This is a genomic window from Rhodococcus sp. WB1, assembly GCF_001700945.1.
In the GTDB taxonomy this organism is placed as follows: Bacteria; Actinomycetota; Actinomycetes; order Mycobacteriales; family Mycobacteriaceae; genus Rhodococcus; species Rhodococcus aetherivorans.
This window is the reverse complement of record NZ_CP015529.1, coordinates 2,059,219-2,174,561: the sequence shown is the minus strand read 5'-3', so window position 1 is coordinate 2,174,561 and position 115,343 is coordinate 2,059,219. Positions and strand designations below refer to the sequence as shown.

General features: G+C 72.1%; 88 protein-coding genes (2 of these 88 only partly in view). 26 read left to right on the top strand and 62 right to left on the bottom strand.

Translation table 11 applies throughout. From position 1 onward, the window contains the following. Positions 1-486 carry the 5' portion of an 8-amino-7-oxononanoate synthase gene (locus tag A4U64_RS09690; protein WP_029544112.1) on the bottom strand. It extends 654 nt beyond the left edge of the window, so 486 of the gene's 1,140 nt are visible here — the first part of the coding sequence; it begins with the start codon at positions 484-486; its stop codon lies beyond the left edge, outside the window. 129 nt (positions 487-615) lie between these two features. Next, on the bottom strand, positions 616-1,896 hold the full coding sequence (locus A4U64_RS09685; RefSeq protein WP_029544114.1) for an adenosylmethionine--8-amino-7-oxononanoate transaminase: 1,281 nt from the start codon (positions 1,894-1,896) through the stop codon (positions 616-618). A gap of 103 nt (positions 1,897-1,999) precedes the next feature. Between A4U64_RS09685 and glgX the strand changes: the two genes are divergently transcribed. Then, on the top strand, positions 2,000-4,399 hold the full coding sequence (gene glgX / locus A4U64_RS09680) for a glycogen debranching protein GlgX (protein ID WP_029544117.1): 2,400 nt from the start codon (positions 2,000-2,002) through the stop codon (positions 4,397-4,399). Next, complete coding sequence (gene treY, locus A4U64_RS09675) at positions 4,396-6,756, top strand: malto-oligosyltrehalose synthase (RefSeq protein WP_065922500.1); 2,361 nt, start codon at positions 4,396-4,398, stop codon at positions 6,754-6,756. Before glgX ends, treY begins: the two co-directional genes overlap by 4 nt. 79 nt (positions 6,757-6,835) lie before the next feature. Here treY and A4U64_RS09670 read toward each other — a convergent pair whose 3' ends face one another. The 7 genes from A4U64_RS09670 to A4U64_RS09635 form a co-directional block, all read right to left on the bottom strand. After that, entirely contained in the window at positions 6,836-7,081 is a 246-nt protein-coding gene (locus A4U64_RS09670) for a hypothetical protein (RefSeq protein ID WP_155951782.1), read from the bottom strand. 698 nt (positions 7,082-7,779) lie between these two features. Further along, complete coding sequence (locus tag A4U64_RS09660) at positions 7,780-8,037, bottom strand: chorismate mutase (RefSeq protein WP_006935401.1); 258 nt, start codon at positions 8,035-8,037, stop codon at positions 7,780-7,782. A gap of 133 nt (positions 8,038-8,170) precedes the next feature. Further along, on the bottom strand, positions 8,171-8,962 hold the full coding sequence (locus A4U64_RS09655) for an ABC transporter permease (RefSeq protein WP_029544126.1): 792 nt from the start codon (positions 8,960-8,962) through the stop codon (positions 8,171-8,173). Then, positions 8,959-9,744 carry an ABC transporter permease gene (locus tag A4U64_RS09650; RefSeq protein ID WP_006935399.1) on the bottom strand — a complete coding sequence of 262 codons (786 nt, stop codon included), beginning with the start codon at positions 9,742-9,744 and terminating at the stop codon, positions 8,959-8,961. Before A4U64_RS09650 ends, A4U64_RS09655 begins: the two co-directional genes overlap by 4 nt. After that, complete coding sequence (locus A4U64_RS09645) at positions 9,741-10,703, bottom strand: daunorubicin resistance protein DrrA family ABC transporter ATP-binding protein (protein ID WP_006935398.1); 963 nt, start codon at positions 10,701-10,703, stop codon at positions 9,741-9,743. The genes A4U64_RS09650 and A4U64_RS09645 overlap by 4 nt, the downstream gene beginning before the upstream one ends. A 32-nt stretch (positions 10,704-10,735) precedes the next feature. Continuing rightward, positions 10,736-25,495 (bottom strand): non-ribosomal peptide synthetase, encoded by a 14,760-nt coding sequence (locus A4U64_RS09640; protein WP_232334183.1) that lies wholly within the window; start codon positions 25,493-25,495, stop codon positions 10,736-10,738. 134 nt (positions 25,496-25,629) lie between these two features. Continuing rightward, entirely contained in the window at positions 25,630-26,121 is a 492-nt protein-coding gene (locus A4U64_RS09635; protein ID WP_029544130.1) for a TIGR00725 family protein, read from the bottom strand. A gap of 106 nt (positions 26,122-26,227) precedes the next feature. Here A4U64_RS09635 and A4U64_RS09630 point away from each other — a divergent pair, with 106 nt between their 5' ends. Continuing rightward, entirely contained in the window at positions 26,228-27,130 is a 903-nt protein-coding gene (locus A4U64_RS09630) for an alpha/beta fold hydrolase (RefSeq protein ID WP_029544132.1), read from the top strand. 8 nt (positions 27,131-27,138) lie between these two features. Here the strand turns inward: A4U64_RS09630 and A4U64_RS09625 are convergent, their stop codons facing one another. The 3 genes from A4U64_RS09625 to A4U64_RS09615 form a co-directional block, all read right to left on the bottom strand. Next, the gene (locus A4U64_RS09625) at positions 27,139-27,759 is read right to left on the bottom strand and encodes an FHA domain-containing protein (RefSeq protein WP_006943787.1); all 621 of its coding nucleotides are present in this window, start codon (positions 27,757-27,759) and stop codon (positions 27,139-27,141) included. A gap of 21 nt (positions 27,760-27,780) precedes the next feature. Next, positions 27,781-28,101, bottom strand: coding sequence for a chorismate mutase (locus A4U64_RS09620; RefSeq protein WP_006943785.1), 321 nt, complete (start codon positions 28,099-28,101; stop codon positions 27,781-27,783). A 93-nt stretch (positions 28,102-28,194) separates the two neighbouring features. Beyond that, positions 28,195-29,184 (bottom strand): magnesium transporter, encoded by a 990-nt coding sequence (locus A4U64_RS09615; RefSeq protein ID WP_029544134.1) that lies wholly within the window; start codon positions 29,182-29,184, stop codon positions 28,195-28,197. 93 nt (positions 29,185-29,277) lie between these two features. Between A4U64_RS09615 and A4U64_RS09610 the strand changes: the two genes are divergently transcribed. Beyond that, complete coding sequence (locus A4U64_RS09610) at positions 29,278-29,685, top strand: YchJ family protein (RefSeq protein WP_082120248.1); 408 nt, start codon at positions 29,278-29,280, stop codon at positions 29,683-29,685. 32 nt (positions 29,686-29,717) lie between these two features. Here A4U64_RS09610 and A4U64_RS09605 read toward each other — a convergent pair whose 3' ends face one another. From A4U64_RS09605 to A4U64_RS09595, 3 genes are all read right to left on the bottom strand, one after another. Then, positions 29,718-29,948 (bottom strand): DUF6480 family protein, encoded by a 231-nt coding sequence (locus A4U64_RS09605; RefSeq protein ID WP_006943781.1) that lies wholly within the window; start codon positions 29,946-29,948, stop codon positions 29,718-29,720. A 101-nt stretch (positions 29,949-30,049) separates the two neighbouring features. Beyond that, positions 30,050-30,301: a hypothetical protein gene (locus A4U64_RS09600; RefSeq protein WP_006943779.1), complete on the bottom strand. Its 252-nt coding sequence runs from the start codon at positions 30,299-30,301 to the stop codon at positions 30,050-30,052. Positions 30,302-31,151: 850 nt separating this feature from the next. After that, positions 31,152-31,997 carry an alpha/beta fold hydrolase gene (locus tag A4U64_RS09595; protein ID WP_232334182.1) on the bottom strand — a complete coding sequence of 282 codons (846 nt, stop codon included), beginning with the start codon at positions 31,995-31,997 and terminating at the stop codon, positions 31,152-31,154. A 117-nt stretch (positions 31,998-32,114) separates the two neighbouring features. On the opposite strand from A4U64_RS09595, the gene A4U64_RS09590 reads away from it, so the two are divergent. After that, entirely contained in the window at positions 32,115-33,089 is a 975-nt protein-coding gene (locus A4U64_RS09590) for an AraC family transcriptional regulator (protein ID WP_051359257.1), read from the top strand. A gap of 15 nt (positions 33,090-33,104) precedes the next feature. Here the strand turns inward: A4U64_RS09590 and A4U64_RS09585 are convergent, their stop codons facing one another. Further along, positions 33,105-33,773, bottom strand: a complete 669-nt coding sequence (locus A4U64_RS09585) for a TetR/AcrR family transcriptional regulator (RefSeq protein WP_006943771.1) — start codon at positions 33,771-33,773, stop codon at positions 33,105-33,107. 89 nt (positions 33,774-33,862) lie between these two features. On the opposite strand from A4U64_RS09585, the gene treZ reads away from it, so the two are divergent. Continuing rightward, positions 33,863-35,608, top strand: a complete 1,746-nt coding sequence (treZ, locus tag A4U64_RS09580; protein WP_029544139.1) for a malto-oligosyltrehalose trehalohydrolase — start codon at positions 33,863-33,865, stop codon at positions 35,606-35,608. Positions 35,609-35,672: 64 nt separating this feature from the next. On the opposite strand, the gene A4U64_RS09575 is transcribed toward treZ, so the two are convergent. Beyond that, the gene (locus tag A4U64_RS09575; protein WP_084648620.1) at positions 35,673-37,196 is read right to left on the bottom strand and encodes an MFS transporter; all 1,524 of its coding nucleotides are present in this window, start codon (positions 37,194-37,196) and stop codon (positions 35,673-35,675) included. Positions 37,197-37,290: 94 nt separating this feature from the next. Between A4U64_RS09575 and A4U64_RS09570 the strand changes: the two genes are divergently transcribed. Further along, positions 37,291-37,827 (top strand): TetR/AcrR family transcriptional regulator, encoded by a 537-nt coding sequence (locus A4U64_RS09570; RefSeq protein ID WP_006943765.1) that lies wholly within the window; start codon positions 37,291-37,293, stop codon positions 37,825-37,827. 135 nt (positions 37,828-37,962) lie between these two features. On the opposite strand, the gene ilvA is transcribed toward A4U64_RS09570, so the two are convergent. The 3 genes from ilvA to A4U64_RS29050 form a co-directional block, all read right to left on the bottom strand. Further along, positions 37,963-39,285, bottom strand: a complete 1,323-nt coding sequence (gene ilvA / locus A4U64_RS09565; protein ID WP_065922499.1) for a threonine ammonia-lyase IlvA — start codon at positions 39,283-39,285, stop codon at positions 37,963-37,965. A gap of 115 nt (positions 39,286-39,400) precedes the next feature. After that, complete coding sequence (locus A4U64_RS09560; protein ID WP_006943762.1) at positions 39,401-39,835, bottom strand: nitroreductase family deazaflavin-dependent oxidoreductase; 435 nt, start codon at positions 39,833-39,835, stop codon at positions 39,401-39,403. 55 nt (positions 39,836-39,890) lie between these two features. Next, positions 39,891-40,022: a hypothetical protein gene (locus A4U64_RS29050; RefSeq protein WP_255326746.1), complete on the bottom strand. Its 132-nt coding sequence runs from the start codon at positions 40,020-40,022 to the stop codon at positions 39,891-39,893. A gap of 1,477 nt (positions 40,023-41,499) precedes the next feature. On the opposite strand from A4U64_RS29050, the gene A4U64_RS09555 reads away from it, so the two are divergent. The 7 genes from A4U64_RS09555 to A4U64_RS09525 all read left to right on the top strand — a co-directional run bounded on the left by A4U64_RS09555 (position 41,500) and on the right by A4U64_RS09525 (position 50,966). Then, positions 41,500-43,173 (top strand): thiamine pyrophosphate-binding protein, encoded by a 1,674-nt coding sequence (locus tag A4U64_RS09555; RefSeq protein WP_065922498.1) that lies wholly within the window; start codon positions 41,500-41,502, stop codon positions 43,171-43,173. A 20-nt stretch (positions 43,174-43,193) separates the two neighbouring features. Further along, the gene (locus tag A4U64_RS09550; RefSeq protein ID WP_006943756.1) at positions 43,194-43,850 is read left to right on the top strand and encodes a hypothetical protein; all 657 of its coding nucleotides are present in this window, start codon (positions 43,194-43,196) and stop codon (positions 43,848-43,850) included. A gap of 2 nt (positions 43,851-43,852) precedes the next feature. Beyond that, positions 43,853-44,908: a 3-oxoacyl-ACP synthase III family protein gene (locus tag A4U64_RS09545; RefSeq protein WP_081637044.1), complete on the top strand. Its 1,056-nt coding sequence runs from the start codon at positions 43,853-43,855 to the stop codon at positions 44,906-44,908. A gap of 56 nt (positions 44,909-44,964) precedes the next feature. Continuing rightward, positions 44,965-45,936, top strand: coding sequence for an aminotransferase class I/II-fold pyridoxal phosphate-dependent enzyme (locus tag A4U64_RS09540; protein WP_044476352.1), 972 nt, complete (start codon positions 44,965-44,967; stop codon positions 45,934-45,936). A 10-nt stretch (positions 45,937-45,946) separates the two neighbouring features. Next, positions 45,947-47,347 (top strand): cytochrome P450, encoded by a 1,401-nt coding sequence (locus A4U64_RS09535; protein ID WP_006943751.1) that lies wholly within the window; start codon positions 45,947-45,949, stop codon positions 47,345-47,347. A 253-nt stretch (positions 47,348-47,600) separates the two neighbouring features. Beyond that, positions 47,601-49,796 (top strand): MMPL family transporter, encoded by a 2,196-nt coding sequence (locus A4U64_RS09530; protein ID WP_044476346.1) that lies wholly within the window; start codon positions 47,601-47,603, stop codon positions 49,794-49,796. Between the two features lie 885 nt (positions 49,797-50,681). Next, positions 50,682-50,966 carry a chorismate mutase gene (locus tag A4U64_RS09525; protein ID WP_006943743.1) on the top strand — a complete coding sequence of 95 codons (285 nt, stop codon included), beginning with the start codon at positions 50,682-50,684 and terminating at the stop codon, positions 50,964-50,966. A gap of 768 nt (positions 50,967-51,734) precedes the next feature. Here A4U64_RS09525 and A4U64_RS09520 read toward each other — a convergent pair. Together A4U64_RS09520 and A4U64_RS28750 are read right to left on the bottom strand one after the other, a co-directional pair. Further along, positions 51,735-54,563, bottom strand: a complete 2,829-nt coding sequence (locus A4U64_RS09520; protein ID WP_084648619.1) for a helix-turn-helix transcriptional regulator — start codon at positions 54,561-54,563, stop codon at positions 51,735-51,737. A 1,835-nt stretch (positions 54,564-56,398) separates the two neighbouring features. Continuing rightward, positions 56,399-56,671: a hypothetical protein gene (locus A4U64_RS28750; RefSeq protein ID WP_065922496.1), complete on the bottom strand. Its 273-nt coding sequence runs from the start codon at positions 56,669-56,671 to the stop codon at positions 56,399-56,401. Between the two features lie 671 nt (positions 56,672-57,342). On the opposite strand from A4U64_RS28750, the gene A4U64_RS09505 reads away from it, so the two are divergent. Further along, a complete protein-coding gene (locus tag A4U64_RS09505) occupies positions 57,343-57,570 on the top strand; it encodes a hypothetical protein (protein ID WP_006933441.1) in 228 nt (75 codons plus the stop codon). Positions 57,571-57,622: 52 nt separating this feature from the next. On the opposite strand, the gene dnaE is transcribed toward A4U64_RS09505, so the two are convergent. The 7 genes from dnaE to lspA all read right to left on the bottom strand — a co-directional run bounded on the left by dnaE (position 57,623) and on the right by lspA (position 66,900). Beyond that, positions 57,623-61,159, bottom strand: coding sequence for a DNA polymerase III subunit alpha (dnaE, locus tag A4U64_RS09500; RefSeq protein WP_006933439.1), 3,537 nt, complete (start codon positions 61,157-61,159; stop codon positions 57,623-57,625). Between the two features lie 101 nt (positions 61,160-61,260). After that, a complete protein-coding gene (gene rarD, locus A4U64_RS09495; RefSeq protein ID WP_006933438.1) occupies positions 61,261-62,184 on the bottom strand; it encodes an EamA family transporter RarD in 924 nt (307 codons plus the stop codon). Between the two features lie 46 nt (positions 62,185-62,230). Next, positions 62,231-62,794, bottom strand: a complete 564-nt coding sequence (locus tag A4U64_RS09490; protein ID WP_043801901.1) for a LemA family protein — start codon at positions 62,792-62,794, stop codon at positions 62,231-62,233. A gap of 70 nt (positions 62,795-62,864) precedes the next feature. Then, positions 62,865-64,643: a DUF2207 domain-containing protein gene (locus tag A4U64_RS09485; protein ID WP_065922495.1), complete on the bottom strand. Its 1,779-nt coding sequence runs from the start codon at positions 64,641-64,643 to the stop codon at positions 62,865-62,867. Positions 64,644-64,700: 57 nt separating this feature from the next. Continuing rightward, positions 64,701-65,330, bottom strand: coding sequence for a hypothetical protein (locus A4U64_RS09480; RefSeq protein ID WP_081705100.1), 630 nt, complete (start codon positions 65,328-65,330; stop codon positions 64,701-64,703). Positions 65,331-65,341: 11 nt separating this feature from the next. Further along, a complete protein-coding gene (locus A4U64_RS09475) occupies positions 65,342-66,250 on the bottom strand; it encodes an RluA family pseudouridine synthase (protein ID WP_174824791.1) in 909 nt (302 codons plus the stop codon). Positions 66,251-66,264: 14 nt separating this feature from the next. Beyond that, complete coding sequence (lspA, locus tag A4U64_RS09470) at positions 66,265-66,900, bottom strand: signal peptidase II (protein WP_037200951.1); 636 nt, start codon at positions 66,898-66,900, stop codon at positions 66,265-66,267. A 48-nt stretch (positions 66,901-66,948) separates the two neighbouring features. Here lspA and A4U64_RS09460 point away from each other — a divergent pair, with 48 nt between their 5' ends. Further along, a complete protein-coding gene (locus tag A4U64_RS09460; RefSeq protein WP_373566437.1) occupies positions 66,949-67,893 on the top strand; it encodes a hypothetical protein in 945 nt (314 codons plus the stop codon). Between the two features lie 64 nt (positions 67,894-67,957). Here A4U64_RS09460 and A4U64_RS09455 read toward each other — a convergent pair whose 3' ends face one another. The 24 genes from A4U64_RS09455 to A4U64_RS09340 form a co-directional block, all read right to left on the bottom strand. Then, entirely contained in the window at positions 67,958-68,455 is a 498-nt protein-coding gene (locus A4U64_RS09455; RefSeq protein WP_029544171.1) for a hypothetical protein, read from the bottom strand. A gap of 144 nt (positions 68,456-68,599) precedes the next feature. After that, positions 68,600-69,943, bottom strand: a complete 1,344-nt coding sequence (locus A4U64_RS09450) for a DNA polymerase IV (RefSeq protein ID WP_006933423.1) — start codon at positions 69,941-69,943, stop codon at positions 68,600-68,602. 90 nt (positions 69,944-70,033) lie between these two features. Then, positions 70,034-73,195, bottom strand: a complete 3,162-nt coding sequence (gene ileS, locus A4U64_RS09445; RefSeq protein WP_006933421.1) for an isoleucine--tRNA ligase — start codon at positions 73,193-73,195, stop codon at positions 70,034-70,036. Positions 73,196-73,484: 289 nt separating this feature from the next. After that, positions 73,485-73,706: a hypothetical protein gene (locus A4U64_RS09440; protein ID WP_006933419.1), complete on the bottom strand. Its 222-nt coding sequence runs from the start codon at positions 73,704-73,706 to the stop codon at positions 73,485-73,487. A gap of 43 nt (positions 73,707-73,749) precedes the next feature. Further along, on the bottom strand, positions 73,750-74,604 hold the full coding sequence (gene wag31 / locus A4U64_RS09435; protein ID WP_043801962.1) for a DivIVA-like cell division protein Wag31: 855 nt from the start codon (positions 74,602-74,604) through the stop codon (positions 73,750-73,752). Positions 74,605-74,752: 148 nt separating this feature from the next. Then, positions 74,753-75,043, bottom strand: coding sequence for a YggT family protein (locus tag A4U64_RS09430; protein WP_003938221.1), 291 nt, complete (start codon positions 75,041-75,043; stop codon positions 74,753-74,755). 114 nt (positions 75,044-75,157) lie between these two features. After that, positions 75,158-75,826 carry a cell division protein SepF gene (locus A4U64_RS09425; RefSeq protein ID WP_006933414.1) on the bottom strand — a complete coding sequence of 223 codons (669 nt, stop codon included), beginning with the start codon at positions 75,824-75,826 and terminating at the stop codon, positions 75,158-75,160. Positions 75,827-75,857: 31 nt separating this feature from the next. Beyond that, complete coding sequence (locus A4U64_RS09420; protein WP_006933413.1) at positions 75,858-76,595, bottom strand: YggS family pyridoxal phosphate-dependent enzyme; 738 nt, start codon at positions 76,593-76,595, stop codon at positions 75,858-75,860. Beyond that, positions 76,592-77,347, bottom strand: coding sequence for a peptidoglycan editing factor PgeF (gene pgeF, locus A4U64_RS09415; protein ID WP_006933412.1), 756 nt, complete (start codon positions 77,345-77,347; stop codon positions 76,592-76,594). Before pgeF ends, A4U64_RS09420 begins: the two co-directional genes overlap by 4 nt. Beyond that, positions 77,344-78,540, bottom strand: a complete 1,197-nt coding sequence (ftsZ, locus tag A4U64_RS09410; RefSeq protein WP_006933411.1) for a cell division protein FtsZ — start codon at positions 78,538-78,540, stop codon at positions 77,344-77,346. The genes pgeF and ftsZ overlap by 4 nt, the downstream gene beginning before the upstream one ends. Before the next feature lie 202 nt (positions 78,541-78,742). Next, the gene (locus tag A4U64_RS09405; protein WP_084648618.1) at positions 78,743-79,477 is read right to left on the bottom strand and encodes a cell division protein FtsQ/DivIB; all 735 of its coding nucleotides are present in this window, start codon (positions 79,475-79,477) and stop codon (positions 78,743-78,745) included. Further along, positions 79,474-81,006, bottom strand: coding sequence for a UDP-N-acetylmuramate--L-alanine ligase (gene murC / locus A4U64_RS09400; RefSeq protein WP_029544177.1), 1,533 nt, complete (start codon positions 81,004-81,006; stop codon positions 79,474-79,476). Before murC ends, A4U64_RS09405 begins: the two co-directional genes overlap by 4 nt. Further along, positions 81,003-82,157 carry an undecaprenyldiphospho-muramoylpentapeptide beta-N-acetylglucosaminyltransferase gene (gene murG, locus A4U64_RS09395; RefSeq protein ID WP_006933407.1) on the bottom strand — a complete coding sequence of 385 codons (1,155 nt, stop codon included), beginning with the start codon at positions 82,155-82,157 and terminating at the stop codon, positions 81,003-81,005. Before murG ends, murC begins: the two co-directional genes overlap by 4 nt. After that, on the bottom strand, positions 82,154-83,662 hold the full coding sequence (gene ftsW, locus A4U64_RS09390) for a putative lipid II flippase FtsW (protein ID WP_006933403.1): 1,509 nt from the start codon (positions 83,660-83,662) through the stop codon (positions 82,154-82,156). Before ftsW ends, murG begins: the two co-directional genes overlap by 4 nt. Then, positions 83,659-85,092: a UDP-N-acetylmuramoyl-L-alanine--D-glutamate ligase gene (gene murD / locus A4U64_RS09385; RefSeq protein ID WP_231386024.1), complete on the bottom strand. Its 1,434-nt coding sequence runs from the start codon at positions 85,090-85,092 to the stop codon at positions 83,659-83,661. Before murD ends, ftsW begins: the two co-directional genes overlap by 4 nt. Positions 85,093-85,168: 76 nt before the next feature. Further along, complete coding sequence (gene mraY / locus A4U64_RS09380; protein ID WP_003934158.1) at positions 85,169-86,251, bottom strand: phospho-N-acetylmuramoyl-pentapeptide-transferase; 1,083 nt, start codon at positions 86,249-86,251, stop codon at positions 85,169-85,171. Then, positions 86,248-87,774 (bottom strand): UDP-N-acetylmuramoyl-tripeptide--D-alanyl-D-alanine ligase, encoded by a 1,527-nt coding sequence (locus A4U64_RS09375; protein ID WP_065922494.1) that lies wholly within the window; start codon positions 87,772-87,774, stop codon positions 86,248-86,250. The genes mraY and A4U64_RS09375 overlap by 4 nt, the downstream gene beginning before the upstream one ends. Continuing rightward, on the bottom strand, positions 87,771-89,414 hold the full coding sequence (locus A4U64_RS09370) for a UDP-N-acetylmuramoyl-L-alanyl-D-glutamate--2,6-diaminopimelate ligase (RefSeq protein ID WP_196813359.1): 1,644 nt from the start codon (positions 89,412-89,414) through the stop codon (positions 87,771-87,773). The genes A4U64_RS09375 and A4U64_RS09370 overlap by 4 nt, the downstream gene beginning before the upstream one ends. Before the next feature lie 176 nt (positions 89,415-89,590). Beyond that, entirely contained in the window at positions 89,591-91,504 is a 1,914-nt protein-coding gene (locus A4U64_RS09365) for a peptidoglycan D,D-transpeptidase FtsI family protein (protein WP_065922493.1), read from the bottom strand. Continuing rightward, positions 91,501-92,175 (bottom strand): hypothetical protein, encoded by a 675-nt coding sequence (locus A4U64_RS09360; RefSeq protein ID WP_232334181.1) that lies wholly within the window; start codon positions 92,173-92,175, stop codon positions 91,501-91,503. Before A4U64_RS09360 ends, A4U64_RS09365 begins: the two co-directional genes overlap by 4 nt. 165 nt (positions 92,176-92,340) lie before the next feature. Then, positions 92,341-93,351 (bottom strand): 16S rRNA (cytosine(1402)-N(4))-methyltransferase RsmH, encoded by a 1,011-nt coding sequence (gene rsmH, locus A4U64_RS09355; RefSeq protein WP_006933391.1) that lies wholly within the window; start codon positions 93,349-93,351, stop codon positions 92,341-92,343. A gap of 256 nt (positions 93,352-93,607) precedes the next feature. Further along, complete coding sequence (mraZ, locus tag A4U64_RS09350) at positions 93,608-94,039, bottom strand: division/cell wall cluster transcriptional repressor MraZ (RefSeq protein ID WP_010594381.1); 432 nt, start codon at positions 94,037-94,039, stop codon at positions 93,608-93,610. A 437-nt stretch (positions 94,040-94,476) separates the two neighbouring features. Further along, the gene (locus A4U64_RS09345; RefSeq protein ID WP_006933389.1) at positions 94,477-94,893 is read right to left on the bottom strand and encodes a DUF3040 domain-containing protein; all 417 of its coding nucleotides are present in this window, start codon (positions 94,891-94,893) and stop codon (positions 94,477-94,479) included. A gap of 219 nt (positions 94,894-95,112) precedes the next feature. Beyond that, entirely contained in the window at positions 95,113-95,622 is a 510-nt protein-coding gene (locus tag A4U64_RS09340) for an SAV_6107 family HEPN domain-containing protein (RefSeq protein ID WP_029544189.1), read from the bottom strand. 178 nt (positions 95,623-95,800) lie between these two features. Between A4U64_RS09340 and A4U64_RS09335 the strand changes: the two genes are divergently transcribed. The 5 genes from A4U64_RS09335 to A4U64_RS09315 are packed head-to-tail and all read left to right on the top strand — an operon-like array spanning position 95,801 to position 100,674. Continuing rightward, complete coding sequence (locus A4U64_RS09335; RefSeq protein ID WP_029544191.1) at positions 95,801-96,400, top strand: GNAT family N-acetyltransferase; 600 nt, start codon at positions 95,801-95,803, stop codon at positions 96,398-96,400. A gap of 10 nt (positions 96,401-96,410) precedes the next feature. Continuing rightward, positions 96,411-98,000 (top strand): phytoene desaturase family protein, encoded by a 1,590-nt coding sequence (locus A4U64_RS09330; protein ID WP_065923448.1) that lies wholly within the window; start codon positions 96,411-96,413, stop codon positions 97,998-98,000. Then, positions 97,997-98,800, top strand: coding sequence for a carotenoid biosynthesis protein (locus tag A4U64_RS09325; RefSeq protein WP_006933385.1), 804 nt, complete (start codon positions 97,997-97,999; stop codon positions 98,798-98,800). Before A4U64_RS09330 ends, A4U64_RS09325 begins: the two co-directional genes overlap by 4 nt. A gap of 31 nt (positions 98,801-98,831) precedes the next feature. Next, on the top strand, positions 98,832-99,533 hold the full coding sequence (locus tag A4U64_RS09320; protein WP_006933384.1) for an LppM family (lipo)protein: 702 nt from the start codon (positions 98,832-98,834) through the stop codon (positions 99,531-99,533). A gap of 4 nt (positions 99,534-99,537) precedes the next feature. Continuing rightward, positions 99,538-100,674, top strand: a complete 1,137-nt coding sequence (locus A4U64_RS09315; protein WP_029544195.1) for a glycosyltransferase family 2 protein — start codon at positions 99,538-99,540, stop codon at positions 100,672-100,674. Positions 100,675-100,682: 8 nt separating this feature from the next. On the opposite strand, the gene metF is transcribed toward A4U64_RS09315, so the two are convergent. After that, a complete protein-coding gene (metF, locus tag A4U64_RS09310; RefSeq protein WP_006933382.1) occupies positions 100,683-101,651 on the bottom strand; it encodes a methylenetetrahydrofolate reductase [NAD(P)H] in 969 nt (322 codons plus the stop codon). Positions 101,652-101,832: 181 nt separating this feature from the next. Between metF and A4U64_RS09305 the strand changes: the two genes are divergently transcribed. The 4 genes from A4U64_RS09305 to A4U64_RS09290 all read left to right on the top strand — a co-directional run bounded on the left by A4U64_RS09305 (position 101,833) and on the right by A4U64_RS09290 (position 107,058). Continuing rightward, positions 101,833-102,906: a polyprenyl synthetase family protein gene (locus A4U64_RS09305; protein WP_232334180.1), complete on the top strand. Its 1,074-nt coding sequence runs from the start codon at positions 101,833-101,835 to the stop codon at positions 102,904-102,906. Next, a complete protein-coding gene (crtI, locus tag A4U64_RS09300) occupies positions 102,906-104,438 on the top strand; it encodes a phytoene desaturase family protein (RefSeq protein WP_029544201.1) in 1,533 nt (510 codons plus the stop codon). Before A4U64_RS09305 ends, crtI begins: the two co-directional genes overlap by 1 nt. Positions 104,439-104,554: 116 nt before the next feature. Continuing rightward, positions 104,555-106,153: an alpha-(1->6)-mannopyranosyltransferase A gene (locus tag A4U64_RS09295; RefSeq protein WP_050035366.1), complete on the top strand. Its 1,599-nt coding sequence runs from the start codon at positions 104,555-104,557 to the stop codon at positions 106,151-106,153. Continuing rightward, positions 106,150-107,058, top strand: coding sequence for a phytoene/squalene synthase family protein (locus A4U64_RS09290; protein WP_006933373.1), 909 nt, complete (start codon positions 106,150-106,152; stop codon positions 107,056-107,058). Before A4U64_RS09295 ends, A4U64_RS09290 begins: the two co-directional genes overlap by 4 nt. A gap of 10 nt (positions 107,059-107,068) precedes the next feature. Here A4U64_RS09290 and A4U64_RS09285 read toward each other — a convergent pair whose 3' ends face one another. Then, the gene (locus tag A4U64_RS09285; RefSeq protein ID WP_240004017.1) at positions 107,069-107,440 is read right to left on the bottom strand and encodes an Rv2175c family DNA-binding protein; all 372 of its coding nucleotides are present in this window, start codon (positions 107,438-107,440) and stop codon (positions 107,069-107,071) included. 236 nt (positions 107,441-107,676) lie between these two features. On the opposite strand from A4U64_RS09285, the gene pknB reads away from it, so the two are divergent. After that, positions 107,677-109,695 carry a Stk1 family PASTA domain-containing Ser/Thr kinase gene (pknB, locus tag A4U64_RS09280; RefSeq protein ID WP_029544209.1) on the top strand — a complete coding sequence of 673 codons (2,019 nt, stop codon included), beginning with the start codon at positions 107,677-107,679 and terminating at the stop codon, positions 109,693-109,695. Positions 109,696-109,744: 49 nt separating this feature from the next. Here the strand turns inward: pknB and A4U64_RS09275 are convergent, their stop codons facing one another. The 7 genes from A4U64_RS09275 to A4U64_RS09245 all read right to left on the bottom strand — a co-directional run. Further along, positions 109,745-111,130 carry a class II 3-deoxy-7-phosphoheptulonate synthase gene (locus A4U64_RS09275; RefSeq protein WP_006933364.1) on the bottom strand — a complete coding sequence of 462 codons (1,386 nt, stop codon included), beginning with the start codon at positions 111,128-111,130 and terminating at the stop codon, positions 109,745-109,747. 102 nt (positions 111,131-111,232) lie between these two features. Next, positions 111,233-111,724, bottom strand: a complete 492-nt coding sequence (locus A4U64_RS09270; protein ID WP_006933363.1) for a polyadenylate-specific 3'-exoribonuclease AS — start codon at positions 111,722-111,724, stop codon at positions 111,233-111,235. Between the two features lie 52 nt (positions 111,725-111,776). Further along, a complete protein-coding gene (locus A4U64_RS09265; protein WP_006933354.1) occupies positions 111,777-112,514 on the bottom strand; it encodes a lysophospholipid acyltransferase family protein in 738 nt (245 codons plus the stop codon). 131 nt (positions 112,515-112,645) lie between these two features. Then, positions 112,646-113,626: an ROK family protein gene (locus tag A4U64_RS09260; protein ID WP_065922491.1), complete on the bottom strand. Its 981-nt coding sequence runs from the start codon at positions 113,624-113,626 to the stop codon at positions 112,646-112,648. 13 nt (positions 113,627-113,639) lie between these two features. Continuing rightward, positions 113,640-114,047 carry a hypothetical protein gene (locus A4U64_RS09255; RefSeq protein WP_072635453.1) on the bottom strand — a complete coding sequence of 136 codons (408 nt, stop codon included), beginning with the start codon at positions 114,045-114,047 and terminating at the stop codon, positions 113,640-113,642. Next, entirely contained in the window at positions 114,044-115,264 is a 1,221-nt protein-coding gene (locus A4U64_RS09250) for an ArsA family ATPase (protein ID WP_065922489.1), read from the bottom strand. The genes A4U64_RS09255 and A4U64_RS09250 overlap by 4 nt, the downstream gene beginning before the upstream one ends. Positions 115,265-115,296: 32 nt before the next feature. Continuing rightward, positions 115,297-115,343, bottom strand: partial view of an SRPBCC family protein gene (locus tag A4U64_RS09245; protein WP_006933347.1) — the 3' end only. It continues 391 nt past the right edge of the window; only the last 47 of its 438 coding nucleotides appear in the window; its start codon lies beyond the right edge, outside the window; the stop codon is at positions 115,297-115,299.

Genomic DNA, 115,343 nt, shown 5'->3' with positions numbered 1-115,343 from the left:
CCGCTCGGTGCGGGTGGCGAGGGCCGTCCGCACGAAGTCGACGTCGGTGTGCGGGGCGATCTGCACCCGCGCGCGGGTCAGCCGGCATGCGTCGACCAGGGACGCGTGGCAACCCGCGTCGGAGACCACGAGGGTGTCGCGGTCGGCGAGGGCGGTGACGGCGCCGAGGTTGGCGGCGTAGCCGCTGGCGAATACGAGGCCGGACTCGGCGCCGGTGAACTCGGCGAGTTCACGCTCGAGCAGTTCGTGCTCGCTGGTGGTGCCCGTGACGAGGCGGGATCCGGTGGCGCCGCCGCCCCACCGGCGCAGCGCGGCGGTCGCGGCGGCGAGGACCTCGGGGTGCCGGACGAGCCCGAGGTAGTCGTTGGAGGCGAGGTCGACGGTGCCCGGTGCCGGGGTGCGCGGATGCAGGGTGCGGCGCAGGCCCGCCGCGCGACGGGCGTCGGCGACGTCGTCGAGCCACTGGAGGCTGGCGAAGGCGGTCATGTCGGCAGACCATACCTGAACACTGTTCAAGTGACGCTCCGGGCGGCCGATTCCTCCCCGTGCGGTGGCTGCCGGCGGTGACCGCCGCCCCGCGAGTTCCCCGCTCGTGACCCGGCGTGCCGGGCCGGATCAGGCCCGGGCCGCCGCGCACATCCCCGCGGCGATCCTCTGCACGTCGTCGGCGCTGCAGACGTAGGGCGGCATCGCGTAGATCAGGTTGCGGAACGGGCGCAGCCACACTCCGGCCGCGACGGCGGCCGCCGTCGCGGCGCCCATGTCCACCGGCCGGTCCAGTTCGAGCACGCCGATGCCGCCGAGCACCCGCGCGTCCACCACGCCCGGCAGCTCCCGCGCCGGCGCCAGGCCCGCCTCGAGGCCGGCGGTCAGCGCGGCCACTTCGCCGCGCCAATCCCGTGACAGCAGCAACTCCACGGCAGCGACGGCAACCGCGCACGCGAGCGGATTGCCCATGAACGTCGGGCCGTGCATGATGCCGCCGCCCTCGCCCGCGCTGACCACTTCGGCGACGGCCGATGTGCACAGCACCGCGGCCAGGGTCAGATAGCCACCGGTCAACGCCTTGCCGACGCACATGACGTCCGGCGCGACGGCCGCGTGGTCGGCGGCGAACAGCTCCCCGGTACGGCCGAACCCGGTGGCGATCTCGTCGAAGATCAGCAGCAGCCCGTGTGCGTCGCACATCCGGCGCAGCTCGTTCAGATAGCGGGGGTCGTGGAAGCGCATCCCGCCCGCCCCCTGGACCACCGGCTCGACGATCACGGCGGCCAGCTCGTCCGTATGGGCTTCGAGCAGCGCTTCGAACTCGGCGACGTACGCCGGATCGAACTCGCGGGGCGGCGCCGGGGCGAACACCTGCCGCTGCAGCACGCCGGTCCACATCGAGTGCATGCCGCCCTCGGGGTCGCACACGCTCATCGGCGCGAACGTGTCGCCGTGGTAGCCGCCGCGCCACGTCATGAGCCGGTGACGTCCCGGCCTGCCGGCCGCGCGCTGATACTGCAATGCGAGTTTGACCGCGACCTCCACCGACACCGACCCGGAATCGGCGAGGAAGACCTTGTCCAGACCGTCGGGGGTGATCTCCACGAGCAGCTCCGCGAGCCGCGCGGCCGGCTCGTGGGTGAGGCCCCCGAACATGACGTGGCTCATCCGGCCCAGCTGCTGCGTGACCGCCGCGTCGAGGACCGGGTGGCGGTATCCGTGCACGGCGGCCCACCACGAGCTCATGCCGTCGACGAGTTCCCGGCCGTCGGCCAGCCGCAGCCGGGTCCCGTGCGCCTCGTCGACCACGAGCGGCGCGGTCGATGCAGGGACGGCTCCGTAGGGGTGCCACAGGTGCGCCGCGTCGAGCGCGGCGACCCGGTCGGGACTCAGACGACGAACGGTCACGAGGATCGACTGTAGGCGTCCCCGCCCCGGGGCCGATCGTCGCCCGTGCCGGGGAGGATCGCTCGCCCCGTACGCGACCGTCGATCCGGTTAGGGTTGCGGTCATGGAACCCACCGAGCCGAGCACGTCCACGGAGGCCCTCCCGGCCGACATCCCGGTGTGGCCGGGGAGCGCATATCCGCTCGGCGCGACCTACGACGGGGCGGGCACGAACTTCGCCCTCTTCTCCGAGGTCGCCGAGAAGGTCGAACTGTGCCTGATCGCCAAGGACGGCACCGAGACCCGCGTGCCGATCGAGGAGGTCGACGGCAACGTCTGGCACGTCTACCTGCCCACGGTGACCCCCGGCCAGCGCTACGGCTACCGGGTGCACGGCCCCTACGACCCGGCGCAGGGTCTGCGCTGCGATCCGAGCAAGCTGCTGCTCGACCCCTACGGCAAGGCCTACGACGGCGCGTTCGACGGCGATGCGTCCCTGTTCTCGTACGCGATGGTCGGGGCCGAGGACGCACCGTCCGAACCGGAGCATTCGGCAGGAGCCGAGGAGGCACAGTCGGCGCCGGAGCCGGCGGCCCGGGCCGCGGAGGACGCCGGCGCCGAGGCCGCCGGGGACACGACCGCCGACGAGGCGGACGACTCGGACGGGACCGGGTCCGGCGAGACCGAGGGCGACGGGACCGGGGACGACGGGGCCGGGGACGACACGGCGGCCGAGTCCGCCCCCGAGCCCGCCGCACCGGCGAATCCCGATTTCCCGCAGCTCGATTCGCTCGGGCACACGATGACGACCGTGGTGATCAACCCGTTCTTCGACTGGGCCTCCGACCGGCACCCGCGCCGGCCCTACTACGAGACCGTCATCTACGAAGCCCACGTGAAGGGCATGACCGCGACCCATCCCGGCGTGCCGGAGCAGCTGCGCGGCACCTACGCCGGACTGGCGCACCCGGTGATCATCGACCATCTGCAGAGCCTCGGGGTCACCGCGATCGAACTGATGCCCGTGCACCAGTTCATGCACGATCAGGTCCTGCTGGACCGTGGGCTGCGGAACTATTGGGGCTACAACACCTTCGGCTTCCTGGCCCCGCACCTGGACTACTCGTCGGCGAGCAACCCGAGCGGCGTCGTCGCCGAGTTCAAGGCGATGGTGCGCGCCTACCACGAGGCAGGCATCGAGGTGATCCTCGACGTGGTCTACAACCACACCGCGGAGGGCAACCACCTGGGACCGACCATCTCGTTCCGCGGCATCGACAACGCCGCCTACTACCGGCTGGTCGACGACGACAAGTCCTACTACATGGACTACACCGGCACCGGCAACAGCCTCAACGCCCGCCACCCGCACACCCTGCAGCTGATCATGGATTCGCTGCGCTACTGGGTGACCGAGATGCACGTCGACGGCTTCCGCTTCGACCTGGCCTCCACCCTGGCCCGCGAACTGCACGACGTGGACCGGCTGTCCGCGTTCTTCGACCTGGTGCAGCAGGATCCGATCGTCTCGCAGGTCAAGCTGATCGCCGAACCGTGGGACGTCGGCGAGGGCGGCTACCAGGTGGGGAACTTCCCCGGCCTGTGGACCGAGTGGAACGGCAAGTACCGCGACACGGTCCGCGACTACTGGCGCGGTGAACCGGCCACTCTCGGCGAGTTCGCCTCCCGGCTCACCGGCTCGTCGGACCTGTACGAGGCCACCGGCCGCCGCCCGAGCGCCTCGATCAACTTCGTCACCGCGCACGACGGCTTCACCCTCGCCGACCTCGTCTCCTACAACGAGAAGCACAACGACGCCAACGGCGAGAACAACATGGACGGCGAGTCGCACAACCGGTCGTGGAACTGCGGCGCCGAGGGCCCCACCGACGACCCGGAGGTGCTGGCCCTGCGGCAGCGGCAGAGCCGCAACATCCTGGCGACGCTGATGCTCTCCCAGGGCACCCCGATGATCGCGCACGGCGACGAGTTCGGGCGCACGCAGCAGGGCAACAACAACGTCTACTGCCAGGACAACGAGCTGTCCTGGATGGACTGGTCGCTCGCGGAGACGAACGCGGACCTGCTGGACTTCACCCGCAACGTGATCGCCCTGCGCCGGTCGCACCCGGTGTTCCGGCGGCGGCGGTTCTTCGAGGGCCGGCCGATCCGCAGCGGCGAGCAGTCCCGCGACATCGCCTGGCGCACCCCGGCGGGCGAGGAGATGACCCCGGAGGACTGGGACAGCGGGTTCGGCAAGTCGCTGTCGGTGTTCCTCAACGGCGAGGGCATCCACGAGCCGAACCAGCGCGGCGAACGCGTCGTCGACGATTCGTTCCTGCTGTGCTTCAACGCCCACGACGAGCCGATCGACTTCGTCACCCCCGACGGGCCGCACGCACAGGAATGGTCGGTGGCGCTGGACACGGACGTGCCGGACGGACTGCGCGAACAGGTCGTGACCGCCGGGGGGTCGGTGCGGGTGCAGGCCCGTTCGCTGCTGGTGCTGCGGAGGACCGCATGAGCCCGCGCCCGGTGTCGTCGACGTATCGGCTGCAGCTCACCGGCGACGGGACGACCTTCGCGGACGCGATCGCGCTCGTGGACTACCTCGAGGCGCTCGGGGTCTCACACGTGTACCTGTCCCCCGTGCTCAGCGCCGCGGCCGGATCGACCCACGGCTACGACGTGGTGGACCCGACCACGGTGTCGGCGGCGCTCGGCGGCCGCGCGGGCCTCGAGGCCCTCGCCCGCGAGGTCCGCTCCCGCGGGATGGGTCTGCTGATCGACATCGTGCCCAACCACGTCGGCGTCGGCGATCCCCGCGAGAACCCGTGGTGGTGGGACGTGCTGCGGCACGGCCGCGACTCGCGGTACGCGACCTACTTCGACGTCGACTGGGCCGCGGACAACGGCACCGACGGCCGGATCGCCCTGCCCGTGCTGGGTTCGGCGGCCGACGTCGAGGAGCTGACCGTCGACCGCACCGGCGACGAGCCGACGCTGGCCTACTACGAGCGGCGCTTCCCCGTCGCCCCGGGCACCGACGCCGGGACCGGAGCGGAAGTACATGCGCGGCAGGCGTATCGGCTGGTGCCGTGGGACAGCGGCCTGATCGGGTACCGCCGGTTCTTCACCGTCGACGACCTCGCCGCGGTGCGGGTGGAGGATCCCGCGGTGTTCGACGCGGTGCATGCCCAGGTGGCGTCGTGGATGGACGACGACCTCACCGACGGCGTCCGCGTGGACCATCCCGACGGCCTGGCCGACCCGACCGGCTACCTGCGGCGGCTGCGCGGGCTCGTCGGCCCGGACCGGTGGCTGGTGATCGAGAAGATTCTCGGCGACGGCGAACCGCTCGACCCGACCCTGCCCGTCGACGGCACCACGGGCTACGACGCGCTCGGCGAGGTCGGTGCGGTGTTCCTCGATCCGCGGGGCGAGAAGGACCTGAACGCGCTGTCACTCGACCGCACCGGCACCCCCGGCGACGCGGAGTGGCTGCACGCGCAGGAGAAGCAGATCAAGCGCGCGGTGCTGCAGACGGGGCTGGCGCCGGAGGTGCGCCGGCTGGTGCGGGCCGTGCGGCGAGATGCCGCCGATGCGACCTGCCCGGACGAGCGGCTGCGCGACGCCGTGATCGCGGTGGCGGCGGAACTGCCCGTGTACCGGTCGGACTATGCGTCGCTGGGCGGGATGCTGCCCCGCATCCTGGGTGACCGCGCCCGCGCCGACGCCGCGCTCGAACCCGCCCTCGAGGTGCTGGCCCGGGCCCTGGCCCGCGGCGGAGAGGCGGGGGCCCGGTTCGGCCAGGTGTGCGGCGCCGCGACGGCGAAGGCCGTCGAGGACTGCCTGTTCTACCGGGCGGCGCGGCTGGTGTCGCTGCAGGAGGTCGGTGGCCACCCGGGACGGTTCGGGTTGCCCGTCGCCGAGTTCCACCTGGCGTGGGCGGAGCGGGCGCGGCGGTGGCCGCGGGCGATGACGTCGCTGTCGACGCACGACACCAAGCGGGGCGAGGACGTCCGCGCCCGCATCGGGGTGCTCTCCCAGGTGCCGCAGCTGTGGGCGGCGTGCCTGTCCGAATTGGAATCCGTCGCCCCGCCGCCGGACGCCGCCACCGGGCTGTTCCTGTGGCAGAACCTGTTCGGCGCGTGGCCGCGCGACGGCGTGGTGACCGGGGAACTGCGGTCGCGGCTGCGCGAGTACGCCCGTAAGGCGTTGCGGGAGAACGGCTTGCGCACCACCTGGACCGAGGTGGACGAGGAGTTCGAGGGCGCGGTGGCGGCCTGGCTCGACGCGGTGTGCGACGGGCCGGTCGGCGCGTCACTGACCGAGTTCGTCTCGTCCCTGACCCCTCATTTCTCCGCCGATTCGCTCGGGCAGAAGCTGCTGCAGCTGCTCGGACCCGGCATCCCCGACGTGTACCAGGGCACCGAACTGTGGGAGGACTCGCTCGTCGACCCGGACAACCGGCGGCCCGTGGACTTCGCCACCAGACGCCGGCTGCTCGCACAGGACGCACCGCCGGCCGTGGACGACGCCGGCACCGCGAAGCTCGCCGTGGTGCGGACGGCGCTGCGCCTGCGCCGCGAGCGGCCGGCGAGCTTCGTCGGCGGGGCCTACGTTCCGCTGTCCGCGTCGGGGCCGGCCGCCGGTCACCTGATCGGGTTCGGGCGGGGCCCGGCGGCCGAGGAGGTCGACGTGGTGGCGCTCGCGTCGCGGCACACTGTCACGCTGGAGGAAACCGGGTGGGGCGACACGACGCTCGACCTGCCGCCGGGACTCTGGGTCGATCGGCTCACCGGGCGGCGGCTGTCGGGAACGGTGTCGCCGGCGGAGGTGTTCGCGGATCTTCCCGTTGCGGCGCTGGCCCGCGATTAAGAATTCTCCTCCTGGGGGTGGACGGCCCTCGGCCGGCGACGCCGGCCGAGGGACCCGGCGACCGGGACGAGCCGGCGGTTCAGCCCACACCGGTCGGCGGTGGCCCCGTGGGGGTCTCGAGGCCTGTGCGCCCTTGCGCGAGGAGGACGCGCGTCACCTTACGCAACAGCCATCCCTTGATCCCGGGAAGACTCGCGGCGATCTGCTCTTCGATGGCCAGCTTGTCGTAGTACGAGCGGAGCCGGTGGATCCGGGCCGACCCATCGAACTCGTAGACCGTGACCACCGGAGCTCGATATGCGATCCCCCGGTACGTCTGGGTCATCCGACCTGGGGTTACCCCAGGGTCGTGTGGCGGGAGGGGTCCCCCCTTCGGCGTGGCGTGGCCCGGACCGAGCGGTGCTTGTCACCGGTCGGGGCCACCGCCGAGGTACTGCGCGACAGGGGCGCTACAGCGTTGGTAGAGGAGCTGACGGAGGACGTCGTGGCAGTGTCGGCCTCGCTCTCCGGCAGGGGCAGGAGGTAACCGATGAGTACCACGGGAGATCGTCGGTCTGCCCGGAAAGCGAAAGCCCGTGCCGATCGCGCGTTGTGCCCGGTCGCGGTATCAGCCACCTTGGGGCTTCGGGTCGCTGATGTGGCGGAGGCGATGCGCGCCCACGCCGTCGCGAGGCCACTCGACGTCGCGACCGCCGGGCGCCGGCTCCGCGGCGCGGAGCCCATGCCGGACCGGGTCTGTCAGCTGCTCGCCCGCAAGGCCGTACGAGCAGCTCGGCGGTGCGCCGGCAACGGAGCCGGGCGTTTCGAGGAGGAGCATGCGAACCTGCTCCGGTCCGAGCGGGTGCACCGGCTCCTCGAATCCGGCAGGCGCCGACGCTTCGACGAGCCGGCGATGATCACGGTGCGGGACGTCGCCTTCCGGGCGGCGAGACCTTGCGCGCGGCGCGACGGCGGGCGATCTCTCGGACGGCGAGCGGGCGGCTCTGCGGATTGTGGGTGTGGACCCGGGACTGCCCCGCACCGCTAACGCAGGCGCAGCAGGACCAGGGCCAGGGCCGTGCCGTCCTCGCCGAGCTCCGCGGCGTATCGGCGGATCACGCTCATGTCGTGGGCGTGGGTGACGCGGGGCGCGCCCGTCCCGACCCGGAGCTGCCCGATCCGTCGTTCGAGCGCGATGCGGCGCCGCACCACGGCGAGGAGCTCGGCGTCGAGGCCGTCGATGTCGGCGCGCAGACGGGGCAGTTCGGAGTCGGTGGTGCCTGGTTCGGCAACGGCGGTCATGATGCCTCCCTTCGGGATTCGGTGTGTTCGCTGCATCGATACTCCCGCGCGGGCGCGGCGGGTAACAGCCACCCCAGGTGGCGGATTCGCCACCCCGACGGGGTCACTGTCACCGGCGCGCCGTCGGATCCGGTCACAGTGCCCGCCGGTAACCGCGGATCACCGGCACGGCGCACACCGCGAGCAGGGCGACCGACCAGGCCACGGTGCGCAACAGCGGCCCCTGGACGGCGCCACCGAGGGCGAGCGCCTGCATCGTCTCGACGGCACTCGTCATGGGCTGGTTGCGGATCACCGGCGCAAGCACCTCCGGGTACGCACCGATCGGCACGAACCCCGGGTTGAAGAACAGCATCAGCGTGCACAGCAGCGAGATCGATTCGATGACAACGGTTTTCGCGGCCATGAGCGCGGCCGCGGTGACCAGCGCGGCGAACGCCACCCCGAACAGCACCGGCACCGCCAGGAAGCCGATCGCGGCGAGCGGGCCCCGCTGGAAGCGGAAGCCGAGGACGAAGCCGGCGGCGACGATGACGACGGTGGTCACGGCGATGCGCACCGCCTCGGCGAGGAACCGCGACGCCAGCGCCGACGCCCGGTGGACGGGCAGCACCCACAGCCGCGCGGGCAGCCCGGCCGCGCATTCGCGGCCGAGCGTGACGGCGCCGGCCAGCGAGCCGAGCAGGGCGCTCATCACGACGACCATCGGCACCGTCCCATACAGGGCGTCGTGCCCGGCGAACGCCGAGACCTGCCGGCCGAGCACCGCCTCGAGCATGAGCAGCAGCAGCACCGGGTAGGCGAGGCTCTGCAGCATCGTCATCGGATCCCTGCGCCACCGGGTGAGCAGGCGCCCCGCCTGCAGCCAGGTGTGCCTGACGAGAGCGGGTACCGAGTTCTCGGGTGCGGTCACGGTGGTGCTCATCGCTGTCTCCGATTCGTGCGGGCCGCCAGGGGGACGACGACCAGAAGGATCCCGCCGAGCCACAGCAGCGTCGGCGTCAGCGCGGTGGCGGTGGCGGTGCCGTCGGCGAGACCGCGCAGGCTCGACGCGAACTGTGAGACGGGCTGGTTGCGGACGAACGGCTGGATCCAGGCCGGAAACTGGTCGATCGGGACGAAGCCGCAGGAGAGCATCCCGAGCACGAGCTGCGGCAGCATCAGTGCCTGGGTCGTGGCTTCCGGGCTGCGGAACAGGGTGCCGATCACGTCGGCGCCGAGCGTGAGGACCATCCCGACGGTCAGCGCGAGTGCGCAGAACCCGACGGCTGCGGCGGTTCCGGCGAACCGGAACCCGATCACGTGCCCGCAGCCGATCGCCGCCGAGAGCGACAGCGCGCACTTGACGGCGCTCGCGGACAGGCGCGCGGCGAGCGGCACGGCCGCCGCGATCGGCATCGTCGCGAAGCGGCGGTCGATGCCGTGCACCGCGTCGGTCGCGGCCAGGAAGGCGGCGGAGATCGCGGTGAAGGACACGGCTTGCAACGCGATCAGCGGCATCAGGAACTGCCCGTAATCGACGGTTCCGCCGGTGAACAGGGCGATCACGCGTTGCAGCGGCACGTAGAACCCGACGGTGAACACGAGCGGCGCGACGAGCGCGGTGACGAGTTCGCCGCCGCGGATCGCCGGGATCAGGGTGCGTACGGACAGCACCCACCACTGGTAGAGCGGCGAGGGAACCGGTGCGACGGTCGTCGTGGTCATGCCACCACCTCGAATCGCGGCCGGGCGGCGGTGAGGGCGAGGAAGACCTCGTCCAGCGACGGTCGCCGCAGCGCGATGTCGGAGACGGCGACGCCGTGGGCGGCGACGGCGGTGGCGACCTGCGCCAAGGTGCCGGCGCCGTGCGGCGCGGGGATCGTGACACGGTCGGCGGCGACCTCGATCGCCGCGGCCGGCGCGAACCGGCCGAGCACGTGCGCCACGGCCGGCACGTCGGCCACCCGCACCGGGACGACCTCGCAGAAGGTGGCGCCGACGCGCTGCTTCAGCTGGGCGGGGGTGCCCTCGGCGACGACGGTGCCCCGGTCGATGACGACGATCCGGTCGGCGAGCAGGTCGGCCTCCTCGAGGTACTGCGTGGTGAGCAGCGTGGTGACGCCCTGGGATTTGAATCCGGCGATCAGGTCCCAGACCCGTTGGCGGCTGCGCGGATCGAGCCCGGTGGTCGGCTCGTCGAGGAACACCACCTGGGGCGGGACGACGAGCCCGCAGGCGATGTCGATGCGGCGGCGCATGCCGCCGGAGTACTTGCCGACCCGCCGGTCGGCGGCGTCCTCGAGGTCGAATTCGGCGAGCAGTTCCCGCGCCCGGGCGCGAGCCGCGCGGCGCCGCAGCCCGAGCAGCCGGGCGAACAGGACCAGGTTCTCGAAGCCGGTGAGCATATCGTCGAGGGCGGCGTACTGGCCGGTGAGCATCACCGCGCGGCGCACCCCGGCCGCGTCGGCGACGACGTCGTGGCCGGCGACGACGGCGCGACCGGAATCCGGCCGCAGCAGGGTGGACAGGATGTTCACGGTGGTGGTCTTGCCGGCGCCGTTGGGGCCGAGGACGCCGAGGACCTCGCCGGCCTCGGCGGTGAAGCTCACGCCGCACAGGGCCGGGACCGGCCCGAAGCTCTTGGTGACGGCGTCGACGAGGACGGCTGGGGTCGAGGGGGACATGGTGCTCCGTTCGGAAGGGGTGGACTGCGGGATCAGGACGCGGCGAGGTACCGGTCGTCGCCGAGGTGCCGATCGAGCACCGCGGCCAGGGCGGGCACCGCGTCGGGTGCGGTCATCCGGTCGTGCTCGACGTCGAGCAGGTGGTTGTGCATCGCGCCGGTGACGTAGGGCCCCCAGCCGGCGAAGCCCCCGGCATGGTGCGTCTTGTCGGCCGTCGCGGTGACGAAGACGAGATCGCCGTCGTAGAGCGGCGGCCGGTACCCGGCGAGCAGCGATGCCGAGCCGTTGTAGGCGGCGGTCATCCGGTCGAGGTGACCGGCGTCGACGGGGGCCCCGGTGTGGGTCCGGATCAGCGCGGCGGCCTCGGCCGCCGTCAGCGCCGGATCGGCGTCGGGCAGGCCCAGCGACGAACCGAGGGTGGCGACGAGTTCGCCGACCGTCAGCGGTTCCGGCGCGGCAACGTCGCGGGCGATCAGGTCCGCGTCGAGCAGCGCGAGCAGCGCCACCTCCTCGCCGGTCTCGCGCAGCCGCGCGGCGACGGCGTGGGCGATGAATCCGCCGAGGGACCAGCCGAGCAGGTGGTACGGGCCGCTGGGTTGGACCGCGCGGATCTCGTCGACGTATCGCTCGGCGTACGCGGCGATCGTTTCCGGGGCGTCCTCGAGGCCTTCGAGATGCGGGGACTGCAGTCCGTACACCGGCCGTCCGGGGGCGAGTTGCGCGGCGAGCCCGGCGTAGCACCAGGCCAGTCCGGCCGCCGGATGCACGCAGAACAGCGGGGCGCCGTCGCCCTCGGTGCGCAGCGGCAGCCGCACCGCGAACGGTGAGTCCGGCTGCCCGGCGGTGTCCGCGGCCTCGATGCGGGCGGCCAGGGCCACCGGGGTGGGCGCCGAGAACAGCTGGATCACCGGCACGGTGGTCCCGAGGGCGGCGCCGAGCCGATCGCAGACCCGGGTGGCGTCGAGGGAGTTGCCGCCCAGGTCGAAGAACGAATCGTCGATCCCGACCTGCGCGAGGCCGAGCACCTGCGCGAACGCGGCGACCACCGCCTCCTCCGTCGGTGTGCGCGGAGCGCGCCCCGAGCCGGCCGCGAACACCGGCTCGGGCAGCGCCGCCCGGTCCAGCTTGCCCACCGGGGTCAGCGGCACCGCGTCGAGCACGACGACCGCCGCCGGCACGAGATGGGCGGGCAGCAGCTCGGCCACCTGCGCCCGCAGCGGCTCGGCCTCGAGCTCGCAGCCCGGCGCCGCCAGCACGTACGACACCAGCACCGGCGACCCGGCCGGACCGGTCCGGCCCACCGTCACCGCATAGTCCACCTGCGACAACCCGGCCAGCACCGCGTCGATCTCCCCGACCTCGACCCGCATCCCGCGGACCTTGACCTGATGATCACCCCGGCCGAGGTACTCGAGTTCGAGCCGGCCCCCGGCCCGCACCCACCGCACCAGGTCGCCGGTGCGATACATCCGCGCCCCCGGGACCTGCGGATGCGCCACGAACCGGCCCGCGGTCAACCCCGCCCGCCCGTGATAGCCCCGCGCCAGCCCGTCCCCGGCCAGGTACAACTCCCCCACCACGCCCACCGGGGCCGGCCGCAACCGCCCGTCGAGCACCAGCGGCGTCACTCCGCGCACGGCCGATCCGATCGTCACCGCCCGTCCCGGCGCCAGCGGTCCCGCCGTCGCCCAGATCGTCGCCTCCGTCGGCCCGTACAGGTTCAGCATCGTCCGCCCCCCGGCGAACCGCTCGACCAACTCGGCTCCGACCGCCTCCCCGGCCACCGCCAGCACCTCGACCGACGTCAATGCCGCCGGCTCCAGCGTCGACAACGCGGCGGGGGTGACGACGAGGTGGCTGACCCGGGCCGCGCGAAGCCGGTCGGCGAGTTCGGCGCCGCCGACCACCGTGGGCGGTACGACCACGAGCCGCGCGCCGACCGCGAACGCGGCGAGCTGTTCGAACACCGCGGCGTCGAAGCTCGGCGAGGCGATGTGCGCGATCCGGGCCTGCGCGGTCAGCGCCAGGGTTTCCCGCTGCGCGGCGACGAGGTTGCCCAGTCCGCGGTGGGTGACGGCGACCGCCTTCGGGGTGCCGGTCGAGCCGGACGTGTAGATCAGGTAGGCGGGATCGTCCACGTGCACGGCCGCGACGCGCGGCCGCTGCGGGACGAGTGCGAGACGCGTGTCGGCGTCCGGGCCGTCGAGCACCAGCCACCCGACCGAGCCGGGCAGGCGGTCGTGGTGCGCGGTCACGGTGACGCCCAGGACGGCCCCGGAATCGGCGAGCATGTACTCGATCCGTTCCTGCGGGTGCCGCGGGTCGACGGGCACGAACGCCGCTCCGGTCCGTGCGACCGCCCAGACCGCGAGCACCGATTCGAACGATCGGGTCAGTGCCAGGGCGACGAGGGTGCCGGGACCGGCGCCGCGCGCGGTGAGCGCGTCGGCGAGCAGCGCCGCGCGGGCGTCGAGCTCGCGATAGGTGACCTGCCGGTCGTCGGTGACCACGGCGACGGCGTCGGGTCGCGCGGCCGCGGCGGCGTGCAGCAGCTCGGGCAGGGTCACCGGGGTGACGGGCTGCGGGCCCGCGCTGGTGCGCAGGTCGTCGGCCTCCTGCGCGTCGAGCAGGTCGACGTCGCCGATCGCGGCGTGCGGATTCTCGGCGACCGCCGTCAGCAGCCGGCCGAAGCGGGCGGCGAGGGTCCGCGCGGTGCCGTCGTCGAACAGGTCGGTGGCGTAACCGAGCGTCACCTCGAGACCGGCGGGTTCGCCGTCGGCGGTCGTGCGTTCGCGCAGTGTCAGGCTCAGGTCGAAGGGTGAGGCCTCGTGGGCGACGTCCTGCAGCTCGATGCGCAGGCCCGCGACCTCGAGCTCCGGCTCCTCGAAGTTCGCCAGCGCGAGCGAGACCTGGAACAGCGGGTGGTGCGCGGTGGACCGGGCCGGGCGCACCGCCTCGACCACCTGATCGAACGGCAGGTCGGCGTGGGCGAAGGCGGCCAGGTCGGCCTCGCGCACCTGCGCCACCAGGTCGGCGAAGGCGACGTCCGGCCGCACCGCGGTGCGCAGGACCACGGTGTTGACGAACATCCCGACCAGGTCGTCGAGTTCGGCGGCGCCGCGGCCGGCCACCGCGGTGCCCACCGCGATGTCGTCGCCGGCGCCGAGGCGGGACAGCAGCGCCGCGAGCGCGGCGTGCAGGGTCATGAACATCGTGGCGTGTTCGGTGGCGGCGACGGCCCGCAGCCGGGCGTGCACGTCGGCGTCGACGGCGAGGTCCATGTCGGCGCTCGCCATGGACTGCACGGCCGGGCGCGGCCGGTCGGTGGGCAGGGTGATGCGGTCCGGGAGCCCGGCGAGGGTCTCCACCCAGAATTCGCGCTGTTGCGCGGCCGTCGATTGCGGATCGGTCTCGTCGCCGAGGATGTCGCGCTGCCACAGCGTGTAGTCGGCGTACTGCACCGGCAGCGGCGCCCACGCCGGGGCCGCACCCGCGGTCCGGGCGGCGTACGCGGCGATCAGGTCCCGGGCCAGCGGCGCCACCGACACCCCGTCCGCGGCGATGTGGTGCAGCACCAGCACCAGCACGTGCTCCTCCGCGCCCAGGCGCAGCACCCGGGCCCGCACCGGCAGGTCCACGGTCAGGTCGAAGCCGGCCCCGGCGAAGCCCGCCACGGCGGCATACACGTCGGCAGGTGCCTCGGTGAGGTCGAGGGGGACGCCGGCGTCGACGGCCACCTGGTGCGGGCCTTCCGCGTCGGCGGGGAACACGGTGCGCAGGCTCTCGTGCCGGTCGGTCACGTCCCGCCATGCCGTGGTCAGGGCCGCGGCGTCGAGGAGCCCGGACAGGCGCAGCGCCACCGGGATGTTGTACGCCGCGGAGGTGGGGTCGAGCTGGTTGAGCACCCACATGCGCTGCTGCGCCGGGCCGAGGGGCACGCGGGCCGGCCGGGGCCGGGCCGTGAGGGCGATCCGCGGGGCGGGACGCTCGAGCAGCCGCACGGCGAGCCCCGCGGGGGTGGGCGCCTCGAACAGGTCGCGCACCGCCAGGGCGGAGCCCGCGGAGTTCAGGCGGGCGACGACGCGGGTGGCGTCGAGGGAGTTGCCGCCCAGGTCGAAGAACGAATCGTCGATCCCGACCTGCGCGAGGCCGAGCACCTGCGCGAACGCGGCGACCACCGCCTCCTCCGTCGGTGTGCGCGGAGCGCGCCCCGAGCCGGCCGCGAACACCGGCTCGGGCAGCGCCGCCCGGTCCAGCTTGCCCACCGGGGTCAGCGGCACCGCGTCGAGCACGACGACCGCCGCCGGCACGAGATGGGCGGGCAGCAGCTCGGCCACCTGCGCCCGCAGCGGCTCGGCCTCGAGCTCGCAGCCCGGCGCCGCCAGCACGTACGACACCAGCACCGGCGACCCGGCCGGACCGGTCCGGCCCACCGTCACCGCATAGTCCACCTGCGACAACCCGGCCAGCACCGCGTCGATCTCCCCGACCTCGACCCGCATCCCGCGGACCTTGACCTGATGATCACCCCGGCCGAGGTACTCGAGTTCGAGCCGGCCCCCGGCCCGCACCCACCGCACCAGGTCGCCGGTGCGATACATCCGCGCCCCCGGGACCTGCGGATGCGCCACGAACCGGCCCGCGGTCAACCCCGCCCGCCCGTGATAGCCCCGCGCCAGCCCGTCCCCGGCCAGGTACAACTCCCCCACCACGCCCACCGGGGCCGGCCGCAACCGCCCGTCGAGCACCAGCGGCGTCACTCCGCGCACGGCCGATCCGATCGTCACCGCCCGTCCCGGCGCCAGCGGTCCCGCCGTCGCCCAGATCGTCGCCTCCGTCGGCCCGTACAGGTTCAGCATCGTCCGCCCCCCGGCGAACCGCTCGACCAACTCGGCTCCGACCGCCTCCCCGGCCACCGCCAGCACCTCGACCGACGTCAATGCCGCCGGCTCCAGCGTCGAGAGCACCGACGGCGTGAGGACCATGTGCGTCACCTGCTCGGCATCGAGCAGCGTGGCGAGTTCGGCGCCGCCGACGACGCCGGCCGGAACCGACACCAGGCAGCCCCCGGAGCCGAACGCGGCCAGTTGTTCGAAGATCGCCGCGTCGAAGCTCGGCGAGGCGAAGCCGAGGACCCGCGCGTCCGGTCCGACCGCGAGCGAATCACCCTGGGCGCGAACGATGTTCGCCAACCCGCGGTGGGTGACCGTGACGGCCTTCGGGGTGCCGGTCGAGCCGGAGGTGTAGATCAGGTAGGCGGCGTGGTCGGGATGCAGCGGCCGGGTCCGGTCCGCGTCGGTCAACGGCGCGGCGGATTCGGCGGCGGATGCGGCCCGCAGCGCCGGGTCGTCGAGCTCGAGCCAGGTGAGCGCGCCGGGCAGCGCGGACCGGTGCGCGGTCGTGGTCAGCCCGAGCGTGGCACCGCAGTCGCCGAGCATGTGCGCGATGCGCTCGGCCGGATACGCCGGGTCGACGGGCACGAAGGCGCCGCCGGCCTTGGCGACCGCCCACACGGCGAGCACCGACTCCGCCGAGCGGGGCAGCGCGAGGGCCACGCGCACGTCCGGGCCCACCCCGGCGGCGACGAGCAGGCGGGCGAGCCGGCCGGCGGCGGCATCGAGTTCCCGGTAGGTCCAGGTGGTGCCGTCGGCACGCACGGCCGGGCGCTCGGGGTGCGCCGCGGCGGCGGCCCCGAGCAGCGTGGGCAGCAGCCACGGCCCGACACCGGCGGGACCCGCCGTCGCGTGCAGGGCGGCGGACTCGGCGGCGTCGAGCAGATCCACGTCCCCGACGGGCACGGCCGGGTCGGTGGTGACGGCGGTGAGGAGCCGCACGAACCGCGCGGCGATCGTGCGCGCGGTGGCCTCGTCGAACAGGTCGGTGGCGTAGGTGAGGGTGGCGTCCAGCCCGGCGGGCCGGCCGTCGTCGCCGGTGTGTTCGCGCAGCTCGAGCCCGAGGTCGAACTGCGAGGAGCCACGCTCGACGTCCTCGACGGCGATCTCGAGCCCGTCGATCTCGAGGGTGGGTGCCGCGAAGTCGGCCAGCGCGAGGGAGACCTGGAACAGCGGGTGGTGCGCGGTGGACCGGGCCGGGCGCACCGCCTCGACCACCTGATCGAAGGCGACGTCGGCGTGGGCGAACGCGGCCAGGTCGGCCTCGCGCACCTGCGCCACCAGGTCGGCGAACGTGGCGTCGGGCCGCACCGCGGTGCGCAGGACCACGGTGTTGACGAACATCCCGACCAGGTCGTCGAGTTCGGCGGCGCCGCGGCCGGCCACCGCGGTGCCCACCGCGATGTCGTCGCCGGCGCCGAGACGGGAGAGCAGCGCGACGAGCGCGGCGTGCAGGGTCATGAACACGGTGGCGTTCTCGGCGCGGGCGAGGCGGCGCAGCGCGGCGTGGAGGCCGGCGTCCACGGTGAAGGCGACGTCGGCGCTCGCGCCGGACTGCACCGCGGGTCCGGGCCGGTCGGTGGGCAGGACGACCCGATCCGGCAGGCCGGCCAGGGTGCGGGTCCAGAAGTCCAGTTGCCGGGCGGTGGTCGAGTCGGGGTCGTCGGGCTCGCCGAGCACCTCGCGTTGCCACAGCGTGTAGTCGGCGTACTGCACCGGCAGCGGCGCCCACGCCGGGGCCGCACCCGCGGTGCGGGCGGCGTACGCGGCGATCAGGTCCCGGGCCAGCGGCGCCACCGACACCCCGTCCGCGGCGATGTGGTGCAGCACCAGCACCAGCACGTGCTCCTCCGCGCCCAGGCGCAGCACCCGGGCCCGCACCGGCAGGTCCACGGTCAGGTCGAAGCCGGCCCCGGCGAAGCCCGCCACGGCGGCATGCACGGCGTCCGCGGGGACGTCGACAAAGTCCGGACCGGTGGGCGCCGCGTCGACGATCACCTGGCGGGGGCCCTCCGCGTCGGCGGGGAACACGGTGCGCAGGCTCTCGTGCCGGGCGGTCAGGTCGCCGAAGGCGGCGGCGAGCGGGGCGATGTCGAGCCGGCCCCGCAGGCGCAGCGCCACCGGGATGTTGTAGACGCCGGACGCGGGGTCGAGCTGGTTGAGCACCCACATCCGGTGCTGCGCCGGGCCGAGGGGCAGGCGGGCCGGCCGCTCCCGTCGCCCGAGTGCGACGGCGGCACCGGTGCGGCCCGCGGCGCGGGTGGCCAGCGCCGCGGGGGTGGGCGCCTCGAACAGATCGCGCACCGCCAGGGCGGAGCCCGCGGTGGCGTTGATGCGGGCGATCACCCGGGTCGCGTCGAGGGAGTTGCCGCCCAGGTCGAAGAACGAGTCGTCGGCGCCGAGCCCGTCCAGGCCGAGGACGTCGGCGAAGGCGGCGGCGGCGGCGGTCTCGACCGGTCCACGCGGTGCGCGGGCCGGGCGCCGGCTGCGGCCGAAGTCCGGCTCCGGCAGCGCCGTCCGGTCCAGCTTGCCGACCGGGGTGAGCGGAACCTCGTCGAGGACGACGACCGCGGCGGGCACGAGATGGGCGGGCAGCTGTTCGCCGAGCCGGTCCCGCAGCCGGTCCGGGTCCAGCCCGCGGCCCGGCACGGGCCGCACGTAGGAGACGAGGACGGCCGAGCCGGTGGGACCGGGACGGCCGAGCGTGGCCGCGAAGTCCACGTCGGCGACGGCGGCGAGGGCCGCGTCGACCTCCCCGAGCTCGACGCGGATGCCGCGCACCTTGACCTGGAAGTCGGTGCGGCCCAGGTATTCCAGCACCGGGCCGCCGTCGGCGGCGCGGGTCCAGCGCACGAGGTCACCGGTGCGGTACATGCGCTCCCCGGGCCGTCCGGGATGCGCGACGAACCGGCTCGCGGTCAGCTGCGGACGGCCGTGGTAGCCGCGCGCCAGCCCGGGACCGGCCAGGTACAGCTCTCCGGCGGTGCCGAGCGGCACCGGCCGCAGCCAGCCGTCGAGGACTTCGGTTTCGGTGCCGGGCACACCGGCGCCGAGGGTGACGGGCGCATCGGCGGTGAGGGGGGCGACGGTGGCCCAGATGGTGGTCTCGGTGGGGCCGTAGAGGTTGAACATCGTGCGGCCGGGCGCCCACCGGCGCACCAGGTCGGTGGGGACGGCCTCACCGCAGACACCGACGACCCGCACGGTGTGCGCGGCGGCCGGGTCGAGGGTGGCCAGCACCGCGGGGGTGAGGACGAGGTGGGTGACGCCCGCGTCGGCGAGCCGGTCGGTCAGTTCGTCGCCGCCGACGACCGTCGGGGGTACGACGACGAGCCGGGCGCCGGCGGCGAACGCGGCGAGCTGTTCGAACACGGACGCGTCGAAGCTCGGCGACGCCACGTGCGCGACCCGTGCCGACGGGGTCGGCTCCAGCACGGCGAGCAGTGCGTCGACCAGGTTGCCGAGGCCCCGGTGGGTGACCGTGACGGCCTTCGGCGTCCCGGTCGAGCCGGAGGTGTAGATCAGGTAGGCCGGGTCGTCGAGCCGGGCCGGCGACGGCACCGCGGGGCCGGCCGGGGTGCGGCGGGCGGTCGCGGGATCGTCGAGCACCAGCCACGTCGTCGCGGAGCCGGGCAGCCGGTCCCGGTGGGCGGTGACGGTGACGCCGAGGCGGGCGCCGGAATCGGTGAGCATGTGCTCGATCCGGTCCAGGGGGTGGCGCGGGTCGACGGGGACGAACGCGGCGCCGGTCTTCGCGACCGCCCACACGGCGAGGACCGATTCGAGCGAGCGGGTCAGCGCGAGCGCGACCAGCGTGCCGGGTCCGGCGCCGTGCGCGGCGAGCAGCCCCGCCAGGGCGGCGGCCCGGTCGTCGAGTTCGCGGTAGGTGAGCTCGGCGGTGCCGGCGACGACGGCGACCGCATCCGGGTGACGGGTGGCGGTGCCGGCGAGGATGTCGGCGAGGGTGACGGCCCGGTCGCGGGCCGGCACGAACGGGGCGTCGACGCCGGGGGCGCCGAGCGCGGCGATGCGGCGGTCCGGGGTCCGGGCGAGCGCACCGAGCAGCTCCGCGCACCGCTCGAGGATGCGGCGCGCGACGCCGTCACCGACCGAGGCGGGGCGGTAGCGCACGCTCAGCTCCGGCCGGGCGCCCGGCTCGACGATCAGGCTCACGGGGTACGGGGTGGCTTCGGCGCCGGTGACGCCGAGGACCCGCATTCCGGCGCCGTCGGCGGTCGCGGACAGGGCGTCGCGGTCGAGCGGGTAGGACTCGACGACGGCGAGGGTGTCGAACAGTTCGGTGACGCCGGCCGCCCGGTGGATCTCGGCGAGCCCGAGGTGCTGGTGCTCGAGCAGCGCCGCCTGTTCGGCCTGGAGGCGGCGCAGCAGGTCGGCGCCGGTGTCGGTGGGCTGCAGGCGCACCCGCACCGGCACGGTGTTGACGAACAGGCCGAGCACGGCGTCCACGCCGGGCAGCTCGGGCGGGCGGCCGGAGACGGTGGAGCCGAACACCACGTCGGTGCGGCCGGTGAGCTCGGCCAGGGTCAGCGCCCACGCCGCCTGCACGACGGTGGCGAGGGTGACGTCGTGGGCGCGGGTGGCAGCGTCGAGGGCGGCGGCGGTTTCGGCGCTCAGCGCGACGGTGTGGGCGGCGCCGCCGGTGTCGGCGGGGTCGTCGTGCGGGGCGACGAGGGTGGGGGCGTCGATGCCGTCCAGGGCGCGGGCCCACGCGGTCCGCGCGGCGACGAGGTCCCGGCCGGCAAGCCAGGCCAGGTGGTCCCGGAACGACGGCGCCGGTCCGGGCACCGCCGCGCCCGCCGCGTAGGCGGTGAGCAGTTCGGCGACGAGCAGCGGGGTGGACCAGCCGTCGAGGACGAGGTGGTGGTTGGTCAGCAGCAGCCGGTACCGGTCGGCGGCGGTGCGGACCAGGTGGACGCGCAGCAGCGGCGCGGCGGCCAGGTCGAACCGGTCGGCGCGGTCCGCGTCGAGGATGCGCGCCAGCTCGCCGTCGGTGTCGGCACGGCCGCGCAGATCGGTTTCCCGCCAGGTCACGTCGGCCGTGCGGAGCACGACCTGGAGCGGGCCGGCGGCCGTGTCGCGGAAGGCGGCCCGCAGGCTGTCGTGCCGGTCGACCACGGACTGCGCCGCGGCGCGGAGCCGGGCGGGGTCCACGGTGCCGGCGAGTTCGAGCACGGTCTGCACGGTGTAGTCGTCGGGGGCGTCGGTGGCGGCGTACCCGGTGTGGAACAGCAGCCCGGCCTGCAGCGGGGACAGCGGCCACACGTCGGCCAGGCCTCCGCGGTCGCGCTCCCACGCGTCGATCCGGTCCTGGTCGACGGCGACCAGCGGGAAGTCGGAGGGGCTGTGACCGCCGGCGGCCGGGTCGCCGACGTGCCAGGCGAGCGCGGCGAGCGCGGCCACCCACAGCTGCGCGAACTCGTCGACGGCGTCCTCGTCGAGCAGGCCGGTCGCGTAGGTGAAGGTGGCGGCGAGGCCGTCGGCCTCGACGGCGGCGTCGATGTCGAGCACCGCGGGCAGCGGCATCTGCGGTTCACGGGTGGCGGCGGTGCCGAGCGGCAGCCACGGTCCCTCGACCGTGGTGTCGATGCGGCCGAGGAAGTTGAACGCGATCTGCGGGGCCGGATGCGCGGGCAGGGTGCCGGCGACGTACCGGAGCAGGCCGTAGCCGATGCCGTGGTCGGGAACGGCGGCGAGCCGTTCCTTGACCGACCGGATCGCCGCGCCCGCCGCGGCACCGCCACCGAAGGCGTCGTCGACGTCGATGCCGGTGAGGTCCACGTCGAGGGGGTGCACGGTGGTGAACCATCCGACGGTGCGGGACAGGTCGGCTCCGGGGACCGCCGCCTCCTCGCGGCCGTGGCCCTCGACCCCGACGAGCGTCGCGGGGGCGGTGCGGCCGCGGTTGCGGCGCCACCGCTCGGCCGCCAGGCCGAGCGCGGCGAGCAACGCCTCGGCGGTGCCGCAGTGGAAGCGCTGGGGCACGGCGGTCAGCACGGCGTCGGTGACCTCGGCGGGCACGTGCACGCGCAGCTGGGCGGAGGTGGCGACGGTGTCGCGCGCCGGATCGAACGGCCGCTCCCCCAGTGCCGGGTCGGGCGTCGCGAGAATCCGCTCCCACAACGGCAGTTCGTCGCTGCGGTCGGCCTCGGTCAGGCCGTGCGCCCACCGGCGCAGCGACGTGCCGACCGGGGCGAGGGCGGGCGCGGCACCGCCGGCGAGGTCGGTGTAGGCGGCGGCCAGGTCGGGCAGCAGGATGCGCCAGGACACCGCGTCCACGGCGAGGTGGTGGACGACGGCCACGAGCAGGTCGTCGCGGCCGTCGGGCGAGGCCAGCCACTCGAACTGCGCGACGATCCCGGCGGCCGGATCGAGTCGGTCCGCCGCGGCCTCCAGCGCGGCCGCGGCGGCGCCGCGTGGCTCGTCGACGGCGGCGCGGCGCAGCACCGCGTCGGCGGCGACCGCGCCGACGGGGAGCACCTCGAGCGTGCGGGCAGCTGTCAGCCGCATCCGCAGCGCGTCGTGCCGATCGAGCAGCGCCTGCACGGCCCCGGCCAGGTGCGCCGGGTCGGGATGCTCGGGCAGCCGGATCAGCACGGCCTGCCCGTACCGGTCGACGGGCCCGCCGCCGGCCAGCAGTTCGGCGACGATCGGGGTGGTGTCGACCGGACCGGTGCCGCCGCCGGGGAGTTCGGCAAGGACTGTGCCGGCTCCGGTGTCCGCGACCGCGACGGCGGCCAGAGCGGCGACGGTGCGGCGCTCGAAGACGTCGCGCGCGGTGAACCGCAGTCCGGCGGCGCGGGCGCGGGAGACGAGGGTGATCGCGACGATGCTGTCGCCGCCGAGGGCGAAGAAGCTGTCGTCGGCGCCGACTCGTTCCACGCCGAGCACCTGGGTGAACAGGGCGGCGATCACTTCCTCGCGGGCGCCCTCGGGGGCGCGGCCGGCGGTGGGGGTGCCGAAGTCCGGGGCGGGCAACGCGGCGCGGTCGATCTTCCCGACGGGGGTGAGCGGCAGTTCGGGCAGCACGGTGATCGCCGCGGGCACGAGGTAGGGGGGCAGGGTGTCGGCGAGTTCGCTGCGCAGGGCGTCGACGTCGACGGCGGCGCCGGCGTGCCCGACGACGTAGGCGGCGAGGACGGTCGCGCCGGCGGGCGTGGTGGCGCCGACGGTGACGGCCCGGGCAACGGTGTGGTGCCGGAGCAGCGCGCCGTCGACCTCGCCGAGTTCGACGCGGAACCCCCGGATCTTGACCTGGTGATCGGTGCGGCCGGCGAACTCGAGCGCGGCGGCTGCGCCGCCGGTGTGTCCTTCGGGCTCCCCTGGCAGCCCAAAGGACGCACCGCGCCAGCGCACCAGGTCACCGGTGCGGTACATGCGTTCTCCGGGCGCGTACGGGTCGGCCACGAAGCGGGCGGCGGTCAGGTCGGGGCGGCCGAGATAGCCGCGGGCGATCCCGGCGCCGGCCAGGTACAGCTCGCCGGTGACCCCTGCGGGCACGGGCTGCAGCCGGCGGTCCAGGACGAGGGCGCGCATGCCGCGGATCGGGGTGCCGACCCCGACCCGGTCGCCGCGGTGGTGCGGAGCCGCGAAGGTGGCGGTGACGGTGGCCTCGGTGGGGCCGTACGCGTTGAGGAACGCCCGGCCCACCGACCACCGATCGGCCAGGTCGGGCGGGCAGGCGTCGCCACCGACGACGACCGTGCCGATCTCGGGGTGGTCGTCGGGGTCGAGGGTGGCGAGCACGGCCGGGGTCGCGTCGAGGTGGGTGACTCGTCCGGCGCGGAGAACCTCGGCGAGCTCGGTGCCGCCATAGGCCTGCGGCGGCACCACCACCAGGGTGGCGCCGGCGGTGAAGGTCACCAGCAGCTCCTCGATCGAGGAGTCGAAGGCCGGCGAGTACAGGTGGGTGGCGCGCGAGCCGGCGGCGACGGCCAGACGCGCGCGGGCGTCGTCGGCGAGGTTCGCCAGGCCGGCATGGGTGACGACGACCCCCTTGGGGGTGCCGGTGGAACCGGAGGTGTAGACGACGTAGGCGGCGTGCTCGGGCCGCAGCGGGATTCCCCGCTCCGCGTCGGTGACCGGGCCGGCGTCCGCCGCCGTGACCGCGGCGACGGTCGCGGGGTCGTCCAGGGCGATCCAGTCGGTGTCGTCGGGCAGTCCGTCCCGGTGCGCGGCGACGGTCAGGCCGATGCGGGCGCCGCTGTCGCGCAGGACGTGCTCGAGCCGGGCCCGGGGGTGACCGGGGTCGACGGGCACGAACGCGGCTCCCGTCTTGGCGACGGCCCACACGGCCTGCACCGATTCGACGGACCGCGACAGCGCCAGCGCCACCGTGGTCTCCGGGCCGGCGCCGCGGGCGAGCAGCAGCCGGGCGAGCCGGTCGGTGGCGGCGTCCAGGTCGGAGTAGGTCACGGTGCGCGCACCGTCGATCACCGCGACGGCGCCGGGGTCGAGGGCCGCCCCGGCGGTGAGCAGGTCGGCCAGGGTGCGGGGCGGCACCGGATCGGCGCCGCGGGCCGGGACGAGGGCGGCGCGCTCGTCGTCGCCGAGCAGGTCCAGGTCGGCGAGACGCCGGTCGGGTGCGGCGGTGGCGAAACGGTGCAGGAACGCGAGGAACCGCCGGTGGTGCGCGGCGAGCTCGTCCCGGTCGTACAGGTTGGGGTTGGCCTGGAAGTCGAGGTGCGTGCTGTGGCCGCCCGGATAGAGGTTGACGAACAGGTCCTCGATGAGCCCGGAGGTGAGCACGTGGACCCGCCCGGTGAGCGCGCCGAGCCGGACCCGGTGGTCGAACAGCATGAGGTTGACCGAGGGGCCGAACCCGGCGGCGTGATCGCCGGTGAGACCGAGGTCGCGGGCGATGTCCTCCTGCCGGTACCGCTGGCGGCGCAGTGCCCCGGTCAGCTCGAGTTCCGCCGCGGCGATCACGGCGGCGACGGTGGCGGCGTCGGTGCGCAACCGCAGCGGCACCACGTTGGCGAGCATGCCCCCGGAGCGGCGCAGCGTGGCGGTGGTGCGGGCCGAGACGGGCAGGCTGAGCATCACCTCGTCGTGGCCGGTCATCCGGGCGAGGTAGGTGCCGAACGCGGCGACCACCAGCGGTGCGAGGCTCGACCCGCGCCGGGCCGCGGCGTCGCGCAGGGCCTGCTCGGTGTCGGCGGGCAGCTCCGCGCCGACCAGCAGCGGGTGCGCGTCGGCGGGGGCGGCCCGGCCGGCCAGCGACACGGGATCGCTCAGCCCGGCCAGGTGCTCGGTCCAGTACGCACGGTCGGCCTCGAACCGCGGGGAGCGGCGGTAGGTCTCGTCCGCGGCGACGATGTCGGGCAGCGCGGCGGTGCGCGGCGTGTGCACCGCGGTTCCGGTGACGGTGGCGGTGTAGAGCTCGGCGGTGCGCGCGACGAGGGTCATCGCGCCGACGCCGTCGAGGGCGATGTGGTGGATCCGGGCGTACCAGAACCAGCGGTCCTCGGCGATGCGGAGCACGGCGGTGACGGCGAGCCGGTCGGTGCACATGTCGACCGGGGCGGTGTAGTCGCGCTCCATCCATTCGCGGGCCGCGGCCACGGGATCGGCCTCGCCCCGCAGATCGACCACCGTCAGCCGCTCGCCGGTGTGCACGACCGTCTGGAACGGGTGGCCGTCCTCCTCGACGATGCGCAGGAAGCCGGTGCCGAACTCGCGTCCGACGGCACGGGCGGCACCTTCGAGGGCGTCGAGGTCGAGGTCCCCGGCGATGTCGACGTACTGGGCGATGTTGACGGGCGTGGCGCCGGCCAGGTGCTGTGCGAACCAGATCCCGCGCTGGGCCGCCGAGAGCGGGAACGCGCCGGCGGGCTGCGGGGCAGCGAAATGTTCTTGGGCGACCGGGCTTTCGTGCAACACGGGGGTACTCCTGACGACCGGTGGACTGTGCTGCTTCCACGGTCGTCCGCAGACCCCGGTGCCGATACCGACCCCAGCGGTGGGCGCGGCACCCGCAGGGGTGGTCGAGAATCACCCTCGGGTGCGAGAACTCCTCAGCCGGTCCAGCCCGCGGTGGGATCGCGCCGCCACAACAGGTCGTGGATGGCGTCGACGGCGTCCCCGGCGGAGGTCACGGCGAGCACCCCGGCGGCGGGCAGCGGCCACCCCCCGATCGAGATCACCGGGACGCCGGTGCGGACGGCGAGCGCGATCTCGCTGAGCGTGCCCCAGCTGCCGCCGACCGCGATGAGCGCCTCGCAGGTGCGTACCAGCAGGGCGTTGCGCATCTCGCCGAGACCGGTCGGGATCGACACGGTGAGGTATGGGTTGGCCTCCGCGCGGTCGTCGCCGGGCAGCAGGCCGAGGGTGGTGCCGCCGGCCTCCGCGGCTCCGCGCGATGCCGCGGCCATCACCCCGCCCAGTCCCCCGGTCACGACGACGGCGCGTCGCGCCGCGAGCAGCCCGCCGACCTGACGGGCGATCCGGCGTTGTTCGGCCGTGGCCTCCGCGGGCCCGACCACGCCGACATACCGCTGCGCATCCATGACGCGATTGTCCACCACCCAGGGTGCAGAAGTGGCCCCCTGAGGTGAAATCCACCACCACCGGGGTTGCTCGCCCGGCACCGGCATCCGGCGGATCCTTGTCCGCATGTCCACCCTCCGCACCGAGCGTCTCGTACGCCGCCATACGGTGATCGCCGACGACGGCGTGCCGCTCGCGGTCCACGAGATCGGCGCGGCCGGCGCACCGCTCACCGCCGTGTTCGTCCACGGGCACTGCGGCCGCACGGAAACCTGGTCGCCTCTTCGGGATTCGCTGCTCCGGCGCCGCGGAGCGACGCTGCGGATGGTGTTCTTCGACCACCGCGGTCACGGCGCGTCCGGCACCGCCGGGCCGGAGACGTACACCGTCGAGCAGCTCGGGCGCGATCTCGCGGCGGTGCTGCGCGCGGTCTCCGCCGGTCCGGTGGTGCTGGTCGGCCACTCGATGGGCGGCATGACGATCCTGTCCTACGCCCGTCAACATCCGCACGAGATCGGCACCCGGGTCGCCGGGATCTGCCTGATCGGCACCGCCGCCGGTGATCTCGGCCGGTCGGGGCTCGGGCGGTACCTCGAGAGCCCCGCGGTCGAGTTGTTCCACCGCGCGGTGCAGCACGCACCCGGCGCCGTGCAGCACGCGCTGCACCTGGGCGGACGGGCGGTGCGGCCGCTGAGACGGGCGGCGCAGCGACGCGCCCCCGGTTCCCGGTGGGCGGCCCTGCTGGCGGTGCTCGCGAACGACACGCCGGTGGTGACGATGGCGGCGTTCCTGCGATCGTTCGCCGTGCTCGACGAATCCGCCGCGTTGGCGGTGCTCGCCGCGGTCCCCGCGCTCGTGCTGTGCGGGTCGGCGGACGAGTGGACCCCGTTCGAGCTGTCCGCCGGTCTCGCAGCGCGGCTGCCGCGCGCCGAGCTGGTGCGGGTCGACGGCGCCGGGCACTCGGTGATCGCCGACCGCCCCGCGGAGGTCGCGCGGGCCCTCGGCAGGTTGCTGCAGCGGGTGGGGTGAGCCGCAGGTCAGAGGTCGCGTTCGGTGATGACGCCGCTGTGCAATGCGAGCTCGGCGAGCCGGACCCGCTTCTGGTTCTGCGGCAGATCCTCGACACCGAACTTCGCGAACAGCGCCCGCAGATGCGTCTTGACGGCGTCGACGCTGAGGAACAGCTCGGTGGCGATGTCCTGGTTGGAGGCGGGGGTGGCGAACGCGGCGCCGTGCTTGTAGGGCCGGCACAGCGCGAGCAGGATTCCGCGTTGCGTCTCCGTGAGCGAACGCACCGTCGGCAGCTCCGACGCGACGCGGGTCGCCTCGTCCGGTCCGGCACCGATCTCCTGGAAGGTCAGTCGGATCGAGCCGATCCGGATGCTGTCGCCCTCCCGCAGGCGGCGGCGTCCGGTGATGCGTTCCCCGTTGAGGAACGTGCCGTTGCGGGAGAGCCCGTCGTCGAGGATGGTCCAGTGGGTGCCGATCCACTCCACGACGGCGTGCAGGCGGGAGACCTCGTTGTCGCCGGTGAACGCCACGTCGGAGCTCGGAGCACGGCCGATGGTGACGCGCGGCGACTCCGGCGACAGCTCGAACCGATGCTGCCGCCCCTGCTTGTCGACATACGACAGACGCGATTCGGTGACGACGCTCATCACAACCTCCAGGGCGCGGACTCAATCCTGCCCGTAGGTTGCAGCGTCGGCAAGGGGGTCGCGTCCCAACCGCAGCAGCGTCGCCGCCAGCGCCGAACCGTCCCGCCCCAGTGCCGCGGTGAACCGCGCGAGCACCGCCATCTCGCGACGCGTGTGCGCCGGCACCGTTCCGTGACCGGCGCGGCGCAGCCGGCCGGCGTGGTGCGCGAGACCGGTCCGGCGCCGGATCGCGGCGACGATCTCGGCGTCGACCCGGTCGATCTCGTCGAACACGTGATCCAGTTCGGCCGTGCCGGCGAGGGCGGTGGGGTTCGGGGTGAACGTTTCCGACGTTACGGTCACGGGGCCTCCACGGGATTGGCGGTCGGTCGCCCCATCGTGGCTCGGGAACGCCTTGTTCCCCAAGGACCCCTGGGGTGGGGAACACCCCACCCCTCAGCCGAGCAGAAGCGTCACCGCCACGAAGTAGATGACGATGGAGAGCAGGTCCTGGATCACCGTGGCGAGCGGGCCGGACCCGAACGCCGGGTCCTTGCCCAGCCGTTGCAGTGCCCACGGCAGGACCATCGCGACGGTGGTCGCGATGGTGCTGGCGGCCAGCACGGCCGATGCCACGGCGACCGCGAGATCCCGGTTTCCCGTCATGAGCAGCACCGCCGGCAGCATCGTCGCACCCAGCAGCGCCCCCACCGACAGGCCGGTCAGCACCTCGCGGCGCACGATCCGGCGGATCCCCACACCCACCGAGAACCCGCGGATGACCAGCGCCTCGGTCTGCGTACCGACCGCGTCCGCCAGGTACACGATGCCCGGCACGAAGTAGGCGACGGCGAGGTCGGCGTCGAGCTCGGCCTCGAAGACCTGCATCAGGCGGGCCGAGACCATGGCCCCGACCAGACCGACGACGAGCCACGGCAGCCGGTGCCACAGGCGTCGACGGATTCCCTCGACGCTCGAGGCCCGTGCCGCGTCCACCGAGTGCACGAAGCCGCCGAGCCGGGCCATGTCCTGGTCGTGCTCGTGCAGCAGCACGGCGAGCAGCTGCTGGGGCGCGATGAGACCGCGGAACCGGCCGCGGCCGTCCACGACGGCGAGGCCGGGTTCACCGTGCTGAACAGCCTTCCACGCGGCCCGTTCCTGCGCGGTGTCCGGACGCACCACCGGCGGATCCGGATCCATCACGTCGCTCATCCGGGTGGTGCCGGGGGCTGCCAGCAGCCGTTCGATCGTGACGAGACCGACGAGCACCTCACCGGCGAGCACGGCGACGACGGCGGCGCTGTCGAAACTGTGCTCCCGCATCCGGTCGAGCACCCCGGCAACCGTGTCGTCCGGCCCGGCAACCGGGACGGCCGCGAAGCTGTGCCGCAGCGCGGTGCCGGGACTGCCCTGCTCCCATGCCTGTGTGTCGGCAGATTCGACCATGCCCCACCGTTCCTCCGGCCGCGCTCGTCCCGAGGTTCGATCGTGCCACGGCCGGCACCACCGCCCGATCCCGGCCGTGGCGATAATGTGCCGGTGAGTCCACGCGAGCGCGCCCCCCGACCCGGCCCCACCACACCCTGCCCGTGCGGCCGGGGCCTGCCGTACGGCGAATGCTGCGGGCCGTTCCTCGCCGGCGGGCACGCGCCCACCGCCGAACAGCTGATGCGTTCGCGGTACACCGCCTTCGCGGTGGGCGACGAGGCGTATCTGCGCCGCACGTGGCACCCCGGGACTCGCCCGGTGCGGCTGGACCTCGATCCGGCGCAGCGGTGGACCGGGCTCGAGGTGCTGCGCACGAGCGGCGGCGGGTTCCTGCACACGGAGGGAACGGTCGAGTTCCGCGCCCACTACAGGTTCGGCGGTCACGCGGACGTGCTGCACGAACACAGCCGGTTCGTCCGCGAGGACGGCCGTTGGCTCTACGTCGACGCTCTCGGCTGACCTAGCGGGCGCGGTTCGGTCGTTCGGCGTACTCAGTCGAAGAGGGCGAACGCGCGCGCCACGAAGAACGCCGCCACTCCGAGCACGATCAACGCGATGAGCAGGATCGCGAAGACGGGCATCACCCGGCTCGGGTTGGGTTGGGGATGCGACAGACCGGAGGTCTGTCCGGCATCGGGCGGCGTGTCCCCGGGCTGCACTCCCCCGCCGGCGTCGAGGCCGGGGGTGTCTTCCGGCTGAGGTCCGGGGTTCTGGGTACTCACGTGCGCTCCTGGTGTCGGCGGTGCGGGAACGGTGCCGAGAGCAGCGCCTCGGCCCCGACGACATACCCGGTTTCCGGCCGCGTAATCCTCGGGCGCGAGCGTCAGCCGAACGGTCCGGGCAGATGACGCGAGAACCAGACGGCCTCGCCGAGCGGCTCCGTCGCCGCGTCGAGGTGCCCGCTCACGTCGGTGAGAGCGTCGACGAGCCCGGTCACGGCGATCTCGTCGGCGAGCGGCAGGGACTCCCGGTCGAGTGCCTCGGCGGCCTCCACGATCGCGGCGATCTCGCGGGCCAGGTCGAACAGCTTGTCGCGAGTGGCACCGACCCGGGACGCGAAACTGGCGTGACTCATGGGGTCCTCTCGGGCAACGTCGTGGGTTCGCGGTCCCCGTCGCCGTCGAGGCGACGTATGTCACCGTCCGCCCCCGGGCGGGGCGCGGACGGTGAGGCCCTGTCTCAGCTCAACCAGCCGAACAGGTCGCGGAACAGATGCATGAACCAGTTGAACTCAGGTCGGAAGTTCCACATGACCGATTTCCTCCTTCCCTGCCTCGACGTCCCGACCCACTGTCTCGGATATCCGGCGGAATGTGATCCGAAACACATTCGAGCGCCCCACCGCCGGGACCCCTCACGATTCCGCCGGCCCGGCGGTCTCGGGGACGTGCAGCGGCCGGTTGTGGCCACTCGCGACGACCCGGGGCGCGAGCCCCGCGATCCGGGACATCGATTCGCGCGCGTAGGCCCGGTTCCAGGTGGTGAGGCGGGGCGGACCGGACGTCCCGCGCCTGCGGCGCAGCAGGCCGGGGCAGCGAGCTCACGTCGACCGTCAGCACGGCGCCGCCGGTGATCGCCACCCGGCCGGACCTGCGGAACAACGCGAGGTGCCCCGGTGTGTGCCCCGACCGCACGAGGTAGACGTTGGCCTCGGTCAGGCCGCGGCCGGCCCCGAGCCGGTACACGCCCGCGGCGACCTCTTCCGGATGCGGCCCGTTCCGGGCGGTCGTTCCCGAGCCCGTGCCCGCCGCGGTGCGCCCGCGCCGGGAGGGCGCCCCGTCTTCGGTGCAATTCTCGGACGCGAGGAACCGCGCGGACCTGGTTCGGTAAATTCCATTTTTCCGTAGGCCGTGGATTCCACATATCCGGTGCGCCGGTCTCCGCGGCGCACGCTGGGGCGCCACCCCGGCTGCCGCGGCGCGCCGTCACCCGCCGGATCGGTCCCGCCCGGCCGGGGCGAAGTGCTCCGAGAGATGCCTCGCGACCTCGTCCGGTTGCTCGAGCGCCACGGAGTGCCCCGCGGCATCGACCGTGACGTGCCGGCCTCCCGCGGCGTCGGCGATGTTCACCGACGAGATCGGCGGCGGGTAGGCGTGGTCCTCGCGGCCGGCGACGGCGAGGACCGGCACGCGGCAGCCGGCCAGCTCCTCGACGATCCGTCCGCGGTGGATGACGCCGTGGGCCGCGTCTCCGATGCGCGGCCCGAGCCGGGCGATCGCCGCGCGCCAGGTGCTCGTCATCGCGCTCTCCTGAGCGAGGCTCGAATCGCCGAACATGATGTACATGATCGTGTCGACGACGTCGGCCGTGCCGTGCTCGGTGAGGTGGCCGACCAGCGGAGCGAACTCGTCGAGCTTGTACTCCTCCTCCGCCGACGAGCCGAGTGCGGCGGCCGTGCGGAGCAGTTCGGGCCGTCGCGCGGCGAGCCGCAGCGCGACGAATCCGCCGAGGGAGTTCCCGACGACGTGACAGGGTGCGAGATCGAGATGCTCGATCAGGGCCGCGGCGTCCTCGGCGAGAACGTCGACCGCCAGTTCGTCCCGCGCCGCCGGGGCGCTCTCACCCTGCCCACGATGGTCGTAGGCGACCACCCGGTACCCGTCGTCGGCGAATTTCTGCACGAGCGCGTCGAACATCGTGTGATCGAAGAAGAGCGAGTGGCTGAACACGATCGGCACCCCGTCGCGCGGACCGACGTCGACGAAGGCGAGTTCCGTCCCGTTGACCGATGCTCGAAGCATGAGAAACCTCCTGGATCCGGGCCACCGCACCGCGCTGTGGCGCTCGTCACTACACTGCCGACGAGCGTAGGGAGCGGTCCGGTCGCAGCACTCGTCGATCCGCGCAGGACCCTGCCCGTCCCGCGCACGGCCGGTGAGGAGGTCACGGTGACAGCGGACTACCAGGTGCAGTTCACGACGACCCGCCGCGTGCCGCGGCGCGACCGCGCCGAGTTCTGGACCGACCACGTGCGGTTCAACCACGGCACCCTGGACTACTTCTTCCCCGCTCCGGGCGAGCGGTCGCCGGCCGACTTCGCCGGCGCCACGCACGTGCAGCGCTGCGGGAATCACCAGCTCGTCGAGTTCTGGTCCGATCGGATCACCTACGCGCGGACCGCGCGGCACGTCCGGGCGGACGACGACCGGAGCATGCGACTGTTCGTGCCGAAATCCGGCACCCTCACCGTCGCGCACGACGGGGTCACGCTGCCGGTGCCGGTCGGCCGCGCGGCCCTCGTGTCGATGGCCCGCCCCTTCGAGCTCCTCCATCGCGCGCAGACCCGGGCGTGGGTGCTCACCGTGCCCGAAGGGTGCCTGCCCGACCGTGCCGTCGCCGACGGGCCGAGCGTGCTCGACCTGCGCCGCGGCGTCGCGTCGGTGGCGGAGACGATGACGCGGGCGCTGGCCCGGGAACGGAAGTCGTTGTCCGGTCCCGCATTCGTCACGATCAGCGCGCGGGTGATCGAACTCGTGGCCGTCGCCCTGGCCGACCTGCGCGACGGCATCCGCCCGGGCGGCCTGGAGGCGGTGGCCGCGGCCGCCCGGGCCTACGTCGACGAACGTTCGGACGATCCTGACCTGACACCGGCGTCGATCGCGCGCGACCTGGGCTGGTCGCTGCGGCAGCTCCAGCTCGCGTTGCGGACGGCCGGCACCACGCCCGCCGAACTGCTCCGCAACCGGCGGCTGGACCGCGCCCGCAGCCGCCTCGAGGACCCACGCTGGAGCGCGGTCGCCGTGGGCGACATCGCGTTCGCCTCCGGCTTCGGATCGCTCAGCGCGTTCGGGACGGCGTTCCGTGCCCGCTTCGGGACCACCCCGCGGGCGGTGCGCGTCCCGGCCCCGGCGGCCTGGCCGTGAGGAGGCGGCACCGGCTCAGCGCAGCAGCGTCGCCCGCAGGGTCGCCGTGAGCCACGCCCGGTACTCGTCCACGTCCCAGCCGCAGTCGCGGCGCAGCAGCGCATGCACCTGCGGAGAACCCAGCGTGTAGAGCACGTGTGCCGCGTGATCGACGCTCACGTCGTCGCGCAGCAGCCCGTGCCGGTGCAGCCCGACCGCGATCGTGCGCGCGTTGTCCGCGGTGGCGCGGGCGTCCTCGTCGGCGAACCGGCGCATGTCCGGGTCCGCGCCCGACGACTCGACCGAGGTCATCAGCAGCCCGCCGGCCCGCTCGAGCAGGTCCGCGCCGTAACGGACCACCTGCTCGACGATGCGTTCGGCGTCCGATCCCGCCGGGCCGGAGGCGACCCGCCCCGGGCGCGAACGCTCGGCCGGAGCCGGATCGTCGCCGGCCGAGTCCGCGGACCCGCCCGCGACCGCGGCGTCGAGCGCCTCCCGGAACAGTTCGGACTTGCCGCCGGGGAACGCCGTGAAGACGGTTCGCACGGCGACCCCGGCCGTCTCCGCGATCTGCTTCACCGTGGTGCTGACGTACCCGCGATCGACGAAGAGCCGGGCGGCAGCGTCGACGACGGTCGCCCGGGTACGGCGCGCGGCCTCCTCGCGCAGCGGCGAACTGTAGGTCCTCTTGGCATGCTGGGACATCGATCTCAGCGTATCAGCATCGGTTGCATCGAAACTGCAACAGATTTCGGAGGCCTGCAGGCGCGACGACGACCGGGCATGCTGGTCGGGTGCATACCTTCGAGGTCTGGGCTCCGACCCCGCAATCCGTCCGGCTCCGCGTCGACGGCACGGACCACCCCATGCGCCGGGACGACGACGGCTGGTGGCGCGCCGAGGTCGACGCCTCCCCCGGTGCCCGCTACGGGTACGTCCTCGACGACGACGAGACCGTGCTGCCCGACCCGCGCTCGCCGCGGCAACCCGACGGCGTGCACGGCCTGTCCCAGCTGCACTCGCTCGACGAGAGCGCCTGGACCGACGCGTCCTGGACCGGTCGGCAACTCGCCGGCGGAGTGGTCTACGAGCTGCACGTGGGCACCTTCACCGATGGTGGCACCTTCGACGCGGCCGTCGACCGCCTCGACGACCTCGTCGAGCTCGGGGTGGACCTCGTCGAGCTGATGCCGGTCAACGCCTACAACGGCACCCGCGGCTGGGGCTACGACGGGGTGCTCTGGTATGCGGTGCACGAGCCGTACGGCGGCCCGGACGGCCTGCAGCGCTTCGTGGACGCCGCCCACGCCCGCGGCCTCGGGGTGATCCTGGACGTGGTCTACAACCATCTCGGACCGTCCGGCAACTACCTGGACCGCTACGGCCCGTACCTGTCCGGCGGGCAGGGCACGTGGGGCGCATCGGTCAACCTCGACGGGCCGGACTCCGGCGAGGTGCGCCGCTACATCCTCGACAATGCCCTGCGGTGGATGCGGGACTTCCATATCGACGGGCTGCGCCTGGACGCGGTGCACGCACTGGTCGACCACACCGCCGTGCACGTGCTCGAGGAACTGGCCGTCGCGACGTACCGGATGTCCGCGCACCTCGGCCGGCCGCTGAGCCTGATCGCCGAGAGCGACCTGAACGATCCGAAGACGATCTCGCCCCGCGCCGCCGGCGGCTACGGCCTGCAGGCGCAGTGGGACGACGACATCCACCACGCCGTGCACGCCGCCGTCTCCGGCGAACGACAGGGCTACTACGGCGATTTCGGTTCGCTCGACTGTCTCGCCCGCACCCTGCGGCACGGGTTCTTCCACGCCGGGACCTATTCGAGCTTCCGCGGGCGCACGCACGGGCGCCCGCTCGACGTCGGGCGCATCCCGGCGAGCGCCCTGCTCGCCTACACGTGCACCCACGACCAGGTGGGCAACCGGGCGATCGGCGACCGGCCCGGTCACTACCTCGACCACGGTCAGCTCGCCGTCAAGGCCGCGCTGGTGCTCACCTCCCCCTTCACGCCGATGTTGTTCATGGGCGAGGAGTGGGACGCGAGTTCACCGTTCCAGTACTTCACCTCCCACCCGGAACCCGAGCTGGCCCGGGCCACCGCCGAGGGACGCCGGCGCGAGTTCTCCGAGCACGGATGGGACGCCGAGGACGTGCCCGACCCTCAGGATCCGGAGACGTTCCGGCGGTCGACCCTGAACTGGGCCGAGCGCGCCGAGCCCGGCCACGCGCGGGTGCTCGACTGCTACCGGCAGCTGCTGGCGCTGCGCCGCGAACGCGCCGAGCTGACCGATCCGTGGCTCGAGCACCTGCACGTCGACTACGACGAGGACGAGCGCTGGATCGTGATGCACCGCGGCGGCCTTCATGTGGCGTGCAACCTCGGGCCCGACCCGGTGACCGTGCCCTTCGGTGGTGCTCCCCTGGTGTGGTGGGAGCCGGTTGTGGTCAACCGGACCGGGTCCGCGACGCTCGTGCCGGGGCACTCGTTCGTCGTGCTCGACTCTGCCGTCACACCGCGGGTCTGAGGCCGCGCAGGGTCACCGCAGGCCGTAGGCCGCGCAGGGTCACCGCAGCCGGAGGCGCACAGGATCACCGCCGGCGGAGCATGCGCAGGGTCAGCGCGGCGGTGGCCGCCAGGATCACCGCCGTGGCGGCCGCGGCCCCGTGCGTGCCGGCGACGAACGCGTCCCGCGCCGACTCGAGCAGGGCCTCGGCCTCCGCCGCCGGGAGTCGTCCGGCCGCGGCCACCGCGCCGCCGAGGGTGTCGAACTCGTGGCCGGAGCTCGGAATCCCGAGCCGGGAACGGTAGACGGCCGTGACGACGCTGCCGAGCACTGCCACCCCCAGCGCGACACCGAGTTCGTACGCCGTCTCCGACACCGCCGACGCGGCGCCGGCCCGGTCCGCCGGGGCGGCCCCGACCACCAGGTCGGTGGTGAGGGTCAGCGCGACGCCGACCCCCACGCCGATGAGGGTGAAGCCGACGACGAACAACCCCGCCCCGTGGGTGGTGCCGAGAGCCAGCAACATCGCCGCACCCACGGCCGCGATGGCCAGAGCACCCGACAGGACGGTCCCGACGGGCAGGCGCCGCACGAGCCATGCCGCTCCGAGCGAGGACAGAGCGCTGGTCGCGGTCCCGGGGAGCATCAGCAGACCCGCCTGTAGTGGTCCGATCCCGAGCACCAGCTGCAGATACTGCGACCCGAAGAACAGCACCCCGGCGAGGGCGAAGATCGCCAGCAGATTCGTCAGTACGGCCGCGGAGAACTCGCGCCGCCGGAACAGAGTGAGATCGAGCAGCGGGTTCTTCGCGACCCGCTGACGGTGCACGAACGCCGCGGCGGCCGTCAGACCGCCGCCCAGCGCGACCAGCGCGGCGGCATGCGGGCCGTGCAGCGCCGTTTCCTTGACCGCGTAGACGATCGGAACCACGGCCAGCAGCGACAGCGCGGCCCCCGGCAGGTCGAAGCGGCCCGGGTGCGGATCCCGCGATTCCGGGACGAGGAACGGCCCGGCGAGGACGAGCACCGCCATGATCGGCAGGTTGATCAGGAAGACCGACCCCCACCAGAAGTGTTCGAGCAGCCAGCCGCCCACGAGCGGGCCGAGCGCGGCGCCGCCGCCGGCCATCGCGCCCCACACGCCGATGGCGACGGTCCGCTCCCGCGGGTCGGTGAACATGTGCCGGATGAGCCCCAGGGTCGCGGGCATGAGGGTGGCGCCGGAGATTCCCTGCAGTGCACGCGCCAGGATCAGCATCTCGGGGCTCACCGCCCACGCCGCGACGGCCGAGGCCGCGGCGAAGCCGACGGCGCCGACCAGCAGGAGCCGGCGACGGCCGACGCGGTCGCCGAGCACGCCCATCGTCACGAGCAGGCCGGCGACGGCGAACGAGTACACGTCGATGATCCACAGCAGCTGCACCCCGCTCGGGGCCAGATCGGCACTGAGGAAGGGCAGGGCGAGGTCGAGAACGGTCGCGTCGACCGCGATCAGCAACACGGCACAGGCGAGTACCACCAGCCCCGCCCAGGTGCGCACACCCGCGGGCGCAGGCCCGGTCCCCGCGTCCGCCGGGCGGAGCCCCGGCATCTGCCCGGTGTTCGTCATCCGTCTTCCCTCCACACTGAACCGTCCAGCCGGTACAGAAATACGGTAGCACCGACCGTCCGGACGGTACAAAGACAATCGGTAGAATCGGCCCATGGCCTCCGACACCCGCGACCGCATCCTCGACGCCCTCGAACGCACCCTCGTCGACGTGGGGGTCGCCCAGGTGACGCTCGAGGGCGTCGCGGCCGCCGCGGGCGTCTCGAAAGGCGGCCTGCTGTACCACTTTCCGACCAAGGAGTCGATGCTCGCCGCGATGGTGCGGCGCCTCGGCGAACGGGGCGACGCCCGGCTCGCCGATGCCGTCGCCGGCGGCACCCCGGTCGCGGAGTGGTATCTCGCCGATCCGGACGAGACCGGCGACGCCGCGGAGATGGCCCTGTTCCGGTCCACGGTGGCGGCGCTGCGCAGTGCCGACGGCCAGCACGACGACGTGCAGCGCGCGGTGGTCGAGGTGATGCGCTCGTGGGACGAGGGCCTGCGCGCCGAGATCGACGATCCCGTCACCGCCGAGATCGTGCGCCTCGTGGGCGACGGCATCTACCTCGGTGCGATGCTCGGCCTCCCGAAGCCCGATCCGGAACTGCACAGACAGGTGGTCGCCCGCCTGCTCGGCTCCGCACACCCCTGATCGCCGGAACCGCCGCCACACCCGCACCGATCGGAATCACCCGGGCGGCGCACGCGGTTCACGGGCGCCGGCACACACCGGACGGGCGGGCCCGGCGGGGACAACACACCTCCCCCGCCGGGAATCCCGTGCGGCTCAGGTGAGATAACGGTAGGCCGGCGAGCCCGGCTCGAGCCGCTGCGCCTCGATCGGCGAGGCCGACATGCGCGCCAGCAGCGGCGACAGGCCGTCCGCCGCCCCGAGTTCGATGCCGACCAGCGCCGCCCCGAATTCCCGGTTGTTGCGCTTGACGTACTCGAACAGCGTGATGTCGTCGTCGGGTCCGAGCACCTCGTCGAGGAACCGCCGCAACGCACCCGGCTCCTGGGGGAAGTCCACCAGGAAGTAGTGCTTGAGGCCGCGGTGCACGAGGGAGCGCTCGATGATTTCCCCGTAGCGGGAGACGTCGTTGTTGCCCCCCGAGATCAGGCACACCACCGTCGAGCCCGGCGCGATGGTCAACCCCTCGAGAGCAGCGACGGACAGCGCGCCCGCGGGCTCGGCGATGATGCCCTCGTTCTGGTACAGATCCAGCATCGCGGTGCACACTGCACCCTCGTCGACCTGGGTCATCCCGAACGGCCCGGTGCCCAGACCGTCGTTGCGGAGCGCCGCGACCAGCGGCAGGTTCGCGTGGGAGACGATCTCGGCGCCGAGCCGGGAGACCACCGCGTACGGCACGTCGCCGACCCGCTTGACGGCGGCACCGTCGACGAACGGATCCACCTCGGGCAGGGTCACCGGTCCGCCCGCGACGAGGGCCGCGGTCATCGACGCCGCGCCGGCCGGTTCCACCCCGACGATGGAGGTGGACGGCGACTTCTCGTGCAGGTACGCCGCGATGCCGGCCAGACAACCGCCACCGCCGACCGGAACCAGCACCAGGTCCGGCGCCGCGGGCAGCTGCTCGAGCACCTCGCGGGCGATGGTCCCCTGCCCCGCCGCGGTGCGCGCGTCGTCGAACGGCGCGACCATCGTCGCGCCGGTACGCGCGACGTCCTCGGCGGCGGCGGCCGCCGCCGCGTCGAACGTGTCGCCCGTGGGGATGAGTTCGACGAAGGCACCGCCGTGCGCACGGATGCGGTCCCGCTTCTGCTTCGGGGTCCGGGTGGGCACGTAGATCCGGCCCATCACCCCCATCGCCCGGCAGGCGTAGGCCACACCCTGCGCGTGATTGCCGGCGCTGGCCGTCACCACACCCGCCTCGCGTTCGGCGGGAGAGAGCTGCGCCATGACGTTGTATGCGCCGCGCAGCTTGTAGGAGCGGACGCGGGTGAGGTCCTCGCGCTTGAGATAGACGTTCGCGCCGGTGAGGACGGAGAGCCGCTCGCTGTGCTCGAGCGGGGTGGGCGCGACCACCGCCGAAATTCGCTCCGCCGCGGCCTCGATGTCGGCCACGCTCAGGGCGGGCAGGTGCATCGGATCGGCGGCTCGCGAGGTAGTGGTCACCTACCTATGCTGCCACTGCCCGCCCGGAACCCCCAACGCGGGTTTCGTCACCCCGCCGGCCACACCCGGCTCCCGCGCTCGCGCGTCAGCGCGGTTCCAGGATCAGGAGCGGGATCTCCCGGTCCGTCTTCTTCTGGTACTCCGCGTAATCGGGGAAGGCCTCGACCGCGCGCCGCCACCACAGATCCTTCTCCTCGCCGTGGACCTCGCGGGCGGTCATGTCCCGGACCGTCGGCCCGTCACGCAGTTCGACGTGCGGGTCCGCCAGGACGTTGTAGTACCAGACCGGATGCTTCGGGGCACCGCCGAGGGAGGCGACCACCGCGTAGACGCCGTCGTGCTCGACCCGCATCAGCGGGGTCTTGCGCAGCTTGCCGGTCCTCGCTCCGCGGCTGGTCAGCACGACGACGGGCCGGCCGTTCAGGGTAGTACCCTCGGTACCGCCGGAACTCTCGTACAGCGCCACCTGGTCGGCGGCCCACTGGGACGGACTCGGTTCGTATTCTCCGGTGAGAGGCATGGCCCCGATTCGACCACGCCCGGCCGCCCCTCGCTGCCAAAACACGGCTCATCTGTCAAACCACCAGCGAAAAAGGGTCGCCAGGCAACCGACGTGCATTCAACGTCTCGACCAGCCGCCGGATCACTGGCTTCGGCTCGGACTCCCGATGCAGCCGCAACGCGCGTTCACGCAGCTGGCTGGGCACTTCCACATTCTCACGTGTATGGGTGCCAGAATATGATTAGCGTGACTAATTATCGGTTACATTGGCAGTTCGGGGCGTGGACGCTCAAGAAGGACCGGTCTTGCTGTATTCGCCGAAGCGCGTCTGCCGGCCGGTCGGCCGCGACGATCGCGCCGACGGCAAGACGAAAGGATGCTGGTCCGAGTCCGTCACAACGGTGGCAACGTACTGATCGCATGGAAGCCCAACGGTTTCATTCCGGGGTGTCCGCGCACCGCCGCGCCTACCTGCGCAAAGGATGCAGGTGCGGGCCTCGACCTCACCGACCACGCGGTTGACCGGCGCCGGCGTGGGGCGACAGTCAACCAGGTCGAACCAGTCCGAGAGGGACTCGAGCAGCCAGGGGTGTCGAGCAGACCGCCGACCAGCAGGACGGGCAGTCCTCCCGCCTCCAACGGTGGGGCCGTAACTCCTCGGACCAGGTTGTGTGACTGCTGCCGCTGCCGAAGGGCACGTGCCTCCTCGTACAGGGGCACGTGCAGCGCGGTGGCGAACCGGTCGGCCGCACGCAACAGATCAACAGCCATGTGATAACTCTTGCGTGGATGACCTCGGTCACTCGACGGGGAAATCCCTCGAACTCGCCGTCCACCCGCTCCGATCGGGGACAACCCGGCGCGTCCGGTCCAGGGTTTCCCCCGTCGCCGGTCACCGTGCCCGTGCCGAATGCTGTTCTACGTCAACCATTCGTGCCGGCGGCTCATCACCCGCCCGGCGCACACTGCGAGGGAGAACACCTTGACCAAGAACGTGTGTCGTGCAGCGGTGGCCGCCCCCAAGGCGATCCATCCCGTCAGGCTCGGCCCGCTTGCTCCCGCATCCGCGTCGATGTTCAGGGTGCCGGTCGTAGGCGGGTCGTGGGCGCGGCACTGTCACGTCGAGCGCTTACCTATCGGGAATCGGCAGGTCAGGTAGTCGACTACTCGTTACCGCCGCAGGACGAAGTGCGAGGCCTTCTGCACGGATGCTCTCCCCAGACCCGATATGGGACTTGCGAGTGCGTCGCAGGATGTGCCGATGAAGTGAGGGCGTCATGACCGAAGACGCAGCGATCGCCGAAGCCACGGGACGGTTCACCTCCGCCCGGCGCCGAAGCGGCTCGCCCGGCAGCGTGTCCGCCGTCGTCCGGTCCGGCCGCTGACTGCACGGTTCGTCCTGTCCCCACCCGTGGTATTTCCTCTCGGGGTAGAGATTTGCAACCTGGGGTGCCTACTGGGGGCAGCGGCGCCGGCACATTGTGGTAGGCGATCAGCTGCGCACCAGGCGGAGCGCAACGATGCAGAGATTCCGGGTAGGCCCGGCGCTCCCGAACCTGACCCCAGCCCCTACGTGTGGGGTCGCCCAAGGGCACCCGTGACGGTGACCCGATCGGGCCAGACCTCACCACATCGGGAAGCGACAAGAAGAGCAGGGACCGAAGTCCCGGGAGGAGCACGGCATGGTAACGAGCGGTCGAAGTCATGGACGCGAACAGCGGCGGGTCGTCGACTACCTGGTCGATGCGGTGGCCGCGCTGGGCGTGCGGAACATCTTCGGGGTGGACGGCGCCAACATCGAGGACCTCTACGACGCGGTCTTCGATGCCGACGTGGATGTGACCGGGGTGGTTGCCAAGCACGAGTTCTCCGCGGCCACCATGGCCGACGGGTACGCACGCTCGTCGAGTGGGCTCGGTGTTGTCGCCGCCACCTCGGGTGGTGGCGCGATGAACCTGGTCGCCGGACTGGCCGAGTCCTACACCTCGCGGGTGCCGGTGCTGGCCCTGGTCGGTCAGCCACCGACCACGTTGGAGGGCGGCGGGGCGTTCCAGGATTCCAGCGGCCGGGCGGGTTCGATCGACGCTGCGCGGTTGTTCTTCGAGATCTCCCGCTACTGCGCGCGGGTCGAGCGGCCCGAGGACATCGCCGAGCACCTGGAGCGGGCGGTGTCCGCGGCGCTGTGCGGTGGGCCTGCGGTATTGCTGTTGCCCAAGGATGTTCAGCAGGCCACCGTTACGGGGCCCCGGTTCACCCCGCCGACCCGCCGGGTGGTTCGCGATCACATCGGGCTGGCCCGGGTCGCCGAGATGATCGCCGCGGCCCGGCGGACCGGCAAGATCGTGCTCATCGTCGGCGATCAGGTGGCGCGCAACGATGCCCGCGCGCAGGTGCGGGCGTTGGCCGTCGCGTTGGACGCGGCGGTCGGGGTGGCACCGGATGCGAAGGATTGCTACGCCGCCGACGAGCATGGATTCTGCGGTGTGGCAGGCATAATGGGCCACGCCGAACTCGTCGACGCCGTGCAGCAGGCGGCGTTGTGCCTGCTGGTGGGCACCCGGATGCCGATGACCGCACGAGCCGGGCTCGACGGTGCGCTGGCCGGAGTGCCGGTGGCCAGCATCGGCGCCGAACCACCCTATGCGCCCACGGTGCACGCGGTGAGCATGGACCTCGGGTCGACACTGGACGAGCTCACGGCGCTGTTCGACGTCGACGGCGTACCGGAACCGGCAGGCCCGCAGGCCCTGACGACGCTGGAGGTACCCGACTCCTCGGGTCCGGGGCTGCGCTACCGCGAGGCCGTGGAGGCGATCACAGCGATGCTGCCGGCGGGAGCGGACGTGTTCGCCGACGCCGGGAACACGGGCGCATCGGTGGTGCATCATCTTTCGGTGCCCCGCGGCGGGCGGTTCGTGGTCGCCCTCGGGATGGGCGGCATGGGCTACAGCTTCGGCGCGGGGATCGGCTCGGCGTTCGCGCGGAACAGAAGGACGTTCGTGATCGCCGGGGACGGCGCGTTCTTCATGCACGGCCTGGAGATGCACACCGCGATCGAGCACGACCTGCCGGTGACATTCATCGTGTTCAACAACAACGCGCACGCGATGTGCGTGACCCGCGAGCAACTGTTCTACCGCGATCGATACAGCTTCAACCGATTCCGGCCGGCCCTGCTCGGCGAGGGGATCGCGGCGATGTTCCCGACGCTGCCGGCATTCGCCGCGCGAAGTGTCGGCGAGCTGACCGACGCGCTGGCACGCAGCGCGCACACCGAAGGCCCGTCGTTCGTAGCGGTGGACTGCGATCCCGACGAGATACCACCGTTCCTGCCGTTCCTGACCAGCCCCCGATAAAGAACCGAAGGAGAGAAATCGTGACCATCAGTCTTCCCGCTCTGAGCGACATCGCCGAGGATCTGATCCCGGGTGTGCTGCGGATCGAAAATTCCGACAAGGAGGCCACCACACCGATCATCGTGGACATGCTGCGGTCGGTGTACCCGCACGACCAGGTGTTCGGTCAGTTCTGCCCGGTCAACGCCTACATCGCGGCGCCGCCGCGTGAGGTGTACGAGTACCTTGCGGACACCCGGTGTCTGGAGGAGTGGACCTACAGCCTGCGCGGGTTCACCGAGACCGACGAGCCCGGGCTGTGGCTCTCCTACGACCGACTCGGCGACCAGACGAAATGCTATGTGCGCACCGTCGCGAACCCCGACGCGATGACGGTGGACTACCACTGCGCGTGGGACCAGGGCCGACACCTGTGGATGATCTATCTGATGCGGGTGGTCGATGCGCAGGTGGTGCTCAACAAGCCCGGATCGGTGGTGCTGTGGACCAACTGCCGCCACCCGTTCTACGACGAGAACCCTTACCCGGAGACGGCACCGGCGAACCGCCCGGTGTGGGTCGGCGACTTCTGGGACATGTTCTCCGCCGGACATCAGTTGGAGATGGACAACCTCAAGGCCATCTGCGAGTACCGCGCCACCCACGGTCTGCCGATCAAGCCGGAATGGATGAAATGAGCATGACAGTGCACGCACCGATGACAGCGGCCCGGCCCACGGTCAGCCTGGTCGACGTCGCCAGCTATCTACCGGAGAATCGGGTTCCCACCGAATACTTCACTCAGTTCTCCCGCTCGGACCGGATGGCGAAGAACGTCATGTTCCGCTCGCCGAAGTATCGGCACCACGTGGCCCGTGACGAGACTGCGGTGGACATGGTGGAGCGGGCGGTGGCCCCGCTGATCGACAGGCACGGCGCGGACACGATTTCGAACGTGGATGTGCTGCTCACCCACACCCAGCTGCCCGACAACCCGGTGCTCGGCTGCGGCCCGGAGGTGGCCCGCCGGTTGGGATTGCGCCCGGACTGGGTGATCGACGTGCACAACGGCGGCTGCGCGTCGTTCGTGCACATGATGGCGCTGGCCCGGACCATCCTGCAGAACTCCGATGCGACCACGGCGCTGGTCGCCACGACCCAGAACAGTGCGGGACAGGTCTTCACCCAGAGCGAGATCCGAGGGTTGGCGCATGCCTCGGTCCCCGGCGACGGCTGCGGGGTCGGCCTGTTGACCAAATCCGACGACGCCCCGATCCTGGGCATCGAATGCCGCACCTATCCGGAGTTCGGTGGGGACATGACCTTCGAGGGAGTTCCGGTCTCCGATCGCAAGTACTGGGAGCCGGGCCTCGGGCAGGTCTGCGTGGGGTTCACCGAGTCCAAGATCACCAAGGTGTTCGCCCGCGGCAACCGGCTGGTGCCGGAGGTGGCGCTGGCGGTCTGCGATCGGATCGGCGTGCAATCCGCCGAGGTCGACACCTTCGTCACCAACCAACCCAACCGGCTGTTCCTGCGGAACTGGCGCGAGGCCATGCAGCTGACGCCGGAGCAGCACCCGGACACCTTCGACGAGTGCGGAAACCTTTTCGGCGCCGGCATTCCGGTGACGCTGGATACCGCCAACCGGGACGGGCGCATCGGCAACGGGTCACTGGTGGTGCTGGCCGGATTCGCCCACGCCGGCGACTTCGCCGGTGCGGCCGCCGTCCGATGGGGAGCGGGGCCGACGCCATGACCGGCGAGATCGCGGAGGCGACGACACCGTCGGCGGGGAGCGGCGTGACCAGGCCGATGCCCCACTTCGAGCTCGGGCTGAGCGAGAACCCGTTCCCGCCGTTGCCGTCGGTGCTGGCGGCGCTGTACGAACAGATGGCCCGGGCGAATCGATATCCGGAGTTTCTGCCGCAGCGGCTTCCCCGGATCATCGCCGACCGGGTCGGTGTGGACCCGGAGCAGGTGGCGGTCGGTTCGGGCGCGACGGGGGTGGCGATGCAGATCATGCAGGCCGTGCTGCGAAGCGGCGAAACCATGGTGTTCGCGAACCCGACGTTCGACGGTTATCCGATCATGGCCGACATGTTGGGCGTGGAAGCGGTGGCGGTGCCGCTCGATCATGGTGGTCGCCAGGATCTGTGTGCGATGGGCGAGGCGGTCGACGACCGGACCGGGCTGGTGGTGGTGTGCCGGCCGCACAACCCCACCGGCACCCTGGTCTCCGCGGCCGACCTGGAGGTGTTCCTGTCCTCGATTCCGCCGCAGGTGGTGGTGATCCTCGACGAGGCCTACGTCGAGTTCATCGACGCCGCCGACGCGGTCGATGTGCTCGGCCTCATTCGCCGCTACCCCAATATTCTGGTGCTGCGGACGTTTTCGAAGGCATTCGGGCTGGCCGGGCTGCGCATCGGGTACGTATTCGGAGGGCGGGAGCTGGTGGCGCGGGTGCGGCGCCGGCAGCTGCCGTTCGGGATGAGTTGCGCGGCGGTGGCGGCGGTGACCGCCTCCTATGCGGCGGAGGACGAACTGCGGGACCGGGTCGCGCGGATCACCGCCGAACGCGAACTCTTGTGGGTGGCGTTGCGGCAGAACGGGGTGCATGTTCCCCGCAGCCATGCCAACTTCCTCTACCTGAACGGGTCGCGCATCGCACCGGCGCTGCAGCGCGCCGGCATCGTGGCAAAACCCTACGCCGACGGCAGCGCCCGCATCGCGGTGGGCGATCCCGCCGCCGGCCGCGCGGTGCTGCGGGCACTGCAGGCGATCTGAGGGCCGCGGTATGTCGACGATGTTGCCGCGTGCCTCGCAGTTACGTGCGGCCGGGCGCGGTGCTGTTCGCACGCTCACCGCCGGGGCCGATCCCGATCGCTATTTTCGGTGGCGGCGCGACCGCGACGGTGACCCGTTCGAGGTCCGGTTTCCCGGCTTCACGCCGATCCTGTTCACCGGACATCCCGAGGGTGCCCGAGATATCTTCCGTGCGCCCGTCGATCTGGTCGAGCCCCCGACACCGAATCCGATCGCGCCGCTGGTCGGGGACGCGTCGCTGATCTTGATATCCGGAGAGCGGCACCGCCGGGAACGGAAATTGTTGACACCACCGTTCCACGGGGAGCGGATGCGGGCATACGGCGAGATCATCCGCGATTCGACCCTCGATGAGATCGCCGACTGGACTCCGGGACGCATCGTCGACTCGCGGTCTGCCCTTCGGGCCATCACCCTGCGCGTGATCCTGGAGGCGGTGTTCGGGCTCACCGGCACCGAACGCCCGGCCGAATACATCCGGGTGGTCGCCGATTTCCTCGCCGCCTACACCGGCCCGCTGATGTTGGTTCCACCGCTGCGCCGCGGTGTGTTCGGACACGCGCCCTGGGATCGGTTCGTCCGCGCCCGCGACGAATTCGATGCGTTGCTGACCGAGGACATCGAGCGCCGGCGCGCGGAGCCCGAGGACGGCCGGGTGGACATCCTGAGCATGCTGCTCGCCGCGACCTACGAAGACGGGTCGCGGATCGACGACGGCGAACTGCGCGAGGAACTCCGCACATTGCTGGTGGCCGGGCACGAGACCACCGCGACCTCGGTGTGCTGGGCGTTGTTCCATCTGCACCGCCACCCTGAGGTCCGCGAGCGGGTGATAGCCGAGGTGCGGGACCTGGGCGCGACGGCGGCGCCCGAGGACCTCGCTCGGTTGCCGTACCTGGACGCGGTGTGCCACGAGACGCTGCGGTTACACCCGCCGGTGCCGATCGTGCTGCGCCGGCTGACCGGGCCGCTGCACGTGCGCGGCGTCCCGGTAGCCGCGGGCGCAACGGTCGGTATCGCCCTGCCGCTCCTGCATTCGCATCCGGATGTCTGGGAACGACCCGACCGGTTCGATCCGGAGCGTTTCGTCGGGCGGCACTACAGTCCGTTCGAATTCGCGCCGTACGGCGGCGCGCATCGACGGTGCATCGGGTTCGCCCTGGCGGAGTACGAGATGCCGATCGTGCTGGCGACCATCCTGTCGCGGGTCCGGCTGGCTCTGCCGGAGCGGGCCCTACGCCGGCCGCCGCCGGTGTCGGTCCCACACAACATCGCGACCGGGCCGCGAAGGCCGATCATGTTCGAAGTGTTGGGCCCGCGGCACCAGGACGACCGTTCGGACGGGTCGTCGGTCCCGCACGGTCCGGGGTGATGTCGAGCGCGGCGGCGCCCGGTGTTCCGGGCGGGGATGAATCCGATTGCCGACGATCGAGAGCAGGATCGAGATGAGCACCACCACCGACGGCTACCCGGCCGGGCCCGGGTCGCAACGCCCTCGCCATGGTGCAGACTGCGGCGCTCACGGCGGCGCCGGTAAACGCGACGACGAGCCGCGACACGCGGCATCGGAGGAACAACAGCTCACCACCGCGCATGGCAAACGATCGCGAAGGAGCGACGACGTCATGGTGACACGGCTCGCCACCCTCATCGTCGACCGTCCCCGCCGGGTTCTCGCCGGCGCCCTGGCCTTCCTGGTGCTCGCCGGTGTGTTCGGCACGGGTGTCTCCGCCGAGCTGAAGGTCGGCGGTTTCGACGACCCCGGCTCGGAATCGTCTCTGGCCGAGGCCTTCCTCGACGAGCGCTTCGGCGGCTCCACACCCAACCTGGTGTTGCAGGTCACCGCCCGCGCCGGCGATGTGAACAGCCCCGAGGTGATGGCCGCGGCGCAGCGGCTCGAGCGGCGGATCGCGGCGGAGCCGGAGGTGACCGAGGTCGGCTCCTACTGGACCACGCGGCTGCCGGATCTGCGCAGCACCGACGGCCGGTCCGGGCTGGTGCTGCTGCACGTCGGCGGCACCGCGGAACAGGCCGCCCGGCACACCACGACGATCCTCGCGGAGCTGCCCGAGGACCCGGCGGTGCGGGTGGCGGCCGGGGGCAAGCTGGGGCTGACCGACGCCCTCGAGACCCACGTGGCGCAGGACCTGAAGCTGGCCGAATCGATCGCGCTGCCCGCGACGCTGCTGCTGCTGATCATCGTGTTCGGCAGCGTGGTGGCCGCGCTGCTGCCGCTGAGCCTGGGCGTGGCCTCGATTCTGGCGACGATGCTGGTGCTGTTCGTGCTGGCCCAGGTCACCGACGTGTCCGTCTACGCGCTGACCGTGGCCACGGCATTCGGGCTCGGCCTCGCCATCGACTTCGGGCTGCTGCTGGTGTCCCGGTTCCGCGAGGAGCGGGCCGCCGGGCATCCACCACGGGAAGCGGTGATCGAGTCGGTCGCGACGGCCGGCCGCACCATCTTGTTCAGCGCGGCCACCGTGACGGTGGCGATGGGCGGGATGCTCGTGTTCCCCATCTACTTCCTGCGGTCGGTCGGGTTCGCGGCGATGGCGGTGGTGGTGACGGCGGCCGTGAGCGCAGTGGTGGTGCTGCCGGCGATTCTGGCACTGCTCGGTGGGCGAATCGACTCGTTGGCGGTGCGGCGCCGACGCGACCGGCTGGCGGCGGATTCGCCGTTCTGGCGTCGCACCGCGGCGGCGGTGACGCGCCGACCGGTGCGCGCCGCGCTGCCGGTGCTGATGCTGTTGCTACTGATGGGCCTTCCGGTCCTGCACGCCCGGTTCGCGACCCCGGACGAGCGAGCGCTGCCGGTCGATTCGGCCGCGCGTCAGGTCACCACCGCGATCCGGGACGACTATGCCGCCGACAGCTCGGACGCGGCGATCTTGGTGGCGCGCAACGACGCGGCGGCGCTCGAGCGGGTGGCCCGCGAGGTGTCCGCGCTCGACGAGGTGGCCCGGGTGGACGGCGCCTTCGGCCGCTACCAACACGGGATGCTGGTGGCCGGTCCGGGACCGCAGAGCGCGCGCTTCACCGCCGACGATGCCGGGTACGTGCTGGTCGAACCGACGGTGGACGCGCAATCGGAACCGGCCCAGGACCTGGTGCACGAGATCCGGGCGCTGCCGGCGGTGGCCGAGAACCGCGTTGCCGTCGGCGGCCCGACGGCGACGCTGATCGACAGCAATTCCGCGATCGCCGGCCGTCTGCCGTCGGCACTCGCACTGCTGGCCGTGTCGACCTTCGTGCTGTTGTTCCTATTCACCGGAAGCATGATCGTGCCGATCAAGGCGCTGCTGCTCAACGTGTTCGTGCTCATCGCGGTGATCGGCGCGATGGTGTGGCTGTTCCAGGACGGGCACCTGGCCGCGATCACCGGCGTGACGCCCGCACCGCTGAACATCGGCATGGTGGTGCTGCTGTGCTGCATCGCGTTCAGCCTGTCGGTGGACTACGAGATCTTCCTGCTCAGCCGGATCAAGGAGGCGCGCGACGGCGGGGCGGACACCACCGAGGCGACCATCGAGGGCCTGGGGCGCGTCGGGCGGATCGTGAGCAGCGCGGCCGCCCTGCTCACCGTGACCTTGCTGTCCTTCTCGACCGGACTGTCGTTCATGCAGATGTTCGGGATCGGCACTGCGCTCGCCGTACTGATGGACGCCACACTGGTGCGCGGTGTGCTGGTGCCGGCGTTCATGCGGGTGGCCGGCGAGTTCAACTGGTGGGCACCGGGACCGCTGCGCCGACTGCACGCGCGGATCGGGGTGCGCGAGTCCCCGAGGTCGTCCGCTCCCGCAGGGTCGCGGCCAGGCAGCTGAACGTTCGGGTCGGCTGCGGCGTGCACGGGCTGCGCCACCAGCGGGGACTGTCCAGCGGCAGCGTGCCGAACAGCGTCCCCATCACGATGGTCCAGGCTGTCCCTGTGCCGCCGCGGGATTTCGCAGGCCGGGCACGCGAGCTGGGAGGACAGCGCGGTGGCGACCTGGTGTTCGACCACGGTGTCCTGCACCGCGGCGAACAGGTGCTCGGCCCAAACATCGCGGTCGAGGGTTTTCCCCGTCGCCGGTCACCGTGCCCATGCCGAATGATGTTCTCCACGTCAACCACTCGTGCCGGGTGCAACACCCGCCGAAACACACCACGAGAAGAACACCTTGAACAAGAAAGTGTTTCGCGCAGCGATGGCCGTTCCCGAGGCGATCCATCCCGTCAGGCTCGGCCCGCTTGCTCCCGCATCCGCGCCGTTGTTCAGCGTGCCGGTCGTGGGCGCCGTCCCGCCCGACGTGGCGAGGTTGCCGCGGAAACAAGAGTCGGCTACTCGTTACCGCCACGCGGTGAAGTGCGACGGCTTCGTCAAGGATGCTCTCCTCATACCCGATATGAGACCGGCAAGTACGTCGCAGAATGCGCCGATGAAGCGAGGCCTTCATGATCGAGGACGCAGCGATCACCGAAGCCACGAGACGGTTCACCCCCGGCTCGTCGCCGAACAGGCTCGCCCGGCAACGTGCCCGCCATCGCCCGGTCCGGCCGCCGACTGCACGATCCGTCCCGTCCCCACCCGTGACCCTTTCCCTCGGTGTGGAGATTTGCAGCCGTCGGTACTTCGTGGAATCCATAGTGTCGGTCTCGGTTCCACGGTGAACCGCCGACAACCACCGACAACCACCGACCTGATACGCGATAGTTGCCAGGAGCTGGAGATGAACCCACTTGCGTTCCCCCAATCGGACGAGCGATCGATCACAATCGAGTTCGACGAGCTGCACAACGAGATCGACCACATCGACGCGGAAATTCTCGCGGCGGTCGTCCGGCGCACGGAACTCTCTCGGAGAGTTGCCGCGGTCGAGCGGGCCTGCGGCGTCACCGGCACCCCGTACAAGCGCGACCTCGCGGTGATCCACCGCTTCGGAGTGCTCGGTAAGGAAGGTCACTCGCTCGGCAGCCTGCTGATCCGGCTGGCGCATCCGCGCAACCACCGCTGAACTTGCCACCCCAAACCCGACAAGAGGAGGACTTCCGATGAGAAACATCCGACTCAGAAACATCCGACGTGCCGGGTCGGTGGCAGCGGCAGCGGCGCTCGGTCTGCTGGCAGTCGGCACTGCGTCCGCGACCCCGCCGGTCGCCACACCCGAACCCGGCGGGGTCATCCGCATGGACCTGGCACCAGGGGAAACGTGGGAGTGCGAGGGATGGAGTCTCGAGCCGCCGTACCTACAAGTGGTCCCGGACTTCTACAAATTCGAGACCGGACCGAACCCGATCTTCTTCCGATACACACCCGGTACCCGAGCGTTCATCCAGTGCATCGGCACGGGTGCACCGTACTACTACGTCGGCCCAATCGTGACCGCCATCCCATAAGTTCGCGCACGCACTGTCAGCTTCGCTGATGGCCGGCTGCAGCGGATGATCTCGCCGCTCGTGCTCATCGATGTCCTCGATGAGCACGAGGCCCGGTTCTTCGGCCAGATCGGTGCCGCCGCCCTCGCGACCTACCAGCCCGGTACCGCAGGAACGGTGAGAGCGGCGCCCCTGCCCGAGGTGGCTGACGAGCTGACCGAGTGGGGTGTCTCGAGAAGGACGAGGTCCGTGCAGGTCGAAGGGCCGGAGCCGGTAGCGCGAAGCCGGGGCCGTCCCCCGCCTGGAATCGGGTGCTGTCCCGGCAACCGCGTCGCCAGGGGAGGCAGTCGAAGCGCCCTTGACGACGACCACGGGCGGGGTGGATCGCGTACAGCGCCCGGCGGTGATCACACGCAGTCCTTCACGCTGTCCCGGAAGGAGTTGGCGAGCTGCGTCCGGGAGCGGACACCAACCTTGCGATAAACCCGTCCCAGGTGCATCTCGATCGTCTTGACACTGAGGAACAGCTGCGTGGCGATCTCACGGTTCGTGCCACCGTTTGCAGCAAGCTGGGCCACCTCCAACTCCTGTGCGGTGAGCGCGTCGGCAACGCTTCCACTTCGCGCCTTGGCTGGTTGCCCGGCGGCGGTGAGTTCGGTGGCCGCCCGCGCCGCCCACAGGCGAGCCCCAATTCGCTCGAACCCGTCGAGTGAGCAACGAAGATGCTCGCGCGCGTCGCGCCGACGACCCGCCCGACGGAGCCGTTCGCCATAGCACAATCGCGTGCGGGCCGCATCGAACGGCGACGGGCACCGAGCGTGGAAGGCGAGTGCCCGCGAAAAGAACTCGTCGTAATCCCCATCGCCAGCTACCAACGCCATAGCCCGCCAGATCAAAGCACTGAGCGCCGGAGGCAGCGTCAATCCTGCGAATCCCCCCAGCTGATCTCGCATTGTGGCGCTGATGTCCGCACCGACCCGAACGTAGGCCTCGATGAGATCCAGGGACGAGACTCGCACCACCATCGGGTCGCGTACATCCGGCTCCGGGCCTCGATTGACCTCCTCGAGGTATGGAATCGCCCGATCGGGTCGGTTCAGGCTCAGCTCGAGCAGGCCCAATCCCTCCAGCGCCACGTGATGCATCACGCCCAAGCGGGTGACCTCACGCTGTCGCAGCGATTCTGCAGCATGAGCACGGCAGGACTGTTCGTCACCAACTTGCGCTTCGAGCAGCGCAAGGCAGCCCAGCGCCGGACACAGCGTGAAGACGTCACCGATACCGGCCGCCAGTTCGGCCGCCTCCGCAGCCGCGGACCGGCCCGACTGCAGCCGTCCTCGCCTACTGTCGGCGAGCGCTGCAACATGCAGCGCCAGCGGTAGATGGCCCAGCGCGCCGCTGCGCCGTAGCTGATGAAGCAACGGGTCGAGGAACCCCCGCGGATCGATCTCCTCGCCGTACCAGGTCACACCACTGAGCGCGCCGACAAGGACCCACTCGATGTCGGGCTCACCTGCCGCAGGCTTCCGGGTCGACGCGGCCGCCTCCCGCATCCACCGCATGCCGTCCGACTCCTGGCCCATCAGTGTCAGAGCGTTCCCGATGACGGTCTTGCTCAGGAGTTGGGTGTTTCCGTCGGCCGGGGAAGCTGAGTGGGCGGCCTCCCGCGCGAGCGCACAGGCGCCCGCGGGATCACCCGCTGCCAGCGCTCCAATGGCAGCCGTGGCCCGCAACGAGGCCGCCCGCGCGGGTTCAACCTCGCTGACCGCAACCGCGCCGGCCTGCCACACCATGCGGGCGACGCTGGCCCGTCCCGTGTGAAGTTCAATTCGACCGCGCATGTCCGCGATGTCGGCATGCAGGACGGGATCGACCGTGTACTCTTCGGACTTCCTCAGCAGTCGCAGCGCAGTGTCAAGCTGTCCCGCGGAGTGCGCCGCGTTCGCGGCGGCACAGAATCGGCGCGCCTTCGAGGGGCCGTCCCTGGAGAGTTCAGCGGCGCGCTCGAGCGCCAGAGCGGCGCCGGCATAGCCGCTGCGTCTCAGCGCATGGTCTGCAGCCTGTTCGAGGGCTCGAGCGGCGGCCTCGTCAGGCCCCAGAGCGGCCTCGGCGAGGTGCCAGGCCCGGCGTTCCGCCTGTGACGGCGCCGTCATGACGGAGGCAACAGTTCGGTGGAGTGCCCGTAATTGGCCCGGTGTCAGATTGGTCAGTACGGCAGTACGCAGCAACGGGTGCACGAAATGAACATCGGCGACCTCGACGGCGACCAGCCCCTTGTTCTCGAGCGATTCCAGCGCGGCACAATCTCCAGGTTTCGCCGCCAGCGCGGCGAGCACCACCTCGAGGCCATCACCGGCGGCGACCGCGGTGATGCGGAGCGCGTGCAGCGATGCACGGTCGAGGGCGGAGATACGCGGGCCGAAGATGCGTGATGCGGCGTTCTCCGCCGAGAATGGCGCTCGGAGCGGGTCGGTGCCGGTCAGCTCAGCGCGGGTGAGGGTGCCGCTGACCTCATGCAATGCCAGTGGGTTGCCTCCGAGTTCCGCGGTAAGCGCGCGCACGACCTCCTCGGCGGGTGCAGCCGCGAATCGGGCGGTGAGCAACTCCGCGGCGGAATCCTCGTCGAGCGCGCCGATGTTCAGCTGCTCGATGTCCGCGAAGCCTCCGGCGTCGCGCGTGGCGATCAACAGCACGAGTCCCTCGGCCCGCAGTCGGCGTGCAGTGAAGGCGAGTGCCTCGGCGGTGGAGACATCCAACCATTGCGCGTCATCGACGAGCACGAGAGTCGGGGATCTCTCGGCCGTCGTCGCGAGCAACTGAAATGCCGCCGCGCACACAGCGAAGCGGTCACGGGGTCGTTCCGCGCTGAGCGTGAGCGCGCAGCGCAGGGCGTCCGCCTGAACGGCGGGCAGCGAACCGAGCCGATCAAGGACGGGCGTGAGCAATCGTCCTAGCGCTGCGAACGGGAACATGGTCTCCGCCTCGACCCCGCTCACGGACAACACTTTCAGTGTGCGAGCGCCGTCGCGGGCGTAGCGCAGCAGGCTTGTCTTACCGATCCCAGGATCCCCGGTGATGACGAGCGCGGCGCTCGCCCCCGTCAGGGGTTCCGCCAACAACTGATCAATTCGTGCGCATTCCGGCCGCCGCCCGAAAAGCACATTGGAATCGTTTGGGGTGCCGCTCGAGGCGTCGTCGAACACCCGATTGTGCCGCACCATGGTCGATTCGTGCATTGCTCCTTCTCGCTCCTTTATGAGTTCTAGGAAGTTTTCAAATCGACTCGATCAAGTCGTTCCCGGAGCGTTTTCGGTTCGAGGACTCCACCGGAATGGCAGCACCGTCACGCCAGCCGGATCGGTCCGCAACATCTTGTAGCAGTACATCCTTTCGCGGCCCACGGCCGGATATCCGAGCGGCCGCTCGAGGAGACCGTCATGCACGGATACCGACATCAATTGATGGACTTGTTCGACATAGAGGCCGTTCGGACCTCCACATGGGGCCGTCCACCCAGGTCACGAGCGCGTAACCGACGTCGTCCACGCCTCCCCAATGGCCGTTCATTTGTTCCAAACTGAGATTTGCCTCCTTGTCTATCTTCCGCTCGCTCGACCACCCGGAAACCCACCCTGGGTGGGCAATCGATCCACCCTCGGTGTTCCGTGCGGTCCGGCGCAGTCGCCAGTGAGCGATGTCATCTCTGCCCGATCGTGTGCTGGCGCAGTCGCCACCAACGATTTGCAGCATGTTCATCCGACTCGCGCGTCGTACAATCTTGCAGATTGCGCCGAAAAACGGCGCGCTGTCCGGTGCACTACTCGCGCAGCGGGCGCACCGCTTCTGCCGAGGCGTTCCAGCACTCGATTCGAATTCGAAGATTATCGAGCTCATACATCAGTCAGTGATCGCCGCAACGGACTCCGATTGCACCGCGCGTCTGCTACTTCGTCCGCCGTGGTTGTTGTGCGCTGATCGAGTAGTTACTGCACCACCTGATCGTCTTAGCTCGGGAGACAGTAAGCCCGAGTAGTCGGCTCCTCCATTCCCTGAGCTTGATTTTTGACCTGTGCGGTTTACACCGGCCGGTTCCTGCATGTCGGTTCTGACGCGTTTGCCCGCGTGGAAATACGGAGCGGGACGGGTGTTCTTCGAGCCGAAGGGTCGTCCGGGACCGGGCCGGGAGGGTCTCGGCGCACCGGCCGGAGTGGGCATCGTCCGGCAGATGCACCGACACCCGCGACGGACCCGGGCCAGGGTCAGCCGGCCCGGAGGCCGCGGTCGCTCCCAGGGTCGGCGCAGGTCCTCGGCCAGGGGCCGGGCGAGCCGCAGCTGGGCATGCGCCACGATGACGATCCAGGTCCAGCGATCGGCCGTCTCGGGACGGCGGATCGTCGGCGCAGTCCACTCCGACGCCTGCTGGAACTTCTTCGAAGGTGTGCACGAGGAAAGAAGCGGCGCAGAAACATCTGCCACAGTCCGTCGACGTGGTCACCTCCTACGGTGGGGTCCGAGTACCACAGCCATACCGGGGCCGGGTGCCGGTTTCCGGGCAGATGGCCGACGGTCAGTGGGATTACCGTGCCCTCGACGATCGGCAGTGCTCCGGGATGCTCGGCCCACACCCCTTGGTGGATGAGCCTCGGGTTCAGCTGATTCCATGCGGAGGCCGTCGCCGTTCCGTACCGGCCGGTGACCGTGCTCGTGGTGGCCGCGGGTGTGGGCCAGCTGCTCAGGTCGGCGAACCGGAACTGCGGGCCGTGCCGGGGTGGCGCCGGGAAGCACGACACGCGGTCCCCGCGCATTCGGCCCAGGATCCACCCCGGAAGGTCGGTGAGGGCGACCGCCAGCCGAGGCAGGTCGAAACCAGCGTCGAAGATCAGGAGGATGTCCGGGTCACCGTCGCGGTGCTGCCCGGCCGCTCGCAGACGCTCGACCACGCTGCGCACTTGTCTTGCGGTGACGAGTGTTTCATCGTCGTCCGGCTGCAGGCGGACTGCGTCGAACACCGCCGTCCACGAGGTGCGACCCGGCTCGAGCGCGGCGACGAACGAGTACTGCCGGCCGGGGATCAGCTGCGCCCGTCCCGTGCCGCGCCCGTACACGTGGCGGAACGTACGCTGTGGGCTCGTCGGGCATCCGGGCGCGGCCAGGCCCTGACATCGACGGCCAACACGATCGCGCCCTCGCGGTCGCGTGGGATCGACTCGGCGGCAATCATGTTCCGTAGACGATCGATGTCGAATCCGCCCAGGCCGTCGTACAGGGCGCCGTGACCGCGACGGCGTTCGGGTGTCAGGGGCAACTTGACGAGGGTACGGACCGCACCGCCGGAACACAGCACCGCGTCAGTCAACTCGAACAATGCGTCACGACGAGTGGTCAGGCAGTCGTAGAACCGGCCCCGGAACGCCGCCAGGTCGATACGCGTATCGATTGCTCGGCTGCTCGCCGACGGCCCGCACGTCGGGCACACTGATGCCCACGGCCACCATGTGTCCTCGTCTCGGATGTTTCTGTGGAAGGAACCCCAAGATGATCGGGTGGTAACCGTCGCGAGTCGCCGCGACACGCCGAACAACACCGGCCCCTACAGTCGCAGCAGGTCGCCGAGGTGAAGAATCGAGCTCAGAGTGCATCCGAGAACGCTACGAGCCGGTGGCGAGGCATGTGAAGTGTGGGAACAGGTGAACTCCTGGTAAGTCAAGAGTGCTTACGTCACGACCCGACCAAGAGTTCACTGGCCATCATCGCTCATCGCGCCGTGCCCGGCATGCCCCACCCCGGACACGGCCCCCGGACACCAGTGCGCGGTGTACCGTCGTCGTCGCTCACCGACGCCCAGTGGGCGCTGCTCGAGCCGCCCGTGCCGCCGCCGGGCAACATCGACGGCGAGGGCGACGACCCGACCGCCGGGACCCGGCGTCACCGCGCCGATCGGCAATGTTCGGTAGACCGAAAACAAGTCTGCGAGTAGCCTGGCGGACGGGTTCCCCGAGGCGCACGGAGGTCGAGATGACGACGATGGATTCGCCCACCCCCACCCGCCGCCGGCCCGCGTCCGTCGACGTGGCCGGAACCGCATGGCCGCTGTACAAGCTCGAGGCACTCGTCGCGGCCGTCCTGGTCCTCCTGGCGCTGTTCGCGATCACCGCGGATGCGCAGACCGCCGTGCTCACCGCCGCCGCGACCGCCACCGTCGTCTGGTGGGCCCGCCTGCTGCACTACCGCCGCGACACCTGACCGCAGCGACACCCGACCGCAGCGTCGTCCGACTGCAGACACCGTCGGCGGGTCAGGTCGCCAGGCAGGCCGGCCCGAGCAGAGCCTTGAGATCCCCCATCAGCGCCGACGACGGCTCCACCCGCAGGCTGTCGTCCACCTTCAGCACGGTGACCTTGCTGCCGGAGATCAGCCGGACGTGCACGTCCGAGGTACCGGGGTGGCGGGTGAGCACGCTCTTGAGCGCCCCGACCTTGTCGGGGGTGCACAGCCGGGTCGGCATCGACACCGACAGCGGCTTGGCCACCCCGACCTGCGACAGGTCGGGCACGGCGAGATCGTTGGCGATCAACGAGATCCGGTCGTCGCGGATCGACACCCGCGCCTTGACCAGCACCACCGAGTCCTCGACCACGTCCATGCCGTACACCGAGTAGGACTGCGGGAAGAAGAGCACCTCGATGCCGCCGGCGAGATCCTCGAGCTGCGCCGACGCCCAGGTCAGACCGTTCTTGTTGATGCGGCGGTTCACCGACGCGAGGATGCCGCCCACGGTGACCTGGGTGCCGTCCTTGATCGCGCCCTCGAGGATGGTCGGGATCGCGGTGTCCGACTGCTGGGCGAGCACGTGCTCGACGCCGTTGAGCGGATGCCCGGACACGTACAGGCCCAGCATCTCCCGTTCGAGGGCGAGCTTGTGCTTGGTATCCCACTCCTCCTCGGGGATCTTCACGTTGAACACCGAGGTGACCGACTCGTCGGCGTCCGCGCCGCCGAACAGGTCGAACTGCCCGATCGCCTCGGCCTTCTTGGTGCCCATGACCGCGTCGATCGCGTCGGCGTGGACCAGCATCAGGCCCTTGCGGGGATGGCCGAGCGAATCGAACCCACCGGCCTTGATCAGCGACTCGGTGACCTTCTTCGAACATGCGAGCGCATCGATCTTGTTGAGGTAGTCGGAGAAGTCGGTGAACCGGCCCTTCTCCTCCCGCGCCCGGATGATGGACGCCACAACGTTGGTACCGACGTTGCGCACCGCGCCGAGGCCGAACCGGATGTCCTCCCCCACCGACGCGAAGTCGACCCGCGACTCGTTGACGTCGGGCGGCAGCACGGTGATGCCCATCTTGCGGCAGTCCGACAGGTAGACCGCAGCCTTGTCCTTGTCGTCGCCGACGGACGTGAGCAGGCCCGCCATGTACTCGGCGGGGTAGTTCGCCTTGAGGTACGCCGTCCAGAACGAGACGAGGCCGTACCCGGCGGCGTGCGACTTGTTGAACGCGTATCCGGCGAACGGAAGCACCGTGTCCCACAATGCGGTGATCGCGGGCTGGGAGAAGCCGTTGTCGAGCATGCCCTTCTGGAAGCCGCCGTACGCCTCCTCGAGGATCTCCTTCTTCTTCTTGCCCATGGCTCGCCGTAGCAGGTCTGCCTGTCCGAGCGAGTAACCGGCCACCTTCTGAGCGATCTGCATGATCTGCTCCTGGTAGACGATCAGGCCGTAGGTGTCGGCCAGGATGTCCTTCAGCGGCTCCTCGAGCTCGGGGTGGATCGGCTTGACCTCTTGCCGGCCGTTCTTGCGGTCGGCGTAGTCGTTGTGGGCGTTCATGCCCATCGGGCCGGGCCGGTACAGCGCGAGCACGGCGACGATGTCCTCGAAGCCGGTCGGCTGCATCCGGCGCAGCAGATCGCGCATGGCGCTGCCGTCGAGCTGGAACACGCCCAGGGTGTCGCCGCGGGCCAGCAACTCGTAGGTGGGCGGATCCTCGAGCGGCAGCGTGTCCAGGTCGAGGTCGATGCCGCGGTTGTTCTTGATGTTCTCGATCGCGTCACCGATGACGGTGAGGTTCCGCAGACCGAGGAAGTCCATCTTCAGCAGGCCGATGGCCTCGCACGACGGGTAGTCCCAGCCGGTGATGATCGCGCCGTCCTGCGCCCGCTTCCACAGCGGGATGGCGTCCATCAGCGGCTCGGAGGACATGATCACCGCGCAGGCATGCACGCCGGCGTTGCGGATCAGGCCCTCGAGGCCGAGCGCGGTGTCGTAGATCTTCTTCACGTCCGGGTTGGATTCGATCAGCGCCCGGACCTCGGCGGCCTCCTTGTACCGCTCGTGGTTCGGGTCGGTGATGCCCGACACCGGAATGTCCTTGGCCATGATCGGCGGCGGCAGCGCCTTGGTGATCTGGTCGGCGATCGCGAAGCCCGGCTGGCCGAACTGCACGCGCGCCGAGTCCTTGATCGCGGCCTTCGTCTTGATGGTGCCGAACGTGATCACCTGGGCGACCTTGTCGTTGCCCCACTTCTCGGTCGCGTACCGCACCATCTCGCCGCGGCGGCGATCGTCGAAGTCGATGTCGATATCGGGCATGGACACGCGCTCGGGGTTGAGGAACCGCTCGAACAGCAGGCCGTGCGGGATCGGATCGATGTTCGTGATGCCCATGGCGTAGGCGACGAGCGAACCGGCGGCCGAGCCTCGACCCGGACCGACCCGGATACCCACCTCGCGGGCGTGGTTGATCAGGTCGCCGACGACGAGGAAGTACGCCGGGAAACCCATCTCGCAGATCACGTCGATCTCGTAGTCGGCGCGGCGCAGGTATTCGTCGGGCGCGCCGTTCGGGAAGCGGCGGTCGAGGCCGCGCATGACCTCCTTGCGCAGCCAGCTCGCCTGCGTCTCCCCCTCGGGCACGGGGAAGATCGGCATGCGGTCGCGGTGGGTCCACACCTCCTCGTAGGACTGCACCCGCTCGGCGATGAGCAGCGTGTTGTCGCACGCGCCGGGCACCTCGCCGTCCCACAGCGCCCGCATCTCCGCGGCGGACTTCAGGTAGTAGCCGTCGCCGTCGAACTTGAAACGGGTCGGATCCGACAGCGTCTTGCCGGTCTGGATGCACAGCAGCGCCTCGTGGTTCTCGGCGGCATCCTTGGTGACGTAGTGGCAGTCGTTGGTGGCCAGCGGCGGGATGCCGAGCGTGCGGCCGATCTCGAGCAGGCCCTCCCGGACGCGGCGCTCGATGGACAGGCCGTGATCCATCAGCTCGAGGAAAAAGTTGTCCTTGCCCCAGATCTCCTGCCACTTCGCGGCCGCCTCGAGCGCCTCGCGGTCGTGGCCGAGACGCAGCCGGGTCTGGATCTCCCCCGACGGGCAGCCGGTGGTCGCGATGATGCCCTCGGCGTGGTGGGCGATGAGGTCCTCGTCCATCCGGGCCCACTTGCCGAGCTGGCCCTCGATGGAGGCGAGTGAGGACAGCTTGAACAGGTTCCGCAGTCCGGTGGCGTTCTCGGCCACCATCGTCATGTGCGTGTACGAGCCGGAACCGGAGACGTCGTCGGACTTCTGGCTCGGATCCCCCCACTGCACGCGCTTGGTGCTGAACCGCGACTCCGGGGCGATGTAGGCCTCGATGCCGATGATCGGCTTGATCCCGAACTTCGTCGCGGCGTTGTAGAACTCGCTGGCGCCGTACATGTTCCCGTGGTCGGTCATCCCGACCGCCGTCATCCCCAGCCGCTCGGCTTCCTTGAACAGGGGACCGACCTTCGCGGCGCCGTCGAGCATCGAGTACTCGGTGTGGTTGTGCAGATGAACGAACGAGTCAGCCACGCGTGCCTCTCCCGGAAGGTCTGTGAGCATCCCGAGTGTAGGCCTCCCCGGCGACGGGATCGGACCGCCACACCGGCGCCGGCGGCGAGTCGTGACCGGTGTTACTCCGGTGTACTCGAGGTGACCGGTTCGAGGCGTCCGCGCGCCGTGCGGGCCCGCAGGACGGCGTCGACGGTGAACACCGCCAGCGCGGTCCAGATCAGCCCGAATCCGATCCACCGCGAGGCGGGCATGTCCTCGTGCAGCACCAGCACGCCCCACGCCATCTGCAGGCCGGGGGTCAGGTACTGCAGCATGCCGAGGGTCACCAGCGGCACCCGCTGGGCGGCCGCCCCGAACAGCAGCAGCGGCAGCGCCGTGACGAGCCCGGCCGACACGAGCAGCAGCGAGTGCCCGGCCCCGTGGCCGGTGAAGGTGCCGGTGCCGGTGACGGCGAGGAAGACCAGGTAGCCCGCCGCGAACGGCACGGCGACGATGCCCTCCCCCGTCAGCGACGTCCGCGGATCGAGCGGCACGATCTTCTTGACCACCCCGTACAGCGCGAACGAGAACGCCAGGGTCAGCGCGATCAGCGGCGGCCGGCCGTAGTCCACGGTGATCACCGCCACCGCGGCGGTCGCCACGAACAGGGCCGCGACCTGGGCGCGGCGCAGGCGCTCCCGGAAGAACAACACCCCGAACAGCACGCTGACCAGCGGGTTGATGAAGTAGCCCAGCGCGGTCTCGACCACCCGGCCCGACACGACGCCGTAGATGTACGTACCCCAGTTGACGGCGATGGCCACCGACGCCGCCGCGACCAGGGCCCACACCCGCACGCCCAGTCCCCGCAGCGAGCCCAGCCGGCCGAGCACGGCGAGCAGCAGCAGCATCGCCAGCAGCGTCCACAGCACCCGGTGGGCGAGGATCTCGACGGGTCCGGCGGGCTCGAGCAGCCCGAAGAACGCCGGGAAGAGTCCCCACGTCAGATAGGCGCCGAGCCCGCACACGATGCCGGCGTCGAAGCGCGATGCGGTGCTGCTCACCGCTCAACGGTAGGGCCCGGTGGCGCGACCGCGCGCGCCGGGTGGATCAGAACGACACGGTCGGCGGCAGTTCCGTGCCCGCCGGAGCGGTGTAGAACTCACGCTCGCGCACACCCGCCGGTCCCGCGAAGAACATCCACGGGATCGTCTTCAGCGACGTGTTGAGCCGGCCCGCGGCGTCGTTGTAGTACTGGCGGGCGAAGGCGAGCTGGTCCTCGGTCTCGCCGAGCTGGCGCTGCAGATCCAGGAAGTTGGCCGATGCCTTCAGGTCCGGGTAGTTCTCGGCGACGGCGAGCACGTCGAACACCGCCTTCTCGAGCCGGGCGTCGGCCTGGGCCTTCTCTGCGACCGTGCCGCCGGAAGCCGCCCGCGACGCGGCGGTGCGCGCGGCGGTGACCTCCTCGAGCACGCTCTTCTCGTGCGCCGCGTAGCCGCGCACCGTCGCCACGAGGTTCGGCACCAGGTCCGCGCGCCGGCTCAGTTGCACGTCGATGCCGCCGAGGGCCTCCTGGGCCAGCACGTCGGCGCGGCGCAGCCGGTTGAAGCCGACCACGAACACGGCACCGAGCACCACCACCAGCACGACGACGATCACGATTGCGGTCACCATGGAGCCGCCCTCCTTCCGTAGCCCGGCACCGGTGCGGACGCGCCGGTGCCTCGTTCACCGCGGCGATCGGTCACCACGAGCCGCCACCACCGCCGCCGCCGCCACCACCGCCACCACCGCCGCCCGACGACGAGGACTGCGACGCGGTGTACGCGCCGATCGACGACGACAGGGCCGACTCGAAGCTGTCGAATCCCCCGGTCCCCGAGGCGAATCCGTGCACTCCGACCGAATACGGGTACCACGCCGGCGCCGGCGGCTCGGACCCGGTGACCGTGCGGTACTTCTCCGCCCACCGGTCGGCCACGCCGAACGCGACCGCGTGCGGAATGTAGCGGGTGTAGAGGTCGCGTTCCGCCGAGAACCGGTAGCGGTCCTCGCTCGACGGGGTCACGAGCATGCGCCGGAACCCACCGGCACGCGACCACATCTCGCGGCCCTTCGCGGTGCGCCGCGTCCCCGCCTCCGGCCGCAACAGCTCCCATCCGCCGAACACGAACGCCGCCGCCGGCAGGCCCCACATGCTCGGCCACACCGGCACCGCGAACCCGACCACCGCGAGGACCAGCGCCAGCACCACCGCCGCCTTGCCGAGACGCTCGCGGGCCGACGGGGCCACCAGTCCCTCGGTGCGGGCCCAGATCCGGCACTGCGACGCCAGCTCCGTCGTCGCCTTCGACAACCGTTCCCCCGCCGACTTCGAGCCGTCGGCCCGCAGCACCGCGCCGGGGTACGAGATCTGCAGTGCGTCGCCGACCGCCCGGGTCACCGGGTCCGTCGCCGCCCACCTGTCCGCGGACGCGACGCCGCGGACCTCCCACACGTCGGACTTCTTCCCGCCGCCGGCGGGGCGCAGCTCGACCAGTTCCTCCTCTGCGGCGTACAGCAGCGTCGCCGCGAGCGGCGCGGGCCCGGGCCGCTCGGAGGCGAGGTAGACGGTCTGCACCGGTCCGAAGCCGTCGGGCGGCGAGTACAGCACCGGCAGGCCCGGCTCGGGTTCGCGGGCTGTCCACGCCCACCGGGCCGCGACGGCGAATCCGAGCAGGCTCAGCATCGCGACCACCGCCACGACCGGCGCCGACCGCCCGAGGATGGGATCCCAGGCGACCGGCCAGGGCACCGTGGCCCGGGCCGGGGCGTCGAGCCCGAGCCCGATGCGCACGTTCACCGCCGTCCGGGGTTCGAGCCCGGTCACCCCGACGGAGACGGTGTCGGTGCCGGCCCCGCCGAGGATGCAGGCCGCCCCCGACACCGCACATTCGACCAGGCCGGACGCCGCGGGCAGCCGCACCGTGATGTCGGCCCGGTCGATGGCCATCTCCCACCCGCCGGGAACCACGCTCCAGTGGAACACCGAGCCGACCGGGGCGGCCGTCCCCGCGGCCGTGTCGAACGTCGCGGCGGCGCCGCCCGGTGGGTCGAGGACCCCCTCGGTGGTGTACTCGATGCGATAGGTGTGGGTGCCCGGCTCCAGGTACACGTCGGGGTCCCCGATCTTCGCGACGACGAATCGGTGTCCCTGTTGCCGGCTCGTCTCGAACGGCTCGGGCGCGCCGTCGCGTTCGACGGAGACGATCTCGGGGATGTGGCGCACGTGCGGATCGGCGCCCGTGGTGACGTCCCAGTACCGGAAGATGCCGTGCCGGCCGGCCGGGAAGGCGACCGTGACGGTTTCGGTGGCGGTGAGCCCGCCGTCGGCCTCGACGGTGTAGTCGGCGGTGTAGTTCGTGATCCGCGCCGGATCCGACGCGGCGGATGCGTCGCCGGTGTCGAGTCCGGCGAGCAGCGGCCACAGCAGACCGGTCGCAGCGAGCAGCGCAACCAGGAGATACCCCAGAACCCGTGCCACCGCGCCACCGTACCCACCGGCGAGGCGTCTGTCCCGCCGATCCTGCGCGACCGGATCTCAGGGCTCGCCGTCGTCCGGTCCCGGAGCGACGACGTCGACGTGCTCGGGCAGCAGCGGGTTCACCGAGAACGCGCCGGCGACCGCGTCCGCGGGCAGCAGTTCGACGGCGCGGACGCCGGGGGCCGCGGCGAGCTCCGACGCCACCGCCGGCGCGACGCGCACCACGACGCCGACGACGCAGGCGCACCCGTCCGCGAGACGATCGGCCGAGACCGCGGCGACGCGCGCGGCCCGGTCGGCGCCGCCCGCCTGCCGCAGCCGGCCCGCCGCGACGGCGGGCGCACGCAGCAGCGCCTCCCGATGGGCGGGCACGGCGACCGGGACCAGTGGGGTCTGCACCCGCTCGATCGGGACGCGGAACAGCACCTGCGCGATGCGAGGGTCTCCCGGCAGCGCCGCCGCCTGCTCGACCGTCACCGGCGTCGCGAAGGACACCAGGCCCCACCGCGGTTCGCCGGTGCCGGACTCGACGCTCGCCTGGGCGCGCGCGAGGTAGCCGGCGACCGCCTCGCCGTGGTCGGGGCCGAGGGTGTCGGTGCGCACCGTCGCCGTCCGGGCCGGCGTGAGCAGCCCGGCCGCGAGCACCGCCAGCAGCAGTGCCGCCGTCGCCGCCCACGGCAGGGACACGCGCCGCACGGTCAGGCGCTGCGCAGCACGGCGAGCGCGTGCTCGAGGTCGGCCGGGTACTTGCTGGTGATCTCGATCCAGCGCCCGTCGGCGGGATGCGCGAACCCGAGCGACCGGGCGTGCAGCCACTGCCGCTCGAGGCCGAGCCGCTCGGCCAGGCGCGGGTCGGCGCCGTAGGTCAGGTCACCGCAGCAGGGGTGCCGCAGCGCGGAGAAGTGCACGCGGATCTGATGGGTGCGGCCGGTCTCGAGGTGGATGTCGAGCAGGCTCGCGGCCTGGAACGCCTCGATCGTGTCGTAGTGGGTGATGCTGGGCTTGCCGTCGGCGGTGACGGCGAACTTCCAGTCGCTGCTGCGATGCCGGCCGATCGGCGCGTCGATCGTGCCGCTGCTCGGATCGGGGTGCCCCTGCACGAGGGCGTGGTAGCGCTTGTCGATGGTGCGCTGCTTGAAGGCCCGCTTGAGCACCGTGTAGGCGCGCTCGGACGTCGCGACGACCATGACCCCGGACGTGCCGACGTCGAGGCGGTGGACGATGCCCTGCCGCTCGTGGGCGCCGGAGGTGGAGATGCGGAATCCGGCGGCCGCCAGTCCGCCGATCACGGTCGGCCCGGTCCAGCCGACGCTCGCGTGCGCGGCGACGCCGACGGGCTTGTCGACGGCGACGATGTCGTCGTCCGCATAGAGGATCTCCATGCCCTCCACGGGCGTCGCCTCGATGGTGAGGGGCCGGGGCGGCTCGGGCAGTTCCACCTCGAGCCAGGAACCGGCGGACAGTCGATCGGACTTGCCCGCGGCGGCACCGTCGACCAGGACGGCTCCCTCCTCGGTCAGAGCGGCGATCGCCGTGCGCGACAGGCCGAGCAGCCGTGCCAGGCCCGCGTCGACCCGCATCCCGTCGAGCCCGTCGGGGACGGGCATCGCCCGGGTTTCTCTCACTTGTGTGCTTCCTTTCTGCTGTCGGAGGAGCCGGTCTTCCGCGAGCCGTCCGGTTCGACGCCGAAGACGGTCAGCGCCACGAGCAGGATCGCGCCGCAGACGATGGCGGAATCGGCGACGTTGAACACCGGCCACCAGCCGACCGACACGAAGTCGACGACGTGGCCCTGCAGCGGGCCCGGGGAACGGAAGATCCGGTCGACGAGATTACCCAGCGCGCCCCCGAGGACGAGCCCGAGTCCCAGCGCCCACCAGCCCGATCGCAGCGTGCGGCCGATCCTGACCACGCCCACCACGACGGCGACGGCGACCAGGGTCAGCAGCCACGTCATGCCGGTGGCCATCGAGAAGGCGGCGCCCGGGTTGCGCACCAACGTGAGCGTCACGGTGTCCCCGACGATCGAGACGGGATCGGCCGGATCGATGTAGTGGACGGCCAGCACCTTGGTGAGCAGGTCGAACCCGAAGATCACCGCGGCGAGGGCGAGCAGCTCGCGCAGCCGCCGGGCCGGCGCGGGCGCGTCCTTCGCCGGGGTTCCGGCCGAGGACGACGCAACCGGGGGTTCCGCGACGGCGTCGGGGTGGGCATCGTGCTCGGTGGGGTCGTCGGTCACCCTGCCATCATCCCCCATTCGAGGAGCGCGACGGCCACCCCGCCCGCCGTGGCTACCCTGGGGTGCGTGCCTGTGCTGCCCAGATTCGCCCGCCCGAGGGCCCGCTCCCTCGGTGTGGCCCTGTCCCTGACCACCCTCCTCGCCGGGTGCGGCAACTCCGCCGACGGTGCCGCCCCCACGTCGACGGCGACCTCGACGGAGGTCACGGTGCCCGTCGCCGCGGTCACCGCGGTGGTCCTGGAGCCGGGGGCCGAGCCGCGCAGCCGGATCCGGCTCACCCCACCCGTCGACACGAGCCAGCAGGTGGCGCTGACGACCGCCTCGCAGGTCTTCCAGTCGATCGGCGATCAGCCGGCACAGGACTTCTCCACCCCCGAACTGACGTTGCCTCTCACCGCGCGGGTGAGCGACGCCGTGTCGGACGCCTCGCCGAGCAGCCTCGTGGACCTGCGGATCGACGACGCCACCTCGCCGGATGCGGCCCTCGCCGCAGCGCTCGGGCCCGCTCGGGGATCCGAGGCGGGACTGACGATGTCCCCGTCCGGCGCGGTGAGCGCGCTGCGGCTCGATCCCACGCCGGACTCCGCGGACATCGCCCGATCGGCCATCGAGCAGGCCTTCTACCAGGCCGTGTACCGGATGGTGTCGTTCCCCGAGGAGGAGATCGGCGTGGGTGGGGTGTGGGAGATCCACCAACAGGTGATGAGCGGGATGGCGCTCGATCAGGTCGCCACCGCGAGCCTGCTCGAGCGGGACGGCGACCTACTGACCGTGCACCTGCGCATCACCCAGACCCCGCGCGAGGCCACCTGGGCGCTGCCGAACGGGTCCGGTCGGCTGAACATCGACCGGTACGAGATGACCGGCGAAGGCACGATGACCATCGACCTCGGCCGGCCGCTCCCGATCGCCGGGGACCTCACGGTCGGCGGGGAGCAGGCGTACAGCGATCCCGCGGGCACCACCCGTCTGGCGCAGACCCTGGTGGACCGGGTGCGCTGGCAGTCCTGAGCGGACGGGCGGACGCGACGGCGGCCGGGGCGGATCTCCGCCCCGGCCGCCGTGTCGGTCTCCGTCAGGCGCAGGCCGGCGACTGCAGCTGAGCCGTCGCGACGATGGCGCAGGCGTTGTTCTTCGACAGCTTCCACACGCCGTTCTCCGCGACGAAGTCGACGGTGCCGACGGCGGGCTGCTGCGCACCGGCCAGCAGAGTCTCGATGCCGGCGGTGACCGTGCCGTTCTGGTTGTCGTTGACGTCCAGGACGGTGATCTGCGCGCCGGCCTGCTTGGCCGCGGCGGCGACCTGGTCGATCAGGGCGGGATCCTGCTCGGCACCCTGCACGAGGTTCACCTTCTCCTCGGCCGGGACGGTCTCGTCGAACGCCTTGGCCAGCATGGCGTTGAGGTCCTCGACGGTCGGCACCGGCGGGTACTGCGCGGCGGCGGTCGTGGTGCTGGTGGTGGTCTTCGCCGAGGTCGAGGTCGAGCTACCTCCGTCGTCCGAGCTGCAGGCGGACATCGTGAGGGCGGCGGCCAGAGCCACCGTGGCGACAGTGATCTTGCGAAGCTTCAACTTCTCGTCCTTCTCGTTCTCGATCGTGCACGGGTGTACCGTGCTCGGTTCATCCAGCAGCGGATGCTCCACCGGGACAGCGGATCGCCCGTAAGCGTACCCGGCGGTAGTAAGAAGACCGTGAGAGCGGCGGGGCCCGCGCGCTCACCCGAGGCCGGCGAGCGGATCGGCCTCGGAGAGGGCGGGATCGTTCTCGTCGAGGGTGCGGGCCGGCCCCGGCCCGGTCGAGCGCGTCTCGAAGCGGATCGTCACCACGCCGTGCCCGGCGCCCTGCACCCAGCCGTGTCCGAACTCCGGATGCCGCACGTCCGTGCCGGGACGCCACCGCCGTCCCGTCACCGTCGTGACGTGCTCCGGCCCGGCGTCCGGCGACGACTCCACCGGGTCCTCCGGGGGCTGCTCGAGCTCGGGAAACAGCGACTCCTGCCGGATGCTGGACAGGCCGGCGAGGCCGACGCCGACGAGGCGGATCGGGCCGATCTCGAGCGGGTCGAGCGCCAGCCGCTGCGCCGCCGCCGTGAGCGTCGCCACATCCTCGGTGGCGTACGGCAGCGTCGACGAGCGGGTGAGGATGCTCATGTCGGCCTTGCGCAGCTTGAGCACGACGGTCCGGGCGGCCCGGCCGTCGCGCCGCAACCGGCGATGCGCTGCGGCGGCGCTGCCGGTGACGGCACGTCGCAGCTCGGCGAGGGTGACGATGTCCGTCGGGAACGTCGTCTCGGCGCTGACCTGCTTGGCGTCGGCGCGTTCGACGACCGGTCGATCGTCGTGCCCGTTGGCGAGCCGGTGCAGCGCCGGGCCGACCGTGGCGCCCAGGATCGAGGCCGCCTCCGGGACCGGCAGCGCGGCGAGGTCACCGATCGTGTCGATGCCCAGACGCCGCAGGCGCTCCTCCGACACCGGTCCGATCCCCCACAGCTTGCGTACCGGCAGGCCGTGCAGCAGCGCCAACTCCTCCTCGGGACGCACGACGAGCGCTCCGTCGGGCTTGGCGAGGCCGGAGGCGATCTTGGCGATCTGCTTGCCGGAGCCGGCGCCGACGGACGCGACGAGGCCGGTGCGGGCCCGCACCTCGTCGCGCAGCCGCGCACAGAACCGTTCCACGTCGTGGTGGGCGGCGCCGGCGAGCTCGGCGGGTTCGGCGAACGCCTCGTCGAGCGACAGCGTCTCGAGCACGGGGATGCGCTCGCGCAACACGTCGAACACGGTCTGGCTGAGCGCCTGGTACAGCACCCCGCGCGGCGGCAGCACCACCGCGGCGGGCCCCACCAGCCGGCGGGCCCGGCTCATCGGCATCGCCGACCGCGCCCCGAAGACGCGGGCTTCGTAGCTGGCCCCGGCGACGACGCCGCGCGCGCCGAGGCCGCCGACGAGCACCGGCCGACCCCGTAGGGTCGGCCGGGTCAGTTGTTCGGCGGAGGCGAAGAAGGCGTCCAGGTCCAGGTGCAGCACCCAGCGCCGACCGCTCGGATTCACCACGGGGGGCACCCGGGCATCCTCGCCCCTCGCACCGACATCACGCCCGCATCGGCGTCACCGCCGTCGTGGCCGCGCCGCGCACCCCGGTCACCGGGACGCTCATGCCTTGACGATGGCCGCGCGCACCCCTTCACCGAGGTCGAGCGCCCCGTCCCCGGCGGGCGCGAGTTCGAAGCTGGTGGCGAGCACCTCCGAGGCGATGAGCTCGCGGTGCCGCAGTGCCCAGTCGGCGCGGTCGGCCGGCACCTCGAACACGACGGAAATGCGGTCCGAGACGTCCAGGCCCAGGTTGCGGCGGGCGTCCTGCAGCTCGCGGATCCGGTCCTTCGCCCAGCCCTCGGCCTCGAGCTCCTCGGTGACCGTGGAGTCCAGCACCACCAGGCCGGCGCCGCCGGGCAGCGCGGCCGTCGACTCCGGCTCCGCCGCGACCAGGCGGGTGGTGTACTCCTCCGGCAGCAGCGCGATACCGGCGGCCGTGACGGTGCCGTCGGCCGCCTCGGACCAGTCCCCGGCCTTGACGGCCCTGATCACCGTTTGCACGTCCTTGCCGAGGCGCGGTCCCGCGGCCCGGGCGTTGACGACCAGCTCGAAGCGGCCGTGCGCATCGACGTCCTCGGTCAGCTCGACCGACTTGACGTTGACCTCGTCCTGGACGAGCTCGGCGAACGGCTGCAGCCGGTGCGCCTCGGGGGCGGCGACGGTGACCTGCGGGAGCGGCAGCCGCACGCGCAGCTTCTGGGCCTTGCGCAGCGACAGCACCGTCGAGCACACCGAGCGGACCTCGTCCATCGACTCGACCAGGGCCGGGTCGGCCGGCAGGTCCCCGGCGGCCGGCCAGTCCGCCAGATGCACGGAGCGGCCGCCGGTCAGGCCGCGCCAGATCACCTCGGTGACCAGCGGCAGCATGGGGGCGGCGAGGCGGCTGACGACCTCGAGCACCGTGTGCAGGGTGTCGATCGCGTCGGCGTCCTCGTCCCAGAACCGGCTGCGGGAGCGGCGCACGTACCAGTTGGTGAGGGCGTCGCTGAAGGTACGCAGCTCGTCGCATGCTCCGGCGATGTCGACCACCTCGAGCGCGTCGGTGATGGCGTCGCGGGTGGCGGCGAGCTTGGCCAGGATGTACCGGTCGAGTACGTGCGGCGAGTCGGTGCGCCACGTGCCGGGCTTGGACGCGTACAGCTGCAGGAAGCTCCACGCGTTCCACAGCGGCAGCAGCGCCTGCCGGACGCCCTCGCGGATGCCCTGCTCGGTGACGACGAGGTTGCCGCCGCGCAGGATGGGCGAGGACATCAGGAACCAGCGCATGGCGTCGGAGCCGTCGCGGGCGAACACCTCGTTGACGTCGGGGTAGTTGCCCTTGGACTTGCTCATCTTCAGCCCGTCGTCGCCCAGCACGATGCCGTGGGCCGCGACGGTCTTGAACGCGGGGCGGTCGAACAGCGCGGTGGCGAGCACGTGCAGGGTGTAGAACCAGCCGCGGGTCTGACCGTTGTACTCGACGATGAAGTCGCCGGGATAGTGCGAGTCGAACCATTCGGTGTTCTCGAACGGATAGTGCACCTGGGCGAACGGCATCGACCCCGACTCGAACCAGCAGTCGAGCACCTCGGGGACGCGGCGCATCGTCGACTTCCCGGTCGGGTCGTCCGGGTTGGGGCGGGTCAGCTCGTCGATCATCGGCCGGTGCAGGTCGCTCGGCCGCACCCCGAAGTCGCGTTCGAGCTCGTCGAGGGAGCCGTACACGTCGACGCGCGGGTAGGCCGGATCGTCCGAGACCCACACGGGGATGGGGCTGCCCCAGTAGCGGTTCCGGCTGATGTTCCAGTCGCGGGCACCCTCGAGCCACTTGCCGAACTGGCCGTCGCGGATGTGCTCGGGCACCCAGGTGATCTGCTGGTTCAGCTCCACCATGCGGTCCCGGAACCGGGTCACGGCGACGAACCACGACGGGACCGCCATGTAGATCAGCGGCCGGCCGGACCGCCACGAGTGCGGGTAGGAATGCTCGATCGTCTCGTGCCGCAACAGTTTTCCGGCGGCCTTGAGGTCCTTGATGATCACCGGGTTGGCGTCGAAGACCTGCAGACCCTCGTAGGGCGGAACGAGAGCGGTGAACTTTCCGCCCGGATCGAGCGGCTGCACCAGCTCGATGCCGTTGCGCTGGCAGTACTCCATGTCCTCTTCACCGAAGGCCGGTGCCAGGTGGACGATTCCGGTGCCGGAGTCGGTGGTGACGTAGTCGGCCGCGATGATCCGGTGGGCGTTCTCCCGGCCCACGAAGAAGTCGAACGGCGGCTCGTAGGCCAGGCCGACGAGGTCCGCGCCGGTGTACCGGCCCAGCACCTCGGGTTCGTCGCCGAACTCGCGGGCGTAGTGACCGAGTCGGTCCTCCGCGAGCACATACGTCCTCGCGTCGTCACCCTCGCCCACGCGGACGGCGACGTAGGTGATGTCGGGGTGCACCGCGATCGCGAGGTTGGACGGCAGCGTCCACGGCGTGGTGGTCCAGATCAGGGCGTTGGCGCCGTCGAGTTCGCTGCCCGGTGCGCGCACCACCATGTCGACGGTGACGGCCGGGTCCTGACGCATCTTGTAGGCGTCGTCGAGCCGGGTCTCCTGGTTCGACAGCGGGGTCTGCTCGTACCACGAGTACGGCAGGACCCGGAAGCCCTGGTAGATCAGGCCCTTGTCGTAGAGCTGCTTGAAGGCCCACATGACCGACTCCATGAAGTCGAGGTCCAGGGTCTTGTAGTCGTTGTCGAAGTCCACCCAGCGGGCCTGCCGGGTGACGTAGTCGCGCCACTCCCCGGTGTACCGCAGCACCGACGTCTTGCAGTAGGCGTTGAACTCGGCCAGCCCCATCGTGTCGATCTCGGACTTGTCCTTGATCCCGAGCTGCTTCTCCGCCTCGAGCTCGGCGGGCAGGCCGTGACAGTCCCAGCCGAAGCGCCGTTCGACCTTCTTGCCGCGCATCGTCTGGAAGCGCGGGATGAGGTCCTTGACGTAGCCGGTGAGCAGGTGCCCGTAGTGGGGCAGGCCGTTCGCGAAGGGCGGGCCGTCGTAGAAGACGAACTCGTCGGCGCCGTCGCGATTCGCGACCGAGGCGCGGAAGGTGTCGTCCTTCGCCCACCCGTCGAGGACCTTCACCTCGAGCTCGGGGAAGTCGATGCCCGAGTCCTTGGCGACCCCGTAGTCGACGCGCGGGTATCCGCCGGTCGGTGCGTCGGGGGCCTGCGGGCGGTCGGGGGTGCTCTTCGTCACAGCGTGACTCCTCGTGCCTAGACGTGTCCGGCACGGGGACGATCGCCGCGCCCTGTGCGCCGGCAACCGCGGTACCACCCCGCTTGCACCGTCCCTCCGGGCTCTGCCGGCCGGACGGGCCTCTCGTTCGGGCTGTGACGGGCCCACCCGTTCGGTTCTACTGAGTCGTGCCGGTCGGCACGGCCGTTCTTCCGAAGGCTCCCCGGTGATGGCCGGATCGACGCCGTCCCCGGCGGCTGCCGGGGGAAAGCACTGCAAACTGTTCTCGGACTATTCTATGCTGCCGCGCTCACTCGCTCGGATCGCGTCCCTCGCGGCGCCGTCTCGGCTCGGATCCCGTCGTCGTCGGGGGCGCGGTCCGCTTGCCACTCAATGCGCTGATCAGCAACAGGACCGCGCCCACCACACACACGACGATGCAACCCCAGGCCCACAGCACGGACCCCGTCATGAGGGCCACGACGAGCATGCCGAAGCCGACGGCTGCAAGGGCGAGAGTCACCACCAGCACGGCGCACCCTCATCGGAACCCGGCCATCGGACCGCCGCCTCGATCAGCTGTTGCCCTTGGCGAAGGACGTGGAACCGAACGAGGAGTTCGACTGGTTGAACGCCTCCTGGCCACCGTCGACCGGCACGGCGGAACCGCGCTGTTCGAGCTCCTCGAGCTGAGATTCGAGGTAGGACTTCAGGCGCACCCGGTACTCGCGCTCGAAGGTCTTGAGCTGCTCGATGCGGCCCTCGAGCACCGAGCGCTGCTGGTTGATCGTCGCCATGATCTCGGTGTGCTTCTTCTCGGCGTCCGCCTGCAGCGCGTCGGCCTTCTCCTTGGCCTGGCGCAGCTGCGTCTCGGAGCGGGTGCGGGCGTCGGCGAGCATCGCCTCGGACTTCTGCCGCGCGTCGGCGATCATCGCCTCGCTGCGGGTGCGCGCATCGGAGATGAGCTGCTCGGAATTGGTGCGGGCGTTGCGCAGCAGCTCCTCGGCCTCGGCCTTGGCGTCGCCGGTGAGGCGGTCCGCCATCTCCTGGGCCAGGCCCAGGACCTTGGCGGCCTGCATGCTCGCGTCTCCGGAGGCCGGTGCGGCCGCAACCGGTGCGGGCGCCGGTGCGGGCGCCGGCGCCGGAGCGGGTTCCGGCGGCTTCGGCGCCTCGACGACGCGAGCGGGCTCCGGTTTGGCCGGCTGGGCCGGTGCCGCCGCGCCGGGTCGGGCACCCTTCTTGGCCTCGGCGAGCTCCTGGTCGAGCTCGGCCACCCGCTGCCGCAGGTCGGCGTTCTCCTCGATCAGGTGGGTCAGTTCCTGCTCGACGAGATCCAGGAACGCGTCGACCTCGTCCTCGTTGTAGCCACGCTTTCCGATCGGCGGCTTGCTGAACGCGACATTGTGCACATCAGCTGGGGTCAGCGGCATGGAAGGATCCCTTCACGCGTCGTGTGAGCGGTCAAGCAAGCATTCAGTTATATCCACAGTGCGTCACGCGTATCAAACTCACTGTAACTGGCACCCCATTCTGGCACAGGGCGGCTTTCGCGCGGATCGTCCGAGCAGGTGTCGGCCCTCAGAGCGTCCCACCTCGGGGAATGAACGCCATCAGGAAGTAGACGATGAACAGCAGCACCATGATGGACAGATCCAGTCGCACTCCCCCGAGATTCAGCGGAGGAATGAGCCGGCGCAACAGTTTCACCGGCGGATCGGTGACCGTGAAGATTGCTTCGAGAACGACGACGACGAATCCCGTCGGCTTCCAGTCCCGCGCGAACGTCCGGATGAACTCGACAATGATCCGGCCGATCAGCAGCAGCCAGAAAATGAACAGCAGGAACCAGAGCACCTCGAATACGGCCACCCGCCCACTCTGCCCGACGACGGCGGATCGAGCCAAACCGAAACGCCCGGCGTCCGGTGTTGTACACCGGGCACCGGGCGTCGACCGTGCCGGAACCGCCGCTGCGGGTTCAGGTCACTGCTGGTTGTAGAACCCCGTCTCCGCGATCCGGCGGCGCTCCTCGGCGGAGACGTCGATGTCCGCCGGGGAGAGCAGGAACACCTTGGTGGCGACCTTGTCGAACGAGCCGCGCAGCGCGAAGGCCAGCCCGGCGGCGAAGTCGACGAGCCGTTTGGCGTCGGCGTTGCTCATCTCCACCAAATCCATGATCACCGGGGTGCCGTCGCGGAACCGCTCGCCGATGGTGCGGGCCTCGCCGTAGTCCCGGGGACGCAGCGTGGTGATCTTCGACAACGGGCCTCCCTCGTCGAACAGTGCGCCGCGACGGGCCTCGGACCGTTCGAGCCGGCCCTCGGAGCCGAGCGACGACCGCGCGGCGGCGCGGGCAGGCGGCGGGGTCGGGCGCGGTGCGCGGGCCGTGATCGGCTCCACGCGGGCCGCCCGCACGGGGGGCTCGTAGCGATCGAAGCCGTCCGGCTCGAAGTCGCGGCCGGCGTCCTCCCGGCGCGCCGCCTTGTACTCGTCGCGGTGCGACGGGCCGTAACCACCGCCGGCGTACGGCGGCTCGTCGTACTCCCGGTCGCGCTCACGGCGGGCGCTCGCGGGGTCGTCGAGGTAGTCGTCCTCGTATTCCTCGAGCGGCACCATCCCGAAGTACGCCTTGAACTTGTGGAGTGAGCTCATGGATCAACCTTCCTCGCGCGGCGGTCGACACTCAGGCTAACGGCCGCGAGCCCAACACCGCGGTTCCGACACGCACGCATGTCGAACCCCATCGCACCGCCGCCTCGAGGTCGCCGGACATGCCGGCCGACAGTTCGGTGGCCTCGGGATGATCGGAGCGCAGCCCGCTGTGGAGCCCGGCGAGCCGTTCGAATGCGGCGTCCGGGTCCCATCCCAGTGGCGGCACCGCCATCAGGCCCCGCAACTCGAGTCCGCCGGCGGCGGCGACCTCGTCCGCGAGTGCGGGCAGGTCCGCGGCGCTCACCCCGCCCCGCTGCGGATCGTCGTCGAGGCTGACCTGCAGCAGCACCCGTACGGGCGTCTCGCGGTCGCCGGACTCCCGCGCGGCCTGCGCACCGGCGTCCAGTGCGTGCGCCAACCGGACGCTGTCGACCGAGTGCACGGTGTGGGCCCAGCGGGCGACGGCACGCGCCTTGTTGCGCTGCAGCCGACCGATCATGTGCCATGCGACAGCGGGATCGGTTGTACGCGAACGGAATTCGGCAACCTTCGCGGCGGCCTCCTGTTCGCGGGATTCGCCGAAGGCCCGGCACCCGAGTCCGTAGAGGATCTCCACGTCGGAGACCGGGAAGAACTTCGTCACCGGCAGCAGGGCGATCTCCGCCGGGTCGCGGCCGGCGGCCCGGGCCGCGGCGTCGAGCCGCTCGCGTGCCCGCCGCAGCCCGTCCGCGATCTCGGCGCGCCGCGCGCCGGGATCCGCTGCGCTCACCGGCCACCTCCGGCACCGGTGGCCGATACGGCCTCGAGCCAGATCACCGCCGCCAACCGCCCGGTCGGCGCCTGACGGCGATGACTGAACAACGTCGGATCCTCGATGGTGCACCGGGGATCCTCCGCGACCGCCACGACGCCGTGCGCGCGCAGTTGCCGTCGCAGCCCCGCGCGCAGGTCCAGCCCGGGCGTGCCCCGCACGGTGCGGGTGGCGCTGCCGGGCAGGTGGGCCTCGACGTCGGCCTGCATCGAGGCGGGCACCTCGTACCGGCGTCCGCTCGCGGCGGGCCCGAGGAACGCGCCGATGCGCTCGCGGTGCGCACCGAGCTCGACCATCGTGTCCAGGACGCGGGGAACGATGCCCACGCGGGCGCCGATCCGGCCCGCGTGCACCGCGGCGATCACGCCTGCCTCCTCGTCCGACAGCAGCACCGGCACACAGTCCGCGCTCAGGGTGACGAGCGCGAGGCCGGGCTCGCGCGTGACCAGGGCGTCGGTCGCGGGCACCGGGCCGTCGACCGGGCCGTCCACGACGGTGACGTTGCGGCTGTGGATCTGCTCCATCCACACCAGCCGTTCGTAGGGCTGCCCGATCGCCGCGGCGAGGCGGCGACGGTTCGCCTCGACCGCCGCCGGGTCGTCACCCACGTGGTCACCGAGATTGAACGAGTCGTAGGGCGGGGCGGAGACGCCGCCGGCGCGGGTGGTGACGACCCGCCGCGCCCGGAGAGCCGACTGTGCCACCGTCACCGGCGCATGAAGATCGGCACGTCGACGTCGTCGTCGCCGTCCTCGTCGACCTCCACCGGCCGTGCCGGCTGCGCAGACCCGATCGGCGGCAGCGAACTGCCCGCGACGGGCTGCTGCTCGCGCGCCGGCATCTCCTCGGCCCGCTCCCGCTCCGGGCGGCCGACGTCGCCGGCACGTCCCGCGCCGATGGTGCCGCCGCGCGTTGCGGTGGTCGGCGGGGCCGATTCCACGGGACGCCGCGCCGGGGTGCCGCCGTCGAACCCGGCCGCGATGACGGTGACGCGCACCTCGTCGCCCAGGGAGTCGTCGATGACGGTGCCGAAGATGATGTTCGCGTCGATGTGGGCGGCCTCCTGCACCAGCGAAGCCGCCTCGTTGATCTCGAACAGGCCGAGGTCGGAGCCGCCGGCGATGGACAGCAGCACGCCGCGCGCGCCTTCCATCGACGCCTCGAGCAGCGGCGAGTTGATCGCCGCCTCGGCGGCCTTGATGGCCCGGCCCTCACCGCGGGAGGAACCGATGCCCATCAGCGCGCTGCCGGCGCCGGACATCACGCCCTTGACGTCGGCGAAGTCGACGTTGATCAGGCCGGGGGTGGTGATGAGGTCGGTGATGCCCTGGACACCGTTGAGCAGCACCTCGTCGGCGGAGCGGAACGCGTCCATGAGGCTGACGGCGGCGTCGCCGAGCTGCAGCAGCCGGTCGTTGGGGATGACGATGAGGGTGTCGCAGGACTCGCGCAGGGTCTGGATGCCCGTGTCGGCCTGGCCGCCGCGGCGCTTGCCCTCGAACGAGAACGGCCGCGTGACGACGCCGACGGTCAGCGCACCGAGCTTGCGGGCGATGCTCGCGACCACGGGCGCGCCGCCGGTGCCGGTCCCGCCGCCCTCGCCGGCGGTGACGAAGACCATGTCGGCGCCCTTGAGCACCTCTTCGATCTCGTCCTTGTGGTCCTCGGCGGCCTTGCGGCCGACCTCGGGATCCGCGCCGGCGCCGAGCCCCCGGGTGAGCTCACGGCCCACGTCGAGCTTGACGTCGGCGTCGGACATGAGCAGGGCCTGGGCGTCGGTGTTCACCGCGATGAACTCGACTCCCTTGAGTCCCTGTTCGATCATGCGGTTGACCGCGTTCACGCCGCCACCGCCGATACCGACGACCTTGATTACGGCGAGGTAGTTGTGCGGGGGCGTCATGGGCTCTCGCCTTCCTGAGAAATCGGTCACGCTTCGATCATCATCGGGTGAGGTACGGACAAACCCTCAACCACAGGTCGATGGTTATGTCAAGTATCTCGACTGCTGCGAAACGCTATGGCACGGTGGCGGCGATCCGCCAGCAGGCGCGCCGACGGCGGTCACGATTTTCGTCGCCGTGCCTCGATCGCCGTCCGCGCCGTCATCGCACCGTCGGCAGGTCGGGGCCCGCCACGTCGTAGGTCCGGCCGGGCTGGGTGAGCAGCGGCAGCACCACCTGAGCCTTGCGCTCCGAGCGCTCCACCCCTCCCCACACCACGATCCGGCCGTCGTGCAGCGTGAGCGAGACCTCCGACGCCGACGGAGCGGCCACCTCGCCCACCTGGACGCGCAGCTCGGGCGGCAGCGCCTCGAGCACCTCGATCGCCGCGGCCGTCGCCGGATCGCCGGGACCGGGGCCGGGGGTGACGAGGCGCGGGGTCAGCATGGGCGGCGGCTCGACCGCGAAGTCCACCCCGCCCGCGTCGAGCGAGTGGGTGCCGTCCGGCGCGTCGACGAAGAACACCGCCTCCCGCTCGGTCACCGTGACCCGCACGGTGGACGGGTACACGCGCTGTACCCGCACCGACGCGGCCCGCGGCAACGTGGCGACCCGCTGCGCCGCCGCCGCGGTGTCGACCTGCAGCAGCGGCGTGCCCTCCGCCAGCTCGAGGCGGGCCAGCACCTCGTCCTGCGGGATCGCCGTCGCGCCGACGACCTCCACGTTGCGCACCGACAGCAGCGGCGACAGCCAGGCGGCCGCGATCAGTCCGAGCACGGCCGCCACCACCGCCGCGCCGATCAGCACGGTCCGCATCCGCACGGACCGGCCCGACGGCCGTCGCGCGGGCCGCGCCGCCCGGCGGGGCCGGGTGCGGGTGGCGGAGGCGGGCGTCACGACCCGACCGGCCCCGGTCCGGCAGGAGCCCCCGGCCGCAGCCGGCCCGGCTTGCTGCGCAATGCATCGAGGATCTGGCGCCCGAGCATGGTCACGTCGCCGGCGCCCATGGTGATCACGACGTCGCCGGGACGGCTCAGCCGCGCGACCTGCCGCGGCACGAGGGACAGATCCGGCTGGTAGTGCACGGGCTTGGACACCGATCGCGCGACGAGGGCTCCGCTCACGCCCGGCCGGGGCTCCTCCCGCGCACCGTAGACGTCCAGCACCACGACCTCGTCGGCGAGGTCGAGGGCCGCACCGAACTCGGTGGCGAAGGTCTCGGTGCGCGAGTACAGGTGCGGCTGGAAGACGACGATCACGCGGGGTCGTTCGGTGCCGGTCTCGGTGTAGCGGACCGGTTCGCCGGCGACCAGTTCCGCGGCCGCGGCGAGGACGGCGCGGACCTCGGTGGGATGGTGGGCGTAGTCGTCGAACACCCGCACGCCGTGCTCGCGGCCGCTGTACTGGAATCGCCGGTGCACGCCCCCGAAGCCGGCCAGGCCCTCGACGGCCTCCTCGACCTGGGCGCCCGCCTCGAGGGAGGCGAGCAGTGCGGCGAGCGCGTTGAGGGCCATGTGCCGGCCGGGGACGGACAACCGCACCGTGCGCGGCGCCGCCTCGTCGGCGAGGTGGAACTCGGCGACTCCCCCGACGTCCTTGGCCTCCCAGTTGAGCAGCCGCACGCCGACCGGCACGCCGTCCACCTCGGCGCGGTCGCCCACCACTGCCGCCGTGCCGTATCCGGTGATCCGCAGGTCGTCGGCGCGACGGGCCGTCGCCCGCCGCGCCAGGGCGGCCGAGCCGGGGTCGTCGAGGCACGCCACGAGCAGCCCGCCGGGGGCGATGCGGTCGACGAACTCGTCGAACACCCGCACGTATGCCTCTTCCGTGCCGAAGAAGTCGAGGTGGTCCGCCTCGATGTTGGTCACGATCACCACGTCGGGGTCGTACTGCAGCAGCGAGCCGTCGCTCTCGTCGGCCTCGGCGACGAACACGTCGCCGCTGCCGTGGTGCGCGTTGGTGCCGGACTCGTTGAGCTCGCCGCCCACCGCGAAGGACGGGTCGAAGCCGCAGTGCTGCAGCGTCACCACCAGCATCGACGTCGTCGATGTCTTGCCGTGCGTGCCGGCGACCAGGAAGGTGCGGTGCCCGCGCATCAGGGCCGCCAGCACCGCCGGGCGCAGCAGGACGGGAACGCCGCGTTCCCGGGCGGCGACCAGCTCGGGGTTGTCCTGGGGGATCGCGGCGTGGGTCGTCACCACGGCGGTGGGGCCGCCCTCGAGCAGATCCAGCGCGCTCGCGTCGTGTCCGATGCGCACCGAGGCCCCCCGCGCGCGCAACGCCAGCACGCCGCGGCTCTCCTTGGCGTCCGATCCGGAGACCTTCCCGCCGCGAGCGAGCAGGATCCGGGCGATGCCGGACATCCCGGCCCCGCCGATACCCACCATGTGCACCCGCTCGAGCTGCGGGGGCAGCTGCTCGCTCATCGATCACTCCTGTTCGCTTCCACGCCTGCGACGTCCAGCACGATCCGCGCCACCTCGGCGGCGGCGCTGCGGTGGCCCGCCCCTGCCGCACGCCGTCCCATCTCGGTCAGGCGGGCTGCGTCGCGCAGCAGGGGGATCACCGCATCGGCCACGAACGCCGGCGTCAGTTCCTCGTCCGCCACGATCATTCCACCTCCCGCCGCCACCACCGGCCGGGCATTGAGTTCCTGCTCCCCGTTGCCGTGCGGCAGCGGCACGTACACCGCCGGCAGGCCGACCGCGGACACCTCGGCGACGGTCATCGCCCCGGAGCGGCAGATCACCGCGTCGGCGGCGGAGTACGCCAGGTCCATCCGGGTCAGGTAGGGCACGGCGACGTAGGGATACCGGTCGTGCTCGGGACGTGCGGGCACGTCGAGGGTGTTCTTCGGGCCGTGGGCGTGCAGCACGGCGATGCCCGCCGCGGCGAGCGGACCGGCGGCTCCCGAGACGGCCTCGTTGAGCGAACGGGCGCCCTGCGAGCCACCGAACACCAGCAGCACCGGCCCCTCCGGGGGGAGCCCGAAGTGCGCCCGCGCCTGCGCCCGCAGCGCCGCCCGGTCCAGCCCGGTGATCGACGACCGGACCGGGATGCCGACGATTTCGGCGTCGCCGCGGCGCACGATCCCCGAACCCGGGACGGCGGCCAGGACACGCTCGGCGCGCAGGGCCCCGATCTTGTTGGCGATGCCGGCGCGGGCATTGGCCTCGTGCACGACGACGGGGATGCGGCGCCGGCGGCGCAGCGGTCCGGCACCGGCGGCCAGGTAGGCGGGCAGCGCCACGTAGCCCCCGAATCCGACGACGACGTCGGCGTGGGTGTGGTCGAGCACCTCGCGGGTCCGGCGGACCGAGGCGAGGACCCGCGCCGGCAGCTTGGCCAGGTCGGCGGTGAGCTTGCGGGGCAGCGGCACCGGCGGGATCAGCTCGAGTGGATACCCGCGCTGCGGCACGAGGGTGGTCTCGAGCCCCCGCTCGGTGCCCAGCGCGGTGATCGTCGCCGTCGGCACCAGCCGGCGGATCGCGTCGGCGACCGCGAGGGCCGGCTCGATGTGCCCGGCGGTGCCACCCCCGGCCACCACCACGGACAGGGCAGACTGCTCGCCGCTCACCTACGGTTTCCTCGCTCTCCGGTTCGTCCGTCTCTGCTGTTCGTCGTGGTGCCCGCGCGGCGCCGCGGCTGCCGTGGGGGTTGGTCCCGCGGGGCGGCGGGCTGCGCCGCGCGGCCCTGACCGCGGGCGCGTTCCTGCGGCGTGCGGCCCCGTGGGGTCTGCCGCTCCCGGGTCGCCGTGCCGCCGCCCCGGTCGGCGGTGCCGGCCCGGCGTGCCTCGATCCGGCCGGGGTCGGCACGCCGGGAGGCGTCGAGCCGCACGGGTTCACCGCGCGACGGCGTGTACTGCTCCGGCTTGGGCAGCCGCAGCAGCCGCCCGAAGCGGCCGTCCTGCCCGGCGTGCAGGGCGGCGACGGCCTCGGGTTCGTGCCGCGCCGCGTTGGCGATCAGGCCGAACATCAGCAGCGTCGTCGCGGTGGAGGTGCCGCCGGCCGAGACGAGCGGAAGCTGCAGGCCGGTGACGGGCAGCAACCCGACGACATAGCCGATGTTGATGAAGGCCTGCCCGATGATCCAGGTGGTGGCGGTGGCGGTGAGCAGCCGCAGGAACGGATCCACCGATCGCAGCGAGATCCGCAGGCCGGCGTAGGCGAACAGACCGAACAGGCCGATCACCGCCAGGCCGCCGAGGAAGCCGAGCTCCTCGCCGATGATGGCGAAGATGAAGTCGTTGTGTGCGTTGGGCAGGTAGCTCCACTTGGCGCGGCTCTGCCCGAGCCCACGGCCCCAGAACCCGCCGTCGGCCAGGGAGAACTTCGCCTGACGGGCCTGATAGCCGATGCCTTGCGGGTCCGCGCCGGGGTTGAAGAAGGCCCGCACCCGCGCGGACCGGTACCCGGCGGTCAGCGCGAGGAGCACCGCCAGGCCGGCGGCGGTACCGACGATCGTCAGGAACACCCGCAGCCGCAGACCCGCGAACCAGAGCAGCGCGAGGACGATGATGGCGAGCGAGACGGTGGTGCCCAGGTCGGGCTGGAGGATGATCAGCAGGGTCACCACCAGGGTCGCCGGGACCAGCGGAACCATCATCTCGCGGGCGCTGGAGCGGTCGCCGCGGCGCGACGCCAGCAGGTGCGCGCCCCACACGGCGATGGCGATCTTGGCCAGCTCCGACGGCTGCAGCGACACGCCGGCGATGACGAACCACCCCCGGGTGCCCTGGGACAGCGTGCCGATGCCGGGGATGAGCACCAGCACCAGCAGCACGACGGTGACCGCGAACGCCGGGAACGAGAACCGGCGCAGCACCCGCACCGGAACGATCAGGGCGAAATAGAAGATGACCAGGCCGAGAGCGGCGAAGATCGCCTGCGAGGTGAACAGGCCGTAGGCCGAGCCGTTGGTGGCGACGGCCTCGACGCTCGACGACGACAGGACCATCACCAGGCCCAGCACGGTGAGCAGCACCGCGATCGTGACGATCAGGTGGAACGAGGCCAGCGGCCGGGCCAGCCACAGCCCGACCCGGTTCCGCGCCGTCCCGTCGGCGGGCTGCGGGGCGTTCACTGCCCCGTCCCGCCCCCGCGCAGCTCCTCGACCGCGGCGGCGAACGCGCGACCACGCTGCGCGTAGTCGGCGAACATGTCCAGCGACGCGGCGGCCGGCGCCAGCAGCACGGTGTCGCCCGCCGTCGCCAGCGACGCCGCCTCACGCACCGCGACCCGCATGGCCGCAGGTCCGTCCGCCCCCGGCAGCGCCACCCGGCGCGCCGCAGCCGGGGCCGTCCTCGGTTCGCTCGTGCTCATCTGCCCATCGTCGCGCGTGTCGAGGAGGACCATGGGGACCTCGGGGGCGTGTCGCGCCAGCGCGTCGGCGATGCGGTCGGCGTCGCGGCCGAGCAGCACCACCCCGGCGAGGCGGGGTGCGACCTCCGCCACCAGGTCGTCGACGTGGGCGCCCTTGAGCAGGCCCCCGGCCACCCACACCACCCGGTCGTGGGCGAGCAGCGACGTGCGGGCCGCGTGCGGATTGGTGGCCTTCGAATCGTCGACGTACTCCACGCCGCCGACGGTGCCGACCGGGGCGGCGCGGTGCGGACCGACCCGGTGCCGGCGCAGACCGTCGTGCACCGCGGAGGCGGGGACGTCGATCGCGCGGGCCAGCGCGGCGGCGGCGAGCGCATCCGACAGGCCGGCCGGCCCGGCAGGGGTCACGTCGACGACCGAGGCGAGCACCGCCGAGTCGGCGAAGGCCCGGTCGACCAGAACGTCGCCACTGATGCCGAGCTCACCGGGCTGCGGGTAGCCGAGCGTGAAGCCGACGGTGACGACGGCACGGGACCGGTCGCGCAGGCCCCCGGCGATCGGATCGTCGAGGCCGAGCACCCCCACGGTGCCGGACAGCGCCCGTGCCTTGGCGTCGATGTAGCCCGCCATCCCGCCGTGCCAGTCCAGGTGGTCCTCGGCGATGTTGAGGATCACGCCGGCCTCGGGCCGCACGGACGGCGCCCAGTGCAGCTGGAACGACGACAGTTCCACGGCGAGGACGTCGGCGCGGGGGTCCGCGCGGCGCAGCGCGTCGAGGACCGGCAGGCCGATGTTGCCGCACGCCACGGACGCGAGCCCGGCGGCCTCGAGGATCGACTGCAGCATCGTCGTCGTCGTGGTCTTGCCGTTGGTGCCGGTGACGACGAGCCAGCGCCGCGGCGGGCCGTAGATCTCGGCGCGGTCGATGCGCCAGGACAGCTCGATGTCGCCCCAGATCGGCACGGCGGCGCCGGCGGCGTGCGAGAGCAGCGGCGCGTCGGGCGCGAAACCGGGGCTCGTCACGACCAGCGCATACTCGTGCAGCGACGACGCGTCCGCGACGAGGTCGTCGAGATCGACGGTGTCGGCGCCGAGCTCACGGCAGCGCGCGAGGGCCTGCGGGTCGCGGTCGGTGACGGTCACCGTCGCGCCGAGGTCGCTGAGGGGGGCGAGGGTGGCACGACCGGACATCCCGCCGCCGGCGACGAGCACGCGGGCGCCGCGGAGCCGGTCCAGGTCTTGGCGGCGCAGTTCGTCTGTCACGGTGTCAGTCCCCGATCGCCGCTAGGTATTCGCTGTAGAACAGGGCCATGCCGATGGCCGACGCGATGGCGGCGAGCAACCAGAACCGGATGATCACCGTCGTCTCCGCCCAGCCGCCGAGCTCGAAGTGGTGATGGAACGGCGCCATCCGGAACACGCGACGCCGGCTGGACCGGAACACCGCCACCTGGATGACGACGGACGCCGCCTCGGCGACGAACAGGGCGCCGATGACCACCATGAGCAGCTCGGTGCGCGTGGTGACGGACAGGCCCGCGAGCATGCCGCCGAGGGCGAGCGAGCCGGTGTCGCCCATGAAGATCTTCGCGGGGGCGGCGTTCCACCACAGGAAGCCGATGCACGCGGCGGCGCCGGCGGCGCACAGCAGCGCCAGGTCGAGCGGGTCCCGCACGTCGTAGCAGCCCTTGCCGGGGTCGGCGACGCACGAGTTGCGGTACTGCCAGAACGTGATGATCACGTAGGCGCCGAGCACGAGGCTCATCGACCCGGCGGCGAGCCCGTCGAGGCCGTCGGTGAGGTTGACCGCGTTGGACCACGCGCTGACGAGCAGGTACACGAAGAGGATGAACACCACCGCGCCCATCGAGACGGTGGCGATGTCGCGCACGTAGGACAGGTGGGTGCTGCCCGGGGTGAGTCCGTCGCCGTTGCGGAACTGCAGGGCGAGGATGCCGAACGCGACCGCGGCGACGAGCTGGCCGACCAGTTTGGCGGTCTTGTTCAGGCCCAGATTGCGCTGCTTGCGGATCTTGATGAAGTCGTCGAGGAAGCCGACGCCGCCGAGGGCGGTGGTCAGGCCCAGCACGAGCAGACCCGAGGCCGACGGTCCCTCCGCACCCTCGTAGGCCAGGCCGATCGCGTGCGCACCGAAGTATCCGGCCCACAGGCCGGCGAGGATCGCGACGCCGCCCATGGTCGGTGTGCCGCGCTTGGACTGGTGGCTCTGCGGTCCTTCGACGCGGATCTCCTGACCGAATCCCTGCCGCGAGAATGCCTTGATCAGCACCGGCGTCAGCAGGATCGACACCGCCAGTGCGATTCCCGCGGCGAAGAGGATCTGTCTCACCGTGCGGCCTCCGTTTCCGTTCCTGCCGTACCCGCCGTTCCCGCGAGGATCGCCTCCGCCACCGTCCACAACCGGACGGACTGCGAGGCCTTGACCAGTACCAGGTCGCCGGGCCGCAGCTCGCGCTCGAGGAGCTCGATCGCGGCGGCGGCGTCGGGGACGTGGCTCGCCTCGTCGCCCCAGGATCCTTCCATCACCGCACCCTGGTAGAGACCGCGGACCGGGCGGGTCGCGCCGACCGCGACGATGCGGGTGACGTCCAGGCGCACCGCGAGCCGGCCGATGGCGTCGTGCTCGACGACGGACTCGTCACCGAGTTCGCCCATCTCCCCCAGCACCGCCCAGGTCCGGCGCGGGCTGTCGCCGGCGCGGGCCATGGTCACCAGCGCCTTGAGCGCCGCCCGCATCGAGTCCGGGTTGGCGTTGTACGCGTCGTCGACGACGGTGACGCCGTCGGCACGGGTGCGCACGTCCATACGGTGCGCCGACACCGCGCCGGCACCGCCGAGCGCGGTCGCGACCTGCTCGGGCGTGGCGCCGCACTCGAGCGCGACGGCCGCGGCCGCCAGGGCGTTGCCGATGTGGTGCTCGCCGTGCACCGCGAGGGTGACCGTGGTGCGGCGCTCGGTGCCGTCGTCGCGCACGACGAGGGTGAACGTGGGACGGGCGTGCTCGTCGAGGTGGACGTCGGTGGCCCGGACCTGCGCGGCCGGGTCGCTGCCGACGAGCACCACGCGGGCGCGGGTGCGCGGTGCCATCGCGGCGACCAGGGGGTCGTCCGCGTTGAGGATCGCCACGCCGCCCTCCTCGGCGGCCGGCAGGGCCTCGACGAGCTCCCCCTTCGTCCGGGCGATGACCTCCTGGGAACCGAATTCCCCCAGGTGGGCGGTGCCGACGTTGAGCACCACCCCGATGCGGGGCGGCGCGACGGTGGCGAGGGCGGCGATGTGCCCGGGTCCGCGGGCCGACATCTCCAGCACCAGGAATCGGGTGTCGGTGGTGGCGCGCAGCGCCGTCCACGGATGCCCGAGCTCGTTGTTGAAGGAGCCGGGAGGGGCGACGACCGGGCCGAGCGGCGCGAGCACCGCGGCAAGCAGGTCCTTCGTGGAGGTCTTGCCCGCGGATCCGGTGACGCCGACGACGGTCAGCCCGGCGGCGGTGAGCTCGTCGACCACGGCGCGGGCGAGGGCACCCAGCGCGGCGAGGACGGCGGCACCCGAGCCGTCGGGGTCGTGTTCGAAGGCCAGCGAGTTGGTCTCGACCGGCGGCACCGGCGGCACCACGACGGCGGGCACACCCACCGGTCGGGCGGCGAGCACCGCGGCGGCGCCGGCGGCGATGGCGTCGGCGGCGTGGTCGTGCCCGTCGGAGCGGGCCCCCGGCAGCGCCAGGAACAGCCCGCGCGGGGTGACCTTGCGGGAGTCGAACTCGACGGTGCCCGTCACCTCGACGGCCGGGTCGTCGACGTCGTGCAGTGTCCCACCGACCACCTCCGCGATGCGGGCGAGTGTCATCGGGATCATTCGGTGCCTCCGTACTGCTCGCTACCTGCGCCGGCGAACCGGTCGATGGCCGCGGCGAGCACTTCGCGGTCGTCGAAGGGGTGCTTGACCCCGTGGATCTCCTGGCCGGTCTCGTGGCCCTTGCCTGCCACGAGGACGATGTCGCCCGGGCGTGCCCAGCGCACGGCCGCCTCGACGGCGGCGGCCCGGTCACCGATCTCGCGGATCTCCCCCCGCTGCTGTTCGGGGACGGCGCGGGCACCGGCGAGCAGCGCGGCGCGGATGACCGCCGGATCCTCGGTGCGGGGGTTGTCGTCGGTGACGACGAGCAGGTCCGCCCCACGGGCTCCGACGTCGCCCATGAGCGGACGCTTGCCGTGGTCGCGGTCGCCGCCCGCACCGACGACGACGGCGAGCCGGCCGCCGGCCGCCCGTCCGCGCAACGTCGCGATGACGGCCTCGAGCGCGGCCGGCTTGTGCGCATAGTCGACGACGGCGAGGAAACCCTGCCCGCGGTCGACCCGCTCCACCCGTCCGGGTACGTCGACGTCGGCGATGCCGGCGGCCGCGGCGTCGACGTCGACCCCGACCGCCGCGCACACCGCGACGGCGAGGGCGGCGTTGGCGACGTTGTAGTGGCCGGGCAGGCGCACCGCGACGCGCCGTGCGGTGCCGTCGGGCCCGGCGAGGGTGAACACCTGGGAGCCGGACGGCTCGGTGCGGACCGCCGTCGCCGTCCAGTCGGCGGTTCCGGTGGTGGCGACGGTGCGCACCGCCTCGGGCTCCGCAGGGTGGGCGGCCCGGGCGATCCCGGCCATCCGCACGCCCCACTCGTCGTCGATGCACACGACGGCACGGCGGGCCCGCACGGGCGAGTCCGCCGCGAACAGCCGGGCCTTCGCCCCGAAGTAGTCGTCGAGGTCGCGATGGAAGTCGAGGTGGTCCTGGGACAGGTTCGTGAAGGCACCGACCGCGAAGCGGACCCCGGCGACCCGCCCCAGGGACAGGGCGTGGCTCGAGACCTCCATCACCACGGTGTCGATGCCCTGCTCGCGCATGGCCGCGAACAGGGCGTGCAGCTGCGGGGCCTCGGGGGTGGTGAGCGCGCTGGGGACCCGCCGGCCCGCGAGGCGGGTCTCGATGGTGCCGACCAGGCCCGTGACCCGCCCGGCGGCGGCGAGCCCCGCCTCGACCAGATAGGCGCTGGTGGTCTTGCCGGAGGTGCCGGTGATGCCGACGACCTGCATGTGCTGCGACGGGTCGCCGTAGATGGCGGCGGAGACGACGCCGAGGACCGACCGCGGATCGGGGTGGACCAGCACCGGCACGGGGCGGGTGACGACGGCGGCGAGGTGCTCGCATCCGGCGGCGTCGGTGAGGACGGCGACAGCACCCCGTTCCAGGGCCTCCGCGGCGTATTCGGCGCCGTGCGCGCGGGCGCCCGGGAGTGCGGCGAACAGGTCGCCGGGCTGCACACCCTGGGCCCGCAGGTCGACGCCGGTCACGGACACCGGGATGCCCGCGGCGGAGGTCGTGGCGCCCGGTGCGACGGTGCCGACGGTGGCGCCCACGGCGGCAGCGAGGTCGCGGAGCTGCGTCACCGGTGGATGCTCGGGTCTCAGGCCGCCTCCCGGCGGGGACGGGTCCGGACTCGACGGCACAGGCACCAGGCTCCTCTCGCTCCGCGGCAGTGTCTCCTGCCGTTCCTCTACTCCCGCGGCCGCGCTGTTCCCGAGCACCGGGGCTCGACCGCGGTGTCACGGTACCGACGTGTCAGGTTACCGACGGGCGGCGGTGCCACCGACACGTGCTCGGCGATCGACCGCACCCGCGCGGCTCAGTCCACCTGCAGGATCAGCTTGCTGCCCGGGTCCGCCGACAGCGGCACGCCCTCGCGCTGCAGCAACCACGAGGCGATCGTGTGGAACAGCGGTGCGGCGGACTGCCCGCCGCTGCCGTCGGCGCTGCGGGTGGGCGCGTCGAGCATGATGCCGATCACGTAGCGGGGGCGGTCGGCGGGCGCGATCCCCGCGAAGGTGATCCAGTAGTTCGAGTTCGAGTAGCACTTGCATGCGGGGTCGACCTGCTGGGCGGTGCCGGTCTTGCCGGAGACCTGGTAGCCCTCGATCGCCGCCGGGGTGCCGGTGCCGCGCTGGTTCCCGGTGTCGTCCTGCACCACGGCGCGGAACATGTCGCGCACGGTGGCGGCGGTCTGCGGGCTGACCACCCGCACCGGGTCCGGCCGGGGTGTCTCGGTGCGGGTGCCGTCGGGTGCGACGACCGCCCGGACGACGCGCGGCGGGATTCGCTCGCCGTCGTTGGCGATGGCCTGGTAGATCCCTGCCATCTGGAGCAGCGTCATCGACAGGCCCTGCCCGATCGGCAGGTTGGCGAAGGTGCCGCCGGACCACTGCTCGCGGCTCGGCACGCTGCCGGCGGACTCGCCCGGCAGGCCCACGTCGGTGCGCTGCCCGAGGCCGAACAGGCCGAGCATCTGCGCGAACCGGTCCTCACCGACCCGTTCCGCGAGCATCAGGGTCCCCACGTTGGAGGACTTCCCGAACACACCGGTGGCGGTGTAGGGCACGACGCCGTGGTCCCACGCGTCCTTGACGGTGACGCCGGCCATGCGGATCGTGCCGGGCACCTGCAGCACCTCGTCGGGGGTGGTGAGGCCGTCCTCGATCGCGGCGGCCGCGGTGACGATCTTGTTCACCGACCCCGGCTCGAAGGGGGTGCTGACGGCGGGATTCCCGAGTTCGGCGTCCTTCGGGTTGTTGCCGATCCCGATCGACGGGTCGAACGTGCCGTCGTTGGCCATGGCGACGACCTCGCCGGTCCGGGCGTCGAGCACGACGGCGGACGCGTTCTTCGCCCCGGACAGGTCCTTGGCGCGCTGCACCTGCTGCTGCACGTAGTACTGGACGTCGGAGTCGATGGTCAGTTCCACCGCGGAACCGTCGACGGCAGGTTGCTGATCGCGCCAGCTGCCGGGGATCACCGCGCCGTCGGAGCCCCGATCGTACGTCGAGGAGCCGTCGGTGCCGGCGAGCACGGAGTCCATGGAATCTTCGAGACCGAGGAGGCCGTGCCCGTCCCAGCCCGTCGCGCCGACGAGGTTGGCGGCGAGCGAGCCGCCGGGATACAGCCGGATGTCCTGACGCTCGAGACCGACCTTGTCGTACTCGTCGACGAGCGAGGTCGCCACGGCCGGATCGACGCCGCGCGCCAGATAGACGAAGGTCTCGTCGCTGCGCAGCTTGTCGAGGATCTCGTCCTCGGGGGCGGCCGCTCCGAGCGCCTCGTGGATCGCCTTCGCGAGACCCTCCAGATACGCGTCGGTCTCCGGCTGCGTCGGGTCCGCGGCGCGCGCCTCGTCCAGCTCTCGCCGGACGCGGACGGGCTGGAAGGTGAGCGCCTTCGCCTCCATCGTGTAGGCCAGCGGACTGCCGTTCCGGTCGGCGATGGTGCCGCGGGTGGCGGGCTCGACGAGCCGCGTCGTGCGCTGGCTGGCCGACTCGGCGGTCAGCTGCGGCGCCTGGACGACCTGAACCCACAGCAGTTGCACGGCCGCGACCCCGAGGGCCAGGAACATGACTGCGCGCCCGTACCGGTAGCGGAACCGGAACCCGGTGGTGTCCGCTCCGCCGGAGGCCTTGCGCGGGCGGGTGCGCCGGGCGGGCGCCGGCCGGCGGGAAGGAGCAGGGCGGCCGCGGACCGGCCGGGAAGACGGTGGGGTCCCTCGCCTCACCGGCGCCCGTCCTCGGCGTGCGTCGCAGGGGTCACGGGCACCAATTGTTCCGGCTGACCGGGCGCGGCCCCGGCATTGCCGGGCGACGGCGTGGCGTCCGGGGGTGCCGAGGCGGGCTCCCCGGCCGGTACCGCCGCAGTAGCCCCGGCCGGTACCGCCGCAGCCCCGGGCGGCACCGCCGCCGCAGCGGACGGCGCGGCGCCCGGGGTCGTCGCGGTGGGGGCCTCACCCGCGGCGCCGGCCGACGGCGCGGCGGCCCGGTCGGTGCCGGCGGACGGGGTCAGCGGCCGCGGGTTCTCGCTCCCCGCGCTACCCGCGAGCGGCGGAAGCTGGGCCCGGGTCCGGTCATCGGCCGCCGGGGGGTTCAGCGGCGCGGCCGGTGCCCCCTCGGCGGGGGCCGGGGTTCCCACCACGCGCACACCGCCGTCGTCGCCGACGACCAGGCGCGCGACCTCGCCGGTGGGGATCATGCCGAGCTTTGCAGCCTGCATCGCCAGCACCGGCGCCGAGTTGCCGGTTTCGACGTCGCGCTGCAGCACGGCGCGCTCCTGGATCAGGCGCTGGTTGTAGTCGCGTGCGGCGCTGAGCTGGTAGGAGTCCTCCGCGGCGCGCGTGGTCAGCAGCAGGGTTACGGCCATGCCGATGCCGAGGAGACCGATGATGGTGGCCACGAACGGAATTCGCGCCGCCACACTACCGCCGCGGCGAGCCGGTGCGGGAGTCGCCGTGTCCGGGGTCAGGTGCGCCGTGCGACGGCTGCGCCGCTGATACGCCCGCTGCGCAGCCGTGGATCGAGCCGGACGGCGAGCAGGTGCTGCCACCTGTACGGTCATCGGTTACCTCCTGGCGATTCGTTCCGCGGCACGCAGGCGCACGGGCGCCGAACGCGGATTGGCCTCGATCTCCTGCTCCGTCGCCCGTTCCGCCCCGCGGGTGAGCATCCGCAATTCGGGCCCGGTACCCGGAAGTTCCACCGGGAGCCCCTCCGGGCTCTTCGACTTCGTCAGCGGGGTGAGAATCTGCTTGACCACGCGGTCCTCGAGGGACTGGTACGACATGAACACCACCCGTCCCCCGACGGCGAGAGCGTCCAGGGCGTCCGGGATCGCGGCGCGCAGCGAGTCGAGTTCCCCGTTGACCTCGACCCGCAGCGCCTGGAACGTGCGCTTGGCGGGATGGCCGCCGGTGCGGCGGGACGCGGCCGGAATCGCCCGGTACAGCAACTCCACCAGCTCCCCGCTCGTGCGCAGCGGCGTCTTCGCCCGCTGCCGCACGATCTCCGAGGCGATCTTCCCGGCGAACCGCTCCTCCCCGTAGGTGCTGAGTATGCGGGCGAGGTCGCCGTGGCTGTAGGTGTTGAGCACGTCGGCCGCGGTGACGCCCGTGGTGGGGTCCATGCGCATGTCCAGGGGTGCGTCGCGGGAGTAGGCGAAGCCGCGCTCGGCCTCGTCGAGCTGCATCGAGGACACGCCGAGGTCGAACAGGATCGCATGCACGGAGCCGACCCGATCCAGCCCGCACGAGGCGAGGGCGTCGGCGATGCCGTCGTAGCGGGTGTGCACGAACTGCGTGCGGTCGGCGAACGGCGCGAGCCGCCGGCGGGCGACGGCGAGGGCCTCGGGGTCGCGATCGAGCCCGATCAGGCGCACACCCGGATAGGTCCGCAGGAAGTGCTCGGAGTGTCCGCCGAGACCGAGGGTGGCGTCCACATAGATCGCGCCCGGGCCGGCGGCATCAATGGCGGGGCCGAGCAGTTCGTCGGCGCGGCCGAGCAGAACGGGGATGTGACCGAAGCTCTCCGGACTCCCGGCCTCCGGAACTGCCGCCGCGTCCTGACCCTCCGCCATTCTTCCTCCGGTTGTCCTGCTCGGTTCGTGGGCGATCGGATCGTGGCTTCGGTCGGGGGGTTCGCAGTCACGCCTCCGGATACGACCGCGGCGAATGCATCGAGGTCTCTGTCCGAACTGGAAACCTGGCGTTGGGGAAGTACGTCAGGGTTCCGTTTCACGAACCTGGCACTGGGGAAGTGTGTCAGGGTCGCTGTCGGGCAGAGGCCTCGCGGCACTCGCCGCGGTGGCACTGCGGTCGCTGCTGCGGTTCCGGTCACAGAATGTCGTGCAGGGCCTCGTCTCTCGCTTCCGAAAACTCTTCCTCGTGCTCGGCGAGGTATTGCTCCCACGCCGCCGCGTCCCAGATCTCCAGGTGTTTGACGGCACCGATCACGACGCAGTCCTTCGTGAGCCCCGCGTACTTGCGGTGGGCGGCGGACAGGGTGATCCGGCCCTGCGCATCGGGACGCTGCTCGTCGGTTCCCGCCGCCAGACTCCGGAGGAACGCCCGGGCCTGCGGATTGCTCCGCGAGGCCGCGGCGGCGCGCTCGGCCAGGGCGGCGAACTCGTCGCGCGGAAAGACGGAAAGGCTGTGGTCCTGACCCTTCGTGATCATCAACCCTCCCGCCAGTTCGTCTCGGTACTTCGCGGGCAGCGTGAGCCGCCCCTTGTCGTCCAGCTTGGGTGTGTGGGTACCGAGGAACACTCGACACCCCCCGCCACGCCCCGGCCGGACCCTGCCTACTACCCGACGGAGGAACCCCTCCGCCGCGACCCACACTACCCCACTTTCCCCCACGTTCAACCGCTTACGCGCCCGCGCGCGGCGCCGTTTTTCGACTGTGCGCAGTTCACGGCGGGTGGGGCGGAGTGGGCGACGACGCACGGCGCGGGCAGCGTCGCGACGCGCGGACCGAGACGCGGGCGCGGGACAGCGAACCCGGACGCAGGAAACACGCTGGTCGGCTCCGTCGCCTCCGCTGCGCGCCGGTCCCGGGAGCCGGAGTGGGCGGAAGTGGGGTACGAACGTGGGGGACGGTGGGGCGCCCGGCGCCGCGGCCGCCGCTCGTCCGGGAACGACGAACGGCGCGTCCCGTGGCGGGACGCGCCGTTCGTGAGAACTCGCGTGGAAGTACTGTCGCGCTACTCCTGCTCGAAACGCCGGCGGAAGCGGTCCTCCATCCTCTTGCTGAACCCTCCACCGGACTTGCGGCCGCCGCGGGACCTACCATCCCCGGCACCGCGGCTTGCCCCGCGGGGACCGTCACCGACGCCTGGACCGCGCTTGCCTCCGAGGAGGAGCAGGACCCCCGCGCCGAACATGACGATGAATCCGACGAGACTGATGATCGGGAACCCACCCGGCTTCACCGGGAGGGCGACGCCCGCGATCAACAACGCCAAACCCAGTGCGAACAACGCGCCGGCCTGGAGCCGACGCCGACTGGACGCCATCCCCATCCGGCTTCCCCGGACGGTAGAGGCGAACTTGGGATCCTCAGCATAGAGCGCGCTCTCGATCTGTTCGAGCATGCGCTGCTCGTGCTCGGAGAGTGGCACGGTACCTCCCCCGGCACTAAAACGGTGGCCGCCGGATCTGCGGTCCAGATCGACGGGGGGCCGACTTTGACGGCCGCCTGGCTCAATAATACGAGTACATCCCGGCGGGGACCACCAACTGGGGATTCGAGTTCGATCACGGTTCCGAAGGTCCTGCGTATGACGGACCGACGACCCTGGCCCGGGCCGTCGAACGACCCGGGCTGCCCCCTGCACCGATCATGCGCTGCGCCGGTCGTCCCCCGACCTCGAATTCCCGGACGCCGACGGGTCGTCCGCGCCCGTCAGGTAGTCCTCCACCTCGTGGAGAAAGCGGCCCACCTCGTCGTAGAAGCGGCTCGCCTCGTCGGCGGGCACGGAACGCGTGACCCCCGCCTCGATCGCCGCGCGGGTGTCCGAACGATCGGCGAAGAAGTCCGCCCAGGCGGCGAACTCCGGCTCCGCGCGGGCCATGAGCACCCAGGCGTTGCGGGTGCGGGGACGCCGCGCCGGCCGCACCGCCCGCAACTCGGCGCCCGCGAGCACGGCGCCGGCACCGCGCAGGGCGGCGAGATAGGCCAGGTGGAATCGCTCGGACGGTTCCGGAGTGCCGGCGGCCGCCGAGAGCAGCTCGTCGGCACGGTCGAGCAATGTCGCGGCGCGCGACGACACCGGGCGGGCGGCGCAGTCCGATCGGCCGACGGCCCGCGGGCCGGTCGCACCCGACTGTGCGGTTCGTGACGTGACCATCACTCCGAACACCTCCTGCACCCCGCCGGGGCACCGGCCGGGTCACGGCCCCGGCGATCCGGCGATGTTCGCTTCCCTCGAACATCGCCGGATCCCCGGTATCGAACATCCGTTCGACGTATTCAATATAGCTGCACCTACCGACACGTCGTCAAGGGAAGGCGGTCCAGTCCCCGTCATGAGTACGGATGCGACCCCGCGGGGCGCGGCGCCGATCCTCGTCGATCTGTCCGCTGCCGAGTTCCGCGCGCGACTGCCCGAGGTGCTGCCCATCTACGTGGCCGCCATGCGATACCCGCGCGGCACCGAGTACCACCGCGCGCCCATGTGGTCCGAGCACTCCGCCCGGCCGGGATGGAAAGCTGTCGCGGCGGCACTGCCGGACGAACCGTCGAGGCTCGTCGCGATCGCCTACGGCTATCGCGGGTCGCCGCACCAGTGGTGGAATCAGCAGGTGCGGACCGGGATGCGCCACGCCGGCTACCCCCCGGAGACGATCGACGCCGTCCTCGGCGACTACTTCGAGCTGACCGAACTGCACGTGCGGCCGGACGCCCAGGGTCACCGCATCGGGGAGGCGCTCCTGCGCCGGTTGCTGAGCGACCGCCCCGAGCGCACGGTCCTGCTGTCCACTCCCGAGATCGCCGGCGAGGACAACCGGGCCTGGCGGCTGTACCGGCGATTCGGGTTCCGCGACGTCGTCCGGCAGTTCCGGTTCACCGGGGACGCCCGCCCCTTCGCCGTCCTGGGACGGGACCTTCCGCTCGAAGGTCCGTAGCGTGGGCGGGGTGATCGATGCCGTCGTCGTGGGTTCCGGGCACAACGCCCTGGTGAGCGCGTGCTATCTGGCCCGTGCCGGCTGGTCGGTGGAGGTGCTCGAGAAGGACACCGTGCTCGGCGGCGCCGTGTCGACCGTGGAACGCTTCCCGGGCCACGCCGTCGACCGCGGCTCGTCGGCCCACGTCATGATCCGGCACACCGGCATCGTCGAGGAACTCGAGCTCGCCGCCCACGGCCTGCGCTACGTCGACTGCGACCCGTGGGCGTTCGCGCCCGCCCCCGTGGGCAGCGACCGTCCGGGCATCGTCTTCCATCGTGATCTCGACCGCACCTGCCGATCCGTCGAGGCCGCATGCGGAGCGCGCGAGGCCGACGCCTACCGCCGCTTCGTGACGGTGTGGGGTCCGCGCAGCGCCCGGGTGATGCGCTCGTTCTCGGTGCCGCCGACCGGCCGGCACCTGCTGTCGTCCTTCTGGGGCCTCGACACCGGCAGTGGCGGCAGCGACCTCTCCCGGCAGTTCCTCACCACCGGCGACGCCCTGCTCGACGAGTACTTCGACGACGAGCCGCTCAAGGCCGCCCTCGCCTGGTTCGGTGCCCAGTCCGGCCCCCCGATGTCCGAACCCGGCACCGCCCCCATGGTCGGCTTCGCCGCGCTGATGCACACGCTGCCGCCCGGCCGCGCCGTCGGCGGAAGCGGCGCGCTGACCCGGGCCCTGGCCGCCCGCCTCGCGGTCGACGGCGGCGTCGTCACCCTCGGCGATGCCGCCGCCGAGATCCGCCGGGCCGGGGACGGCTGGGCGGTACGTACCGACTCGGGACGCACCGTCACCGCGCGCACCGTGATCGCCGGCTGCCACGTGCTGACCACGTTCGATCTGCTCGAACGCGGCGGATTCGACCGCGCCCGCCTGAACGCATGGCGGCGCCGGATCCGCGTCGGCCCCGGCATCGGCATGGTGCTGCGCCTGGCGACCGACGCGCTGCCGCGGTACCCCAGCGGTCCCGCCGACGAGTCCGACGCCGTGCGGGGCCTGCAACTGCTCGTCGAGGACCGCGCCCGGCTCCGGCTCGCGCACGGCGCGGCACTGGCGGGGGAACTACCGCCGCGGCCGGCCGTGCTGGCCATGAGTTTCACGGCGATCGATCCGTCGATCGCACCGCCCGGCGAACACCAGGTGACCCTGTGGTCGCAGTGGCACCCGTACCGGCTCTCCGGTGGCCGGCGGTGGCCCGCACTGGCCGAGTCGGAGGCGGATCGGATCGTCGCCGAGATAGAGCGCTTCGCCCCCGGCTTCGCCGGTTCCGTCCGGCACCGGCACATCCAGACCCCGCACGAGATCGAACGCGAACTGGGCCTGATCGGCGGCAACGTCATGCATGTGGAGATGTCGCTGGACCAGATGTTCATGTGGCGGCCGCTGCCGGAGCTGTCCGGGCACCGGGTGCCGGGTGCCGACGGGCTCTATCTGACCGGCGCGTCCACCCATCCCGGGGGCGGGGTCTCCGGCGCGAGCGGGCGCAATGCCGCGCAGCGCGCGCTCGCCGACGCCGGGGGTGGCCCCCTGCGCCGGGTGCTGGGGCGGTGGCGGCGATGAATCGCCTGCCCGCCGTTCTCGCCGGCGGCGCGATCGCCGCGCAGATCGCCTATCCGCTGACCACCGGCCAGGCCCGCGACGTCGTCACCGTCGCGGTGGTCACCCTCCTCGCGGCCGCCGGGCTCGCGCACGCTGCGGCGCGGCGCGGCCTCGCCTGGACCGCCGGGTTCTTCGTGATCACGGCGGGTGTCGGCTTCGCCTCCGAGGTCGTGGGGACCGCCACCGGATACCCGTACGGCTGCTACGCGTACGCCACCGACCGGCTGGGTCCCGCCCTGTTCGACGTGCCCCTCGTGGTGCCGCTCGCCTGGACCGCGGGGATGTACCCGGTCTGGTACGTGGCCTCGCTGCTCGCCCGCGGCGGGATGCCGTGGCCGGGCGGGAACCGCGAGCGGGTGACCCGTATCGCGCTCACCACGGTGGGGATGGTCGGCTGGGACCTGTACCTCGACCCGCAGATGGTGTCCGACGGACAGTGGAGCTGGTGCAACGGCGGCGGCCTGCCGGGCATCGAGCAGATCCCACTCACCAATTATCTCGGCTGGGTCCTCGTCGCCACGCTGATGGCGGTGGGGCTGGACCTGCTCGACCGGACCGGCCGGGTACACCCGGGCAACGACACCGTGCCGCTGGTGCTGTTCCTGTGGACGTGGCTCGGGTCTGCGCTCGCCCACGGCGTGCTCCTGAGCGCCCCGGAGCTGCGGTACTCGGCCGTCTACGGCTTCGCGGTCATGAGCGTGCTCGGCGTCCCGCTGCTGTGGTCGCTGCGGCGACGCGCCGGGGCAGGGGCTCGCGTCTGACACGTCCCCGCGCTCCTGGCACGATGGCGCTGTGCGCCTGCCCACCTCGCCCCGCTCCCGCCGACGGACCCTCTCGGCGGCGCTCCTGCTCCTGCTCGTCCCCGTGCTCGCCGGCTGCCTGCGGGTGCAGGCGACGATGGGGGTCTCGGCCGACGACCGCGTCTCCGGCCAGATCGTCGCCGCGACCATTCCCGCCGACGAGAACGACAAGGGACCGCAGCTGGTGGCCCCGGACTCGCTCGCCGACCGGGTCCGCGTGCAGGAGTACGACCAGGACGGGTACGTCGGCAGCCAGGTGTTCTTCAGCGATCTGAGCTTCGGCGACGTCCAACAGCTCGGGTCGATGTCCGACCAGACCTCGGGCACCTTCCAGCTCGCGCTGCAGCGCGCCGGAGACCTGGTGAGCGTCAACGGCAAGGTCGATCTCGAGTCGGTGCCCGTGCAGGGCACCGACGTCCAGATCACGATCGCGTTCCCGGCGCGGGTGGCCACGACCAACGGCACCCGTGAATCCGACTCGATCGTCACGTGGAAGCTGCCGGCCGGTGAGGTGAGCACGTTGCGCGCCGAGGTCCGCTACGCCGACCCGAACACCCGGGGATTCGCCGGCTGGGCGGGTATCGTCGCCGGCGTCACGACAGGCGTCGCCGCGATCATCGGGGTCCTCGCCTGGATGAACCGCAACCCCGCTCCCCCGCGGCAGCGCACACGCGGCGACGCGACGGCGTCCTAGGGCGATGCGGGCGCTGGTCGGGGTCGTCCGCGCCGGGGCGGCCGCCGCGACGCTGGGAGCTGCCGTCGCCGTCGTCAATCGCCTCACCCTGCCCCGGCTCGTCCCGGGTGGTGTGGTCGACGAAGCGGTGACCGTGATCGTTCCGGCCCGCAACGAGGCCCGGCGCCTGCCGGATCTCGTCGCGGATCTGCGGGCCCAGCGGGGTCTGCGCCGGCTACGGGTGGTGATCTTCGACGACGACTCGGCCGACGGCACCGCCGAGGCGGCCCGGCTGGCGGCCGGGGACGATCCCCACGTCACGGTGATCCGCTCGACCGCGCCGCCGCCGCCCGGCTGGACGGGCAAGGCCGCGGCGTGCGCCCGCGCGTACGCGGCCACCGATCCGTCCGGCGTGGTCGTCTTCGTCGACGCGGACGTGCGGTTGGAGCCGGGCGCGGTGGCGGCAGCGGTGACGCTGCTGCGGGACCGGCGGGCCGACCTGCTCACCCCGTGGCCCTTCCAGCGGGCCGGCTCCGCCGCCGAACAGCTCGTGCAGCCGCTGCTGTTCTGGTCCTGGTTCGCGACGCTGCCGGTCGCGGTGTCCCACCGCTCGCGCCGGCCGTCGACCGCGGTCTCGTGCGGCCAGTTCCTGGTGTTCGACGCGCCGGCGTATGCCGCTGTCGGCGGGCACGTCGCGGTCGCGTCCAGTCCCACCGAGGACCTCGACCTCGCCCGGGCACTGCGCCGGGCCGGCCGGCGCACGATGGTGGCTGCGGCCGGCGACGTCGCGTCCTGCCGGATGTACGAGGGCGCTGCGCCGCTGCGGGCCGGGTACACGCGCTGGCTGTGGTCGGCGTTCGGCCCGCCCGCCGGATCCGCTGCGGTGCTCGTCGCCGCGGCGGCGACCTACGTGCTGCCTCCCGCGGCGGCTCTCCTCGGCCGCGGACCGGTCCGCGGCTGGGGGGTGGTCGGCACCGCCGCGGCGGTCGTCTCCCGGACCCTGGCCCGTGCGACCGAACGCGGCGGTGAGCCCGGCCCGTCCGACGTGGCGGCCGCACTCACCCACCCGTTCGCGGTGTGCGGGTTCGCGGCGCTGACGATCGACTCGCTCCGCGCGCGCCGCGCCGGCCGGCTCGGCTGGAAGGACAGGCCGCTGCCCTGACCGCTCGATCAGACCGCCGTCGGCACCGCGATGCCCAGGCGGGCCAGCACCTCGCGGGTGGCCCGGGCGAAATTCAGGGTGATGAAGTGCAGGCAGGGCGCACCCTCGGCGATGAGCCGCTCGGCCATCTCGGTGGCGACGTCGATGCCCACCTCGCGCACGGCGGCGCGATCCTCCTCCGGGCCGTTCCCGGCGGCCCGGACGAGGCGCTCCTCGAGCGCGGCCGGCAGCCTCGACCCGGAGAGTTCGAGGCTGCGCCGCGCGGTACGCAGCGACGTGATCGGCATGATCTCCGGAATGATCGGCTTGGCGCCCTGCTCCGGGTCGTAGGCCACGACCCGGTCCCGCAGCCGCAGATAGTCCTCGACGTCGAAGAACATCTGGGTGATCGAGTACTCGGCGCCGGCGCGCAGCTTGTGGACCAGGTACCGCGTGTCGTGCTCGAGGTCCGGGGAGCGGTGGTGCCCCTCGGGGAACGACGCCACCCCGACGTGGAAGTCACCGAGGTCGCGGACCAGCCGAACGAGTTCCTCGGCGTACTCGAGGCCCTCCGGATGCCTGGTCCATTCTCCCAGCGGGTTGCCCGGCGGGTCGCCGCGCAACGCCAGGATGTTGGTGATGCCGCGATCGGCGTATGCGCCGACCATGGCGCGCAGTTCGTCGATGCTGTGCCCGACGGCGGTCAGGTGCGCCACCGGCAGGAGCGTGGTTTCCTGCGCCAGCTGACCGGTGACCCGGACGGTGCGGTCGCGGGTGGAACCGCCCGCTCCGTACGTCATCGACACGAAGGCCGGGCCGAGGCGCTCGAACTCGCGCACGGCGCGCCACAGGCGCGCCTCCGCGTCGGCGTCGCGCGGCGGGGAGAACTCCACCGAGAACGGGATCCGTGCGCCTCGGGGCGCACGGAATCGGTCCACCACCGACGGCGTACGGGATTCTCCGCCGCCGTCCGGCCCGCTGTCGGAATCGAAAGTCACCCGACCAGCATAGGGGCACGTCGGAGCGGGCCGAACCGGGGCAAGCCCCTCGACCGCCGGATAGGGTGGGCTCGGGTGTGCCCAGCGCCTTTCGGGCTCGATCCGTGGCCGCACCCACCGTCGCCCGACGGGCCCGTCCACACACGACCAGGAGGACGCCCTGTTCACCGGATCCGAACCCGTGCCCGCCGCCTTGTTCCCCGATCTCGTCGAGGGCGCCCTGCGCGACTTCTTCGTCTCCCGGATCGAACTCGTGGAGCCGATCGGCGGCGGCTACCCCGAGGCCGTCACGGCACTCGAATCGTTCGTGCTGCGAGGCGGCAAGCGGGTACGCCCGGCGTTCGCGTGGAACGGCTGGCTCGGGGCCGGCGGCGACCCGTCGGGGCTCGACGCGCCCGCGGTGCTGCGGGTCTGCTCCGCACTCGAACTGGTACAGGCCTGCGCCCTGGTGCACGACGACATCATCGACGCGTCCACCACCCGGCGCGGCTTCCCGACCGTGCACGTCGAGTTCGCCGACCGGCACCGCGCGTCGGGCTGGCGCGGCCGGCCCGAGCAGTTCGGTGCCGCCGTGGCCATCCTCCTCGGCGATCTCGCTCTGGCCTGGGCCGACGACATGGTCCGGGAGGCGGGACTGGAGCCGGCCGCGACCGCGCGGATCGCACCGGTGTGGTCGGCGATGCGCACGGAGGTCCTCGGCGGGCAGTTCCTCGACATCGCCGGAGAGGTGTCGGCCGACGAGTCCGTCCCCGCGGCGATGCGGGTCAACCGGTACAAGACCGCCGCGTACACGATCGAACGGCCGCTGCACCTCGGCGCGGCCCTCGCCGGGGCCGACGACGCGCTGATCACCGCCTACCGGGAATTCGGCACCGACATCGGGCTCGCCTTCCAGCTTCGCGACGATCTGCTCGGGGTGTTCGGGGATCCGGAGGTCACCGGCAAGCCGTCCGGCGACGACCTGCGCTCGGGCAAGCGAACGGTGCTGTATGCGCTGGCCCTGGAATCCGCCGACGCCCGTGACCCCGGCGCCGCGCGGTTGCTGCGCGAGAGTATCGGCTCGGACCTGTCCGACGCGGACGTGGAGAGGCTGCGGACGGTCATCATCGAGCTCGGGGCCGTGGAGCGGGTGGAACGCCGCATCGCCGCGCTCACCGACACCGCGCTGGCGACCCTCGACGCCTCGGGCGCGACGGACGAAGGCAAAGCCCGCCTGCGGGCGGCGGCGCTCCACGCGACGCGGCGGGCCGCGTGATGCGCACCGTGACCGGCGCGGAGCGGGTCGTCGTCGTCGGGGCCGGACTGGCCGGGCTCTCGACCGCGCTGTACCTGCTCGGTGCGGGCCGCAAGGTGACCGTCCTCGAGCGCGAGGCGACCGTCGGCGGGCGGGTGGGTGTGCACGCCGGGCCCGGATACGAGATCGACAACGGGGCCACGGTGCTCACCATGCCGGAGCTCATCGCGGACGCCCTGGCGGCGGTCGGCGCGGACTTCGAGTCCGTCACCCCGGCGGTGCGGCTGCGACGGCTCGCCCCCGCGTACCACGCCCGGTTCGCCGACGGCACGACCCTGGACGTGCACACCGATCCGGACGCGATGGTCGCCGAGGTCACCCGGGTGTGCGGCGCCGAGGAAGCGCAGCGCTACCTGCGGCTGCGCTCCTGGCTCGCCGAGATCTTCGACGCCGAATTCGACCGGTTCATGGCCGCGAACTTCGACTCCCCCCTCGACCTGGTCGCCTCCCCCGCGGCGGCGCGCGACCTGGCGACGTTGCTCCGCCTGGGCGGGTTCGGCCGGCTCGGGGCGCAGGTGAACCGCCGGATCACCGACCCGCGGCTGCGCCGGGTGTTCACCTTCCAGGCGCTGTACGCGGGCGTCGCGCCCGCGCGGGCCCTGGCGGTGTACGGCGCCATCGCCCACATGGACACCTCCCTCGGTGTGTACGCGGTGGAGGGCGGCATGCGGGTGCTGGCCCGCGCCATGGCCGACGCGATCGTCGCCGCCGGCGGCGACCTGCGCCTCGGCACCGAGGTCACGGGCCTCGACTTCGACGGCCGGACGGCCACCGCCGTCCGCACCGCCTCGGGCGAACGCGTCCCGTGCGACGCCGTGGTGCTGAGCCCGGATCTTCCCGTCGTGGACACGCTGCTGCCCCCACGCCGGCGACGACGCGTGCTCGCGTCGCCGTCGGCCGTGGTGCTGCACGGAAGCGTGCCGTCCGCCGTCGCCGCGCAGTGGCCCGCCACGCACCACCACACCATCGACTTCGGTGCGTCGTGGGAGGAGACGTTCGCCGAGATCAGCGCGGGCCGGGGCCGCGGCCGGCTGATGAGCGACCCCTCGCTGCTGATCACCCGGCCGGCGCTGAGCGACCCGGGTCAGAGGTTCCTCCGCGACGGCGTGTCGCACGAGCCGCTGTCGGTGCTCGCGCCCTGCCCCAATCTGGACAGCGCCCCGTACGACTGGTCCGCTCTGGCCGACCCCTACGCGGCAGAGCTCCTCACCGTCCTCGGCCGGCGTGGATACGGCGCCGTCGCCGACGAGTTCCGCATCGACCACATCGACACCCCGGCCACTTGGCAGGCCAGGGGCATGCTTGCGGGCAGCCCGTTCTCCGGGGCACACGTCTTCCGGCAGACCGGACCCTTCCGGCGACGGAACCTGGATCCGCGCCACCCCAACGTCGTGCTCGCGGGATCCGGAACCGTGCCGGGCGTGGGCGTGCCGACGGTCGTGCTGTCGGGCCGGCTCGCCGCCGAGCGGCTCGGCGTCCGCGCCGCGCGGTGAGCGGTGGACCGCCGGCGGCCGCGGCTGAACTAAACTGTCACCTCGTTCACCTGTCCGCCCGCGCCGCGCCCGGGCCCCGCACCGTCCACGACTTCCCGGGGGAGGAACTCGCAACCATGTCGTCCCCTGCCCCTTCCGACGCTGCACCACAGCATCCGTCGAAACCGCAGCCTCCGTCGGAATCGCAGCCGCCCGCCTCGCCGCCCGTGCGGAGCAGACCCGGCGACTTCCTGCGAAGCCCGGCCGGCAACGCCGGCCTGCTGGGTGCGCTCGGCGCCGCATTCGTCACGTTCGGTGGCTTCGGTGCGGGCAGCGTCCGGCGGGAGGACCCGCTGCTCGAGGACCTGTACCTGTCCTGGTTGCGGTTCGGGCACGGCCTGCTGCTCTCGACGATCCTGATCTGGGCCGGCGTCCTGTTGATGATCGCCGCCTGGGTGCGGCTGGGCCGGAGCACCCTCGCCGGGCACGTGACGCTGCGCGAGCTGTGGACGGTGCTGCCCATGTGGGTGGCGCCGCTGCTGGTGGCCTCGCCGATGTTCAGCCGCGACGCCTACTCCTATCTCGCCCAGGGGGCGATGCTCCGCGACGGCTTCGACCCCTACCTCGACGGTCCGGTCGTCAACCCGGGCGTCCTGCTGGACAACGTGAGCAACGTGTGGAAGACGACCACCACCCCGTACGGTCCGGTGCATCTGCTGCTCGGTGCCGGCATCACGTCGCTGACGGGGGACGACGTCGTCACCGGCACCTGGTTGCTGCGACTGACGATGCTGCCGGGACTGGTGCTCACCGCGTGGGCGGTGCCGAAGCTGGCGCGCCGGCTCGGCGGCAACCCCCGCATCGCCCTCTGGCTGGCAGTGCTCAACCCGCTGATCCTGATTCATCTCATCGGCGGTGTCCACAACGAGATGCTGATGGTCGGTTTCATGATCGCCGGCATCGTGCTCGTGCTGGAGGGCCGGCACGTCGGCGGCATCGCACTCGTGTCCGTCGGTGCGGCCGTCAAGGCGTCGGCGGGCATCGCCCTGCCGTTCCTGGTGTGGATCTGGATTCTGCACGAACGTGACCGCGCCCGGGCGCAGGGCCGCGAACCGGCCGCTCCGATCGTGCTGTTCGTGAAGACCGCAGGCGCGGGGCTGCTGGTGTTCGCGGCCGTGTTCGGAGCGGCTTCGGCGCTCGCAGGCGTCGGTATCGGCTGGCTGACGGCCCTGTCCGGCTCCTCGAAGATCATCAACTGGCTGTCGCTGCCGACGATCATGGCGCACGCGGTCACGTGGTTCACGCCCTGGCAGCTGGGGTCCATCCTCGACGTCACCCGCATGCTCTGCGCCGTGGCCCTGGGGGTGATCATGGTGGTGACGTGGTGGCGGTTCCGGCACACCGAGCGCGACGCCGTGCTCGGGATCGTGATCACGCTGACCGCGATCACGGTGCTCTCGCCGGCCGCCCTGCCGTGGTACTACTCGTGGCCGCTCGCGGTGGCCGCGGGCTTCGCCCTGTCGACGACCACGTTGGCAGTGCTCGTAGGCCTGTCCAGCTGGCTGATGTTGATCTTCAATCCCGACGGCTCGATCGGCATGTACAACCTTGCCCACGTGATCCTGGCGATCGTCATCTCGGTGATCGCCGCCGTGTCGCTTCGCACCGTCGACCCGCTGCGGCTGCGCGCGCGGCGCGAGCCGCCGATCACCGCCGTCTCCCTGGATCCGAGGTGACCGTGACCGAGACCGACGCGGGATTCCGCTACTGCGAGGAGCTGGCGGCCACGCACGGCCGGACGTACTACCTCGCCACCCGCCTCCTGCCCCGCCCGCGACGGTCGGCGGTCCACGCCCTCTACGGGTTCGCCCGCCTCGTCGACGACATCGTCGACGTGACCGCGGTCGACGACCCGGCCGGCGCGGCGCTGCAGGTGACCGCGACGGAGCGCCGGCTGCACGCCGCGCTCGCCGGTGATCCCGGACCGGCGGACGCCACCGGGTTGGTGGTCGGGGCGCTGGCCGAGACGATCCGGCGCTACGACCTGCCGCTGGACTACTTCGAGGCGTTCGTCCGGTCGATGCGCATGGACATTCCCGGCACGCCCGAGTTCCGGGCCCGCTACGACGACATGCCGCAACTGCGGGAGTACATGTACGGCTCCGCGGCGGTCATCGGGCTGCAGTTGCTGCCGGTGTTCGACGTGGCCGACATCGACGCCGCCGCACCCTACGCCGCGGCGCTCGGGGAAGCCTTCCAGCTCACGAACTTCATCCGCGACGTGGGTGAGGACCTCGACCGGGGGCGCACCTACCTGCCGGCCGACACCTGGGCCGCGTTCGGGGTGGACGTCGCACTGCTCGAGCACGGCCGACGCACCGGCGGGAGCCCAGATCCGCGGGTGCGCCGGGCCCTGGCCCACTTCGTGGCGCTGACGCGCGCGGAGTACCGCCGCGCCGAGCCCGGTCTGGCGCTGCTGCCGGACCGGATCCGGCCCGGCATCCGCACCGCCTTCGAGCTGTACGGAGGAATCCTCGACGAGGTCGAGCGCAGCGGGTACCGCGTCCTCGACGTGCGCGCCGTGGTCCCCACGCGGCGCCGTGCGCGGGTCGCGCTGACACAGCTGGCCCGCCTGCGCTGAGCCGCCGGAGTCAGAAACCGAGCGCCTGCGCCCGGCGCATGACCTCCCGCCTCGCGTGGGTGTGCATCGCCGCCGCCGGGGAGCCGCCCGCGAGCGTGTCGTCCTCCCGGAACATCCAGTTCAGGATCTCGTCGTCCCGGAATCCCCCGTCGTGCAGCACCGCGATGAGACCGGGGATGCCCGTGAGGATCCGACCGTCGTCGTCGAAGAACGCCGCCGGCACGGCCAGCACGCCGTCCCGCTTGATCGCCAGCAGCTGGCGGTCGCGCAGCAGCTGGTGGACCCGGGTGATCACCAGGCCGAGCTGCTTCGCCACGTCGACCAGTTGCAGCACGGGTACGGAGCGGTCGAGGACGTCTTCGCTGTAAGGGATAGCACTCACGCCGCTAACGTTATCGGGTTCGCGGCGGCTGCCACGACGGGCCGTCGGGTGATCACCGCGGCGAGCCGCGCACGTGTCACCGCGGCGAGCCGCGCAGTGTCACCGCGGCGAGCCGCGCACGTGTAACCGGGTGGTTCGTGCGCTGGCTACGATCGACAGAGGCGCACCCGACGGCCCGACCCGTCGCACGCCGCACCTACGCAGGAATCGACGGCATGAACACGGGGGTACACCGGGTGAGCTCTGGAGGCGACCGCCTGATCGGCACGGTGCTCGAACGGCGCTACCGCATCGAGGCACCGATCGCCCGTGGCGGCATGTCCACCGTGTACCGCGGCACGGACCTGCGGCTCGACCGTCCGGTAGCCGTGAAGGTCATGGATCCGCAGTTCGCGGCCGATCCTCAGTTCCTTGCGCGGTTCGAGTTCGAGGCGCGGTCGGTGGCCCGGTTGACCCATCCGGGTCTGGTGGCGGTGTACGACCAGGGGCAGGACGGGGACCATGTCTTCCTGGTGATGGAACTCGTCGAGGGCGGCACGCTGCGCGAACTGCTGCGCGAACGGGGCCCGATGCCACCACACGCGGCGGCCGCCGTCGCGGCGCCGGTGCTGGGGGCACTGGCGGTGGCGCACCGCGCCGGCCTGGTGCACCGCGACGTCAAGCCGGAGAATGTGCTGATCTCCGACGCCGGGGAGGTGAAGATCGCCGACTTCGGGCTCGTGCGCGCGGTCGCCGCGGCGACGACGACGTCGCGCAGCGTCATCCTGGGTACCGCCGCCTATCTGTCGCCGGAGCAGGTGACCACGGGCACCGCCGACGCGCGCAGCGACGTGTACGCGACCGGGATCCTGCTGTTCGAGATGCTCACCGGGCGCACCCCGTTCACCGGCGACACGTCGCTCTCGGTGGCCTATCAGCGGGTCGACAGGGATGTCCCGGACCCCGGTTCCCTCATCGACGGGGTCCCGGAGCAGTTCGACGAACTGGTCCGGCACGCCACCGAGCGGGAGCCGGGTGAGCGGTTCCCGGACGCCGCGGCGATGGCCGCTGCGCTGAGCGAGGTCTGCGACGTCCTGGCGCTGCCCCGCTACCGGGTGCCCGCACCGCGACGGTCCGCGCAGCATCTTTCGGCCGTCGCGGAACCGGCGACGGCCGCGGTGGATCCTGCGCCGCCGACGGTGGCGGTACGCGCCGCGGCCCCACCCTCGCGGCCGCTGCCCCCGCCCGCGATGCCGCCCGGACCGGCGGCCCAGCTCGCCCCCGTGGGCCCGCAGCACACGAAGGTCGTGACCCAGCAGCACCCGCGTGCCGAGTTGTCGGGGCCGCAGGCCGAGCCTGCCCGGGTCCCGGTCGCCGATTTCGCCGCCGAGCGCCGACGTAACCGGCGGACGACGCTGCTGTGGCTGCTGGCGATCCTGGTGCTGGCCCTGGCCGTCGGTTTCGGCGGATGGTGGCTCGGGTCCGGACGGATGACCACCGTGCCCAGCGTGCTCGGAGCCGATCGGGACACCGCGCTCGCGGCGCTGCAGGCGGCCGAGGTGACTCCCGAGGTGCAGGGCGAGTACTCCGACGACGCCTCGGTCGACACCGTGCTCGGTACCGACCCGGAGGCGGGCAGCCGGGTCGCCCGGGGTGACGAGGTGGTGCTGCTCGTCTCGCTGGGCCGGCCGACCGTGCCCACCATCGTCGGGGGCGGCGACCGCGACGTGGTGGAGCAGGAACTGCGCAACCGGACCCTCGTCCCCGTGGACGGCGGCACCGCCTACAGCACGGCCGTCGAGGAGGGCGGGGTCGCGGCCCTCGATCCGGCGCCCGGCACGGTCCTGCCGGTGGGAGCGGAAGTCAAGGTGATCGTCAGCAAGGGATCACCGCCGGTGGATGTGCCCGACGTCGCGGGCCGCACGGTCGACGAGGCCCGGCGGGCCCTGGACACGGTCGGCCTCACGGTGCGCGAGACGCGGGAGGTGTTCGACGCGGAGGTCGACGCGGGACGGGTGGCGGGCACCGACCCGGCGGTCGGGAACCGGGTCAACGCCGGCGGCAGCGTCACGCTGCTGGTGTCGAACGCGGTGAAGGTGCCCTCGCTGCTGGGCCGCACGGTCGCCGCGGCACGCGACGAGCTCGGCCGGCTGGGGCTGGACGTGGAGGTGCGCCAGTTCGCGGGCTCCGACCGTTCGGTGGTGATCGGTCAGAGCCCGGGCGCGGGCGACCGGGTCGAGCCGGGCGGCACGGTGACTCTCACCGCACTGCCCTGAGGCCCCTGACGACCCGGAAGGCCCCGGGACCCGGCCGCTCCGCGGAGGGTCAGCCGCGGAGCATCTCCGCGACCAAGAACGCCAGCTCGAGCGACTGCTGGGTGTTCAGGCGCGGGTCGCACGCGGTCTCGTAACGGCCGTGCAGGTCGATGTCGGAGATGTCCTGTGCGCCGCCGAGGCATTCCGTGACGTTCTCACCGGTGAGTTCGATGTGGATGCCGCCGGGATGGGTGCCCAGGGCGTTGTGCACCTCGAAGAAGCCCTGCACCTCGTCGACGATCCGGTCGAAGTGCCGGGTCTTGTACCCCGTGGACGCCTCGTGGGTATTGCCGTGCATCGGGTCGCACTGCCAGATGACCTGGTGACCGGTCGCCTGCACCTTGGCGATGATCGGGGGCAGCAGATCGCGCACCTTCGCGTGCCCCATCCGGGAGATGAGGGTCAGCCGGCCCGGCTTGTTGGTGGGATCGAGCCGCTCGACGTACTCGGCCGCCATCTCGGGTGTGGTGCTGGGGCCGATCTTCAGGCCGATCGGGTTGGCCAGCAGCTCGGCGAAGGCGATGTGGGCGCCGTCGAGCTGGCGGGTGCGGTCACCGATCCACAGGAAGTGCGCCGACAGGTCGTAGAGCCGGGGGTGCCCGTCGGTGTTGTCGAGCCGGAGCATGGCCCGCTCGTAGTCGAGGACCAGCGCCTCGTGGCTGGCGTAGATGGTGGCGGCCTTCAGGTTGGGATCGACGACGCCGCACGCGTCCATGAAGCGCAGGCCGCGGTCGATCTCGGAGGCGAGGGCCTCGTACCGCGCGCCGGCCGGGGAGGATGCGACGAACTCCCGGTTCCAGTCGTGCACCCGGTGCAGGTCCGCCTCGCCGGCGGCGGTGATGGCCCGGACCAGGTTCATCGCGGCGCTGGCGTTGGCGTAGGCGCGGATCAGCCGGGACGGGTCGTGCGCACGCACGGCGGAATCGGCGACCAGCGAGTTGATCATGTCGCCCCGGTACGACTGCAGCCCGAGCGCGTCGATGTCCGACGACCGCGGCTTGGCGTACTGTCCGGCAATCCGCGCGACCTTCACGACCGGCAGCGACGCGCCGTAGGTCAGCACGACGGCCATCTGCAGCAGCGTGCGGATGTTGGCCTTGATGTGCGGCTCGGTGTTGTCGGCGAAGGTCTCGGCGCAGTCACCGCCCTGGAGCAGGAAGGCCTCACCCCGCGCGACCGCGGCGAGGTGGTTCTGTAGGTCCTCGACCTCGCGGGCCACGGTGATCGGCGGCACGCTCTCGAGCACGGTACGCATCGCCGACGCCTGGTCCTCGGGCCAGCTCGGCTGCTGCAGGGCGGGCTTGGCCAGGGCCGCGTCCAGCCTTTCGCGCAGCTCGGCGGGGAGCGGCGGAAGGGTCGGCAAGCGGTCGATCGGCACATCGACAGTCCAGTTCACACCACCAGGATATGGCCCCGGCGCGACGAGGGACACGCACCCCCGGGTGGGTCGATGCCACACCCCGTCCCGCCGGCCCGCCCGGCGGCCGCGGCACCCGGTTCAGCGGTACAGCCGCGCGGCCTCGATCGCCTCGAACTTGGCGAGGTTGTGGCGGGCATCGGCGAGGGCGTCGTGGTTGTCGTCCGGCACCGGCGGCAGGGGGGGCTTGCCGTGCTGCTCCCAGTGCTGGCGCAGCTCGCGGGTGAATTTGGGCAGCGCGTCGGGCAGTTCCGGCATGGTTCCCCAGAGCTGGACGAGCGCGACGTGGTCGTAGGCCCCGAGCCAGGCCCACAGCTCGGGCTGGATGCCCGGCCGCGGGATCAGGAAGGACATCAGGTCGTCGCGGATGCGGGTCCGGGACTTCCAGGCGGGATGCGCCGGGGGCGGCAGCTTCGGCAGTACGTGCCGCCGCACCCAGGGCCCGGCCCGCTCGGGGTCGAACTCCGTCGACACCGCATAGAATTCGCGCCCGTCCTCGCAGGCGACACCGATCGACACGAGCTCGATGGTGCGACCATCCTCGATGAACTCGCAGTCGTAGAAGTAACGCACGTGCGCACATTATGCCCGGCCGCGGCCGGGCGGGTGTCGCCGGTATCCGGTGTCAGCCGGCCTGCGTGTCGGGCAGGCGATCGGCGTCGGCGGCCGTGGCGGCCGCATCCTGTTCGGCGGGCCGGTTCTTCAGGGAGGCCGCGTAGATGTCGACGTATTGCTGGCCCGACAGGCGCATCAGCGCGTACATCACCTCGTCGGTGACGGTGCGCTCGACGAAACGGTTGCCGCCCATGCCCTCGAAGCGGGAGAAGTCGATCGGTTCCCCGATCCGGACCGTCACCTTGGCCGGCTTCCACATCTTCGACCCGATGGGGTTCATCTCGTCGGTGCCGATCATCGCCACCGGGATGACCTTCACGCCGGTCTGCAGGGCCAGCCGGGCGATACCGGTCTTGCCCTTGTAGAGGCGGCCGTCCGGCGACCGGGTGCCCTCCGGGTAGATGCCGAGCAGCTTGCCCTGGGAGAGGACGCGGACGCCGGCGTTGAGGGCGTCCTGCGCGGCGTCGGCGCCGGTGCGGTCGATCGGGACCTGCCCGACCGCGGAGAAGAACCAGCGCTGGAACCGCCCCTTGAGCCCGGGGCCGGTGAAGTACTCGCTCTTGGCGAGGAAGGTGATGCGCCGCGGTACCACCAGGGGAAGGAAGAAGGAGTCGAGGACGGCTTTGTGATTACTGGCGAGGATCGCGGGGCCGTCGGTCGGGATGTGCTCCGCCCCTTCGATTTTCGGCCGCCCCATGAGCCAGAGCAGCGGCCCCAGCAGGACGTACTTGAAAAGCCAATACCACATGGCGTCCTTCCCCGTCTCCGAAACGCGCAGGCAGATCGTGCCTGCCGGTCGACTCTACGACGGCGGGGTGTCGCCGTGCACACCGTGGCACGCCGCGGTCCCGCCTCACAGCGATGGACGTGACGATCATCTCAGCCGCCTGGTCCGTTTCGTCCGGACCGGGACGATTCGCGGGCGAGGTCGGCCGCGCCCACCAGGCCGGCGGCGTCGCCGAGGTGCGCGGCGCGGACCCCGGCGAGCGGCCGGTGACCACGCCCGGTCAGGGCCGCCGCGTAGTGACCGCGGGCATCGTCGAGGAACAGAGACGCCGACCCCGACACCCCACCCGCGATGACGACCAGGTCCGGGTCGTAGAGGTCGGCGACCATCGCCAGGCCCAGCCCGAGCCAACGGGCGAACTCGGCCATCGCCGCGACGGCGAGCGGGTCGCCGTCCTGCGCGGCCTCGGCGATCCGTCGTCCGGTCAGTGCCCCGGGATCCGCCGCGACTTCACGGGTGAGCGGGGAGGACCGGTCCGGGTCTGCCGCGAGCAATTCGATCGCCGTGTCGACCAGCGCGGTGCCGCTGCAGTACCGCTCCCAGCAGCCCCGCTTCCCGCACGCGCAGGGCCGCCCGGCGGGAACCACCTGCAGGTGCCCGAGTTCGGGGGCGATGCCGTGCGCGCCCCGGAACGGCACACCGTCCAGGAGCAGGGCGGCGCCGATGCCGGTGCCGACGGCCACCAGCACGGTCGTGCGGACACCGGCGGCCGCACCGAACCGGTACTCGGCCCACGCCGCGGCGTTGGCGTCGTGCTCGAGGATCACCGGCAGGCCGATCCGCGCGCTCATCCGCTCGGCCACGGGCACGTCCGCCCACGGCAGGTGCGGGGCGAAACGGACGACGCGACGGTCGGCGGTGAGGAATCCGGCGACGGCGAGCCCGACGGCGGTGACCTCGTTGCGTCCCGCCAGGCGGGCGACGGTGCGGTCGAGGGCATCCTCGAGGGCGCGGCCCGAGTGCGGGGTCGGCGACCGGACGGTGTCGACGACGGAACCGGTGCCGTCGACGACGGCCGCGCGAATGCTGGTGCCGCCCACGTCGATTCCGATCGTGAGTCGATCCGTGCTCACGGTGTGGACCCGATCAGCGCCGGATCGTGACCGAGATCGGCACGAACGCACCGCTGCGGCCGGGAGCCGGGGGCGGGGTCTGCGGATCCGGCCCGTCGGGGCCGGCCCCTGGGGGCGGAAGGTACCGGGCGAGCAGGTCCCGCAGCAGGGCGATCAGGGCCGCGATCTGGGTGGCGAGGCGGGTGAGGAGCTCATGTGGCTCGCCCCGCACCGCGGCCGCGACGGCGCACAGCGGGCACCAGCTGCATCCGCTCGGCGCCGAGGCGGGCGCGGCGGCCGCGTCCCCGGTCGTCGGGCCGGGCGCGGGCCGGGTGGGCGGTGCCGGTTCGGCGAATCGCTGCACCGTCTGCTCGAGCCGGTCGAGAACGGCGTCGGCCAGCGCCCGCAGTTCGGCGACGAGGACGTCGTGATCGGCGCTCACTGCGGCCACACCGCGGGATCGGGACGGAACCGCACCAGCAGGTCGGATCCCTCGAACTCGGCGCCGGAGACGGTGCAGCGCCGCAGACCGGACGCGAGCCGCACCCGGCGACGCATCCCGTCGGCGCCGATCACCAGGTCGTCGTCCACCCGGCCGAGTGTCAGCGATGCCGCGTCCGCCAGCGGCAGATGCATCCGCATCGTGTACACCGCATCCACCCCTGTCCCCGATTCGCGCTGTACCCGCACCGGCTCCACGCCGGAATCCTCCGGCGTATGCGGCGCCACGCCGTCCGGGTACAGCGACTCCGCAAGCGCCGCCAGAGAGGCCAACCCTACCGGTTCGGTGCATCGCTGCTCGCACTCGACCACGGCGACGGCGCCGAGAATCGTCTCGATCTCCGCCACGATCCGGCGCTGCCCCCCGCGCTGCTCGGCGAGCCAGGTCGCGGCGGGCCCGGCCTCGTCCGCCGGGAAGTCCGGGACGGTCCGATTGACGAGCACGCGCGCCAGCCGCAGACCGGACAGGGCCGTCCAGGACCGCAGCCGCCGCGCCTCGGCGACGCCGAGTCGATCGGCGGTGGCGACGAGGTGGACCGAGGTGCGGGAGTGGTCGGCGAGCAGGTCCCGCACGGTCGCGGTGTGGTCGACGACGCGGTCGAGGAGCGCCACGACCAGGGCCAGACGCGGGTCGGCACCCGTCGCCGCGACGATGCGGCTGTGCCGGGGCCAGATCCGCTCGATGTACTCCGACACCGTCGCCGGCGCGGCGAGCGTGCGGAAGGCGTCCGCGGACGCGGGGAGGTCGACGATCACCGCGTCCCAGCGTCCCGTGTCGGCCAGGCGGGCCACCTCGCCGAGGGCGAGGATCTCCTGCACGCCGGGCAGCCCGGTGACTTCCTCGGGTGCCGGGATGCCGAACCGGTCGCCGTGCTCGTGGGCGCCGCCGGCGGCGGCGAGCGCGGCCAGGAGCGCGAAGCGCTGCTCGAGCAGGGCGAGCGAATCGATCTCCAGCGCGTCGAGGCCGTCGGTGACCGGGACGATGCGCGCATCGACGGATCCCGGCGTCGCCGGGTCGACGGCGAACACATCCGCCAGCGAGTGCGCCTGATCGAGGGAGACCACGAGGGTGCGAACCCCGGAACGAGCCGCCGCGAGGGCGGTCGCCGCCGCGAGGGTCGTCTTGCCGGTGCCCCCCTTGCCGACGAAGAGCTGCACGGCGGCGGGGCCGGGCCGCCCGGCGTGCCCGCTCAGCCTTCCACCCGCTTCTTGAGTTCCTTCAGCGCGGTGTCGGTGA

Excerpts from the sequence above, each read along its gene's own strand:
- glgX (WP_029544117.1), top strand. The coding sequence starts at position 2,000 with ATGGAACCCACCGAGCCGAGCACGTCCACGGAGGCCCTCCCGGCCGAC.
- treY (WP_065922500.1), top strand. The coding sequence starts at position 4,396 with ATGAGCCCGCGCCCGGTGTCGTCGACGTATCGGCTGCAGCTCACCGGC.
- A4U64_RS09670 (WP_155951782.1), bottom strand. The coding sequence starts at position 7,081 with ATGACCCAGACGTACCGGGGGATCGCATATCGAGCTCCGGTGGTCACG.
- A4U64_RS09660 (WP_006935401.1), bottom strand. The coding sequence starts at position 8,037 with ATGACCGCCGTTGCCGAACCAGGCACCACCGACTCCGAACTGCCCCGT.
- A4U64_RS09655 (WP_029544126.1), bottom strand. The coding sequence starts at position 8,962 with ATGAGCACCACCGTGACCGCACCCGAGAACTCGGTACCCGCTCTCGTC.
- A4U64_RS09650 (WP_006935399.1), bottom strand. The coding sequence starts at position 9,744 with ATGACCACGACGACCGTCGCACCGGTTCCCTCGCCGCTCTACCAGTGG.
- A4U64_RS09645 (WP_006935398.1), bottom strand. The coding sequence starts at position 10,703 with ATGTCCCCCTCGACCCCAGCCGTCCTCGTCGACGCCGTCACCAAGAGC.
- A4U64_RS09635 (WP_029544130.1), bottom strand. The coding sequence starts at position 26,121 with ATGGATGCGCAGCGGTATGTCGGCGTGGTCGGGCCCGCGGAGGCCACG.
- A4U64_RS09630 (WP_029544132.1), top strand. The coding sequence starts at position 26,228 with ATGTCCACCCTCCGCACCGAGCGTCTCGTACGCCGCCATACGGTGATC.
- A4U64_RS09625 (WP_006943787.1), bottom strand. The coding sequence starts at position 27,759 with ATGAGCGTCGTCACCGAATCGCGTCTGTCGTATGTCGACAAGCAGGGG.
- A4U64_RS09615 (WP_029544134.1), bottom strand. The coding sequence starts at position 29,184 with ATGGTCGAATCTGCCGACACACAGGCATGGGAGCAGGGCAGTCCCGGC.
- A4U64_RS09600 (WP_006943779.1), bottom strand. The coding sequence starts at position 30,301 with ATGAGTCACGCCAGTTTCGCGTCCCGGGTCGGTGCCACTCGCGACAAG.
- A4U64_RS09585 (WP_006943771.1), bottom strand. The coding sequence starts at position 33,773 with ATGTCCCAGCATGCCAAGAGGACCTACAGTTCGCCGCTGCGCGAGGAG.
- A4U64_RS09575 (WP_084648620.1), bottom strand. The coding sequence starts at position 37,196 with ATGACGAACACCGGGCAGATGCCGGGGCTCCGCCCGGCGGACGCGGGG.
- A4U64_RS09570 (WP_006943765.1), top strand. The coding sequence starts at position 37,291 with ATGGCCTCCGACACCCGCGACCGCATCCTCGACGCCCTCGAACGCACC.
- ilvA (WP_065922499.1), bottom strand. The coding sequence starts at position 39,285 with ATGCACCTGCCCGCCCTGAGCGTGGCCGACATCGAGGCCGCGGCGGAG.
- A4U64_RS09560 (WP_006943762.1), bottom strand. The coding sequence starts at position 39,835 with ATGCCTCTCACCGGAGAATACGAACCGAGTCCGTCCCAGTGGGCCGCC.
- A4U64_RS09555 (WP_065922498.1), top strand. The coding sequence starts at position 41,500 with ATGGTAACGAGCGGTCGAAGTCATGGACGCGAACAGCGGCGGGTCGTC.
- A4U64_RS09545 (WP_081637044.1), top strand. The coding sequence starts at position 43,853 with ATGACAGTGCACGCACCGATGACAGCGGCCCGGCCCACGGTCAGCCTG.
- A4U64_RS09540 (WP_044476352.1), top strand. The coding sequence starts at position 44,965 with ATGCCCCACTTCGAGCTCGGGCTGAGCGAGAACCCGTTCCCGCCGTTG.
- A4U64_RS09535 (WP_006943751.1), top strand. The coding sequence starts at position 45,947 with ATGTCGACGATGTTGCCGCGTGCCTCGCAGTTACGTGCGGCCGGGCGC.
- A4U64_RS09530 (WP_044476346.1), top strand. The coding sequence starts at position 47,601 with ATGGTGACACGGCTCGCCACCCTCATCGTCGACCGTCCCCGCCGGGTT.
- A4U64_RS09525 (WP_006943743.1), top strand. The coding sequence starts at position 50,682 with ATGAACCCACTTGCGTTCCCCCAATCGGACGAGCGATCGATCACAATC.
- A4U64_RS09520 (WP_084648619.1), bottom strand. The coding sequence starts at position 54,563 with ATGCACGAATCGACCATGGTGCGGCACAATCGGGTGTTCGACGACGCC.
- A4U64_RS09505 (WP_006933441.1), top strand. The coding sequence starts at position 57,343 with ATGACGACGATGGATTCGCCCACCCCCACCCGCCGCCGGCCCGCGTCC.
- A4U64_RS09490 (WP_043801901.1), bottom strand. The coding sequence starts at position 62,794 with ATGGTGACCGCAATCGTGATCGTCGTCGTGCTGGTGGTGGTGCTCGGT.
- A4U64_RS09475 (WP_174824791.1), bottom strand. The coding sequence starts at position 66,250 with ATGCCCGTCCCCGACGGGCTCGACGGGATGCGGGTCGACGCGGGCCTG.
- lspA (WP_037200951.1), bottom strand. The coding sequence starts at position 66,900 with ATGGGGGATGATGGCAGGGTGACCGACGACCCCACCGAGCACGATGCC.
- wag31 (WP_043801962.1), bottom strand. The coding sequence starts at position 74,604 with ATGCCGCTGACCCCAGCTGATGTGCACAATGTCGCGTTCAGCAAGCCG.
- A4U64_RS09425 (WP_006933414.1), bottom strand. The coding sequence starts at position 75,826 with ATGAGCTCACTCCACAAGTTCAAGGCGTACTTCGGGATGGTGCCGCTC.
- ftsZ (WP_006933411.1), bottom strand. The coding sequence starts at position 78,540 with ATGACGCCCCCGCACAACTACCTCGCCGTAATCAAGGTCGTCGGTATC.
- murC (WP_029544177.1), bottom strand. The coding sequence starts at position 81,006 with ATGAGCGAGCAGCTGCCCCCGCAGCTCGAGCGGGTGCACATGGTGGGT.
- murD (WP_231386024.1), bottom strand. The coding sequence starts at position 85,092 with ATGTCCGGTCGTGCCACCCTCGCCCCCCTCAGCGACCTCGGCGCGACG.
- A4U64_RS09375 (WP_065922494.1), bottom strand. The coding sequence starts at position 87,774 with ATGATCCCGATGACACTCGCCCGCATCGCGGAGGTGGTCGGTGGGACA.
- rsmH (WP_006933391.1), bottom strand. The coding sequence starts at position 93,351 with ATGGCGGAGGGTCAGGACGCGGCGGCAGTTCCGGAGGCCGGGAGTCCG.
- A4U64_RS09340 (WP_029544189.1), bottom strand. The coding sequence starts at position 95,622 with ATGGTCACGTCACGAACCGCACAGTCGGGTGCGACCGGCCCGCGGGCC.
- A4U64_RS09335 (WP_029544191.1), top strand. The coding sequence starts at position 95,801 with ATGAGTACGGATGCGACCCCGCGGGGCGCGGCGCCGATCCTCGTCGAT.
- A4U64_RS09325 (WP_006933385.1), top strand. The coding sequence starts at position 97,997 with ATGAATCGCCTGCCCGCCGTTCTCGCCGGCGGCGCGATCGCCGCGCAG.
- A4U64_RS09315 (WP_029544195.1), top strand. The coding sequence starts at position 99,538 with ATGCGGGCGCTGGTCGGGGTCGTCCGCGCCGGGGCGGCCGCCGCGACG.
- crtI (WP_029544201.1), top strand. The coding sequence starts at position 102,906 with ATGCGCACCGTGACCGGCGCGGAGCGGGTCGTCGTCGTCGGGGCCGGA.
- A4U64_RS09295 (WP_050035366.1), top strand. The coding sequence starts at position 104,555 with ATGTCGTCCCCTGCCCCTTCCGACGCTGCACCACAGCATCCGTCGAAA.
- A4U64_RS09265 (WP_006933354.1), bottom strand. The coding sequence starts at position 112,514 with ATGTGGTATTGGCTTTTCAAGTACGTCCTGCTGGGGCCGCTGCTCTGG.